Origin of the sequence: Streptomyces sp. NPDC001502, from assembly GCF_042894785.1 — a bacterium.
Taxonomy (GTDB): Bacteria; Actinomycetota; Actinomycetes; order Streptomycetales; family Streptomycetaceae; genus Streptomyces; species Streptomyces kutzneri.
The window spans coordinates 320402-433703 of record NZ_JBIAVW010000005.1; the positions used below are offsets into that span (position 1 = coordinate 320402).

At 72.9% G+C, this 113302-nt stretch carries 99 protein-coding genes, 1 pseudogene and 3 riboswitches (2 of these 103 cut by a window edge); of the genes and pseudogenes, 60 read left to right on the forward strand and 40 right to left on the reverse strand.

What is annotated here, in order from left to right:
• From ACFY0D_RS11040 to ACFY0D_RS11055, 4 genes are all read right to left on the reverse strand, one after another.
• Positions 1 to 232 carry the 5' portion of a DJ-1/PfpI family protein gene (locus ACFY0D_RS11040; RefSeq protein WP_390798034.1) on the reverse strand. Its footprint begins 509 nt before the window's first position, so 232 of the gene's 741 nt are visible here — the first part of the coding sequence; its start codon is at positions 230 to 232; the stop codon falls past the left edge of the window.
• A 146-nt stretch (positions 233 to 378) separates the two neighbouring features.
• Positions 379 to 1161: a crotonase/enoyl-CoA hydratase family protein gene (locus ACFY0D_RS11045; protein ID WP_390798035.1), complete on the reverse strand. Its 783-nt coding sequence runs from the start codon at positions 1159 to 1161 to the stop codon at positions 379 to 381.
• A gap of 73 nt (positions 1162 to 1234) precedes the next feature.
• Entirely contained in the window at positions 1235 to 1951 is a 717-nt protein-coding gene (locus ACFY0D_RS11050) for a response regulator (RefSeq protein ID WP_390798036.1), read from the reverse strand.
• A 15-nt stretch (positions 1952 to 1966) separates the two neighbouring features.
• Positions 1967 to 3244 (reverse strand): sensor histidine kinase, encoded by a 1278-nt coding sequence (locus ACFY0D_RS11055; protein WP_390798037.1) that lies wholly within the window; start codon positions 3242 to 3244, stop codon positions 1967 to 1969.
• Between the two features lie 263 nt (positions 3245 to 3507).
• Between ACFY0D_RS11055 and ACFY0D_RS11060 the strand changes: the two genes are divergently transcribed.
• Positions 3508 to 3942 (forward strand): hypothetical protein, encoded by a 435-nt coding sequence (locus ACFY0D_RS11060; protein ID WP_390798038.1) that lies wholly within the window; start codon positions 3508 to 3510, stop codon positions 3940 to 3942.
• A 138-nt stretch (positions 3943 to 4080) separates the two neighbouring features.
• On the opposite strand, the gene ACFY0D_RS11065 is transcribed toward ACFY0D_RS11060, so the two are convergent.
• The gene (locus ACFY0D_RS11065) at positions 4081 to 4869 is read right to left on the reverse strand and encodes an SDR family NAD(P)-dependent oxidoreductase (RefSeq protein WP_390798039.1); all 789 of its coding nucleotides are present in this window, start codon (positions 4867 to 4869) and stop codon (positions 4081 to 4083) included.
• Positions 4870 to 4942: 73 nt separating this feature from the next.
• On the opposite strand from ACFY0D_RS11065, the gene ACFY0D_RS11070 reads away from it, so the two are divergent.
• The 6 genes from ACFY0D_RS11070 to ACFY0D_RS11095 all read left to right on the forward strand — a co-directional run bounded on the left by ACFY0D_RS11070 (position 4943) and on the right by ACFY0D_RS11095 (position 10180).
• The gene (locus ACFY0D_RS11070) at positions 4943 to 5581 is read left to right on the forward strand and encodes a TetR/AcrR family transcriptional regulator (RefSeq protein ID WP_390798040.1); all 639 of its coding nucleotides are present in this window, start codon (positions 4943 to 4945) and stop codon (positions 5579 to 5581) included.
• Positions 5582 to 5933: 352 nt separating this feature from the next.
• A complete protein-coding gene (locus tag ACFY0D_RS11075; RefSeq protein WP_390798041.1) occupies positions 5934 to 7415 on the forward strand; it encodes a sensor histidine kinase in 1482 nt (493 codons plus the stop codon).
• 3 nt (positions 7416 to 7418) lie between these two features.
• A complete protein-coding gene (locus ACFY0D_RS11080) occupies positions 7419 to 7829 on the forward strand; it encodes a roadblock/LC7 domain-containing protein (RefSeq protein WP_373037725.1) in 411 nt (136 codons plus the stop codon).
• Positions 7826 to 8185: a DUF742 domain-containing protein gene (locus tag ACFY0D_RS11085; RefSeq protein WP_390798042.1), complete on the forward strand. Its 360-nt coding sequence runs from the start codon at positions 7826 to 7828 to the stop codon at positions 8183 to 8185. Before ACFY0D_RS11080 ends, ACFY0D_RS11085 begins: the two co-directional genes overlap by 4 nt.
• The gene (locus tag ACFY0D_RS11090; RefSeq protein WP_314245026.1) at positions 8166 to 8786 is read left to right on the forward strand and encodes an ATP/GTP-binding protein; all 621 of its coding nucleotides are present in this window, start codon (positions 8166 to 8168) and stop codon (positions 8784 to 8786) included. Before ACFY0D_RS11085 ends, ACFY0D_RS11090 begins: the two co-directional genes overlap by 20 nt.
• Positions 8783 to 10180, forward strand: a complete 1398-nt coding sequence (locus ACFY0D_RS11095) for a cytochrome P450 (RefSeq protein WP_390798043.1) — start codon at positions 8783 to 8785, stop codon at positions 10178 to 10180. Before ACFY0D_RS11090 ends, ACFY0D_RS11095 begins: the two co-directional genes overlap by 4 nt.
• Positions 10181 to 10277: 97 nt before the next feature.
• Here the strand turns inward: ACFY0D_RS11095 and ACFY0D_RS11100 are convergent, their stop codons facing one another.
• On the reverse strand, positions 10278 to 11387 hold the full coding sequence (locus ACFY0D_RS11100; RefSeq protein WP_390798044.1) for a hypothetical protein: 1110 nt from the start codon (positions 11385 to 11387) through the stop codon (positions 10278 to 10280).
• Positions 11384 to 12301 (reverse strand): SAM-dependent methyltransferase, encoded by a 918-nt coding sequence (locus ACFY0D_RS11105; protein ID WP_390798045.1) that lies wholly within the window; start codon positions 12299 to 12301, stop codon positions 11384 to 11386. The genes ACFY0D_RS11100 and ACFY0D_RS11105 overlap by 4 nt, the downstream gene beginning before the upstream one ends.
• A 312-nt stretch (positions 12302 to 12613) precedes the next feature.
• On the opposite strand from ACFY0D_RS11105, the gene ACFY0D_RS11110 reads away from it, so the two are divergent.
• Complete coding sequence (locus tag ACFY0D_RS11110; protein ID WP_390798046.1) at positions 12614 to 13204, forward strand: dihydrofolate reductase family protein; 591 nt, start codon at positions 12614 to 12616, stop codon at positions 13202 to 13204.
• Between the two features lie 372 nt (positions 13205 to 13576).
• A complete protein-coding gene (locus ACFY0D_RS11115; RefSeq protein ID WP_390798047.1) occupies positions 13577 to 14614 on the forward strand; it encodes a PP2C family protein-serine/threonine phosphatase in 1038 nt (345 codons plus the stop codon).
• A 71-nt stretch (positions 14615 to 14685) separates the two neighbouring features.
• On the opposite strand, the gene ACFY0D_RS11120 is transcribed toward ACFY0D_RS11115, so the two are convergent.
• Together ACFY0D_RS11120 and ACFY0D_RS11125 are read right to left on the reverse strand one after the other, a co-directional pair.
• Positions 14686 to 15117, reverse strand: coding sequence for a hypothetical protein (locus ACFY0D_RS11120; RefSeq protein ID WP_390798048.1), 432 nt, complete (start codon positions 15115 to 15117; stop codon positions 14686 to 14688).
• Between the two features lie 203 nt (positions 15118 to 15320).
• Complete coding sequence (locus tag ACFY0D_RS11125) at positions 15321 to 16223, reverse strand: LysR family transcriptional regulator (RefSeq protein WP_390798049.1); 903 nt, start codon at positions 16221 to 16223, stop codon at positions 15321 to 15323.
• A gap of 74 nt (positions 16224 to 16297) precedes the next feature.
• On the opposite strand from ACFY0D_RS11125, the gene ACFY0D_RS11130 reads away from it, so the two are divergent.
• Positions 16298 to 17275 (forward strand): threonine/serine dehydratase, encoded by a 978-nt coding sequence (locus ACFY0D_RS11130; protein WP_390798050.1) that lies wholly within the window; start codon positions 16298 to 16300, stop codon positions 17273 to 17275.
• Between the two features lie 62 nt (positions 17276 to 17337).
• Positions 17338 to 18432, forward strand: coding sequence for a polyprenyl synthetase family protein (locus ACFY0D_RS11135; RefSeq protein WP_390798051.1), 1095 nt, complete (start codon positions 17338 to 17340; stop codon positions 18430 to 18432).
• A 46-nt stretch (positions 18433 to 18478) separates the two neighbouring features.
• Here ACFY0D_RS11135 and ACFY0D_RS11140 read toward each other — a convergent pair whose 3' ends face one another.
• Positions 18479 to 19174: a DUF4386 domain-containing protein gene (locus ACFY0D_RS11140; RefSeq protein ID WP_390798052.1), complete on the reverse strand. Its 696-nt coding sequence runs from the start codon at positions 19172 to 19174 to the stop codon at positions 18479 to 18481.
• A gap of 143 nt (positions 19175 to 19317) precedes the next feature.
• On the opposite strand from ACFY0D_RS11140, the gene ACFY0D_RS11145 reads away from it, so the two are divergent.
• The 4 genes from ACFY0D_RS11145 (at position 19318) to ACFY0D_RS11160 (ending at position 21237) form a co-directional block, all read left to right on the forward strand.
• On the forward strand, positions 19318 to 20016 hold the full coding sequence (locus tag ACFY0D_RS11145) for a TetR/AcrR family transcriptional regulator C-terminal domain-containing protein (protein WP_390798053.1): 699 nt from the start codon (positions 19318 to 19320) through the stop codon (positions 20014 to 20016).
• Positions 20017 to 20224: 208 nt separating this feature from the next.
• A complete protein-coding gene (locus ACFY0D_RS11150; RefSeq protein WP_390798054.1) occupies positions 20225 to 20407 on the forward strand; it encodes a hypothetical protein in 183 nt (60 codons plus the stop codon).
• A gap of 96 nt (positions 20408 to 20503) precedes the next feature.
• Complete coding sequence (locus ACFY0D_RS11155) at positions 20504 to 20863, forward strand: hypothetical protein (RefSeq protein WP_390798055.1); 360 nt, start codon at positions 20504 to 20506, stop codon at positions 20861 to 20863.
• A 161-nt stretch (positions 20864 to 21024) separates the two neighbouring features.
• On the forward strand, positions 21025 to 21237 hold the full coding sequence (locus ACFY0D_RS11160) for a hypothetical protein (protein ID WP_390798056.1): 213 nt from the start codon (positions 21025 to 21027) through the stop codon (positions 21235 to 21237).
• Positions 21238 to 21331: 94 nt separating this feature from the next.
• On the opposite strand, the gene ACFY0D_RS11165 is transcribed toward ACFY0D_RS11160, so the two are convergent.
• The gene (locus tag ACFY0D_RS11165) at positions 21332 to 21646 is read right to left on the reverse strand and encodes an NIPSNAP family protein (protein ID WP_314245039.1); all 315 of its coding nucleotides are present in this window, start codon (positions 21644 to 21646) and stop codon (positions 21332 to 21334) included.
• 127 nt (positions 21647 to 21773) lie between these two features.
• Between ACFY0D_RS11165 and ACFY0D_RS11170 the strand changes: the two genes are divergently transcribed.
• From ACFY0D_RS11170 to ACFY0D_RS11190, 5 genes are all read left to right on the forward strand, one after another.
• Positions 21774 to 23033 carry a TerD family protein gene (locus tag ACFY0D_RS11170; protein WP_390798057.1) on the forward strand — a complete coding sequence of 420 codons (1260 nt, stop codon included), beginning with the start codon at positions 21774 to 21776 and terminating at the stop codon, positions 23031 to 23033.
• 126 nt (positions 23034 to 23159) lie between these two features.
• A complete protein-coding gene (gene lanKC / locus ACFY0D_RS11175; protein ID WP_390798176.1) occupies positions 23160 to 25871 on the forward strand; it encodes a class III lanthionine synthetase LanKC in 2712 nt (903 codons plus the stop codon).
• Positions 25868 to 26005 (forward strand): SapB/AmfS family lanthipeptide, encoded by a 138-nt coding sequence (locus ACFY0D_RS11180; RefSeq protein ID WP_301364230.1) that lies wholly within the window; start codon positions 25868 to 25870, stop codon positions 26003 to 26005. The genes lanKC and ACFY0D_RS11180 overlap by 4 nt, the downstream gene beginning before the upstream one ends.
• Positions 26006 to 26079: 74 nt before the next feature.
• A complete protein-coding gene (locus ACFY0D_RS11185) occupies positions 26080 to 27906 on the forward strand; it encodes an ATP-binding cassette domain-containing protein (RefSeq protein WP_390798058.1) in 1827 nt (608 codons plus the stop codon).
• Positions 27903 to 29717 (forward strand): ATP-binding cassette domain-containing protein, encoded by a 1815-nt coding sequence (locus tag ACFY0D_RS11190; protein WP_390798059.1) that lies wholly within the window; start codon positions 27903 to 27905, stop codon positions 29715 to 29717. Before ACFY0D_RS11185 ends, ACFY0D_RS11190 begins: the two co-directional genes overlap by 4 nt.
• A gap of 30 nt (positions 29718 to 29747) precedes the next feature.
• On the opposite strand, the gene ACFY0D_RS11195 is transcribed toward ACFY0D_RS11190, so the two are convergent.
• The gene (locus ACFY0D_RS11195; protein WP_390798060.1) at positions 29748 to 30362 is read right to left on the reverse strand and encodes a response regulator transcription factor; all 615 of its coding nucleotides are present in this window, start codon (positions 30360 to 30362) and stop codon (positions 29748 to 29750) included.
• A gap of 378 nt (positions 30363 to 30740) precedes the next feature.
• Here ACFY0D_RS11195 and ACFY0D_RS11200 point away from each other — a divergent pair, with 378 nt between their 5' ends.
• Together ACFY0D_RS11200 and ACFY0D_RS11205 are read left to right on the forward strand one after the other, a co-directional pair.
• Positions 30741 to 31148 (forward strand): YciI family protein, encoded by a 408-nt coding sequence (locus tag ACFY0D_RS11200; RefSeq protein ID WP_390798061.1) that lies wholly within the window; start codon positions 30741 to 30743, stop codon positions 31146 to 31148.
• Between the two features lie 8 nt (positions 31149 to 31156).
• Complete coding sequence (locus ACFY0D_RS11205) at positions 31157 to 32335, forward strand: RNA polymerase sigma factor (protein ID WP_390798177.1); 1179 nt, start codon at positions 31157 to 31159, stop codon at positions 32333 to 32335.
• Positions 32336 to 32357: 22 nt separating this feature from the next.
• Here the strand turns inward: ACFY0D_RS11205 and ACFY0D_RS11210 are convergent, their stop codons facing one another.
• The 3 genes from ACFY0D_RS11210 to ACFY0D_RS11220 are packed head-to-tail and all read right to left on the reverse strand — an operon-like array spanning position 32358 to position 34761.
• Positions 32358 to 33203: an alpha/beta fold hydrolase gene (locus tag ACFY0D_RS11210; RefSeq protein ID WP_390798062.1), complete on the reverse strand. Its 846-nt coding sequence runs from the start codon at positions 33201 to 33203 to the stop codon at positions 32358 to 32360.
• Positions 33203 to 33640: a DUF2809 domain-containing protein gene (locus ACFY0D_RS11215; protein ID WP_390798063.1), complete on the reverse strand. Its 438-nt coding sequence runs from the start codon at positions 33638 to 33640 to the stop codon at positions 33203 to 33205. Before ACFY0D_RS11215 ends, ACFY0D_RS11210 begins: the two co-directional genes overlap by 1 nt.
• Positions 33641 to 33696: 56 nt before the next feature.
• Positions 33697 to 34761: an alkene reductase gene (locus ACFY0D_RS11220; RefSeq protein ID WP_390798064.1), complete on the reverse strand. Its 1065-nt coding sequence runs from the start codon at positions 34759 to 34761 to the stop codon at positions 33697 to 33699.
• A 155-nt stretch (positions 34762 to 34916) separates the two neighbouring features.
• Between ACFY0D_RS11220 and ACFY0D_RS11225 the strand changes: the two genes are divergently transcribed.
• The 6 genes from ACFY0D_RS11225 (at position 34917) to ACFY0D_RS11250 (ending at position 43291) form a co-directional block, all read left to right on the forward strand.
• On the forward strand, positions 34917 to 35459 hold the full coding sequence (locus ACFY0D_RS11225) for a MarR family winged helix-turn-helix transcriptional regulator (protein ID WP_390798065.1): 543 nt from the start codon (positions 34917 to 34919) through the stop codon (positions 35457 to 35459).
• Positions 35460 to 35619: 160 nt separating this feature from the next.
• Positions 35620 to 35937: a three-helix bundle dimerization domain-containing protein gene (locus ACFY0D_RS11230; RefSeq protein WP_390798066.1), complete on the forward strand. Its 318-nt coding sequence runs from the start codon at positions 35620 to 35622 to the stop codon at positions 35935 to 35937.
• Positions 35938 to 35968: 31 nt separating this feature from the next.
• Positions 35969 to 36940: a polyphosphate kinase 2 family protein gene (locus tag ACFY0D_RS11235; RefSeq protein WP_390798067.1), complete on the forward strand. Its 972-nt coding sequence runs from the start codon at positions 35969 to 35971 to the stop codon at positions 36938 to 36940.
• A 63-nt stretch (positions 36941 to 37003) separates the two neighbouring features.
• Positions 37004 to 39748 carry a cation-translocating P-type ATPase gene (locus tag ACFY0D_RS11240; RefSeq protein ID WP_390798068.1) on the forward strand — a complete coding sequence of 915 codons (2745 nt, stop codon included), beginning with the start codon at positions 37004 to 37006 and terminating at the stop codon, positions 39746 to 39748.
• A gap of 13 nt (positions 39749 to 39761) precedes the next feature.
• A complete protein-coding gene (locus ACFY0D_RS11245) occupies positions 39762 to 41537 on the forward strand; it encodes a SulP family inorganic anion transporter (RefSeq protein WP_390798069.1) in 1776 nt (591 codons plus the stop codon).
• Positions 41538 to 41611: 74 nt separating this feature from the next.
• Positions 41612 to 43291 carry an alpha/beta hydrolase gene (locus tag ACFY0D_RS11250; RefSeq protein ID WP_390798070.1) on the forward strand — a complete coding sequence of 560 codons (1680 nt, stop codon included), beginning with the start codon at positions 41612 to 41614 and terminating at the stop codon, positions 43289 to 43291.
• A 17-nt stretch (positions 43292 to 43308) separates the two neighbouring features.
• Here ACFY0D_RS11250 and ACFY0D_RS11255 read toward each other — a convergent pair whose 3' ends face one another.
• The 11 genes from ACFY0D_RS11255 to ACFY0D_RS11305 form a co-directional block, all read right to left on the reverse strand.
• On the reverse strand, positions 43309 to 44055 hold the full coding sequence (locus ACFY0D_RS11255; protein ID WP_390798071.1) for a CPBP family intramembrane glutamic endopeptidase: 747 nt from the start codon (positions 44053 to 44055) through the stop codon (positions 43309 to 43311).
• Positions 44056 to 44148: 93 nt separating this feature from the next.
• A complete protein-coding gene (locus tag ACFY0D_RS11260; protein WP_390798072.1) occupies positions 44149 to 44658 on the reverse strand; it encodes a nucleoside deaminase in 510 nt (169 codons plus the stop codon).
• 656 nt (positions 44659 to 45314) lie between these two features.
• Positions 45315 to 46298, reverse strand: coding sequence for a hypothetical protein (locus ACFY0D_RS11265; protein WP_390798073.1), 984 nt, complete (start codon positions 46296 to 46298; stop codon positions 45315 to 45317).
• Positions 46298 to 48301 (reverse strand): ferritin-like domain-containing protein, encoded by a 2004-nt coding sequence (locus ACFY0D_RS11270; protein WP_390798074.1) that lies wholly within the window; start codon positions 48299 to 48301, stop codon positions 46298 to 46300. Before ACFY0D_RS11270 ends, ACFY0D_RS11265 begins: the two co-directional genes overlap by 1 nt.
• Positions 48302 to 48338: 37 nt before the next feature.
• Entirely contained in the window at positions 48339 to 49799 is a 1461-nt protein-coding gene (locus tag ACFY0D_RS11275) for a radical SAM protein (RefSeq protein WP_390798075.1), read from the reverse strand.
• The gene (locus ACFY0D_RS11280) at positions 49796 to 51208 is read right to left on the reverse strand and encodes a hypothetical protein (protein ID WP_390798076.1); all 1413 of its coding nucleotides are present in this window, start codon (positions 51206 to 51208) and stop codon (positions 49796 to 49798) included. Before ACFY0D_RS11280 ends, ACFY0D_RS11275 begins: the two co-directional genes overlap by 4 nt.
• Before the next feature lie 74 nt (positions 51209 to 51282).
• The gene (locus ACFY0D_RS11285) at positions 51283 to 52512 is read right to left on the reverse strand and encodes a Dyp-type peroxidase (RefSeq protein WP_390798077.1); all 1230 of its coding nucleotides are present in this window, start codon (positions 52510 to 52512) and stop codon (positions 51283 to 51285) included.
• A complete protein-coding gene (locus ACFY0D_RS11290) occupies positions 52509 to 53765 on the reverse strand; it encodes a hypothetical protein (protein WP_390798078.1) in 1257 nt (418 codons plus the stop codon). Before ACFY0D_RS11290 ends, ACFY0D_RS11285 begins: the two co-directional genes overlap by 4 nt.
• A 144-nt stretch (positions 53766 to 53909) precedes the next feature.
• A complete protein-coding gene (locus ACFY0D_RS11295; protein WP_390798079.1) occupies positions 53910 to 55106 on the reverse strand; it encodes an NAD(P)/FAD-dependent oxidoreductase in 1197 nt (398 codons plus the stop codon).
• Entirely contained in the window at positions 55103 to 56527 is a 1425-nt protein-coding gene (locus ACFY0D_RS11300) for an FAD-dependent oxidoreductase (protein WP_390798080.1), read from the reverse strand. Before ACFY0D_RS11300 ends, ACFY0D_RS11295 begins: the two co-directional genes overlap by 4 nt.
• Positions 56524 to 57963 carry an FGGY family carbohydrate kinase gene (locus tag ACFY0D_RS11305; RefSeq protein WP_390798081.1) on the reverse strand — a complete coding sequence of 480 codons (1440 nt, stop codon included), beginning with the start codon at positions 57961 to 57963 and terminating at the stop codon, positions 56524 to 56526. Before ACFY0D_RS11305 ends, ACFY0D_RS11300 begins: the two co-directional genes overlap by 4 nt.
• Positions 57964 to 58366: 403 nt before the next feature.
• Here ACFY0D_RS11305 and ACFY0D_RS11310 point away from each other — a divergent pair, with 403 nt between their 5' ends.
• The 6 genes from ACFY0D_RS11310 to ACFY0D_RS11335 all read left to right on the forward strand — a co-directional run bounded on the left by ACFY0D_RS11310 (position 58367) and on the right by ACFY0D_RS11335 (position 67074).
• Positions 58367 to 59347: a hypothetical protein gene (locus ACFY0D_RS11310; RefSeq protein ID WP_390798082.1), complete on the forward strand. Its 981-nt coding sequence runs from the start codon at positions 58367 to 58369 to the stop codon at positions 59345 to 59347.
• Positions 59348 to 59571: 224 nt separating this feature from the next.
• Positions 59572 to 60996: an amino acid permease gene (locus ACFY0D_RS11315; RefSeq protein ID WP_390798178.1), complete on the forward strand. Its 1425-nt coding sequence runs from the start codon at positions 59572 to 59574 to the stop codon at positions 60994 to 60996.
• Between the two features lie 173 nt (positions 60997 to 61169).
• Entirely contained in the window at positions 61170 to 62357 is a 1188-nt protein-coding gene (locus ACFY0D_RS11320; RefSeq protein ID WP_390798083.1) for a D-alanyl-D-alanine carboxypeptidase family protein, read from the forward strand.
• Positions 62358 to 62477: 120 nt separating this feature from the next.
• Entirely contained in the window at positions 62478 to 63275 is a 798-nt protein-coding gene (locus ACFY0D_RS11325; protein WP_390798084.1) for a VOC family protein, read from the forward strand.
• A 196-nt stretch (positions 63276 to 63471) separates the two neighbouring features.
• Complete coding sequence (locus ACFY0D_RS11330; protein ID WP_390798085.1) at positions 63472 to 64554, forward strand: PP2C family protein-serine/threonine phosphatase; 1083 nt, start codon at positions 63472 to 63474, stop codon at positions 64552 to 64554.
• Between the two features lie 90 nt (positions 64555 to 64644).
• The gene (locus ACFY0D_RS11335; RefSeq protein ID WP_390798086.1) at positions 64645 to 67074 is read left to right on the forward strand and encodes a SpoIIE family protein phosphatase; all 2430 of its coding nucleotides are present in this window, start codon (positions 64645 to 64647) and stop codon (positions 67072 to 67074) included.
• 44 nt (positions 67075 to 67118) lie between these two features.
• On the opposite strand, the gene ACFY0D_RS11340 is transcribed toward ACFY0D_RS11335, so the two are convergent.
• Genes ACFY0D_RS11340 through ACFY0D_RS11350 form a run of 3 tightly spaced genes read right to left on the reverse strand, consistent with a single transcriptional unit; the run spans position 67119 to position 70710 of the window.
• Positions 67119 to 68255: a bifunctional 2-methylcitrate synthase/citrate synthase gene (locus ACFY0D_RS11340; RefSeq protein ID WP_390798087.1), complete on the reverse strand. Its 1137-nt coding sequence runs from the start codon at positions 68253 to 68255 to the stop codon at positions 67119 to 67121.
• Between the two features lie 23 nt (positions 68256 to 68278).
• On the reverse strand, positions 68279 to 69184 hold the full coding sequence (gene prpB / locus ACFY0D_RS11345; protein ID WP_390798088.1) for a methylisocitrate lyase: 906 nt from the start codon (positions 69182 to 69184) through the stop codon (positions 68279 to 68281).
• Positions 69184 to 70710, reverse strand: a complete 1527-nt coding sequence (locus tag ACFY0D_RS11350) for an MmgE/PrpD family protein (protein WP_390798089.1) — start codon at positions 70708 to 70710, stop codon at positions 69184 to 69186. Before ACFY0D_RS11350 ends, prpB begins: the two co-directional genes overlap by 1 nt.
• A 185-nt stretch (positions 70711 to 70895) precedes the next feature.
• Here ACFY0D_RS11350 and ACFY0D_RS11355 point away from each other — a divergent pair, with 185 nt between their 5' ends.
• From ACFY0D_RS11355 to ACFY0D_RS11365, 3 genes are all read left to right on the forward strand, one after another.
• Positions 70896 to 72326: a short-chain fatty acyl-CoA regulator family protein gene (locus ACFY0D_RS11355; RefSeq protein ID WP_390798090.1), complete on the forward strand. Its 1431-nt coding sequence runs from the start codon at positions 70896 to 70898 to the stop codon at positions 72324 to 72326.
• A 57-nt stretch (positions 72327 to 72383) separates the two neighbouring features.
• Positions 72384 to 73310 carry a cobalamin-binding protein gene (locus ACFY0D_RS11360; protein WP_390798091.1) on the forward strand — a complete coding sequence of 309 codons (927 nt, stop codon included), beginning with the start codon at positions 72384 to 72386 and terminating at the stop codon, positions 73308 to 73310.
• Between the two features lie 133 nt (positions 73311 to 73443).
• Positions 73444 to 73517: riboswitch (cobalamin riboswitch) on the forward strand.
• 168 nt (positions 73518 to 73685) lie between these two features.
• Positions 73686 to 74174, forward strand: coding sequence for a DUF4430 domain-containing protein (locus tag ACFY0D_RS11365; RefSeq protein WP_390798092.1), 489 nt, complete (start codon positions 73686 to 73688; stop codon positions 74172 to 74174).
• A gap of 66 nt (positions 74175 to 74240) precedes the next feature.
• Here the strand turns inward: ACFY0D_RS11365 and ACFY0D_RS11370 are convergent, their stop codons facing one another.
• Positions 74241 to 75653, reverse strand: coding sequence for a hypothetical protein (locus tag ACFY0D_RS11370; protein WP_390798093.1), 1413 nt, complete (start codon positions 75651 to 75653; stop codon positions 74241 to 74243).
• Between the two features lie 132 nt (positions 75654 to 75785).
• A riboswitch (cobalamin riboswitch) is annotated at positions 75786 to 75862 on the reverse strand.
• 117 nt (positions 75863 to 75979) lie between these two features.
• Positions 75980 to 76117, forward strand: a riboswitch (cobalamin riboswitch).
• A gap of 109 nt (positions 76118 to 76226) precedes the next feature.
• On the opposite strand from ACFY0D_RS11370, the gene ACFY0D_RS11375 reads away from it, so the two are divergent.
• The 9 genes from ACFY0D_RS11375 to ACFY0D_RS11415 all read left to right on the forward strand — a co-directional run bounded on the left by ACFY0D_RS11375 (position 76227) and on the right by ACFY0D_RS11415 (position 87846).
• Entirely contained in the window at positions 76227 to 79016 is a 2790-nt protein-coding gene (locus ACFY0D_RS11375) for a prenyltransferase/squalene oxidase repeat-containing protein (protein ID WP_390798094.1), read from the forward strand.
• Positions 79013 to 79951, forward strand: a complete 939-nt coding sequence (locus tag ACFY0D_RS11380; RefSeq protein ID WP_390798095.1) for a hypothetical protein — start codon at positions 79013 to 79015, stop codon at positions 79949 to 79951. Before ACFY0D_RS11375 ends, ACFY0D_RS11380 begins: the two co-directional genes overlap by 4 nt.
• Positions 79952 to 80033: 82 nt before the next feature.
• Positions 80034 to 81170 (forward strand): energy-coupling factor transporter transmembrane component T, encoded by a 1137-nt coding sequence (locus ACFY0D_RS11385; protein ID WP_390798179.1) that lies wholly within the window; start codon positions 80034 to 80036, stop codon positions 81168 to 81170.
• Complete coding sequence (locus ACFY0D_RS11390; protein ID WP_390798096.1) at positions 81167 to 82819, forward strand: ABC transporter ATP-binding protein; 1653 nt, start codon at positions 81167 to 81169, stop codon at positions 82817 to 82819. Before ACFY0D_RS11385 ends, ACFY0D_RS11390 begins: the two co-directional genes overlap by 4 nt.
• Positions 82819 to 83631, forward strand: coding sequence for an ECF transporter S component (locus tag ACFY0D_RS11395; RefSeq protein WP_390798097.1), 813 nt, complete (start codon positions 82819 to 82821; stop codon positions 83629 to 83631). Before ACFY0D_RS11390 ends, ACFY0D_RS11395 begins: the two co-directional genes overlap by 1 nt.
• Before the next feature lie 84 nt (positions 83632 to 83715).
• Positions 83716 to 84774: a tRNA (adenosine(37)-N6)-threonylcarbamoyltransferase complex transferase subunit TsaD gene (tsaD, locus tag ACFY0D_RS11400; RefSeq protein WP_390798180.1), complete on the forward strand. Its 1059-nt coding sequence runs from the start codon at positions 83716 to 83718 to the stop codon at positions 84772 to 84774.
• Between the two features lie 152 nt (positions 84775 to 84926).
• Entirely contained in the window at positions 84927 to 85913 is a 987-nt protein-coding gene (locus ACFY0D_RS11405) for an ABC transporter substrate-binding protein (RefSeq protein ID WP_390798098.1), read from the forward strand.
• A gap of 98 nt (positions 85914 to 86011) precedes the next feature.
• Positions 86012 to 87016 carry a FecCD family ABC transporter permease gene (locus tag ACFY0D_RS11410; RefSeq protein ID WP_390798181.1) on the forward strand — a complete coding sequence of 335 codons (1005 nt, stop codon included), beginning with the start codon at positions 86012 to 86014 and terminating at the stop codon, positions 87014 to 87016.
• Positions 87013 to 87846 carry an ABC transporter ATP-binding protein gene (locus tag ACFY0D_RS11415; RefSeq protein ID WP_390798099.1) on the forward strand — a complete coding sequence of 278 codons (834 nt, stop codon included), beginning with the start codon at positions 87013 to 87015 and terminating at the stop codon, positions 87844 to 87846. Before ACFY0D_RS11410 ends, ACFY0D_RS11415 begins: the two co-directional genes overlap by 4 nt.
• Positions 87847 to 87934: 88 nt before the next feature.
• Here ACFY0D_RS11415 and ACFY0D_RS11420 read toward each other — a convergent pair whose 3' ends face one another.
• Positions 87935 to 88618, reverse strand: a complete 684-nt coding sequence (locus tag ACFY0D_RS11420) for a MerR family transcriptional regulator (protein ID WP_390798100.1) — start codon at positions 88616 to 88618, stop codon at positions 87935 to 87937.
• Positions 88619 to 88772: 154 nt separating this feature from the next.
• On the opposite strand from ACFY0D_RS11420, the gene ACFY0D_RS11425 reads away from it, so the two are divergent.
• The gene (locus tag ACFY0D_RS11425; RefSeq protein WP_390798101.1) at positions 88773 to 90128 is read left to right on the forward strand and encodes a YhgE/Pip domain-containing protein; all 1356 of its coding nucleotides are present in this window, start codon (positions 88773 to 88775) and stop codon (positions 90126 to 90128) included.
• 198 nt (positions 90129 to 90326) lie between these two features.
• Here the strand turns inward: ACFY0D_RS11425 and ACFY0D_RS11430 are convergent, their stop codons facing one another.
• Entirely contained in the window at positions 90327 to 91043 is a 717-nt protein-coding gene (locus ACFY0D_RS11430) for a hypothetical protein (RefSeq protein WP_390798102.1), read from the reverse strand.
• A 140-nt stretch (positions 91044 to 91183) separates the two neighbouring features.
• Between ACFY0D_RS11430 and ACFY0D_RS11435 the strand changes: the two genes are divergently transcribed.
• Complete coding sequence (locus ACFY0D_RS11435; RefSeq protein ID WP_390798103.1) at positions 91184 to 92128, forward strand: 5'-nucleotidase; 945 nt, start codon at positions 91184 to 91186, stop codon at positions 92126 to 92128.
• 23 nt (positions 92129 to 92151) lie between these two features.
• Here ACFY0D_RS11435 and ACFY0D_RS11440 read toward each other — a convergent pair whose 3' ends face one another.
• Positions 92152 to 92745, reverse strand: coding sequence for a TetR/AcrR family transcriptional regulator (locus ACFY0D_RS11440; RefSeq protein ID WP_390798104.1), 594 nt, complete (start codon positions 92743 to 92745; stop codon positions 92152 to 92154).
• 130 nt (positions 92746 to 92875) lie between these two features.
• On the opposite strand from ACFY0D_RS11440, the gene ACFY0D_RS11445 reads away from it, so the two are divergent.
• The 5 genes from ACFY0D_RS11445 (at position 92876) to ACFY0D_RS11465 (ending at position 97174) form a co-directional block, all read left to right on the forward strand.
• On the forward strand, positions 92876 to 94321 hold the full coding sequence (locus ACFY0D_RS11445; RefSeq protein WP_390798105.1) for an amidase: 1446 nt from the start codon (positions 92876 to 92878) through the stop codon (positions 94319 to 94321).
• Positions 94322 to 94368: 47 nt separating this feature from the next.
• Positions 94369 to 95109 (forward strand): ferritin-like domain-containing protein, encoded by a 741-nt coding sequence (locus ACFY0D_RS11450; protein WP_390798106.1) that lies wholly within the window; start codon positions 94369 to 94371, stop codon positions 95107 to 95109.
• 446 nt (positions 95110 to 95555) lie between these two features.
• Entirely contained in the window at positions 95556 to 96002 is a 447-nt protein-coding gene (locus ACFY0D_RS11455) for a hypothetical protein (RefSeq protein ID WP_390798107.1), read from the forward strand.
• Between the two features lie 430 nt (positions 96003 to 96432).
• Positions 96433 to 96627 (forward strand): hypothetical protein, encoded by a 195-nt coding sequence (locus ACFY0D_RS11460; RefSeq protein ID WP_390798182.1) that lies wholly within the window; start codon positions 96433 to 96435, stop codon positions 96625 to 96627.
• Between the two features lie 193 nt (positions 96628 to 96820).
• A complete protein-coding gene (locus ACFY0D_RS11465) occupies positions 96821 to 97174 on the forward strand; it encodes a ferrous iron transport protein A (RefSeq protein ID WP_390798108.1) in 354 nt (117 codons plus the stop codon).
• Positions 97175 to 97442: 268 nt separating this feature from the next.
• Here ACFY0D_RS11465 and ACFY0D_RS11470 read toward each other — a convergent pair whose 3' ends face one another.
• Positions 97443 to 98180 carry an SDR family oxidoreductase gene (locus ACFY0D_RS11470; RefSeq protein WP_390798109.1) on the reverse strand — a complete coding sequence of 246 codons (738 nt, stop codon included), beginning with the start codon at positions 98178 to 98180 and terminating at the stop codon, positions 97443 to 97445.
• A 93-nt stretch (positions 98181 to 98273) separates the two neighbouring features.
• Between ACFY0D_RS11470 and ACFY0D_RS11475 the strand changes: the two genes are divergently transcribed.
• Together ACFY0D_RS11475 and ACFY0D_RS11480 are read left to right on the forward strand one after the other, a co-directional pair.
• Positions 98274 to 99149, forward strand: coding sequence for a LysR family transcriptional regulator (locus ACFY0D_RS11475; RefSeq protein WP_390798110.1), 876 nt, complete (start codon positions 98274 to 98276; stop codon positions 99147 to 99149).
• Between the two features lie 182 nt (positions 99150 to 99331).
• Positions 99332 to 99523, forward strand: a complete 192-nt coding sequence (locus tag ACFY0D_RS11480; protein ID WP_390798111.1) for a hypothetical protein — start codon at positions 99332 to 99334, stop codon at positions 99521 to 99523.
• On the opposite strand, the gene ACFY0D_RS11485 is transcribed toward ACFY0D_RS11480, so the two are convergent.
• From ACFY0D_RS11485 to ACFY0D_RS11510, 6 genes are read right to left on the reverse strand one after another with little or no spacing between them, the layout of a single operon-like run.
• Positions 99492 to 100211 (reverse strand): formyltransferase family protein, encoded by a 720-nt coding sequence (locus ACFY0D_RS11485; protein ID WP_390798112.1) that lies wholly within the window; start codon positions 100209 to 100211, stop codon positions 99492 to 99494. The genes ACFY0D_RS11480 and ACFY0D_RS11485 overlap by 32 nt on opposite strands.
• A complete protein-coding gene (locus ACFY0D_RS11490; protein WP_390798113.1) occupies positions 100208 to 103534 on the reverse strand; it encodes an amino acid adenylation domain-containing protein in 3327 nt (1108 codons plus the stop codon). Before ACFY0D_RS11490 ends, ACFY0D_RS11485 begins: the two co-directional genes overlap by 4 nt.
• The gene (locus ACFY0D_RS11495; protein WP_390798114.1) at positions 103531 to 104691 is read right to left on the reverse strand and encodes an NAD-dependent epimerase/dehydratase family protein; all 1161 of its coding nucleotides are present in this window, start codon (positions 104689 to 104691) and stop codon (positions 103531 to 103533) included. The genes ACFY0D_RS11490 and ACFY0D_RS11495 overlap by 4 nt, the downstream gene beginning before the upstream one ends.
• The gene (locus ACFY0D_RS11500) at positions 104676 to 106739 is read right to left on the reverse strand and encodes a fatty acid CoA ligase family protein (RefSeq protein WP_390798115.1); all 2064 of its coding nucleotides are present in this window, start codon (positions 106737 to 106739) and stop codon (positions 104676 to 104678) included. The genes ACFY0D_RS11495 and ACFY0D_RS11500 overlap by 16 nt, the downstream gene beginning before the upstream one ends.
• 5 nt (positions 106740 to 106744) lie before the next feature.
• A complete protein-coding gene (locus ACFY0D_RS11505) occupies positions 106745 to 107599 on the reverse strand; it encodes a hypothetical protein (RefSeq protein WP_390798116.1) in 855 nt (284 codons plus the stop codon).
• Between the two features lie 9 nt (positions 107600 to 107608).
• Positions 107609 to 108667, reverse strand: a complete 1059-nt coding sequence (locus tag ACFY0D_RS11510; RefSeq protein WP_390798117.1) for a 3-oxoacyl-ACP synthase III family protein — start codon at positions 108665 to 108667, stop codon at positions 107609 to 107611.
• A 387-nt stretch (positions 108668 to 109054) separates the two neighbouring features.
• Between ACFY0D_RS11510 and ACFY0D_RS11515 the strand changes: the two are divergent.
• The 5 genes and pseudogenes from ACFY0D_RS11515 to ACFY0D_RS11535 form a co-directional block, all read left to right on the forward strand.
• Positions 109055 to 109127 (forward strand): annotated as a pseudogene (locus tag ACFY0D_RS11515).
• Between the two features lie 74 nt (positions 109128 to 109201).
• Complete coding sequence (locus tag ACFY0D_RS11520; RefSeq protein WP_390798118.1) at positions 109202 to 110338, forward strand: gala protein; 1137 nt, start codon at positions 109202 to 109204, stop codon at positions 110336 to 110338.
• A complete protein-coding gene (locus tag ACFY0D_RS11525) occupies positions 110335 to 112014 on the forward strand; it encodes an ankyrin repeat domain-containing protein (protein ID WP_390798119.1) in 1680 nt (559 codons plus the stop codon). Before ACFY0D_RS11520 ends, ACFY0D_RS11525 begins: the two co-directional genes overlap by 4 nt.
• Positions 112011 to 113216, forward strand: coding sequence for an AAA family ATPase (locus ACFY0D_RS11530; RefSeq protein WP_390798120.1), 1206 nt, complete (start codon positions 112011 to 112013; stop codon positions 113214 to 113216). Before ACFY0D_RS11525 ends, ACFY0D_RS11530 begins: the two co-directional genes overlap by 4 nt.
• 12 nt (positions 113217 to 113228) lie before the next feature.
• Positions 113229 to 113302: the 5' portion of a VWA-like domain-containing protein gene (locus ACFY0D_RS11535; protein ID WP_390798121.1), read on the forward strand. It continues 1111 nt past the right edge of the window; only the first 74 of its 1185 coding nucleotides appear in the window; it begins with the start codon at positions 113229 to 113231; its stop codon lies beyond the right edge, outside the window.

Below are 113302 nucleotides of genomic sequence, written 5' to 3' on the forward strand. Positions count from 1 at the left end.
AGCGGACGTCGACCTCCCGGTCGGTGAAGAACCGGGCGGCCGCGAAGACCTCGTAGGGCGCGGCGAAGTCGAGCTCCTCCACACCCTCGTACATGACGACGTGCACGCGTAAAGGTCCCGCCGGCTTGCCGGCGGATCGCGGTTCCGCCGCCGCGGCCACCCCGGCGGCACCTCCCAGCGCGGCCGCGGCGCCGACGGCGACCTGGGCCCGGAGCACGTTCCTGCGGTTCATCCGATGGTTCCTTCCGATCGCTCGGCCGATACGCCGCTCTACGACAGGGGTCGGAGCCGCCGGAGGCCGGGTTCCCGGGGCCGGTTGTGGCAGGCGCCACACCTCGGCCAGGACGATCGTCGAAAGCCGCGGGTCCCGGGCACCCGCTACGGCCCGAAGGTGCCGTGTCGGCCCGCCCCGGCTGCGAACCGGCCCGCTCCGGCCTGGGTCTCACCCGCGGTCAGTGGCACCAGGCCGTGCCGGAACTCCCCCGCCAGAGCGTCCTCCTCGGCCAGTCCGTGCTGTTCAAGGACGGACAACCGGTCGTGGCGCAGGCAGATCCGGGGGAACCCGGCGATCTCGCGGGCCAGTTCCTCCGCGGCCGCCCTCGATCGGCCCGTGGGGACGACGCGGTTGGCCATCCCGATCGCATGCGCTTCGGCCGCCGGGACCGGACGGCCCGTCAGGATCAGGTCCATGGCCCGGCTCTCGCCGATCAGGCGGGGCAGCCGGACCGTACCACCGTCGATCAGGGGGACGCCCCAGCGGCGGCAGAACACACCGAACACCGCGTCCTCCTCCACGACCCGCAGATCGCACCAGAGGGCCAGCTCCAGGCCGCCCGCCACCGCGTGCCCCGCGACGGCCGCGATCACCGGCTTGCTGAGCCGCATCCGGGTCGGCCCCATGGGTCCGTCGCCGGAGGCGAGCACCTGGTTGCCGCGCTCGGTGCCGATGGCCTTGAGGTCGGCGCCCGCGCAGAACGTTCCGCCCTCGCCCCAGAGCACGGCGACGGCCGCGTCCTCATCGGCCTCGAAATCCCGGAAGGCATCGGCCAGTTGTGCCGCCGTCGGTCCGTCCACGGCGTTGCGTACTCCTGGCCTGCTCAGGATCACCGTGTACACGGGGCCGTCCCGCTCCACCCGCACCGAGGCCTGCTCGTCCGCCATGCCCGCTTCCCTCCTGCTCGCCGGCCTTCATTGTGGGGGCGGGGAGGCCGCCGCGCGGGACTCCCCCGGACGCTCAGCCCGGCCCGCCCGCAGCGGGGTCGGAGCCGGGGAGGCTCGTCGGGCCACCCGGCGTCACGAGCGCCGTCTCGTAGGCGAAGACGACGACCTGGGCCCGGCTGGAGAGCCCGAGTTTGGCCATCGCGCGGTTGAGGTGGGTCTTCACGGTGGCTTCGCTGATGAAGAGCTGCTGCGCGACTTCCGTGTTCGTCGCGCCCGTGGCCACGAGACGCAGGACATCGCGCTCACGGCCCGTCACGGTGTGCCAGTCCGGGGCGATCGCCCCCGGCGGTGTCGGCCCCGGGTGGTACGCCTCGATCAGGCGCCTGGTGACGGTCGGCGCGAAGAGCATGTCTCCCGAGGCGACGGTATGGATGGCGGCGACCAGCCGCTCGGGAGGCGTTTCCTTGAGCAGGAACCCGCAGGCGCCCGCACGCAGGGCGTTGTAGACGTATTCGTCGAGGTCGAAGGTGGTCAGCACCAGGATCCTCGGGGGTGTGCCGCCCGTGTCACCCGCGCGGCGAAGGATGCGCTGCGTCGCGGTGATGCCGTCGGTGCCCGGCATCCGGAGGTCCATGAGGATGACATCGGGGGCGGTGGCCTCGGCCAGCCGGACGGCTTCCTCCCCGTCGCACGCCTCGCCGGCCACGGAGAGCCCCGGCGCGGCGTTCAGCAGGGACACCAGTCCGGCACGGATGAGCAGTTGATCGTCGACCACCAGTACCGTGGGCATCGGGGAATTCGGTCCTCATCGGATATGGACGTCCCCGGTGCCCGGGGCCGGGAGACCCCCCGGCCGGTCACTGGTGGTGGGCGCCGGAAGGGTGAGCCGTACCTCGAATCCGCCGAGGGCGCGGGGGCCGGCGGTGACCGACCCGCCGTAGATCTTCGCGCGCTCCCTCATGCCGATCAAGCCGTGACCAGGTGACATCTCCCTGTTTGGCTGGAAGTTGTCGCCTCCCTCGTTCGTCACGCGCACCACGATGGTGCGGCGTTCGTAACGGATGGTCACGGCCGCCCGGGTCGGTCCCGCGTGCTTGAGCACATTCGTCAGCGCTTCCTGGACCACCCGGTAGACACACAGCGCCATGCCCTGCGGAAGCCGGATCGGGGATCCCGTGATCTCCATGGTGACCTCGGCCCCCGCGCCCCGTACCCGCTCCAGCAGCCGGTCCAGAAGGTCGAGCCCGGGGGCCGGGGCGTAGGCGGCGGCGCCGTCCTCCCCTTGTCCGTCGCGCTGTCCGTCCGGCTGTCCTTCCTGGCCGACGCGCAGGAGTACGAGCATCCGGCGCATCTCCTCCAGTGCCTCCCTGCTGGTGTCGGCGATGGTGTCCAGGGCCCGCCGGCTCGCCGCCGGGTCCGTGGGGAACACGTACGAGGCCATGCCCGCCTGGAGCGAGATCACCGACATGTGGTGTGCGACCACGTCGTGGAGCTCCCGCGCGATGCGCACCCGCTCCTCCGTGAGGGCCCGGAGTGCGTTCTCCTCCTGCTGTCCGCGCAGCTGGGAGGTCAGTTCGGCGAACTGCCTGTTCCGTTCGGCGAGTGCTCCCGAGCCGCGTCCGACGACGAGGACGACGGCCGGGAACAGGACCGCCTGGGCGAGGACGGTCGGCATGGAACTGTGTTCGATGTTGCCGATCCCGGCGTACACCCACACCCCCGCCACAACGGCCGCGCACACGAGCGCGGTTCGGGGGCGACGGGTCGCCGCCACCGTGTACAGGCCCAGGAGCGAGGGCATCGAATTGACCACCGGCCAGTACCCGCAGGCGATGAACACGGTCCACAGCGCACTGCTGGCGCCGAACACCACGACCGGCGCGAGGCGGCGGGCCACCATGACCAGGCCCACCAGGGCGGTCAGGACCGCCCCCAGTCCGTCCACGGACCGCCATCCGGCCGGCGGCTGCTCCTGCCCCAGCAACAGCCCGGCGCCGACGTATCCCAGCGCGAGCAACGAGTCGACCGCCAGCGGCCGGTGCCTTCCCCCGAGCCTGTCGAGGAATCCCGATCCAGCGTGCATCGGCGCAGCCTACGGGCCATCAGGCGGCTGGGCCATGGGCCTGCCGCAGGACCGGGCCCTACCACGTGCGCATGGTCCGGCTACCGCCGCGGTTGCAGCCGGGATGTCCGCCACCCGCACCGGGTGGAGGCCCGAATCATCCCGGTGCGTGCCGCCGGGCGGCCCCCCGCCCGCCTAGCTTTCTGTCTGGCCGGCCGCCGGGGCACACCGTGGCGGCGGCGCACCCATCGAATTCCGATTCCCTGAGAAAGGGAGAGACAGCCATGACCACTCTTGTGAAGCGCACGCTCGTCGGAGCCTCCGCCGTCGCCTCGGCCCTCGTCATCGGGCTGGCGGGCACCGCGAGCGCGGCCACCATCGGCTTCTACCAGACCTCCACCAGCGGCAAGGCCGAGATCAGCGGCACCTACGAGTACCACGTGTCGGGAACGATCCCGCAGACCGGCGAGAAGCTCTACTCCGGGTCGTTCCAGGGCTCCACCGCCAAGGACAAGGTGGCGGGCGACGGTTACGAGGCCGTCCTGGCCCTGGCCTACCAGGACTGGAAGGACGGGGCCTGGCACCCGGTGAAGAACTACGTGGCGGTGGTCAACGGCACGAAGAGCTGGACCTTCAAGAACAAGAAGGACGTGAAGGCCTACGCCTGCGACCGCAAGGTCGGCACCACCAAGCTGCTGAACTGCCGCGCCGCCTGGTAGACCTGCCCGACGTCACCCGAGGGGGCCGGAGCCGGACGTCCACGGGGGAGCGTCCGGCTCCGTTCGCACTCCCCGAAGTACCGGAGGGCGGGCCGTCACCCCTGTGACGGCCCGCCCTCCGGCGCTCAGGCCGTCTCGTCACGCCTTGAGGGCGCGCCCTGCCACGGTCAGTGCGAGGCGGCGGGGGGCCAGAGCGGACGCGGCGGCGGAGAGCCGGTTGCCGAGGCCGACGACGATGCTGGGCGGGGTCTTGCCGCGTTCCAGCGCCCGGCGCGCGGCGGTGACGACCTGCTCCGGGGTGGCCATCCGGCCCACGGCGGCGTCCCGGCTGCCGACGACGTCGAAGAACTCGGTGCGGACCGGCCCCGGCGAGACGGCGAGCACCCGCAGGGAGGAGGCGCGCGTCTCGTACGCGACGGCCTCGGTGAAGTTCAGGACGAAGGCCTTCGTGGCGCCGTAGACCGCCATCGCCGGGGTCGGCTGGTAGGCGGCCGCACTGGCCACGGTGACGAGGGCGCCCCGGCCGTCGGCCGTCAGGCCGGGCAGGAACTCTCTGGTCAGTTCCGTGACCGCGAGCACGTTGAGCTGGATCATCTCGCTGATCCGGGCGGGGTCCTCGCCGGCGAAGGGGCCGTGGGTGCCGAAGCCCGCGTTGTTGACCAGGGTGTGGACCGGTACGCCGAGTGCGTCGAGCTCCGCGCGCAGCGCTGCCGCGGCGCCGGGCCGGGCGAGGTCGGCGGCGATCGGGCGGGCCGTGACCCCGTACCGGCGCTCCAGGTCCGCCGCCAGCTCCTCCAGCCGGTCGACGCGCCGGGCGACGAGGACGACGTCCGCTCCGCGTTCGGCCCACTGCCGGGCGAACTCGACGCCGAGGCCTGCACTCGCCCCGGTGATCAGGGCTGTGGTTCCGCGGTATGTCATAGACATGGGTCGGCGCTCCGTTCCGGGACTCCGGTTGATGGTCGATACTTGAATGTAGACAGAGCAAACATTGTTGTCAATGACAACATCGAGGGAGGAGACCGCCTTGGCCGACGCCGATGCGCCCTATCACCACGGCAATCTCAGGGAGGCCCTGCTCGCGCGCGCGGAGACCGTGCTCACGGCCTCGGGGGCGGACAGCCTCTCCCTCCGCGCCCTCGCGCGGGACCTCGGCGTCAGCCATGCGGCGCCCGGCCGCCACTTCCGCGACCGGCAGGCGCTGCTGGACGCGCTCGCCGTGGGCGGCTTCACCCGGCTCAACGAGCGCCTCCGGGCCGCCGTGGGCGATCCCGGCCCCGTCACCGCCCGGCTCGCCCGCATGGGCCGCGCGTACATCGGCTTCGCCGTCGCGCACGCCCCGCTGCTGAGCCTGATGTTCACGGCCAAGCACGCCGACCACTCCAGCGCCGAACTCCGCGAGCTCGGCCACCAGAGCCTGGAGATCGCCGCCGAACTGATCGCCCTCGCGCAGCAGGAGGGTGTCGTACGGGCCGGCGACCCGGCCCGGCTCGCCCAGGTCGCCTTCTCCGTGGTGCACGGCCTCGCGGCCCTGGCCGTCGGCTCCCTTCTCGAGGACACGCCGCTGGACGAGGCGACCGACCTCGCCCTCGACGTCCTGCTCACCGGCCTCGGTACGGCCGGCCCCGGCGCCCCGTAGCGCATTTCGGTGCCGGTCGCCACCCGCGAGCCGAGGGGTGCGGCCGGAACCGATCGGAATGCGCGCGCGGATTCCCGCGCGCCGAACGGGTCCGGCGCGCCGCCCACCTCCCGTTACGCCACCGCGCGCCGCGCGCGGGCCCGGATCCTCGCCGGAATTCGACGTCATCGATGGCGCATAACGGTTCCTCCGGTCCGATGAACTCCAACGAAAGGCCCCATCAGGGAAGTTGGGCGTAGTTATGCTCCCGCCCACCGGTCAGAAGGCCCCCCTTTTCGATAGTTCGAGGACGCCGATGGAGCAAAGAGGTACGCCCCCCGAAAGTGCCCGCCTGGAGGGAAGAGCAAGCCGGATGCTGCCCGCGATCGCGGTCGTGGCCGCCGCCTGCCTGGTAGGGGCGCTCGCTTCCTCCTCGGGACCGCTCGGCACCGTCCTGATCGCCGTCGGCGCCGTGTGCACCGCGGCGGTCTTCGTCGAGGCCCGCAGACGCGGCCGCGCGCTCGCCGCCGGGCGCGCCCAGGTCGCGGCTCTCCAGCACGCCCTGGCCCGGCAGGAGACCGAGGCGGCCCGGCTGTCCCGGTCGGTACTGCCCGAGGCCATCGAGCGGCTGCGCAAGGGCGAGCTGGCCGAGGAGGTGCTGACCGCCCTGGGAGGGCGCGGCGGCCACGGCAGCCGCTGGGGCGACGACGAGGCCCTGACCCCGCGCTTCAGAGCCGCCCTCCAGGCTGTACTGGCCCACGTCGTCGACGCGGTCGACAACGAGGAGAGCCTGCGCGACTCGGCGCAGCGGGCCTTCGTGAACGTCGCCCGGCGCGTGCAGGCGATCGTCCATCAGCAGGCCCACGAGATGCGCGAGATGGAGGACCGGCACGGGACCAACCCGGACGTGTTCGGCGACCTGCTGCGGCTCGACCACGGCACCGCGCTGATCGGCCGGCTCGCCGACTCCATCTCGGTCCTCGGCGGCGCGCGCCCCGGCCGCCAGTGGAGCAGGGCCGTCACCCTGTACAGCGTGATGCGCGGCGCGATGTCGAGGATCATCGACTACCAGCGGGTGGAGCTGCACTCGGTCTCCGAGGTCGCCGTCGTCGGTCCCGTCGTGGAACCGCTGATCCACACCCTGGCGGAGCTGCTGGACAACGCCACCCGCTACTCGCCGCCGCACACCCGGGTCCACCTCACGGCCGTCGAGGTGCAGTCGGGCATCGCCGTGGAGATCGAGGACGGCGGCCTGAGCATGAGCGAGGAGGCCCGCAGCCGGGCGGAGAAGATGCTCGCCCAGGCGCAGTCCGGCATCGACCTCAACGACCTGGGCGAGACGCCCAGGCTGGGTCTGGCGGTGGTCGGCCGGCTGGCACAGGCGTACGGGTTCCAGGTGTCCCTGCGCTCGTCCGCGTACGGCGGCGTCCGCGCCGTGGTGATCGTGCCGCAGCACCTGATCACGACGGCGTCCTCCGCGACCGGGCTCGCCCACGGCATCGGCTCCTCCTCGGGGCCCAGGGCCGTGGCCGCCACACCGCGCGAGCACCCCTTCGACCGCTCGTCGGCGGGCGTGGGCGCGCCCGCGCCGCGGCCGGCTCCGGCGCCCAGGCCCGCGCCCGTCGGCGCCGGGCAGCCGGAGGCCGACGCACGTACCGCGACCGGCCTGCCGCAGCGGCGCCGGAAGGACCGTGTGACCACCGCCGACGCCCGGCCGGCCGCGGAGCCCCGGTCGGCGGACGACGGCGGCCCCGGAATGTGGCTGGAGGCGTTCCACAGCGGACTGTCCGGCACCCCCGGCCACGATGTGCCGGGCACCGAAGGAACGTCGGGTTCAGCGACCAAGGGGGCGTAAGCAATGATGACTCAGCGAATCAGCAGCATGGACTGGATGCTCAAGGACCTGGCCGCCGGAGTGCCGCAGACGCGGCACGTGATCGTCCTGTCCGCGGACGGGCTCTGCGTGGCGCAGTACGGGGCCGAGACCGACACGGCCGACCGCCTGGCGGCGGCCTGCGCGGGCCTGCAGAGCCTGGCCGGAGCGGTGGCCGCGGAACTGCCCCGCTCCGAGGGCAGGATGCGCCTGGTCGTGATCGAGATGGACGGCGGGTTCTTCTACCTGATGGCCGCCGGCGACGGCTCCTACCTCGCGGTCCTCGCCGACGAGGGCGTGGACGCGGGGCTGATGGGCGCGCAGATGCGCAACCTGGTGACCCGAATGGGGGACCACCTGAGCAGCCCGCCCCGACATGACGGGCAACCCGCGTGAATGAGCCGCCCGCAAGCTGGGAGGACGGCAGCCCCGAACGGCTCTACGTCATCACCGGCGGACGCAGTGGACCCTCCACCGCCGTCCATCTGGACCTCGTGACCTTAGTCGTGGCCAAAGGGTCCGCCCGGCCCGAGATGCAGCCCGAGCAGGCGGCCATCCTGCGGATGTGCCGGTCACCGCTGTCGGTGGCCGAGATCGCCGCGTACGCGGGCCTGCCCGTGAGCGTCGTCACCGTGCTGGTCGGGGACCTGATGGCCGCTCGACGTGTGTACGTCCGTCCGCCCGTTCCCGCCGCACAGCTACCCGACCTTGCTCTGATCGAGGCAGTGATCGATGGACTTCAGAAGCTCTGACCCGCCCGCCGGGCCACGCGAGGCGGACATACTCCCGCAGACGGCCGCGGCCGCCGTGAAGGTCGTCATCGTCGGCGGCTTCGGCGTGGGCAAGACGACGATGGTCGGTGCGGTCAGCGAGATCAAGCCGCTGACGACCGAGGAGACGATGACCCGGGCCGGCGTCGGCGTAGACGACACCTGGGGCGTGGACCGCAAGATCACCACCACCGTCGCCATGGACTTCGGCCGCATCAGCATCAACGACGAGCTCGTCCTGTACCTGTTCGGAACACCTGGCCAGGAGCGTTTCTGGTTCCTGTGGCGCGGGCTCTTCGAGGGCGCGCTCGGAGCGGTCGTGCTCCTCGACACCCGCCGGCTGGAGATCAGCTTCGATGTCATCGGACGGCTTGAGGAGCGGGGCGTCCCCTTCGTCGTGGCCGTCAACTCCTTCCCCGGCGCACCCGAGCATCCGCTGGAGGAGCTGCGCCAGGCCCTCGATCTGCCCCCCGCGGTCCCGATCCTCGTCTGTGATGCCAGACGGCGGGACTCGTCCCGCGATGTCCTGCTGACCCTCATGCGCTACCTGCACTCCCAGGCAGCCACCCAGGAGGCAATGTGAGTAACAGCCCCACCCCACCGCCCGAGTGCCCCGCCCACGCGGCGGCGGCGACCGCCGGCGGCCTGTACCGCCTCCACGGGGCGGAGGCCCAGGCCGATCCCCTCGCGCTGTACGAGAAACTGCGGGCCGAACACGGGGCGGTGGCCCCTGTACTCGTGAGCGGGGACCTTCCGGCCTGGCTGGTCCTCGGCCACCGGGAGAACCTGGACGTGGCACGCACGTCCTCGCGCTTCGCCCGCGACCCGCGGGGGTGGCGCGACATGAAAGAGGGCCGGGTGCCGGCCGACACCCCGCTCGGCCCCATGGTCTCCTGGGTGCCGGTGTGCAACTTCACCGACGGGCCCGTTCACGAGCGGCTGCGCTCGGCCGTGGTGGAGTCCCTGGAGCGCTTCGACAAGCGCGGCATCCGCCGCTACGTGACCCGCTTCGCCAACCAGCTCGTCGACCAGATCGCGGGTGAGGGGTACGCCGACCTGGTGTCCGCCTTCTCCGACCAGCTCCCGATGCTGGTCATGACCCAGCTCATCGGGGCACCCGACGAGCACGGACCCTTGCTGGTCAACGCGGCGCGCGACATGCTCCAGGGGACCGAGACGGCCCTCCAGAGCGACCGCTACGTCACCGCCACGCTGGAACACCTCGTCGTGGAGCGCAAGGCCAGGCCCGTGCGCGACCTCGCGTCCTGGCTGATCGAGCACCCCGCGAACCTGAGCGACACCGAAGTGCTGATGCACCTGCGGGTCGTGCTCATCGCGGCCTACGAGACCACCGCCAACCTGATCGCCAACACGCTGCGGACCGTACTGACCGACCCTCGCTTCCGGGCCAGCCTCTCCGGAGGCCACATGACGCTGCCCGACGCCCTGGAGCAGGTCCTGTGGGACGACCCGCCGATCAACACGATCATCGGGCGCTGGGCCACCGGCGACACCGTGCTCGGCGGCCGGGAGGTGAAGGCCGGCGACATGATCCTGCTCGGGCTGGCCGCGGGCAACGCCGACCCGCAGATCCGGCCGGATCCCGCGGCCTCCGTCCACGGCAACCGTTCCCACCTCGCCTTCAGCAGCGGCCCGCACGAGTGCCCGGGCCAGGACATCGGCCGTGCCATCGCGGACACCGGCATCGAGGTCCTGCTGGACCGGTTGCCCGACCTCCAGCTGGCGGTCGACGCGAGCGAGCTGCAATGGCGCGGCACCCTCATGTCCCGCCATCTGCTGTCCCTGCCGGTACGGTTCGCCCCGCGCCCCGTACCGAACGCTCAGCCCCAGGACGAGCAGCCGGCCGGGCACCCCGTGCACGCGCCCGTCCCGCCGCAGCCGACGGCCGCGCCCGCGGTGGCGGGTCGCCGCCGCCGCGGCGTCAGCTGGTGGCGGCGACTGCTCGGCCTCGGCTGACGGCCGCTCGGCTTCTCGGCTTCTGCTGACGGTTTCCGGCTTCCGGCTTCCGGGCCGAGGGGCCCCGGGCTCAGCGCCCGGGGCCCCTCGGTATCACTCAGTCGTGCACCCGCTGCCACCAGGAGGCGAGTGCCGGCACTTCCGGCGGCTCGGTCCCGGCGAAGCTGGGGACGTCGGCGTACCGGATCGCGAACCGGGCTTCCGCCAGGGGCAGTTCGTGCCGGTTGCGCGGGCTCGCGTACCGGGGTGCCCGGGTCTGCCAGGCGATGGAGCCGGCCACGTAGTGTCCCAACGCCGCCAGGTGGCGGCGCAGTTCCGCGTTCGCGCCGGCCTCCATGTGGGCCCGCAGCGTCATGAAGCGGACCATCACCCGGTCACGCAGGGCCACCGCGAGCGGCACGGCTTCGGCGGGCGAGCAGTTCTCCTGGTGGGCGAGGACATTGACGAGATTCACCTCCCTCGGCTCCAGGTGGTCGTCCTTGTCGTAGGAGAACAGGTCGTTGTCCGCGCTGACGACGAATCCCGCCGCATCCGTCAGTACCGTCAGAGCGCGGGAGCAGAGCACCTCCGCCGGCAGGCGGTCCCCGCGTGCGACGTCGGACCAGGTCAGCGAGAAGCGCGTACCGTTCGCCAGCGGCCCCATGGCGACGAAGTCGTTCAGAGACGGCATGCTCCCGGCCTCGGCCCGGGCGGCCCGCCAGGCCGCTCCGAGCAGCCAGTCGCGCGTCCCCTCGGCGAACCTGCGCAGCTCGTAGGGCGTGAGCATCGCATGGGTGCGGCGCACCAGGTCCAGCAGTGCACGGGTCATCGGTCCGTCGGGCAGCACCGAGGCTCCCGGGTCCTCGATGGTGCGCAGCAGACGTACGCCGTGTTCGACGACGGCACCCGTCCCCACCTCGTCGGAACCCGAGTCCTGCCAGTCGTCGACGGCGTTGGCCCAGTAGTTCCATTCGGTGAAGAGCAGGAGGGCCTCCGCGTTCCCCCCGGGGATGATGCGGCTGGAGAAGTCGGCGCTGTGGGTGGCGAGACCCCATGCGCGCTCGACCGGATCGGGGTAGACACCGAAAGCGTCCAGCCACTCGACCGCCAGCGCCTCCACCTGCTTCGCCTCGGGATGGACGAGGTCGCGCTCCAGGGGGCAGTAGAAGGACGGCAGGCGCGTACCGAGGAGCGAGGGGCGCGGCGGCGGTGCCGGTGACGTCGTCATCGGCGGCCCCCGATCCGGAAGTGCAGCAGCCGCGTCTGCACCGCGTGGTCACGCCAGAGCCGGAAGAACCTGCTGTGCGCGAGCGTCGACTGTTCGAGCCGTTCGCCGGTCCAGGCACCGGGCCGGGCATCGGCGTCCGCGCGGAGCCGGTCGAGTTCGGCGGTGTTCCACGCCATGGACTGCACCCAGAACTCCGCCACCGAGTCCGTCACGTCCTCCTCGTGCACGAGTTCGAACCCGGCCGCCTCGGCTGCGGCGAGGTATTCCCCTCTCAGCCCCAGTCGCGTTCTGTAGTAGCCGTCGATGAACTCGCGCCATGCCGAGCGGCCCACGAAGTGCTCCTGGATCCCGAACCATCCACCGGGCTCCAGCGCCTTGGCGACGACCTCGAAGAGTCGGGTCCGGTCGGTGTAGCCGCTGCTCTCGTTGGCGTAGACGGCGTCGTACGCACCGGTCTCGTCCAGGTCGTGCACGTCCCCCAGTACGGGATTCACCCGCTCGCCGACCCCGGCGTGCCGGGCGAAGTGCCGGACGATCGGGATGTGTTCCGCCGCGACGGTGAGGCTGGTGACCGATGCTCCGTGCTCCTGCGCCCAGTACAGCGACGTCCCGCCCAGGCCGCAGCCGATGTCCAGCAGGCGCCGGGGCGGCACGTCGTACGCGCCCCACGACCGGGCCGCGTGCTCGACGATCCGCTCCTGCGCGTCGAGCATGCGCTGCTTCAGCACGTTCTGGGGGGCGGTACTGTCCGGCGGGCCGTCCGGATACAGACCCACGTGGAAGTGGACACGGGGGCCCGGGCCGTACTTGTGCAGGATCTCCTGCGTCTTGTGGCTGTAATAGAGCTGTATGGGATCGTCCGCGGCCGAGCCCTGGTCGCCGGGTAAGGACGATACGAGGGGGGTGACGCGCATGGGGTGTCCGCCCTTTCGTGGGGTAGGGCTGCCTCCGGGACACGCTGTCACCGCACTCACCGCGTCCCGTCCGGCACACTGTTGAAGCACGGATCATCGTGGCACTTCGTATGCCCCACGTCAGCCCACTGGAGCAACACGGAACAGCATCCGGGTCCGACCGGTCCGGAGCGGCAGAGGGGGCCGGGGCCGGCAGGTCGAAGGCGACCATCCAGGACGTCGCCCATTGGCCTGCCGGGCCCTTCTTGACCGCGGGGCGGCGACAGCTCACGACACGCTAATTTGGGGCACCCCAAAGCAGAGGAGAGCCTCGTGGGCAAGGTGGTCATGTACGGCTCGGTGTCGGTGGACGGCTTCGTCGCGGACGAGAATGACCGGCCCGGACCGCTGTTCGACTGGTTGTCCAGCGGTGACGTCCCGTTGGACGAGAGCGGCGAGCTGAAGGTGTCGCAGACGTCCTACGACTACACCCGGCCGTACTGGGACCAGATCGGAGTCACGATCGTCGGCCGCCACGTCTTCGACCTGACGGACGGCTGGGACGGGAAGCCGCCGGGCGGGATCGACCACGTGGTCGTCGTGACGCACCGGCCGGAGCCCGAGGGCTGGGACCCCGAGGCGCCGTTTCACTTCGTCGACGGCGTCGAGGCAGCCATGGCCAAGGCGCAGGAGCTTGCGGGTGACCGCATCGTCGAGGTCGCCGCGGGCGACGTCGGTGGCCAGGTGCTTGCCGCGGGCCTGATCGACGAGGTGCGCATGGACCTCGTACCCGTCGTGATCGGGTCCGGCAAGCGCTACTTCGGCTCGGTCCACGCGCAGCACCTGCTGGAGGGTCCTGACGCGGTGATTCAGGGCAGCCGGGTGCTTCACCTGCGCTATCGGGTGCGCCGTTTTCCGATCTGAGCGGGTACCTGAAGAAGTCCACTGCGAACGGTTCCCGGCGCCGGACTCATTCGCCCTTGCGGACAGGAACTGTCCGCAACCGGGCAGGCAACGTCGCAGAGCCCTCGCCGTACACGACGAGGAGCACGCACAGGACACGTCCGACACGGCTGAACACCCGGCGTTTTGCCTGGTCGGCCTGCCTGTCGGGGCTGACACGACGGCCGGCGGCCACGCGATCCCGAAGCACCCGCGACAGTGGCCGCACGATCCGGGGCGGGCGGCCGACCGCCGACCGTCAGAGCGCTATGACCCGATTACGTAGATATCCTGTGAAGTGTGATCGAGTCTGGACGGCCGCGGCTACGCAGGCGCCCTGGCCCGGGAAGACTTGTGCGGCTGTCGCCGGTCATCCTGACCGTCGTCATCGCCAGCCTGGCGTACAACACTCCGCCGGAAATGGCCTTCAGTCGTCTCCTGCCCGCGGCGCCGGCCCTTGCCGCCGCCATGTGGCCGGTGCTGCCCACCGTCCTGCTCGGGACGGTCTGTCTCATCCTGATGATCGGCCTCAGCTTCGTCTTCCCCGACCTGGGGACGTGGTGGACGGCCGCGGGGATCATCGCGGTCACCGTGGCCGCCGCGTACGGAAGCCATGTCCGGCTCCAGCGGGAACGCACCCTCTTCCAGGTACGGCTCGTCGCCGACGCGGCGCAGCAGGTGGTACTCAGCCCCCTGCCCCGCCGCTTCGGCGGCATCGAGATCGAGTCGCTGTACCTCGCGGCCGCCGCCGAGGCCCGCATCGGCGGGGACTTCTACGAGGTGGTCGACACGCCCTTCGGGGTCAGGCTGCTCATCGGTGACGTGCGGGGCAAGGGCCTGCCCGCGGTGGGGGCGGCCGCGGCGATCGTGAACGCCTTCCGGGAGGCCGCGTACGGGGAGCCCGACATGGTCGACGTCGCCCGCCGGATGGACGCCAGCAGCACCCGTTACAACGGCGCCTTTCCTCCCGAGGGGCCATTGGAGCGGTTCGCCACCGCTCTTCTCGTCCAGATCCCGCACGGGGGCAGACGTATCGACATCCTCAACTGCGGACACCCCCCGCCGATGCTCCTGAACCGCGGGAACGTCCTCACCCTAGAGTCCACGACCCCCTCTCCGCTGCTCAGCCTCGCCGAGCTGATCGGCGACCACTACAGCGTCGACAGCTTCGGCTTCGCCCCCGACGACCTGCTGCTCCTCTACACCGACGGGATCGCCGAGGCCCGTGCCCGCGACGGCGAGTTCTTCCCGCTGGCGGCCTGGATGCGTCGACAGCCCCCGACACCGCCCGACGAACTGCTCACGGCGCTGCACCGCGACCTCCTCAGCCACAGCAAGGGACGCCTCGACGACGACATCGCCGCCCTCGCCGTACGTCTGTGCGAGCCCTGAGGTCCTCGGCTTCGGGCCACGGCCATCAGCCGCGAGCCCGCCTCGCGATAGAGCGCGTTCCGAACCGCGGGTCAGGGCTTCAGCTCGATGCCGAACCCGCCCGCGTCGGGGGCCGGAACCCGGTCCGGGTTTTCCTTTGCCGCAACATCCGGGTCCGGGGCAGGAGCGGGGGCCGGAGCCGGGGCGGGAGCGGGGTTGGGGGCCGGAGCGGGCTTCGGGGTGTCGGGCTTGTGCTCGCAGTACACCTTGCCCTGGTAGAACTTGCAGCCCGGCATGTTCTCCACGTCCCGGGGCTTGCTGTTCTTCCTGCCCTTCGACCTGTCCTTGCCGCCCCGCTCATGCTTGCCGGCCGCGCCCCCGTGACCACTCTTCGCGTGCGCCTCGGCGGCCTGCGGCGCGGCCTGGGCGGCGAATGCGCTGGTGGGAACGAGCGCGCCTCCCGTGACGAGCGCGGCCGTAACGGCGAACATCGCGAATCGCTGCTTGCGGGGCGTGCGGGCCATGAGAATTTCTCCAATGAAGAGGCGACGAAGGGGGAAGTTCCAGAAGGCGTGAGGCGAAATGCCTGTTTTGTCCTTCTGTTAAGAGCCTGGCCGCGGAACCTCATGAGGCTGTCCGCCGACTGTCACAGGCGCGTGACAGGGCACCTCCGCACGGGCCGGCAGCCCCTTCGCTTTCGCTTCCGAACGGTCGGCGGGCGGGCCCGTCAGGGCCATGGCGCGGGCTCCACGCCGGTCTCCCCAAGGACCTTCAGGAAGGCTTCGACCGGGGCCGGGAACGGCGGTGCGCCGTAGACGACGGCGTCGACGAAGCGGTGGTCGTCCGGTAGGCGGTCGATCCTCACGCCGGGGTGGAGATGAGCGCGCAGGGCGAGGCCGGGCAGCGTACTGACACCGAGGCCGGCGGCCACGAGTGCCTGGGCCGCGACGTAGTCGTCGGTCTCGAAGGCGATCTCGGGAGTGAAGCCTCGCTTCCCGCACGCCGACAGGAGGTGCGCACGGCACCGCTCGCAGCCGGCGATCCACCGGTGTCCGCGGTAGGTGTCGAGGTCGGTGCGCGGACCGGGCCAGGATGCGCCGGCCCGGCTGACGATGTAGACCGGCTCGTGCAGGACCGATGTCACGGTGTGGCCCTCGCGGTCGGCGGGTGGGCCGTCGCCGTGATGGAAGGTGAAGGCGACATCGACCTCGCCGCGCCGCAGGGCCGCCAGGGCTTCGGGCGGCTCCGCTTCGGTCAGGGCGAGTTCGATGTCCGGGTACGCGGCGCTGAAGGCGGCGGCCACCGTGGGCACGACCGTGGCGAGCGCGGAGGGGAACGCCGCGAGGCGCACCCGTCCGGCACTGAGCCCGGCGTGGGCGGCAAGTTCGGTCCGGGCCGAATCGATCCGGCCGAGGATCTCCTCCGCGCGATCGGCGAGCAGTCGGCCGGCCTCGGTCAGCCGGATGCCACGGCCTGCCCGCTGAACGAGAGGCACACCGGCTTCGGCTTCGAGCCTGGCGAGGTGGTGGCTGACCGACGGCTGCGCGTAGTGCAGCGCGGCGGCAGCAGCCGTCACCGAACCCTCGCGGGCGATGGCGGCGAATACCCGGAGGCGGTTCTCGTCGAACATTCATCGATGATATCGATGAGTTCATCAGAAACTGACATTTGTCCTATGAGTTGCCCCCTGCGCAGCATGAGGACATGCACAGTCCGACGATCTCCGATGTCCTTCGCGCGCGTCGTCTGCAGAGCGCGCACCTGTCCCCGACCCCCCTGCTCTCCTATCCCGCCCTCGACGCCGCCGTCGGCGCCGGGGTCCGTGTGCTGGTCAAACACGAGAACCTGCAGCCGACCGGCGCCCTCAAGGTCCGGGGAGGCGTCGCCCTGCTGGCCGCGATGGACCCGGACGAGCGTGCGCGCGGTGTCCTCTCGTACTCCACCGGCAACCACGCGCAGTCCCTCGCCTATGCCGCGGCGCTCTTCCGCGTCCCTTGCACCATCGTCATGCCGGAGAACCCGAATCCCCTGAAGGCCGAGGCCGTGCGGCGGCTCGGCGCCGAACTGGTCGAATGCGGCGCGGACTTCGACGAGGCCCGCCGCCACGCCGAGCAGCTCGCGCCCCGGCGGGGGATGCGCCTGGTCAGCGCGGCGAACGAGCCGGGCCTGATCGCGGGCGTGGCCACCGCGTTCCTGGAGGTCTTCGAGCAGGAACCGGACCTCGACGCGATCGTCGTGCCGGTCGGCGGGGGCAGCGGCGCCGCCGCCGCTTGCCTGGTGGCGGCCGCGATCAGCCCGCGCTGCCGCGTCATCGCGGTGCAGTCACGCCACTCGCCGGCCGCGCACGACTCCTGGCGCTCCGGCCGCTGTGTCGAGCGTCCGAACACCACGACGGCGGAGGGACTGGCCACCGGGGCGGGTTTCGAGCTGACGCAGCGTCTGCTCCGTGAGCATCTGGCGGACTTCCGGCTGGTCGGCGATGACGAGATCCGGTGGGCCCAGTGGCTGCTCATGCGTGACGCCCGCACGGTGGCCGAGGCGGCCGCCGCCGCGCCGCTGGCCGCGCTCCTCGCGGCACGCGACGGCCTCGCGGGGCAGCGGGTGGCGCTCATGTGCACGGGCGGGAACTCCGGCGAAGCCGAACTTCGGGCCTGTCTCTCCGCCGCACCCTCGGGCGGCTGAACGGATTCGTCGACGCGCCGGAGCGGATCCGGGCAGGCGGGCCGTGATCGATACTGATCTTCATGCATGTCAACGTCTCCGCCACCACCCTGGAACGCGTCGCCGGTCACCGGATCCGCTTCGACGCCCGGTTCGAGCAGTACTTCGACGGCCTCGGCGAGCGCTTCGACGTCCCGGTGCCCAGCCGGTACGTCCCCCGCTGCCTGGAACTCCTGCGGGAGTTCTCGATGCGCGGCGGCAAGCGGCTGCGGGTCGTCCTGCTGTACGAGGCGGCCCGGCTGGTCACCACCGACGAGATACCGGGACTCGCGGAGGCCGCCCTGAGCATCGAACTGCTCCAGACCCACGGGCTCGTCCACGACGACATCATCGACGACGCGCCCCTGCGCCGCGGCGGACCCTCGACGTACTACGCCTACCGCCGGGAGTTCCCCGGTCAGGACGCCACCGCCCTCGGGCTCGCGATACTCGCCGGGGACCTCGCCGCGTTCCTGTCCACCCAGGTGCTGCTGGAGGCCGAGGTTCCCGCCGAGCTCCGCCAGGCCCTGCTCGGCGTGCACACGCGCACCGCGGCGGAGACCGTGGCCGGGCAGCTGGCCGATCTGGAGCGGGACTCCCACGCCCTGCCCGACGAGGAGTTCCTGCATACGGTCACCGACTTCAAGAGCGCGCGGTACTCGATCCTCGCGCCGCTGACGATGGGCCTGCTGGCCGCGGGCGAGGATCCGGCGCCGCACCGCGCCCGACTGCACCGCTACTCCCGGCTGGTGGGCATCTCCGAGCAGATGCGCGACGACTTCCTCGACCTCTTCGGCCCGAACGGCGACGGCCCGGCGGCCGAGGCGAAGTCCACCGGGGCCGACATCCGCTCGGGGCGCCGCACCTATGCCGTCCGTGCGGTCCTGGCCGCCACGACCGGGGCCGACACGGCCCTCGTCGAAGCCGCGCTCGGTGATCCCGGCTGCCCGGACGAGACCCTGAGCCGGATCAGGGAGATCGCCCGCGACGCCGGCGTGGACCGGCGGCTCAGGGCGGAGATCCGGCGGCACGCGGAGGCCGCCGCCGCAGAGGCCGCGTCCTGGGAGCCGTACTGGCGCGCGGAGGCCGTGGACTTCTTCCGGGGTCTGCCCCTGTGGAGCGTGGACCGGATGTCCTGAGAGAGGACGAGAGCCGACGCGAGCCGACAGGAGCCGGCGAGGGCCGTCACGCGGCGGCGGCGCTGCCACCCGCCCCCGCGTCGAAGCCCTTGGCGAGCAGCCGGACGGCCAGCGTCACCTCCCAGGCGAACACGGGAAGCGCCGCGAGCGACCCCGCCACCGAGACCTGCTCGTAGATCCCGAACAGCACGGCGGTCGCCGAGGCGCAGATCATCGTCCCGCCGACCAGCCCCAGGACGGCGATCCACCGCGGTACGAGGCGCGAGGTGTACATCAGGCCGGCCAGCACCAGAGTGTTGGCCCCGAGGACGAAGTTCGGCCCGAACAGGAACGTCCAGTCGTGGAAGGCCACCAGGGCCTGGCCGGCCGTGACCAGGGAAGCCCCGTCGGCGCCCGCCGCGCCCTCCGCCTGCTTCCTCAGCGTCACCACCGACAGCACGCTGATGATGCCGACGACGATGACGGCGGCCTCCAGCAGGCGCCCGCAGACGTAGCCGATGGCGGCCCCTTCGTTGCGCCTCCGCAGGACCGGGTACAGCGCGGCCCCCGTGCCCGCGACCGCCAGCGCGAGCACGAACTCGCACAGCGCCCCCAGGAACACCTGGCGGTCGGCGCCGGGTCCGAGGACGTAGCCGGTGTCGTGCAGCACCGGACCGTAGAGCGCGAGCCCGCCGATCGCGGCGACCTCGGTGACGAGAAACAGCACTCCCGCGACGATCGCGGTTCTCCTGGTCGATCCCATACGGAACAGCCCCTCCCTCAGAGGTGTACGGCGTACACCTGACCCTTGGCGCTCACCCTAGGTGTACGCCGTACACTCGTCAAGGCGGGACGGACGCCACCCGCAGCACCCCGGGAACGGAACGGATCGAAGGAGAAGCCCACATGCCCGAGCAGCCACAGGAACCACGCCGGATCCCCCTGAGTCGGGACCGGGTGCTGCGCGCCGCCGTGGCCTTTGCCGACGGCGCCGGGATCGAGGCGCTGAGCATGCGCAGACTCGCCCAGGAGCTGGGCGTCGTACCGATGGCGCTCTACAAGCACGTGGCCAACAAGGAAGAGCTCCTGGACGGCATGGTGGAAGTCGTCGTCGCGGGCATCGAGGGCCAGGTCCCCGGATCCGACTGGAAGAGCGCGGTCCGCGGGCGGATCCTCGGGGCGCGCGGCGCCCTCCTCGCGCACGCCTGGGCGGCTCAGGTGATCCGGTCGCGCACGAGCCCGACGCCGGCGGTGCTCACGTACCTCGACTCGGTGATCGGAACGTTCCGGGCCGGCGGCTTCTCGACCGACCTCACCCACCACGTGATGCACGCTCTCGGCAGCCGGGTGCTGGGCTTCACCGAGGAGCTGTTCGACGACCCGGCGGGCCCCGCACCGCAGGACGAGCGGGCGCAGGCGGCCGCGTACGAGGCGATGGCCCGGCGGTATCCCCACGTCACCGAACTGGCCCGGGCCGTGGCGCACGACCGGCGGTCGGTCGTCGGCCAGGGGTGCGACGACCAGTTCGAGTTCGAGTTCGCGCTCGACCTCCTCCTGGAGGGATTCGAACGACTCCACGGGCAGGGCTGGAAGTCCACGCCCTGAGGCGGCCGACGGCCCCCGGCCCCGCCGAGCCCCGGGTCGACAGCGGGGGCCCTGGGCCGGGTCAGCTCCTCCCCGCCTCCTGGCGGGCGTTCGACATGGCCGACAGCCAGGCGAACGCCGCCTCGCACCGCTCCTCCGTCAGTCCCGCCTCCCGTTCGGCCTCGCGGCGCCGGACGGCTCGCTCCTCGCACTCCCGGGAGCCCTCGGGGTGGTCGTCGGCTCCCCGATCGCCGTCCGGCTGGCCCGGCGGACCTCCGTCCGGCTCGGCGCCCCGATCGCGCCGGCCGCCGCGGCCGTGTCGATGGGCTCCTTCGCCCTCTTCGGAGCGGCCGCACCGATCGCCTGGTACGCGGCGGCCGTGCTGGTCCAGGGCACAGCGCTCGCATGGTGATCGCTCCCGTCACGGGCCCGGTACCGGGCTCCCTGCCGCTGGAGCGGTCCGGGCGCGGGCAGCGCGGTCGACAGCACCCTGCGCCAGACCGGCAGCGTGCTGGGCATCGCGGCGGGCGGCACGATCACCTCGGTCGTCCACCGGCGTTCGATCGACGGCTCGCTGACCGGCCTCCCGGATCCGGTACGGGAACCGGCGCGGGTCTCGGCCGAACTCGCCCGGCACGTGGCGGCGGCCACGCACGACGCCCGGCTCGCCGCGGCCGCCGACACCGCCTTCCCGCACGCCATGCACCTCGCAGCGCTCTGGACGGGCGGGTTCGCGCTGATCGGCGCGGTCGTCCTGGCCGTCGGGCTCCGGCCGGACCGCTCCGCGGCGCACGAGCGGGAGCACGAGCGGGAGCGGGCCGGGGAAGAGAAGCGTCCGGCGCACGTGCCGCGTTCCACGCCCTCGTGACACGCGGCCGACGAGTCCCCCGCGGGAGGTCGGCACCGGGCGCGGCATTCGGGTGGCGACCCGCCGTGTCGGGCCGCCCGCCCCGGCCCGGTTCGCCATCCTGGGCCAGGCACGGCATCGCGATCGCCGCTGCCCTCCCCCACGGCGAGAAGGAGTACGGCATGCCGACGGACGCGGTCGGGCGTTTCCTCGCGGCTCTGGGACCGCAGCAGCAGGAGGCCGTCACCAGCAGACCCGCGGAGGAGCAGGAGCGGCTCGCGGCCGCCTGGGAGCGGGAGCTGGCCTCGGACGACGAGCTCGACACGCTCGACGAGCTGTCACCGCCCGCGGCGGAGGCCGAGGCGGCCCGTCGTGTGATGGACCGCGAACGGTGACCTGACCGAGCGGGCCGGACCGGGCCGGACCGGCCCGGTGCCTGCCTGCCTGCCTGCCTGCCTGCCGCCACACACGGGCGCCGGACCGGACCCTTCAGAGGCCGGGGGTGTCGAGCGGCCGCAGGAAGCGGCGCTCGTACCGCTTGATGCAGCGGGTCTCGCGCGCCAGGTCGAAAGCGGCCTGGCACTCCGGATCGGACATGCTGTCCGTGCGGTACTGCTCGTAGGCGGCGAAGCCGGGGAAGGAGAAGAGGGCGTAGGCGATGTCGCTGTCGCCCTCACTGGGCAGGAAGTAGCCGTGGTGGGTGCCTCCGAACCGGTTGACCAGCCGGACCCAGCGGCGCCCGTACTCCTCGAAGTCCGCGAGCTTGTCGACGTCGATCTCGTACTTCAGATGAATGGTGATCACCGCCCCATCATGCCGTGACCCCACAACTTCCCCCCGGCACCGGAGCAATCGCCGCCTTCGGGGAGGGGAACGGGCCGAATCCTCGTACGCTGCGGAAGTGGGAGACACCCAGCGGAAGGGGGACCGCATGTCCATGCGGAAGGGTGCCAACGTACCGGTGCCGAGCGCCACGGTCCGGGTGGAGCTGGGCTGGCAAGGGGGTCCCGGAGCGCCTGATGTGGACGTGTCGGCCCTGCTGCTGACGGCAGCCGGCAGGGTGCGGTCGGACGACGACTTCGTGTTCTACAACCAGCCCGTGCACCCCAGTGGTGCCGTGCGCCACGAGGGACGGCGTCAGGACGGCACGGGCGTGCTCGAAACGATCGGGGTGACGCTGTCCGGGGTGGAGGAGGAGATCGGGACCGTGGTGGTCGCGGCGTCCACCGACGGCACGTTCGGTCAGGTGTCCGGCCTCTTCGTCCGCGTCCTGGACGCCCGGAGCGGCGCCGAGACGGCGCGGTTCGACGCCACGGATGCCACGTCGGAGACCGCGTTCGTGCTCGGGGAGCTGTACCGGCGGGCCGGCGCCTGGAAGTTCCGGGCGGTGGGCCAGGGGTACGCCTCCGGTCTGGCCGGGCTCGCCACCGACTTCGGGATCACGGTCGACGATCCCGCCCCGGCTCCGGCCCCACCTCCGTCGGCACCGCTGCCCGTGCCCGTGCCGGTGCCGGTGCAGCGGGCGGTGACTCCGCCCGAGCCCGCCCGTCCGGTACAGCTGTCGAAGATCACCTTGACGAAAGCGGCCCCCGCGGTGTCGCTGACCAAGCAAGGAGCCACCTCCGGCGGCATGCGGGTCAATCTCACGTGGAGCGCCGCCGTGCCGCCGCGCGGCTGGATGCGGAAGGGGAAGGACGCCGTCCGGCTGGAGGACATCGATCTCGACCTCTCCTGCCTGTGGGAGCTGCGGAACGGAACGAAGGGGATCGTCCACCCCATCGACAACCAGTTCGGCTCGTTCCACCAACCGCCGTACATCCAGCTGGACCACGACGACCGGACCGGTGCCAGCGAGGCCGGCGAGAACCTCATGATCAACCTCGATCACGCGGCCGAGATCGAGCGCCTCCTGGTGTTCGTGGTCATCTACGCCGGGGCCACCAGTTTCGCCGGGCTTCAAGGGGTCGCCACGCTCCATCCGCCGGTCGGTCCGCCGATCGAGGTGCGCCTGGACGAATGCACCGTCCCGTCACCGGTGGCCGCGATCGCACTGATCGAGAACGTGGGCGGGGAGCTGATCGTCCGGAGGGAGGCGAAGTACCTCCTGCCGGCGCCCGGCGTCTTCAAGCAGCAGGCGGCGGACATCGAGTACGGCTGGGGCATGAGCTGGCAGTCGGCGAGCAAGGACTGACCCGCCGGCCCCCTTCCGGCTCTTGTTGACTCGTGCGTACTGCACACCCCATCGGTGACAGCCGCGACTGTCGCGGCCCTCGGACCGCGTGACAGCGTGAGCACGTCACCGACCGAGGGAGCAGGAGTGAACAAGGGGTACGCCGCCTTCTGCGACGCCGACCGCTGGTTCTACGACGCGCCGTACCGGCGGGCCGAGCAGAACTACCCGGCCGCGCTCGCCCCCGTACCGGCGGGGTGGCAGACACACCGCAGCGGGGACTGGCTGGCGCTGCGGCCCGTCGACGCCCGGCTGCCCTCCCAGGGCTGGAAGATCCACGTCTCGGCGGGCCTGGACAACGCCGAGTCCGTCCTCGAACGGGTCCGCACGTACTGCGTGGAGCGCCGGATCGCTTTCAAGTTCGTGCCGAGCCGGTACCTGCTGCACCTGCGCAACGCGAAGTACGCCGACCGCGCGGCGAGCGGCAAGTTCCTCACCGTGTACCCGGCGGACGAGGAGCAGTGCCGGCGCGTCGCCGAGGAGCTCGACGCGTTGCTGGCCGGGGAGCCCGGCCCGTACATCCTGAGCGACCTGCGCTGGAACGACGGTCCCGTGCACCTGCGTTACGGGAGTTTCACCCTGCGGCACTGCTACGACGACCGCGGCGAGCTCGTCCCGGCGATCGAGACCCCGGACGGCCGGCTCGTACCGGACCCGCGGGGTCCGGTGTTCCAGCCGCCCGAGTGGGTCGAGGTGCCCGCGTTCCTCGCGCCCCATCTGGCCCGGCGTGCCGCCGTCACCCTCGAAGGCCTTCCGTACACGGTCGAGCGCGCCCTGCACTTCTCCAACGGTGGCGGTGTCTACGCCGGCCGTGACGTGCGCACCGGCGAGCCGGTCGTCCTCAAGGAGGCGCGCCCCTTCGCGGGGCTCGCGGCCGACGGGGCGGACGCCGTGACCCGGCTGCACCGCGAACGCAGGGCCCTGGAGCAACTGGCCGGGCTGGACTGCGTGCCCGCGGTCCACGGCACCTTCACCGTCGGGGACCACCACTTCCTGGTGATGCAGTACCTGGAGGGCAAGCCCCTCAACACCTACTTCGCCCGGCGCCACCCGCTGATCGAGGCGGACCCCGATCCCACGGAGCTCGCGGAGTACACCCGGTGGGCGCTGGAGGTCCACCGGCAGGTGACGCAGGCCGTGGAGGCGGTGCACGCCCGCGGCATCGTCTTCAACGACCTCCACCTGTTCAACATCATGGTCGCGGAGGACGAGGGGACCGGAGGGATGTCGGTCGCGCTGCTCGACTTCGAGGCCGCCGCCCACGTGGACGAGGGGCTGCGCCAGACCGTCGCCAACCCGGCGTTCGTCGCGCCGGCCGGCCGGCGCGGTTTCGCCGTCGACCGGTACGCCCTGGCCTGTCTGCGGCTGGCCCTGTTCCTGCCGCTGACCAGCCTGCTGGTCCTGGACCGGGCCAAGGCGGCGCACCTGGCCGACATCGCCGCCGAGCAGTTCCCGGTACCCCGTGGGTTCCTCGACGAGGCGGTACGGGAGATCCTCGCCGACCCCGGTCCCGACGCAGGTCCCGACCCCGATCCCGGCTCTGGTTCCGGCTCTGGTTCCGGCGGTCGCGGGGCCGTACCCCGTGCCCGCCCCTACCTGCCGGTCGAGCCGGGCGACCTGGCCGCCGCATGTGCCTCGATGACGGCGGCGATCCGGGCGAGCGCCACCTTCGACCGCGAGGATCGCCTCTTCCCCGGGGACCCGGCCCAGTTCGCGACCGCCGGCGGCGGAACCGGCTTCGGCTACGGGGCGGCCGGTGTGCTGTACGCGCTCGCCGAGACCGGCGCCGGTCCTTGGCCCGAGGCCGAGGAATGGCTGCTGGCCCGTACGAAGGAGCCGGCCTCCGGGATGCCGCTGGGCTTCTACGACGGCCTCGCCGGTCTCGCCTGGACCCTGGAACGGCTCGGCCACCGCGACCGCGCGCTCGCCCTCGCCGAACAACTGCTGGGCCAGCCCTGGCAGTCGGCCGGACCCGACCTGCACGGCGGACTCGCCGGCATCGGCCTGGCCCTGGACTCCCTGGGCTCGGCCACCGGCGAGGGCGAACTGCACGCCGCGGCCCTGCGCTGCGCCGAGCTCCTCGCCGATGCCGCGTCCACGTCCGTATCCACGTCCACGGCTGCGGCCGGACCGAAACGGGCCGGTCTGCTCCACGGTCACAGCGGACCCGCGCTGCTCCATCTGCGGCTCTACGAGCGCACCGGCGACCAGGAGTCGCTGATCCGGGCCGGCCGGGCCCTGCACCGCGATCTCGACCGCTGCGTGACCAGCGCGTTCGGCACCCTGCAGGTCGACGAGGGCTGGCGCACGATGCCCTACCTCGGCGGCGGCAGCGTAGGGATCGGCATGGTGCTGGACGACTGGCTGGAGCACGCGCGGGACGACCGTTTCGAACGGGCCCGGCCGGAGATCGTCCGCGCCGCCCAGGCGACCTTCTATGCCCAGCCCGGCCTGTTCCGCGGTGCGGCCGGCATGATCCTCCACCTGGCCCGGACCACGACGCCGGGTCCGGGCTCCGCACCCGCGGACATCGCCCGGCAGGTGGAGGCGCTTGCCCGGCACGCGGTCCCCTACCAGGGCTTCCTGGCCTTCCCCGGCGAGCAGATGATGCGCCTGTCCATGGACCTGTCCACGGGCACGGCCGGCGCGCTCCTCGCCCTCGGCGGCGCCGCGCCCGGCGGGCGCGCGCACCTGCCGTTCCTCCCGCCGCCGCGGTCCACCGCGGCGGCCCCAGAGCCGGTCCCCCTCGCGGGGGCCGTGTCCCATCGGAACACCACAGTGAAGAGGAAACGAACATGACGCTTCTCGACCTGCAGTCGATGGAAACCCCCAAGGAAGAGGCCACCGAGGCCGCGCACCTCACCGGTGGCGGCAGCCGCGCCAGCCTGCTCCTCTGCGGGGACAGCAGCCTGAGCATCACGACCTGTAACTGATCAGGGATCAGGTCCTCCTGGGCCCGGGCGGTTCGCCGCCCGGGCCCGCACCACACCCCTGGAGCCCGCGCCCCATGACTGTGCCCGATCCCCCCGGCGAGGCGCCGGCCGCCCGCGCGGCCGATCGGGCCCTGCGGGCGGCCGCGCGACACAGCGCACGCCGCCTCGCCGCCGCGGCCGGCTGTGCGGTGGCCGCCGCCGGCGCGGCCCTGGCCGAGCCGGCGGTCCTCGGCCACACCCTCGACCTGCTGCTGCGGCAGGACCCCGCCGGCGCCTGGTGGACCGCGTGGTGCGCCGCGGTGATCGCCGCCGAGGTGCTGCTCGACGCGGCGACGGCCCGGCTCACCGGCGGTGTCGACGCCCGCTCCACCGCCTGGCTGCGGCGGCTCGGGCTCCGCCGGCTGCTGCGCACCGCACCGCACCATGCCGCGCGCCACTCCCCCGGTGAGCTCTCCGCCCGGCTGACCGCGCAGGCCACCACCGCCGGCGCCGTACCGGCGGCCGTCGTGACCGCGTCCGTGGCCCTGGTCCCCCCGCTCGGCGGGCTCGTGGCGCTGTTCCTGGTCGACGTATGGACCGCGCTGGCCTTCCTCGCCGGGCTCCCGCTGCTCGCCCTGCTGCTGAGGGCCTTCGCCCGCGACTCGGGGGCCAGCGTCAGCCGCTACCAGGAGGTCCAGCTCGACCTGGCCGGCCGCCTCGTGGAGGCCCTCGGGGGCGCCCGTACCATCGCCGCCGCCGGTACCGCCGAGCGCGAACAGGCGCGCGTACTGGCCCGGTTGCCGGAGCTCGGCGCCGAGGGGCGGCGGACGTGGCGGATCTACGGCGCGACCGTGGCGCGTACCGCCGCCCTCATGCCGCTGTTGCTGTACGTGGTCCTCGGCGTGGGCGGGGTCCGCCTCGCGGAGGGGGCGCTCGGCGTCGGCGGGCTCCTCGCCGCCGTCCGCTACGCGGGCCTCGCGGCCGGGGTGGGCGCCGTGACGGGGCGGCTGGCGGCCGTGGTGCGCGGCCGGGCCGCCGCCCGCCGTACCGCGGCCCTCTTCATGCTCCCCGAACTCCCGCAGGGTGAAAGCCGGTTGCCCGAGGCGGGGCCGGGCACGCTGGAGCTGCGCGGGGTACGGGTGGTCCGCGCGGGCACCGTGCTGCTGCACGACGTCGACCTGCGGATCCCCGGTGGGACGACCGCCGTCGTGGTCGGCCGCTCGGGCTCCGGCAAGACGACGCTGGCCGCCGTGGCGGGACGGCTCACGGCGTGCGACGAGGGCCGGGTCCTCCTCGACGGCGTACCGCTCGACGAGCTGTCGGCCGAGGAGCTGCGCCGCGAGGTCGGCCACGCCTTCGAACGGCCGGCCCTCTTCGGGGGGAGCGTCGCGGCCGCCGTCGCCTTCGGCGGCCGGCCGGATCCCCACGCGGACCCGGACCCCGGCCCTGACCCCGACCGGGACCTGGAGGCCGTGCGCGCCGCCGCGCGGGCGGCCGGGGCCGACGCCTTCGTCCGCCGCCTGCCCGAGGGGTACGACACGGCGCTCACGGACGCGCCGCTGTCCGGCGGGGAGCTGCAACGCCTCGGCCTGGCAAGGGCGTTCTGCCGTGCGGGGCGGCTGCTCGTCCTGGACGACGCGACGTCGAGCCTGGACACCCTCACCGCCCGCGAGGTGGAGCGGGCCCTGGCGAGCGAGGTCCGGCCGGGGACCCGCCTCGTCGTCGCCCACCGCGTCGCCACCGCCGCCCGCGCCGACCTCGTCGTCTGGCTCGACGCGGGACGGGTCCGGGCCACCGGTACGCACGCGGAACTGTGGCGGGACCCCGGCTACCGGGCGGTGTTCGGCGCGGGGGCGGCCCCGGACACGGAAACGGAAGCGGAAGCGGCCGGTGGGCCGCCCGGCCGGGAGGCGGTCCGATGAGCGAGTACGGCACCTGGCGCCGGGTGTCCCGCGAGGGCCGCCGCTTCCTGCGCGGGCGGGTCCGGACGCTGTGCCGGCTCGCGCTCTGGTCCCTGCTGGAGTCCGCGCACACCTTCCTCGGCGGTTACGCGGTGGCCCGCGCCCTCGACGACGGCTTCCTCGCCGGCCGTACCGGGACCGGCATCGGCTGGCTGGCCGTGGCCGGTGGGGGCGCGCTGCTCGGCGCCCTCGCCCTGCGCGGGGTGTTCGGCGGGCTCGCGGACCTGGTGGAACCGCTGCGCGACGGCCTGGTGCGGCGCTCCGTGCGCCAGGCGATCGGGCGCGCCGTCGCCGATCCCGGGCGGGCCGGTGACGCGGGTGCGGTCTCCCGGCTCACGCAGCAGACCGAGATGGCCCGGGACTCCTTCGCCGGACTGGTCCTGATCGCCCGGTCGTTCGTCTTCACCGCCCTGGGCGCCCTGCTCGGGCTGGCCGCGCTGGCCCCCGTCCTGCTGGTCCTCGTACTGCCCGCGCTGCTCCTGGGTACGGCCGCCTTCCTCGCCACGCTGCACCCGATGGCACGGGTGCAGCGTGCGGCGCTCGACGCCGACGAGGCGTTGTCCGCGCGCGCGGGCGAGCTGGCGGCGGGGCTGCGCGACGTCGTCGCGTGCGGGGGCGGGGCGAGCGCCGGAGCCGGGGTGGAACAGCTGATCGCCGCGCAGGAGCGGCTGACCGGGCGGCTCGCGCGGTGGACCGCGCTGCGCACGCTGGCCCTGGGTGTCGCGGGCCGGCTGCCGGTCGTCGTCCTGCTGGCCGGAACGCCCTGGCTGCTCGGGAGCGGGGTGAGCGCGGGGGCGGTGGCTGGGGCCCTCACCTACCTCGTGCAGTCGCTGCTGCCCGCCCTGGACGCGCTGATGACGGCGGTGGGCGCGGCGGGCACGCGGCTGCTGGTGGTGCTGGACCGGTTCTGCGATCCGGAACCGGCGGCCCCGCGGCCGGACTCCGCACCCCGGGCGGCGGACCCGGGGCCGGTACCCGCACCGCCGGCACCGTCCTCGCCGCCCGCACCGCTCCCTCCGCCCGCACCGCCCGCGCCCGCGCCCGCCGTCGAACTGCGTCGGGTCCGCTTCGCCTACGGTCCCCGCGCGCACCCGGTGATCGACGGCCTCGACCTGGTGGTCGGGCCGGGCGAACACCTGGCCGTGGTGGGGCCGAGCGGCATCGGCAAGTCCACCCTCACCGCCCTGATCGCCGGCCTGCTGCCGCCCGGCCGGGGAACCGTACGGGTGGCGGGCGGCCCCGCGCGCGGCATCTCGGGGCCCGGTGGCCCGGGGCCCGGCCCCGATGTCCGCCGGACGCTGCTGCCCCAGCAGGCGTACGTCTTCACGGGTACGGTCCGCGAGAACCTGACCCACCTGTGCCCGGGCCCGGTGCCTCGGGGCGAGGTGGAGCGGGCCACGGCCGCCCTTGGCGCGGACGCACTCGTGGCCCGGCTCGGCGGACTGGACGCGGCCGTCGATCCGGGCCGGCTCACCCCGGGCGAGCGGCAGCACCTCGCCCTCACCGCCGCCTACCTCTCCCCCGCCCCCCTGCTGCTGCTGGACGAGGCCACCTGCCACCTCGACCCCCGGACCGAGGAGCACGCCGAACGGGCGCTCGCGGAACGCCCCGGCACGCTGGTGGTGGTCGCCCACCGCATCTCCTCCGCCGTCAGGGCCGACCGGGTCCTCGTACTCGACGGGACCCGGGCGGTGTGCGGCACGCATGCGGAGCTCCCGGCCAGGTCACCCCTGTACCGGGAGCTGGTGGGCCTGTGGAACGCGCGAGGGTGAGGGAGGGCCGGGGGAACCCGGGCCGGCGGCTCAGACCCAGCCGGCCCGCCGGGATATCCGGATGGCGTCGATCAGGTTGCGGGCGCCGGTTTTCCGGGTCACGGCGGCCATGTAGTTGCGTACGGTTCCGCTGGCGAGGTGCAGGGCGCGGGCTATCTCCGCGATCGAGTCGCCCTCAGCGGCGCGGGCCAGCACACTCAGCTCGCGCGGGCTGAGCGGGATGGGGTCGGCTTCCATGAAGGCCGAGGCGAGCGTGGCGTCGATGAAGCGTTCTCCCGCCGCGACCTTCCCGACGGCCCGGACCAGCCGGGCGGGCGAGCCGTCCTTGTCCACGTAGCCGAGCGCCTGGGTCCGGAACGCGCGCTGCAGCGAGCCCGGCAGGTCGGCCCGGGCGAGCACGAGCAGGGGGGTGGGCGTGGGCGAGTGGGGCAGGAGGCGGGCGGCGCCCGCGTCCTCGACGAGGGCGGCCGAGACCCCCGGACAGTCGAGGTCCACGACCACCACGTCGGGTCGTAAGAATTCGGCCTGGCGCGCGGCGGCGCGCCAGCCGGCGGAGGTGACGTCGAAGTCGCCTTCGGATCTCAGGAGCGCGGCCAGGGCCGACCTCACGAGGCATACGCCGTGCAGCACCAGGACCTTGGTCATCGGGGTTCCCCTCACGAGACGATCGATCAGCATCAACCGGCTGCCCAGCTACCGCCGTGAGGGAACGTCACGGCGGGAGGCGTGCGGGGGCGCGTGGCCTGAGCCGGGTGCTCCACCCGTTCCACCCCGGTGCGACCGGTGGCCCTCCGACCTCGGCGGGCATCCGGAAAGCGCTGCGGAACCGCTCGGCAGCCGGAGATCCGGATGGGCTGATTCCGCGTGCATTCGGCGCGATCCGCCCCGGCCCGGGTCCGCTCACACGGGCTCGTCCGTACGTGTCGAAAGAACTTCGGACGGGATGTCGAGAACCCGTGGCCGGCTCCGTCCCAGGGGTGAACGCGACCACAATGGGTCGCACCAGGACCGAGGAGAACCATCATGGCCAAGTACCTGCTGCTCAAGCACTACCGCGGCGCCCCGGCAGCGGTCAACGACGTGCCCATGGACCGGTGGACGCCCGAGGAGATCTCGGCGCACATCCAGTACATGCACGACTTCGCGGCCCGGCTCGAAGGGACCGGCGAGTTCGTCGACGGCCAGGCACTCTCCCCCGAGGGGACCTTCGTCCGGTACGACGGGGAGGGGCGCCCGCCGGTCACCGACGGCCCGTTCGCGGAGACCAAGGACCTGATCGCCGGATGGATGGTGATCGACGTGGACAGCTACGAGCGCGCCGTCGAACTGGCCGGAGAACTGTCGGCCGCCCCCGGGGCGGGCGGGAAGCCGATCCACGAGTGGCTCGAACTGCGCCCGTTCCTGGCCGCGCCGCCCACCATCACGGAATGACCTCACCGATGGACGAGGCCCTGCTCAGGAGCCTCACGCCGAGCGTGCTCGGGATCCTCGTCCGCCGCGGAGCCGACTTCGCGGCGGGCGAGGACGCCGTCCAGGAAGCGCTGATCGAGGCGGTCCGCACCTGGCCCGCCGACCCTCCGCGGGACCCGAAGGGCTGGCTGGTCACCGTGGCCTGGCGCCGGTTCCTCGACGCGACCCGGGCGGACACCGCCCGGCGCCGGCGTGAGGACCTCGTGGAGGAGGAGCCACCGCCCGGGCCGGCGCCCGCGGTGGACGACACGCTCTGGCTGTACTTCCTGTGTGCCCACCCGTCGCTGACGCCGTCGTCCGCGGTGGCGCTCACGCTGCGCGCCGTCGGCGGGCTCACCACCCGCCAGATCGCCCGGGCCTACCTCGTGCCCGAGGCGACCATGGCGCAGCGCATCAGCCGGGCCAAGCGCACGGTCTCCGGCCATGGGGTCTCCCCTGCTCGAAGAGCTCGGGGAAGGTTCGACCGTCCCGGCGATGTCGCCACCGTGCTGCGCGTGCTCTACCTGGTCTTCAACGAGGGCTACTCCGGCGACGTCGACCTCGCCGCCGAGGCCATCCGGCTCACCCGGCAGCTCGCGGCCCGGGTCGACCACCCCGAGGTGGCCGGGCTGCTTGCCCTCATGCTGATCCACCACGCCCGGCGCGCCGGCCGGACCGCGCCCGACGGCAGTCTGGTGCCGCTCGCCGAACAGGACCGCGGCCGGTGGGACACCGCGGCGATCGCCGAGGGCGTACGGATCCTGCAGGCGGCCCTCGCCCGCGACCGGCTGGGCGAGTTCCAGGCCCAGGCGGCCATCGCGGCGCTCCACGCCGACGCGCCCACCGCCGAGCAGACCGACTGGGTGCAGATCGTCGAGTGGTACGACGAACTCGTGCTCCTGACCGACAGCCCGGTCGTGCGGCTCAACCGCGCGGTGGCCGTCGGCGAGGCCGACGGGCCGCGCGCCGGACTCGCGGCGCTCGCGGCACTGGACGACGCGCTGCCCCGCCACACCGCGGTGGCGGCGTACCTCCACGAGCGCGACGGCGACGTGGTGACGGCGGCGCGGCTGTACGCGGAGGCGGCCCGCAAGGCGCCCAACCTCGCCGAGCGCGATCACCTGACGCGGCAGGCCGCCCGGCTGAACAGCGCTCGCCGGCCCCCCTGACAGGCGCCGCTCGCCCGAGCCGTCACGTCCCGCCGCCGACCAGGGCGGCCAGCCGTTCGGGGGCCTCCTCCACCACGAGGTGTCCGGCCCCTGGCAGTACCCGCAGTTCGACGCCCAGCGTGCGGGTCACCGCCGGGCCGAGCCGCCTCGGCGGGAGGAACACGTCGCGCTCCCCGGTGAAGACCGTGCGGGGCACCGGCTTCGCCGGCAGGTCCGCCGTGCCGGGTGCCCCGCTGGAGCGGGAGTGCCGGGCCACCAGCGTCATCCACTCCACCAGCCGTTCCCTGGGCTCGTGGCCGGGGGCGAGCATGGCCCGCAGGAGCCTGGCGCTGCTCCTGGGGGCGGGGCGCAGGAACCACGCGGCGGAGGCGGCCAGCAGGCCAGGGGGCAGGCGCAGCCCGGTGAGGCCACCGGGAGAGACGAGAACGAGGCGTTCAATGTGCCTGGACGCGCTCGACAGGGCGATGGCGGCGCCGAAGGAGTGCCCCATCACCACCACGGGGCCGGGCGAGGTCGTGGCGATCACCTCGTCCAGCCATCCGCCGTACCAGGACAACCGGCCCCCGGCGAGGTTCCGGTCGCCGGAGCTGAGGCCGGGCTGTCCCGGGACGTCCGGCAGCGACACCCGGTGGCCGGCGGCGACGAGAGCCGTGGCCAGGGGCAGCGAGGCGGCGGCGTTGAAGTTGGTCCCCGGGACGAACACGACCGTGGTGCCACCGCTGCCGGCGGACACGACATGGGTCCGCGCTCCGTTGGCGTCCACCACGGTCCGCTCGTGCGGCACGTCCCACCCGTCGAGCTGTTCGTCGCACCAGCGCCGGACGAGTTCCCGGCCCGCCTCGCTGCGGTAGATCGAGTCCGGCGCCATCAGGACGGCCTCCGATCGGCCGTCCCGGACGGCCCGAGCACGGTGCGCAGGAGCCAGCCGGCTGCCGCGCCGACCGCGTACCAGAACAGGTCGGGTGCGTTGAAGGTGGAACCGAGGACCAGGCGGGCCACGGTGCTGTGCCGGGAGAGCTCCGCCGGTACGGCGGTCAGCTGGAGGAACTCGACGGCCCAGCTGGCTGCCAGCGCGGTCCCGGCCGCCCGCAGGGGCGTCAGCCGGGGCGCGACCAGCACGACGAGGGTCAGCAGCAGGACGGTGTACAGGGCGTCTCCCCCGTACTTCGCCGTGCTCCCCGCCGCGACGGCCCGCAGTCCGAGCCCCGCACCCACGGTCGCCACCGCGGCCCCGGCCGCCAGCAGCCGGGTCCGCCGGAGATCGGGGGCGGCGGCGCTGTCACGGCATCGGGGTAAGGGGTTCACGGGGCCATACTGCCGGACCCCTCCGGACCGCCCGCACCCGCCCGGGCGGGTCCCCGCTAGCGGGTCGGGTAGTCCGTGTAGCCGCGTGCGTCGCCCCCGAAGAAGGTGGCGGGGTCAGGGGTGTTGTACGGGCCTTCGGTGCGCAGGCGCTCCGGCAGGTCCGGGTTGGCGAGGAAGAGGGCTCCGAAGGCGAGGAGGTCGGCGACGCCGTCCTCGATCAGCGTGAGGGCGCGGTGGTCGGTGGGGCCCTCGGTCGCCGGGTTCAGCACGAACGGTCCGGAGAACTGCTTGCGCAGGGCGAGGGTGGCCTCGCGTGCCTCGGGGGCGTGCTCCAGGACGTGGAGGTAGGCCAGGCCGAGTCCGTCGATCTCGTTGACCAGGGCCTCGTAGACGGGCTGCGGGTCGGGCTCGGAGATGTCGTTGTACGTGTTGCCGGGCGAGACGCGCAGTGCCGTGCGGTCGGCGCCGATGGCGGCGGCCACCGCCTTGACCACCTCCACCGCGAAGCGGATCCGGTTCTCCGTGGAGCCGCCCCACTCGTCGGTGCGCAGGTTCGAGCCGGGGGCGAGGAACTGGTGGATCAGGTATCCGTTGGCCCCGTGCAGCTCCACCCCGTCGAAGCCGGCCTCGACCGCGTTGCGGGCGGCCTGCGCGTAGTCGGCGATGGTCTGCCGTACCTCGGCCCCGGTGAGCTCGTGCGGGGTGACGAAGTCCTTCATGCCGTCGCCGGCGAACAGCTGGCCCTGGGCGGCCACCGCCGACGGGGCCACCGGGACGAGGCCGTCGGGCAGCAGCGTCGGGTGGCCGATGCGGCCGGAGTGCATCAGCTGGGCGAAGATCCGGCCGCCCGCCGCGTGCACGGAGTCGGTGACCTCGCGCCAGGCCGCGACCTGCTCGGCGCTGTGCAGGCCGGGGGTGAAGGGGTAGCCCTGTCCGACGACGGAGGGCTGGATCCCCTCGGTGATGATCAGGCCGGCGGATGCGCGCTGGGTGTAGTACTCGGCGACGAGACCGGTCGCGATGCCGCCCTGACCTGCGCGGCTGCGGGTCATCGGAGCGAGGGCGATCCGGTTGGAGAGGGTGGCCCCGGCCACGTGGACCGGTTCGAAGGCGCTGGTCATGTCTGCCCCACAAAGATAGTTGGTCGGCCAATGATTGGCTGCGGGATGCAGCGTACCTCATTGATTGGCCGACCAAGATAAAATGTGGGCGGACGGTAGAATCCACCTGGGGGATCTGCCGGAGATCTGCCGGACCGACCAGGAGGAGCGCTTCCATGACCGCGGAATCCGTACAGGAGCCGCGCTCCGCCGCGCAGTGCGCGGCGGTGCCGAGTGCGGTGCTGGACGGGCCGGTGAGTCATGCGATCAGCCGGGTCTCCCGGCTCCACCGGATCGCGGCGGGCCGGGTCCTGCGGGACCTGGGGCTGCACCCGGGGCAGGAGTTCCTGATGATGCACCTCTGGGACAGCGGGGCGGTGCGCCAGTCCGAGCTGATCAAGGCGGTCGGCCTCGACCCCTCGACGGTGACCAAGATGCTCCAGCGCCTGGAGCTCTCCGGCCACGTGCGGCGCGGCCCGGACCCCTCGGACCGGCGGGCCTCGCTGGTCGAGGCGACGGACGCCAGTTGCGGACTCCTGGTCGAGGTCCGCAGGGCATGGGGCGAACTGGAACGCCAGACCCTGGACGGCCTGGACATCGCCGAACGCGCCGAACTGGCCCGCCTCCTGGGCAAGGTCGAAGCCACGCTGTGCACGGAGGTCGCCCGCGGCGCCGGTGCGGAGTGCGAGGCCGCCTACAAGAGCCCGGGCGGCTGCTAGACCGCCCCTTCCGGACCTTGCCGGGCCCGGCCGCACCACCCGCATTCCCACGTTCGCGCACCCAATGGGCGATCTTGTCCCGTTTGGCAGAGAATCGCCATGACGAACACCCTCACCCGATGTCGGCATGCGCGGACCGGCGGTCCGAAGGTCGTGGGATATGGCACCTGCAACGCTCCAGGGCGCGAAGCGGACCGGGAGCTCCCCCGCCATGGAAGATCCCGGGGCACGGACAGCGGAAGAGCGGTCACCCACCCCGGAGGAGCTCGCGTCCGTCCGGACCACCGTGGCCCGGCTGAAGGCGGCCTACCCCTCGGTCGACGCGGACACCGTCGAGACGACGGTCGAGGCCGCGTACGACGCGTTCCGGCAGGCCAAGGTCAGAAAGTACGTCCCGATCCTGGCCGAACGCCGGTCCCGGAAGGCGCTCGCCGCCGCCACCGGGAGCACCCCGGACACCGCGGGGGACGGGCCGTGACCGCCGGGGGCCGGGGAAGGGGCGAGCGCTGATGTCCGACGACAGAGCCGAACGCATCGCGGACTTCATCGAGCCGCTGCGAGTGCGACCGGGGTCGAAGGTGCGTCTGGAACGGGACTTCGATCCCCGCTACAAGGCCGGCATGAAGAAGCGGGACGGGACCGAGCTCCTGCGGACCGGGGTGTCGCTGCTCGCCGAGTACCAGGAGCGGCTGGCCGCCCAGGACACGTACGGCGTGGTGCTCGCCCTCCAGGCGCTCGACGCCGGAGGCAAGGACGGGACGATCCGCCACGTGATGAGCGGCGTCAATCCCCAGGGCGTGCGGGTCAGCAGTTTCAAGGTGCCCTCCTCCGAGGAACTCGACCACGACTACCTGTGGCGCTACGCCCGGCGGCTGCCCGCACGCGGCGAGATCGCCATCTTCAACCGCTCGCACTACGAGGAGGTCCTCGTCGTACGGGTCCACCCCGAGGTCCTCCTGCGGCAGAAGCTGCCGCAGGACGTCGTCGGGCCGGGCATCTGGGACCGGCGCTACCGGGAGATCAACCGCTGGGAGCACTACCTCACGGACAACGGGTTCAAGGTGGTGAAGATCTTCCTGAACCTGTCCCAGGAGGAGCAGCGCACCCGTTTCCTGAAGCGGATCGACCTGCCGGAGAAGAACTGGAAGTTCTCCGCCGCCGACGTCCGCGAGCGGCGCCGGTGGAACGAGTACCAGCACGCGTTCTCCGAGATGCTGTCGGCCACGAGCACGAAGTGGGCGCCGTGGTACGTCGTGCCGGCGGACCGGAAGTGGTTCGCACGGATCTGCGCGGCGGCGGTCCTCGCACACACCCTGATCGACATCGATCCGCAGTACCCCGATGTGGGCGAGGAGGCCCGCAAGGATCTCCTCGTCACGAAGCGGGGCCTGGAGCGGGAGGCCCCGGCCGGCGCCCCGGCCGATCCGTACGCCGCCCGGCACGGCAAGCCGAGGAGCAAGCCGAAGAAGAAGCGTGGCTAGCGGCCCTCGGACGGCGCGCGGCCGGCCCGGACGCGTCCGCGGCCCCGGATCGGAGGCACAACCATGACGGTGCGGTCGGATTCCGTGGCGGAACCGCCCCGGGCTGCCGGGGACGGCTGGTACGCGCGCTCCCCCGAGGAGGTCGTGGCGGCGTTCGATGTCGATCCCGCGGCCGGCCTGTCCGCGGCGCGGGCCGCGCAGCTCCTGGCCGCGCACGGCCCCAACGCCCTGCCCGAGGAGCAGCGGACACCGGCCTGGCGCCGCTTCCTCGCCCAGTACCGCAGTTACATGCAGATCGTCCTGGTGGCCGCGGCGATCGTCTCGCTGGTCATCCAGGAGTGGACCACCGCGATCCTGCTGATCGTACTGACGCTGCTGAACGCGGTCGTGGGCCTGCGCCAGGAGGGCAAGGCCGAGAGCGCCATGAACGCGCTGAAGTCGATGATGAAGGCGACGGCCCGGGTGCGCAGGGACGGCAGGGAGGCCGAGATCCCCGCCGAACAGCTGGTCGACGGTGATGTCGTGCTCATCTCCGCCGGGGACCAGGTGCCGGCGGACGGACGTCTCATCGAGGCCAGCGCCCTGCAGATCGACGAGTCGGCGCTGACCGGTGAGAGCGTTCCCGCCGCGAAGGAGACCGGCCCGCTGCAGGGCAGCCGGCTGTCGCCCGGCGACCAGACCAACACGGCGTTCATGAACACCCCGGTCACCCACGGCAGCGGGGTCATGATCGTCACCGCGACCGGCGCGGACACGGAGCTCGGCAAGATCTCCGGAATGCTGTCGGCCACCGAGAAGGAAGTGCCGCCGCTCACCAAGGAGCTCGACCGGCTGACCCTGTGGATCACGGGGGCGGCGGGCCTCACCATGATCGTGATGTTCGCCCTGGGGCGCCAGCGGGACCAGGCTTGGGACGTGCTGTTCGTCAGCGCGGTCTCACTGGCCATCGCGGCCATCCCCGAGGCCCTGCCGACCGTGACCCAGGCGATCCTGTCCGTCGGGAGCCTGAACCTGGCGAAGCGGAACGCCATCGTCAAGGAACTGCCGTCGGTGGAGACGCTGGCGTTCACGTCGGCGATCAACTCGGACAAGACCGGCACCCTGACGATGAACCAGATGACCGCCGTCGAAGTGCTGAGCCCCACCGACCGGTACACCGTGTCGGGCACGGGCTACGGGCTCGCGGGGAAGGTCCACCACGCCGCCGGGTCCGCCGCGGGGATCGAGGACGCGATCCTGCCGTACGTGGTGGCCAGCGACGCCAAGCTGGTGGGCGGCGAGGTGGTGGGCGATCCGACCGAGGGGGCGCTGCTGGTGCTCGCGCACAAGGCCGGCCTGGACACCGACGCCACCCGGGACGCCCTCCCCCGGCTCGCCACCCTGCCGTTCGACCCCGGGTACAAGCTGATGGCCACCTTCCACTCGGCGGTCGACACCTCCGGGCGGCAGGTCGTGCGCTGCTTCGTCAAAGGAGCGGCCCCCGCGGTGATGGCGCGGGCCGCCACCGCGCTCGCGGCGGGCGAGACCGTCCCGTGGGACGCCGATCTGCTCCGCCGGGCCGAGGAGCAGAGCGAGCGGATGGGCGGCGAGGGGCGGCGCGTGATGGCCGCGGCCATGCGTGACCTGGACCCGGACGGCTTCGATCCGGAGGGCGACCTGCTCGCGTACGTCACCGGGCTGCGGATGACCAGTCTCGTCGGCATGGTCGACCCACCCCGTGAGGAGGCCAAGGCCGCGGTGTCCGACGCGCAGGCGGCGCACATCCGGGTCCGCCTGGTGACCGGGGACGACGTCACGACCGGGGCGGCGATCGCCCGGCAGATCGGGATTCCCGGCGAGGCCGTTCTCGGCTCCGATTTCGCCGCGATGAGCGAGGAGGAGCAGCTCGCCCGCATCGAGGGGATCGGTGTGGTGGGGCGGGTCGCCCCGGAGCACAAGGTGCTGCTCGCGAACACGCTGAAGAAGAAGGGCGAGGTCGTGGCGATGACCGGCGACGGCGTCAACGACGCTCCCGCCATCAAGGCCGCCGACATCGGCATCGCCATGGGCAGCGGCACGGACGTGGCCAAGAACGCCGGCCGCATGATCCTCTCCGACGACAACTTCGCCACCATCGTCTACGCCGTCGAGCAGGGCCGGACGATCTACGACAACCTCACCAAGTACATCCGGTTCGTCCTGCTCCTGCTGGTCACGTTCGTGCTGACGTTCCTCGGGGCCACCGTTTTCAACATCGCCGCCGGTGAGCCGTTCACCCCGCCGCAGGTGCTGTGGATCCACTTCGTCGTCAACGCCTCCTTCGGCTTCGCGCTCGGCTTCGACCGGGAGAGTGCCGGACTCATGCGGCGCCGGCCGCGTCCGCGCGGAGAATCGGTGCTCACCCGTCCCGTGCTGGTCACGGTCGGGCTCGGCGGGCTGGCGATCACCGTCCTCCTGCTCGGTCTGATCACGCTCGGCGAAAGACACTACGGCGACGTCGGGATCGGCCGGTCGATCGCGTTCACGGCCTTCTCCCTCTGCCTGATCGTGGCGGCGTTCGAGTGCCGCAGCGAGACGGATTCCGTGCTGACGACGTCCACGTTCGACAGCAGGCAGATGAACTGGGTCGCCCTGGCGCAGTTCGTGCTCTCCGTGCTGGTGACCCAGATGGACGGCTTCCAGCGTGTCCTCGGGACGACCGAGATCGACGCGCGGCAGTTCGGCTGGGCGCTGCTGGCCGCCGTGGTACTCCTGCTCGTGTGGGAACTCGGCAAGCTCGTGGCCCGCCGGTCGGGGGCCGCGTCGAGGACCACGTCAAGGACCGCGTGAGGAAGGCCGTTCCGTGACCACCCGGCACGACGGCCACGGGGAGCTCTCCCGCTTCCGGGCGGTTCCCGGGATCCGCGCGGTGACGTCCTACCGGCGCGAGTGGCTGCCCAAGGACCTGGTCGCGGGAGTCGTCCTGACCACGCTGCTGGTGCCGCAGGGCATGGCCTACGCCGAGCTGGCGGGCCTGCCGGCCATCACCGGCCTGTACACGACGATCCTCTGCATGCTCGGGTACGCGGTGTTCGGGCCGTCCCGGATCCTGGTGCTGGGCCCGGACTCCTCGCTGGGTCCGATGATCGCCGCCACCGTGCTGCCCCTGGTGGCGGCCGACGGGGATCCCGAACGGGCCGTCGCGCTCGCGTCGATGCTCGCGGTCATGGTGGCGGCCATCATGATCCTGGCCTCGGTGGCGAAGCTCGGCTTCGTCGCCGACCTGATCTCCAAACCGACGATGATCGGCTACATGAACGGCCTGGCCCTGACCATCCTCATCGGCCAGCTCCCCAAGCTGCTCGGCTTCAAGGTCGAGGCGGACAACCTGATCGGCGAGTGTGCCGGCCTCGTGCGGGAGATCGCCGGCGGGGCGGTGGTACCGGCCGCCGCCGCCGTGGGCCTCGGGGGGATCGCCCTGATCCTGGTCCTGCAGCGCTTCCTGCCGAAGGTTCCCGCGGTGCTCGTGATGGTGGTCCTGGCGATCGCCGCGGCCGCCGTCTTCGACCTGGACGAGCACGGCGTGGGCCTGGTCGGGGTACTGCCCGAGGGCTTCCCGCCGTTCACCGTCCCCGAGGTGGGGCTTTCCGACCTCGCGCCGCTGCTCGGCGGTGCGCTGGGCATCGCCCTGGTGTCACTGGCCGACACGATCTCCAACGCCTCCGCCTTCGCGGCCCGCACCGGCCAGGAGGTCCGCGGCAACCAGGAGATGGCGGGCGTCGGTGCGGCCAACCTGGCGGCCGCCTTCTTCCAGGGCTTCCCCGTCAGCAGCAGCGGCTCCCGGACGGCGGTGGCGGAGCGGGCGGGGGCCCGGAGCCAGCTCACCGGGGTCGTCGGGGCCGCGCTCATCGTCCTCATGCTCGTGGTGGCCCCGGGCCTGTTCCGCGACCTCCCCCAGCCGGCCCTCGCGGCCGTGGTCATCACCGCGTCACTGTCCCTCGCGGACATCCCGGGGGCCGTCCGGCTCTGGCAGCAGCGCCGGACGGAGTTCCTGCTCTGCTTCGCGGCCTTCGCCGGCGTGGCCCTGCTCGGCGTGCTGCCCGGCATCGCCATCGCCGTGGCCCTGTCCGTCCTCAACGTCTTCCGGCGCGTTTGGTGGCCGTACGCAACCGTGCTGGGGCGGGTCCGGGGCCTGGAGGGCTACCACGACATCCGCTCGTACCCGCACGCCGAACACCTGCCGGGCCTGGTGATCTACCGGTTCGACGCCCCGCTCATCTTCGCCAACGCCAAGACCTTCCGGGACGAGGTCAGGCGGCTGGCCGGCGCGGATCCGCGGCCGAACTGGATCGTCGTCGCGGCGGAGCCGATGACGGACGTGGACACCACCGCCGCCGACATGCTGGAGGAGCTCGACGAGGCGCTCAACGCGGACGGTGTGCACCTCGTGTTCGCCGAGCTGAAGGACCCGGTGCGACGGAAGATCGAGCGGTACGAACTCACCCGGACCATCGACCCCCGGCACTTCTTCCCCACCGTGGAGGCCGCGGTCGCCGCCTTCCGGCTGCGCACCGGAGCGCAGTGGTCCCCGCCGGGCCCCGACGGGGCCGCCGGTCCCCCGCCTGCCGGCCCGAAATGACGGCCCGGAATGACGGCCCACGCCCCGGATGGCACGGCCGACGCGGCGAGGGCACCATGGCCGTGGAGGACGCCATGAACCAGGACCCGCCGGAACCTCCCGCACAGGACGAACCGGTACGCGAACACCGCCGGTGGCCCCGCCTGACGCTGCCCGGCTGCTGGGGCGCGCTCCTCCTGGCCTGTCTGTCCTTCACCCCGTCACTGCTCCCCCGTGGCGGCGTACTCCAGGGCCTGGTCTGCGGCATCAGCGCGGCCATCGGCTACGGACTGGGCGTGGTCACCGCCTACGTGTGGCGCGCCTTCGCCGACCGGGAGGCGCGCAGCCCCTCGCGCCGGTCGTGGCTCGTCCTGATCGCCTGCGCGGTCGTGCTCTTCGGCGTCTCGTTCGGGCTCGGCCAGTACTGGCAGCACGAGATCCGTCTGCTCATGGGGGTCACCGACTACAACGTCCTGTTCACCGTCGCCTGCCCCTTCGTCGCCGCCCTCGTCTTCCTGCTCCTGCTCCTGACCGGGCGGGGGCTGCGGGCCCTGTACCACCGGGCCGCCGACCTGCTCGGGCGCTGGATCGGCAGGCGCGCGGCGCGGGTGGTGGGCTGGCTCCTGGTGGCGGGTCTGGCGTGGGCCGCGTTCTCCGGGCTGCTGCTGAACGGCTTCGTGAACGCGTCCAACGAGGCCTTCTCGCTGCGTGACACTGAAACCCCGGAAGGCGTGCACCAGCCCACGTCGGCGCTGCGCTCGGGCGGGCCCGGCTCGCTGGTGCCGTGGGACTCACTGGGCCGGGAGGGCCGGGCGTTCGCCGACGGAGGACCCTCGGCCCAGGAGATCGGCGCGTTCACCCACCGTACGGCGCAGGAGCCCATCCGCGCCTACGCCGGGCTGGAGACCTCCGACGACACGGAGACCCGGGCGGCCCGGGCGGTCGCGGACCTCGAACGGGCGGGCGGCTTCGCACGCGAGAACCTGCTCGTGATGACCACCACGGGCAGCGGCTGGGTCGATCCCGCCGCTGTGGACTCGTTCGAGTACCTGGGCAACGGTGACGCGGCCAGCGTGGCGATCCAGTACTCGTACCTGCCGTCGTGGATGTCGTACCTGGTGGACCAGTCGAAGGCGCGCGCGGCCGGCCGCGACCTCTTCGACGCGGTCTACGACAAATGGTCCAAGCTGCCCCAGGACCAGCGCCCGCGCCTGTTCGTGGCGGGTGAGAGCCTGGGGTCGTTCGGCGGTGAGACGGCCTTCAGCGGGGAGGCCGACCTGCGCAACCGCACGGCCGGCACCGTGTTCGCCGGTCCGCCCAACTTCAACACGCTGTTCCGCGAGTTCAGCGACCACCGCGACGCGGGCAGTCCCGAGATCGAACCCGTCTACCGGGAGGGGCGGACCGTCCGGTTCACCGACGACCCGGCCACCGGGAACCCTCCGGCGGACCGGCCGTGGGAGGGCCCGCGGGTGCTCTACCTCATGCACCCGTCCGACCCGATCGTCTGGTGGAGCCCGAGCCTGGCGCTCACCGAGCCCGACTGGATCGGGGAGCGGCCCGGCTCGGACGTGCTCGAATCCATGGTCTGGATTCCGTTCGTGACCTTCTGGCAGGTCACCGCCGACCTGCCGTTCTCGACCGGCGTGCCGGACGGCCACGGCCACACGTACAAGGCCGCGTACGTCGACGCCTGGAACGATGTCATGCGGCCCGGCGGATTCACCGCGCAGGACCTGAACGAGCTGAAGGACATCGTCTCGCCGCAGCACTGAGCCCCCCGCGCCGCCGGTCAGCGCAGCAGGTACCCGGCGAGGTAGCCGAAGGCGTTGACCGCCCAGTGCAGGCCCATGGGAGCCAGGAGGCTGCCGCTGCGGCGGCGCAGTTCGCAGAACAGGACGCCGGCCGCCGCCGTGAACAGCACGGCCCCCAGCACCGCCAGCACGGCCCCGAGCCCGGAGTCGCCGACGACCGAGTTCACGGCCGGTTTCGCGGTCGCCAGGTGCAGCGACGGCACCACGTGCCACAGCCCGAACAGCAGACTCGACACGGCGGTCGCCCAGACCGCCCCGCGGACGCGGTCCACGAGGCCGTAGAGCACGCCGCGGAAGGCGGTCTCCTCCACCAGGACCGTGCCGACGGGCACCAGCACGAACACGCGGAGCATCACCTCGCCGCCGTCCATCGCCTCGTACCGCCGGTCCTCGAACAGCCCCCTGGTGGCCGGCAGCAGGGCCCCGGCCAGGTAGACGACGCCGACCAGTCCGATCAGGACGAGCGCCCAACGGGCGCCGCGGGCCAGCGTGCCCCGGGCCAGACCCGCGTCCGCGAGGGTTCCGCCGGCCCAGCGGAGCACACCGAGGAGCAGGCCGCTGACCACGACGGCCGTCACCAGGCCCCACAGGCCCGTCCAGCGGTGCAGGGCCAGGTTGGCGGCGACCAGGACGGCCACCGTGACTCCCACGGCCGGCCGGGTACCGATGCGTCGCGGGAACCGAGGGAGTCGGCGCCCGGCGTCATCGGCGGTGCTGCGGGGCATGCGAACCCACCTCGGTCATGACGACAGGTCAGTCGCGTTCATCTTGCACGCTCGGTCGTCGGCAACGGGGCAGCGCCGCCGCGACCCGCTGCCTCAGTAGTCGATGCGGTCGGTCTTGGCCACCCACGCGTCGAACGGCGCCCTGCGGTGGGGCAGGTCCAGGTGCTCGATCGCCAACGGCCACTTCGATGCGGGCTGCTTTTCGAACAGGTCGTAGAACTTGCGGTCGTCGAAACCGGCCACCGCGGCGTCGTGCCGGTCGGCGGAGAAGACGATCCGGTCGACCCGCGCCCACAGCGCCGAGGAAAGGCACATCGGACACGGTTCGCACGAGGTCACCAGGACGCAGCCTTCGAGCGAGAAGGTGTCCAGCTCCTTGCAGGCGGCACGGATCGCGGTCACCTCGGCGTGGGCCGTCGGGTCCAGGGTGGAGGTGACCTGGTTGTTGCCGATGGCCACGATCTCGCCGCCCTTGGCGACCAGGGCGCCGAACGGCCCGCCGCCGTTCGCCACGCTGTTCGTGGCCAGTCTGATCGCCTCGTCCAGCCAGGTGCGCTTGAGGTCCTGGATGTTCGCTTCTCGGGTGTGCGCGGTCACGGTCACTCCTTGGGAGACGGTGGGGGATTTCCCTGGTGTTCTGCCCGTGCGGGACATGGACCAGGGGCGACAGGTGGGTCTCGCGGGTGCCGCTCCGGGCCCGGTGTCCGGGGATCGGCGCGGTCGGCGGTACCCGCGGGAGATCGCTACGGCCGGACGCCGGCGATGTGCTCCGGTGCGACCGGGGTGCGGGTCGGGACGGTGACGCCTGGATCGAGCCAGGCCATGGCGAGCAGCCGGACGGACAACGTCTCGCTCAAGGCTCCCTCTCCCCCGCTTCGTTGCATCGTTGCATCGTGTGTGAAGGAGTACACAGGCAACCGAGCGGAGTCAGGCAGGGGCGGAAGACATGAAAACGTATGCTGGCTGAAACCTACTCTTCGTGCAGATCTACAAAACCCCTCACCAGAGCGTGACATGACCTCTGGTCAGTATTCCGGCGGACCACCCCGGAAGCGAACCTTCCTGATGAGCGCGGCAGTTGACACGGGGAGCCCGGGCGGTCACCCGAGGCCGGCCGCGACGACATCGGCGGAGCCGGCCACATTCGCCCAGGTGAGGCTGTCGTCACCCGGCCGGACAGCCAGTGCAGGGTAGAGCGTGGATCGGTACGGGCGCCGGGCATTGCGCAGAACCCGGCGCCGAACGGTCGGCTCCCCCGCTCAGCGGCAGGCGTCGATCTCGTGATGCCATGCGGGGGACGGGAAGGCCTGCGGATAGAGCCGGGCGCACGTGGCCAGGTGGGCGCGGAAGGCCGTGCGCAGTCGGCCCGCGTAGTGGGCGCACAGGGCCTGCGGGGACGTTCCGGTGGCCGCGGCGTGGATGACCGCCGTGGCGAGGACGGCCGTCCGCAGGGCCTGGGCCGTGCCGGTGCCGCTGAGCGGGTCGTAGCGGATGGCGCCCGCACCGACCAGGAGCCGCCCGGGGGCGTGCGGGGTCGGGGCGGTCGCCGGGGCGCGGTGGAGGCGGGGGGCGGCCGGCAGCGAGACGGCGGCGGCCGGTGCCCGCAGGAGCCGGGGGGCCAGGGCGGAAGCGGCGAGCAGGCGGCCCAGCAGGTTCCCGGGGTGGGCGGCGGGACCCGGGATCATGGCCTGGAGCAGGGCGCTCCCGTCACCCAGTGGAGTGAGGTGGAGCCAGGCGAGTTCGGTGCAGGCGAGGCGGGCGGTGGTGTCGTCCTGGCCGGGTGCGAGGGCCGCTTCACCGGCCAGCAGCCGACGGCGGCCGGCCGTCCACCGGTCGTCGGGGTGGGAGGCGGCCGTGACCGTCCAGTGCGGTACGCCGCCTCCCCCGGGTTCCCCGGTGACGGCGTCCGGATGGTGTGCGGCGAGGCGGTCGAGCAGCCGGGCCGCGAGCTGGGCCCCGTCCAGCACCACGGCCGGCGCTCCGATGCGGGGGGCGGCCGGACCTGCGCCCCAGCGGGCCCGCCGGTGGGTCAGTTCATGGGTGGTGAGGCCCAGTTCGGCCGGGCCGGCGATGCCCCACAGGGAGCGGAGCAGGGCCAGGGTGGATTCGCCCAGCAGGAGCGGGCGCCGGCCCCCGTCCGGGCGCGGCCGGAGCCGGACCCGGTGGCCCCGTGCGGCGAGGAGCCAGGCGCAGGTGACTTCGGCCAGCCCGGAACCGGCGATCTCGACGTCGGCCCGGCTCATCACAAGCCGAAGGCTGCGATCAAGGCGTCGGTGTCGGCCTGATGACGGTTCATCATGGCGCGCACCCCGTCGACGGCGAGGGCGTTGATGCTCTGCCGTACCGCTCCGGAGGCCCGTGCGGCGGCCAGGGCAGCCTGGCCGTCGGCGGGTTCCGGGCCGGGCACCCGTGCGGGCACCGACGCGGAAGTCGGAGCGGACGCGGACGCGACCGCCTCCTCGCCGGCGGGTACGGGCGCCGCGGGGAGCTTGGTGAAGCGGGGTGCGACGCCGCGTGACGCGAGGAGGTGGTTGAGCTCGTGGAGGTTGAACATCGTCCGGCGGGCCTGTTCGATCAGCACCCCGCCCGCCGTGTCGCCCCGTTTCAGCGTGGCCTCCAAGGCGCCCAGCAGCATGGTGTAGTTCAGCGCCGACAGTTCGACCAGCTGGACGTCCAGCGGAGTGCCCGGATCGGTGCTCAGTGGCCGGAGGTAGTCGTCGGGGGAGAGCTCCGCGAGATGCGCCTTGACGGCGGTGAAGCGGCGGTAGTGGTCGTTGCCCTCGTCGATGATGAGCTTGATGAGGTGCGCCAGCCGGTCCGCCTCCGGGAAGAGTTCCGGGCAGCGGACGATGGTCTCGTGCAGCTTGACGTACATCCCGTCGATGCCCTGCGGGTCGGCGGTCACCGCGCTGGGGCGCTCCACGGCGATGAACCAGTCCAGTTGTTCGGGCGTGAGCGGCTTCAGCTCGAAGCACCGGCCCGTCTGGAGCTGGATCACGGTGCCGGGCCGGGGCGGTTCGAGGCGCAGCGGCCGGCCGAGGGTGCCGAGCATCTCGTTGACCCATCTCAGGTGGCGCATCTCGTCCACCGCGACGGAGAACACCTCCGCCGCGGCCGCGTAGGTCTTCCGGGTGCGCGCCCCCTCGGGCGTGGCGGGGTCGTGCACGGCCGGGTCGAAGACGGGCGGGGCGTTCAGGGAGTAGTGGGCATAGAGGTATTCGAGGCAGAGCGCGTGCTCGACGCCGGCGAGGCGTTCCAGCTCCCGGATCACCCTCGCGCGCGTCATCGGCTGGAGGCCGGACCAGTCCGGCAGTTCCATGCTGTCGTCCTCGCGGCCGTTGAGGACGACGGGGAGCACGTTCCAGTTCGCGATGAGGGCGGGGTGGTCGAGCTCCTTGGCGCCCCGTCCCCGGATCGTGGGGATGTCGGGCTCGGGCGGGTTGGTGGTGCGGTCGCGGCGCTGGAAGTTGAGGTTGCGGTGCACGCCGTCGGAGCTGGTGGAGATGTCCGGCTTGGAGGCGGCCCAGTAGTAGCAGCCGCATTCGCGGAAGTCGTACTGCCAGGGCGCACAGAGACTCCGGGTGAGGTCGCCGGCCTGGTACACGTCGGGGTCGATGACCCCGTCCGGGTCGAGGTAGCGGGCCCGGTCGGCGACCAGGATCGCCCATTCCAGTACACCGTCCGCGTCGCGCTGCACCTCGCTCCGGTCGTCCGTCCGGCGGCGGTTGAGGCCGCCGTCCGGTACCCAGAACGCCCCCGGGGAGGTGCTGCCCGGGGTGCGGCCGAGGACGATGGCCACCCGGCCCGGGAGCAGGTCGTGCACCCGGCGCCACAGTTCCAGGCCGGTCCGCTCGGTCGCGTGGAACACGGGCGCGTCCTGCTCCTCCTGGTCCACGGTGGTGCGCCCGCAGACGGCCCACAGGTAGAGCGGCCGCGGGTCCTGCGGCGTTCCCGTGTCCAGGTCGGCTTCGGTGATGCCCTGGTCGGCGGCGACTGCGCCGGTGACGGCCAGCACCCGTGATCCGCTCGCGTGGTGGAAGTCGACCGTCAGGCCGGGGAAGAACGCCTTCTCCAGGTTGCGCTGGTCGAATTCCAGGCCGGGGAAGCAGTTGTCGACACCGCTCTCCGGGCGGGAGCCGGACGGGTTGCCGCGGACCACGTGGTCGGCCCGCGCGGTGAGGTTGCGGGGGAAGATCTTCCCCTCGGGTACGGGGAGGTCGACGCTGCCGGGAGTGGGGTCGTTCATGGCGGTTCCTTCGGGCCGGACGGGACGGGGGCGCGGGTCAGCGGGCCAGGGCGGCCGGATCGCCCGGGAGGTCGGATGCGCTCGGATGACGGAAGAACTCCGGTGCGGCCTGCGAGAGTTCGACGTAGGAGCGCAGGCAGAAGGCCAGCCAGCCGCGGATGTAGTCGCAGCCGGTCCGGCCGCGCCGGGTGACCTCGTGGTAGCAGCCGCCGCCGCACAGGTAGCGGGCCCAGCAGGACCGGCAGGGCTCGGCCCGGTCCACGTGGCGGGCCGCCAGGTGGGCCGCTCTGGCCCCCTGGTCGGGTCCCTGGGTCAGCGAGCCCATGGCGAAGGCCGGGTCGTCGACCAGCCGGTGGCAGGCGTAGAGACCGCCCTCGGCGGAGGCACTGAGGTATCCGGCTCCGGCGCCGCAGGGGTACGGGCGATGGCCGCCCGTGTGCAGTTCGTACATCGCCGTCTGGAAGTTGCCGAAGGGGTACGGGCGGCCCGCCGTCAGCTCGCGCAGCGCCGCTTCGCCGCACTCGACCATCTGTTCAAGGAATCCGGTGAAGGCGTCGGGGCCGATCTCGTACGCGGCGTCCGGGGCGCTCACCACCGCGGCGAAGCCGACCTCGTCGAAGCCGAGGCCGATGCCGTGCTCCAGGATGGCGAGCAGCCGCCCGGTGTACGGGGTGACGCTCACCCGGGCCGAGAGATGGCGCGGCCTTCCGTGCCGCTCCAGCACGTCCAGCCCGGCCCGCAGCCGGTCGTACGCGCTGCCCCCGCCCGGGGCCCGGCGCAGTGCGTCGTGGCCGGCCCGGTCGCCGTCCAGGCTGACGGCGACGGTGAACGGGTGGGCGGCGAACAGTTCGGCGTCCGCGGGCCGGACCGTGGTGAGGTTGGTGGTGAGCGCGAAGCGGACGGCGTGCCCGGTGGCGGCTCCGGCCCGGGTCGCGTACGTGACGACCTCGTGCACCAGGTCGCGGGCGAGCAGGGGTTCACCACCCATGAATCCGACCACTACCGCGGCCCCCGGCGCGGCCTCCGCGAGGAGCCGGTCGACGGCGGCGAACGCGGTCTCGCGGGGCATGGCCCGGGCGGAGCCGCCGAACCTGCCCTCGTCGGCGTAGCAGTGGCCGCAGCTGAGGTTGCAGGCCTGCATCACGTTGAGCGACAGGGAGGACAGGGGTGGTACGGCGGCCGGGGTGCCGTCGATCCGCGGGGCCGGCAGGTCCGCCCCGCCCCAGAGCGGCAGGCCCAGCCCGGCTGCGAGGGCGGCGTCCTGGGCCGGGTCGTGGGCGGCGGCCGTCCACCGCTCCAGGCGGTCCGCGGTCTTCTCCGGGAGGTCGTAGATCCGGCTGCCGTCGGCGACGAAGAGGTGGGCTCCGTGCGCGCTGCGGAACACCCTGGTTTCGGCGGCCAGGCCGAGCGGCCCGCCCCCGGCAGCCGTTCCCGGATCCGCTTCGGCCTGCGGTTCCCGTTCCGGCGGCCGTCGGCCGATCTGCAGCAGTACGCTCATGTCCCCTCCTCGACCCGTTCGCGCAGCGATCCGACCCAGGCCACCAGAAGGTCGTACTGGCGGCGGGTCAGGTGCATCGGGAAGGCGTCGGATCCCCGCACCGCCACCGGCATCCGGCGGTCGTACCAGACGTCTTCGGACCCCGGCTCCCTGATGGCCCGTTCGATGAGTCCGGGCTGCTCGCGGAACATGTCCTCCAGGGCCTCCAGCGCGACGAAGCGGCGGTGCCGGCGGCGGCCGCGTTCGGTGAGCGCGAGGATCACCCCGAGCAGGGGTTCGGGCGGGCTGAAGGTGCGGGCCCGGGCCGGGCCGGTGGGCAGGCCGAGGTCCTCGGCCGTGCTCTCGTTCTCCAGCGTCGCCCGCTCGTTCTGCGCGTCGACGTTGACGGCGTCCATGGCCTCCAGCACCCGTTCGAACAGGTCGCGCACCTCCAGTGCGGTCAGTTGGGGGTGCTTGGCGATGTAGTCGGGGTCGCGGACGTCCCCGCGCTTGACCCGGTCCGCCAGGCCGTCGGCCAGGGAGGTGAAGGGTCTGCGGTCGGGCGCGAAATCGGGCGGGGTGACGACGATCCGCGCGCGGGCCGACAGGCCGCCCGGCAGGGTGACGGCGACCAGCCCGTCGCACACGTCGTCGACCAGTCCGAGGCTCGTCTCCCCGTCCTCCTCCCGTGAGCCGGCGAACAGCCCCCCGGGAACCGTCCGCGGATCGTCCTCGCCGGTGAACTCACACCATCGCGCGTCCGGAGAGAGGAACAGGTGCTCGGCCGGCAGGACGAACCGCCGGGAGCGCGCCGGAAGGTTCGTGGGGCCGTACACCGCTCCGGTGGCGGGTGTGAAACGCAGCCGGAGTTCGGGAAACCGGTCGTCGGGCCTGGGTACCTGGACGGACCCGAGCGGTACGTGCCGCCCGGCCGGCACCAGCGGCCGGTCGGCCCCCTGCGGCGATCGCCCCTCCAGCGGCTTGCGCCGGTGGTCGTCACCGGCAAGCTCCACACCGGCCTCGATCCGGTCGCCCGGCGAGAGGGTGCAGTGGTGCGCTTTCAGATTGGCGACCTCCACCTTCCAGCGCACGTCGGCGAGTTCCGTGCCGGCGGCGGCCAGCACATCGGTGGTGATCCGGCCGGTGTGCCGCTCCCCGTCGGCCGTCCACGTACCGTGCACCTCGAAGAAGGGGCAGAGCGGACGGAAGCCGTCGGCGTCCTTGAACCGGACGCGGTCCCCCTCGGGCTCCCGCTCCGTCAAGGTCCCGTCCTCGGCGACGTCGAGGGAGGGCCGGGGCTCGACGACGGTCTTGCCGGTGCCGCCCGGCGTCAGGTCGCTCATTCCCCACCGGTAGTTGTCACAGGGCACGGGGGACGGGCCCAGCCGGGCGAAGGCGAGCGGTGGATGGAGCCAGATCTGTTCGATCACTGTGAGTCTCCGTTTCCTTCCAGGAGTCCGGGGATCCGACGAGTCCGGGGAGTCCGGTCAGCGGGGGCGGCTGTTCAGCCGAATACCTCGGCCCCCGGGTAGGGAGCCCCGTCCCGTACGGGCGGAACCAGATACGTGCCTGCCGCCCGTACCGTCAGCAGCCGCCCGGCCGGTCCGTCCGGACCGGGCTGCCCGCCGAAGTTGACGCCGCCCAGCCAGCCTCGCTGGGTGAGGATGCGCAGCACCCGTTCGGGGCTGTCCTGGAAGCCGACGAAGTTCAGCCCGGCCCGGAAGCCGGGCGCGGCCGCGACCGGTTCGAAGAACTCGTACCCCTGGCGGAACACCCGCAGCGAGCCGCTCTGGTCGGGGTCGGCGGTGGCGGTCAGATTGGCCCGCCGCACATGGGCGGCGAGCAGCACCGGATCGGCGGTGGGCCGTGGCTCCAGGAAGTCCTCGTTTCCCGGCTGCGTCACCTCGGTGGTCCCGGCCACCGGACAGCCCGCGGCCGGTACGGGCCTCCCGTCGCCGTCACGGCCGGTGAGCGGGGCTCCGGTGAGCTTGTCCCGGCCGACGAGGAACTCCTGCTCCGCGCGCGGCAGGAGGTGCCACTGGTCGAGGTCGACGGCGAGGCGGGCGAAGACCAGACAGGTACCGCCGATCGTCCAGGGGTCCGGGCCCGCGTCGGCCGCTGCGATGCTGATGACCCGTTCCCGGTCGGCGCTGTCCAGGTTGGACACGCCGTCGTGGAAGCCGATCCAGCTGCGCCGGTCGTCGCGCTGGAATCCGGTGTGGATGCCCGCGATCTCCAGCGTGGCCGTCCGTGTGTCGCCGGTGCGCGCGCCGCGCAGCAGCTTCCACAGCTCCACCACGGCACGCGAGACCGCGAGCTGGGTGTCGGCGGTGAGCTGCAGGCAGAACTCCTCCGTGGCGTCGTTGCGGGTGACGTCCGCCGCGTAGGACAGGCCCCCGCCGACCAGCAGCGGTCCGCCGCCGGTGGGGCGGGGCGAGCGGAACCGCAGGCGCGGGCCGAGTGCGGCCGGGCACGGGAGTTTCGCGTCGGCGATGTCGAAGGCCTTCGGGCCGAGGCCGAGCAGGAACTCCAGGCCGGCGCTCGGCACCGGGTGGCCCGGCAGTTCCGGTACGACGCCGTCGGCGAGCCCGCGCAGCATGGTGGTCACCTCGCGCAGCGCGCCGTCGACGGCGGTGGCGCCGGCCTCCGGGTCGGCCCGCAGGAACACGAGAGCCAGATGGCCGGGCGGGCGCCGGCCGGGCCCGTGGTAGATCCCGTCCTGGAGGACGCTCATCTCCCACCCCGGGGGCCGGCGCCCACGGGTCCGGGCAGCAGGGCCTCGGCGTCGAAGGCTTCCTTCAGCGGCCCCACCGTGTCGGTGCACACGCTCGCGTCCCGGCAGCGGATGGGTCCGGGCGAGTCGGCGAGGACCACGAAGTCGGCGGGCGGTACGGGCGCCGGTGCGCCGAGCGCGACCACCGGGCCCACCTGGACCTGGCGTACGACCTGGTAGCCGCCGGTCAGGGGCTCCTCCGCGTCGCCCTCCACCACGGTGATGTCGTCGAGGAAGTGCGGGTCGTCGTCCGGCGGGCCGAATTCGAGCCGCTGGTGCAGTCCTTGCCGGCCGCGCCCCAGCCGGATCCACGGGGCCGGGACGGGGCCGCCCTCGAAGAGGAAGACCTCGGAGGTGAACTGCTGGATGTACATGCCCAGCGGATCGGCGAAGGACACGGTCCGGCCCTGGAAGGCGGCATCCGCCGCGGCCAGTGCGGCGGCCGGGTCGGCATGGCGGCAGGACAGGGCTTCGAGCCCGGGCTGCTGGCGGAAGATCTGGTCCCGTCCGGCGGGTTCGAAGCCGCCCGCGGAATTCCGGCGGGCGTAGGGCTTCGCGCCGAACATCACGATGTAGATCAGGTCGTCCAGCCCGTTGATGGGATGGGCCATGAACAGGGCGTTGACCGCGTTGAGCGAGCCCGCCGGGTCGGCGGGGACTCCGGCGTCGATCAGGTCGGGGTGCAGTCCGTGGCCGGTCAGGTGGCGGGCGAAGGCCACGCGGCGCTGGGCCGGAGCGAGCGGGTTCGGGTCCGCGACGGCGGGTCCGTAGAGTTCCTGCCAGCGGGGCTCGGTGCCGAGCGTCGCGGTGATGATCTCCCGCAGGCGGTCCGGGGCGTGCTCGGCGAGCATCAGGTAGTACTCGGGGAGTTCGGTGGTGACCTGCACCCGCTTGGGGCGCATCCGTCCCTCGATGTCGGCCGCGCTGATGACCGCGTACTCGCAGTACTCGTTGTGCAGGGCGCGTCGGCCGCGTACACCCCAGTCGGACAACGTGCGGGCCGTGGCGGCGTCGAAGCAGAACTCGGGCTCGGCCGGATTGCCGAACCAGGTGACGGCCACCCGCTCGGCGGCCGGATCGTCGGGTTCCAGGGTGAAGTACCTGCTCCCCAGATCAGGCTCCAGGCTCCTGAACTGGCGGTCGATCTCCTTGTTCCAGCGGTCCAGGAGAGCGGGGGTCAGGTCGTCGGCCAGTCCAGGGACGGAAAACGGCACGTCGGTACCTCCTGACGGGGTGTGACCCCGTAGGTGACGTTGTGAGCGACCAAGATCGTGACACAGAGTATCTATCTATGCACGGAACGTAGTCAAGGGCGCGCCTGACCGTCCACCGGGCGCAGGGGGCAGGGGACGTCGCCGTCAGCCGATGCCCAGCACGACCGGACCGCCCGCCCGGTCGACGCGGTCCGTCCACCCCGGCGGCAGCCTCAGCGACCGCGACGGCGCCATCCGGACCGGGAACCGCCGTCGCCACAGCAGCCGGCCGTCCTGGGCGGCCGTCAACACCGGGGCGGTCAGCGGCTCCCCCGACCGCAGCAGCAGCGGCCGCCCCGCGATGTCCGTGAGCCGGTTGGGCGCCACCCACAGCAGCGGGGCCCGGACGACCAGCGGTGGACCGGGCTCCGGCCACGGCGCGCCCGAGAGGCGGGCGAGGACGGAGGCCGCCGCGGCGGCGCCCTCGGCGGCCGCGGTGGCGGCGCGTTCGACGCCGTGGAGGGCGTTGCCGACCGCGAAGACCCCCGGCACCGGCGTACGGAACGACGCGTCCACGCAAGGACCGCGGGTGCCGGGGTCCACGGCGATGCCGCCGCGGCGCGCCAGCTCGTGGTCGGGAATCCAGTCGCCGGTGAAGACCACCGTGTCGCACGCGAGGACCCCGCGGCGGCCGTCCGCGTGGCGCACGGCCACGCCCGACAGGCGGCCCCGGCCGCGCAGTTCACCCACCGTCGTGGCCGTGAGCAGCGGGATTCCTGGCACGGCGACGCCGTGGGAGCGCTCCGTGACCACGGCCACCACCTCCGCTCCCGCCCGGCGCAGGGTGCGTACGGCGTGCCGGGCCACCGGCTCGGCGCCCACCACGACGGCCCGCCGGCCGATGTCCTGGCCGTACAGGTGGACCGACTGCTGCAGCTCCCCGGTGGTCAGCACGCCCGCCGGCCGGGACCCCGGCACCAGCCGGGCGCTGCGGGGGCGCTCGCGCGCGCCGGTGGCGAGGACGACGGCCCGGGCCGTGATCCGCTCCAGGCCCGCCGGGCTCGTGGTCTCCAGGGTCAGCGGGCCGGCCCAGCCGGTGGCGCTGACACCGGTACGGACCGTCGCCCCGGCCGCCGTCGCCGCCCGCACGGCCCGCCGTGCGTACGCCGGTCCGGTGAGCCAGGGGAGTACGGGCCCCCCGAATCCGCCGTGGTGGCAGTGGCGCGGCACGCCGCCCGCGTCCTGCTCGCGTTCCAGGACCTCGACGTGGCCCGCGTTCGCGCGGGCGAGGCGGGCTGCCAGGGCCAGTCCGGCGGGACCGGCGCCGACGACCAGGACGCCGACCGTGCGGTCGCGGCTCATCTGCGGGCCGCTTCGAACAGCGCGCGGACGGCGGCCCCGCAGTGGAAGCCCTGGCAGCGGCCCGCCCGTGCGCGGGTGCGCCGCCGCAGGCCGTCCGGCGATGCGGGCGGGACGGCCGAGGCGAGCGCGTCGCGGATCTCCCCGCGCGTCACACGCTCGCAGTGGCAGACGATCCGGCCGTACTCCGGATCCCGTGCGATCAGCTCGGCGTCGCGGTAGGGCCGCAGGAACGCCTCGCCCAGGTTCGGCATCCGCACGGGTTCGGGCTCCCGGGCCCCTGCCACCGGCAGGCCGCCGTCGGCGAGCAGTTCCACGACGTGGGCGGCGATCGCCATCGAGGCCGTCAGTCCCGTCGAACGGATCCCGCCCACGGTGACGTACCGCTGCGCGGGGTGGGCCCGGATCGCGTAGTCGTCGTCGCCGGTGGCGGCCCGCAGGCCGGCGTACACGGCGGTGACCTCTTCCTCCAGGAGGGCCGGCAGGATCCGTCGGCCCTTCTCCCGCAGCAGCGCGAGCCCCTCGGCGGTCGATCCGGTGTCCGTCTTGTCGTCCAGGTCCTCGGCGGTCGGGCCGAGCATCACGTTCCCGTACACCGTGGGTGACACCAGTACCCCCTTCCCGAGGGCGCCCGGTACGGGCAGCAGGATGTGCCGTACCAGGCCGCGGGCGAGCTCGTCGAAGACGATCAGCTGGCCGCGCCGGGGCGTCACGGCGAAGTCCGCGTGGCCGAGGAGCCGGTCGATCTCGTCGGCGTACAGGCCGGCCGCGTTGACCAGGTGCCGGGTGCGCAGCGGGCCCCGGCTCGTGGCCAGGGTATGCGCTTCGCCCGAAGTGATCTTCTGCACACGGCAGTTGAGGTGGAGGTCGACGCCTGCGCGGACGGCCTGCGTGGCGTACGCGAGGGTGGTCGTCCACGGGCAGATGATGGACTCCCCCGGCACGTCGAGCGCTCCCAGCACCCCGGGTCCGAGCTCCGGCTCGCGGGCCCGCACCTCCGCGGCCGGGATGATCCGGGCCGAGCCGTAGCCGTTGCGTACGGCCTTCTGCGCGAGGCCCGGCAGTGCGGCCAGCTGTTCCTCGTCCCAGGCGACGAGGAGCGCCCCGAGCGGCTCCACCGGGATGCCGGTGTCGGCGGCGTACGCGGAGAGGAGCCGGTGGCCCTCCCGGACGAGCCGGGACTCAAGGGAGCCGGGCACGGCGTCGAAGCCGGTGTGCAGGATGGCGGTATTGGCCTTCGAAGTGCCGTCACCGACGTCGTCGGCCGCGTCGACCAGGGCGATCCGCAACGGGAGCCGGGCCAGTTCGCGGGCGATCGCCGTGCCCACCACGCCGGCGCCGACGACCGTCACGTCGTACTCCCCGCCGGGCAGGGCGCCGCCGGTGGTCACGGCGCCGCCGGTCGTGGCGGTGGTGACGGTCATGCCGGTGCGTCGCCGAGCAGGGCCGAGACGGCCGCTCGGAAGCGTGCGCGGCGCTCCGTCGCCTCCGCCGCACCGGCCCGCGGCTCGTAGACGGCGGACGGCTTCCACTGCGGGACGGCCTCGGCGACGGTGAGCGAGGGATCGAGCCCGAGGCGGGCGACGGCGCCGACGCCGAGCGCGGTGACGTCCGGCAGCGCCGACACCTCCACGGGGATCCCGAGGAGGTCGGCCTGGGCCTGCATGAGCAGCGCGGACCGGGTCAGCCCGCCGTCGACGCGCAGGGCGGTGAGCGGGGTGCCGAGGTCGGCGGCGACCGCGTCCGCGAGCTCCGCCACCTGGGCGGCGATGCCGTCGCACAGGGCGCGCACCAGATGCCCGGCGGTGGTGTCGAGGCCCAGGCCCGTGACCGAGCCCCGCAGGTCACCCCGCCACCAGGGAGCGGCGAGGCCGGCGAGCGCGGGGACGAAGGTGACGCCGCCGGCGTCCGGGACGCGCCCGCCCACGGTGTCGATGTCGGCGGCGCCGGAGATCACCCCGAGATCGGTGAGCCAGCGCACGGCGGAGGCGGCCGTGTACACCTGCCCGTCCAGGCAGTAGCTGGTCCGGCCGGCGAGCCGCCAGGCCACGCAGCCGACCAGTCCGGAGGTGCTGCGCAGGGGGTGCGGGCCGGTCTGCGCGAGGAGGAACGCGCCTGTGCCGTAGGTGCACTTGGCGGCGCCGGGCTCGGTGACGCTCTGGGCGAGCAGCGCGGCCTGCTGGTCCACGAGCAGTCCCGTCAGCGGCAGTTCGGGACCGAAGGCGGTGGTGGTGCCGACGCGGGTGTCCGCGTCGACGACCTCCGGCAGCCGCTCGCCCGTGAGGCCGAAGGCGTCGAGTGCCGCGTCCGACCAGCGGGTGGCGTCGAGGTCGAGCAGCTGGGTGCGGCCGGCGGTCGCCGCGTCGGTGACGAACGCGCCGGTCAGGCGGTGCACGAGCCAGACGTCGCTGGTCGTCACGACGCCGCGCCGGGTCAGGTGGCGGCGTATCCAGGCCATCTTGGGGGCGGCGAAGTACGGGTCGAGCGGCAGACCTGTCGTCTCACGCAAAAGGGGGGCGTGCGGGGCCAGTTCGGTGCAGAGCTGTTCGGCGCGCCGGTCCTGCCAGACGATCGCGTCGGTCAGCGGCTCCCCGGTCGCGGGGTCCCAGGCCAGAACGGTCTCGCCCTGGTTGGCGAGGCCCACCGCCACCACGGGCTCGCCCGCGGCTGCCAGCGCGGCGCGTCCGGCGACGACGACCGAGTCCAGCAACTCGCCGGGGGCGACCTCGACCCGGCCGCCCGGCAGATGGCGGGGCCGTACGGGGGCGGATCCGGAGCCGATGACCCCGCGTACCGGACAGACGACCAGCGCCTTGGTCCCCGAGGTGCCTTGATCGACAGCGAGCACCGGGCCCGTCATCACCGCTCCGTCCCTGGTGTCGCCTTGATCGGACTTCGGTCGGAAGCCTGCACCGGCCGACGCCGCCCGTCAAGATCCGTCCGGGGCGGCCGCCGGCCACTGACGCGTCCTCATATGCCGATCGTGGCTTGATACTTACGTTCGAACAAGGATCTGGATGCGTATGCTCCTGATCGCCATATAGTGATCGCCGATCAACGGGCAGCGACATCGACCGTGGGTCAACGGCGGGGGTTCGACGAACAGTTCTCGCATGGTTCACGCATCCCTGGCACCGGGCACGGCTGCAACGCGGCAGCCGGCGGCCGGATGGACCCACCTTCCATGCGATCCGAGGACTGATGATCACGACCACCGCAGAACGCGCCCGCCCGGGCCGCCGCCCCTCGACCGGGACGAGGTGATGGCGGGCAGCGATTTCCGGCCCGTCTACCACCCGGCCGGCCACGACAAGGAGCTGCGTTCCGCCTCCCAGGACCTGCGCACCGGCCGTTGGGTCTCCATGGCGCGCTTACTCGAACGCACCGACAACTGGGGGCTGTGGACCCAGCGCACCCAGGTCCTCGCCGCCGTCTCCGCCGGGTCCGACGTGGTCCAGGCCTGGCGGGCCGAGGAACCGGACAGCGTCGCCGCGCTCGTGATGCACACGCGCGTCTGCGTCGAGCGGGCCGTCCGCGCCCACCGCGCCGGACACGCCCGCACCGGCGAGCTGTGGCAGGAGGCCTGGGCGACCTGCCGGGAGGCCGCCCGCATCAGCCCCGCCGACCCCGTGCCCTGGGTGTGCCTGCTCGCCCTCGCCCTCCTCGACGAGCAGCGCCAGATGGCCGAGCACCGGGTCGCGCCGCCCGGCCCCATGCTGCCCACCGGCCCCTGGGGCATCCTCGCGGAGGTCGACAAGCGCGACCCGCACAACCGCGAGGCCTACCACCGCATGCTCCAGTTCGTGTACGCGGGCGCGCCCGGGCCGCTCTCCGAGGCCGCCAACTTCGTCCACTGGGCGGCCGGTTCCGCCCCGCCCGGATCCGCCGTGCACGTCCTGCCGCTCTACGTACGGGTCGAACGCTACCGCCGCGAACGCGGCCAGGAGCGCGCCCTGGACCTGCACTGGGTCGCCGAGGACGCCGTCCGCGACGCCCTGCACGCCCTGGGCACCTGGTTCGACCACGCCGATCTGCCGCACGCCTCCCCGCTCGATCTGAACCAGCTCGCCCATGCCCTGTGGGGAGCCCTGCAGTTCGACGAGGCGGCCCGGGTCTTCGACACGATCGGCCCGTATTGGACCACCCTGCCGTGGGCCCACCGGACCCGCGACCCGGCCGACCGCGCTCTGGCCGAGGAGGTGTTCCTGCAGGCCAGGTCCCGCAGCCTGGCCGGCCGGAACTGACCCCCGCCGCCCTCCCCCACGGCGCCGACCCCTCGCTCCACCCGCACCACCCAGGCCGCACCCGCACCCCCAGGCTCCACCGTCCCCGTGCTTCACAGACCCCCGGAGGTACCGCCGTGTCCAGAACCGATTGGGCAGCCCGCCAGGACCGCAAGGCTCCACCCCAGCAGGACGAGGAACAGCGCCTCAGGGAACTCGGCTACCAGCCCGTCCTCGCCCGCCGGATGGGCGGCTTCGGCAACTTCGCCATCAGCTTCTCCGTCATATCCGTCCTCTCCGGCTGCATGACGCTGTACGGCTTCGGCATGGGCTCCGGCGGCCCGGCCGTGATGCTGTGGGGCTGGGTCGGCGTAGGCCTCTTCGTCCTCTGCGTGGGTCTCGCCCTGGCCGAGGTGACCAGCGCCTACCCCACCTCCGGTGCGCTCTACTACATGGCCGACCGGCTCGGCGGACGCCGCTGGGGCTGGTACACCGGCTGGCTGAACCTGCTCGGCCTGCTCGGCGCCATCGCCGGAATCGACTACGGCGCGGCCCTGTTCACCGGCGCCTTCCTCAACCTCCGCTTCGGGTTCGTGCCCACCCCCGGCTCGACGTTCCTGATCTTCCTGTGCATCCTGCTGCTGCACGCCGCGCTCAACCTCTTCGGGGTCCGCCTCGTCAGCGTGCTCAACTCCATCAGCGTCTGGTGGCACCTGGGCGGCGTCGCCGTGATCGTCGGCGCCCTGGCCTTCATCCCCGACCACCACCAGTCGGCGTCGTTCGTGTTCACCGAGTTCGTCAACGACACCGGATGGGCCAACCCGTTCTACGTGGCGGCGGTCGGCCTGCTGCTCGCCCAGTACACCTTCTCCGGCTACGACGCCTCCGCGCACCTTTCGGAGGAGACCAGGGACGCCTCCGTCTCCGCCGCCAAGGGCATCGTCCGGGCCATCTGGGTCTCCTGGATCGCCGGTTTCGCCCTGCTCGCCGGCCTCACCTTCGCCATCCAGGACTACGCGGCCGTCCAGGGCAGCGCCACCGGCGTCCCGCCCGCCCAGATCTTCATCGACGCGCTGGGCTCCGGCGGCGCCACCGCCCTGCTGCTCGTCGTCATCGTCGCGCAGCTCTTCTGCGGCAACGCCGAGGTCGCGGCCGCGAGCCGGATGGTCTTCGCGTTCAGCCGTGACAACGCGCTCCCCGGCTCCGCCCTGTGGCGCAAGGTCAGCGGCCGGACCCAGACGCCGGTGCCCGCCGTCTGGCTCTCCGTCGTCGTCGCGGGCGTACTGGCCCTCCCCTCGCTGTACTCCGCCACCGCCTACGGAGCCGTGACCGCCATCAACGTCATCGGCATCACCCCGGCCTACGCCATCCCGATCTACCTCCGCCTGCGCGCCGGCGACCGCTTCGAGCCCGGGCCCTGGAACCTGGGCCGCTGGAGCAAGCCGATCGGCTGGATCGCCGTCGTCTGGGTGGCGCTCGTCACCGTCCTCTTCTGCCTGCCCCAGAAATCCCCCGTCACCATCGACTCGATGAACTACGCCGTGATCGCGCTGGCGGTGGTCCTGGTCCTGGCCAGCGTCTGGTGGTACGTCGCCCGCCGCTCGTACGGCACCCCGGCGGCCTACGGCAACGCCCGCGAGCAGGCGGAGATCGCCGAAGACATCGTCTGACCCGGCCCGGCCGCCCCGGCCGGCCGCGCTCGCACCCGGCCTACGGACGGCCGGTCAGCGGCGGCCGGCCGCGCCCGGTCCGGCGAGCTCCTCCGGAAGGACCGGCCTCCGGCCTACCGCCGGTCGGCGTACACGTCGCTGCGCGCGGCCCGATGCATTTCTACGCTGGATGAATGAGCATCAGATCCTCTGGGCGCAGAACCGGCGCGGGCGCCGCAGCTCTGGCCATCGGCGCATCGGTCCTCCTCGCTCCGGCGGCCGTCGGCACCCCGCGGGCCGAGCCGCTGCCGCCGCGACCCGCCTCGGCCGTCGACGCATCGCTGTTGCACCGGTCCGGGACCCATGTGCGGGCGCGGCAGGGGGCGCCCGCGCTACCGGACGACGTGTCCGCCCTGTCATGGCTGGTGGCGGATGCCGGGACGGGTGCGGTGCTCGCGGCCCACGACGCACACCGCCGGCTGCCACCGGCCAGCACCCTCAAGACCCTCTTCGCCCTCACCGCGCTGCCCCACCTGCCCGGCTCGGGCCGGCACACGGTCACCGAGGCCGAGCTGGACGAGGTGCCGGAGGGGAGCAGCACGGTGGGCCTGTCCGCGGATCACACCTACCGGGTGGCCGACCTCTGGCGGGGTGTCTTCCTCAGCTCGGGCAACGACGCCGTGCACGTGCTGGCCGAGATGAACGGCGGCTGGGACGTCACGTCGGCGCAGATGCAGGCCAAGGCGCGTGCCCTGGGCGCGCGGGACACCACCGTCGTCTCCCCGGACGGCTTCGACGCGGACGGCCAGACTTCCTCGGCCTACGATCTTGCGGTCTTCGGCCGTACGGGCCTTGCCGACCCCGCCTTCGCCGATTACGCGGCGACCGCCGACGCCCGCTTCCCCGGCGGCACCCACACCGACGGCAGTCCCACCTGGACGTACGGCATCGAGAACACCAACCGGCTGGTGACCGGTCAGGACGGGCTGGGCCGGTACCCGGGGATCATCGGTGTCAAGAACGGCTACACCTCCCAGGCGGGTTTCACGCTGATCGCGGCCGCCCGCCGGGACGGCCGCACTCTGGTGGCGACGGTGATGAACCCCCAGTGGGGCGGCGCGAACGCCGTGTACGAGGAAGCGCGGTCCCTGCTGGACTGGGGATTCGCCGCGGCGGGACGGGTGGATCCGGTCGGATCGCTCGCCCCTGCGGCGCCGCCGGAGACGCCCGAGGCGCCGCGCACCGTTGCCGCCCGTGCCCTCTCGCCGGACCAGGTCCACGTGGGGACGCCGATGGTCTACGGCTTGTCGGCCGCGTTCCTCGCCGCGGTGGCGGCCCTGGCCGGGGCAGCCGTCGTGCGACGCCGCCGAAGCCTGCCGTGACCCACGGCGCGTCGTACCCGGGATCCGGCGCACCCGAGGCCGGCGGCCGGCGGTCGGCGCGCGAGGGGCAGGGTCCGCTGCCAGGCTGAGGTCGTACAGGACCCGCGAAAGGCAATCCTCATGATCACGACCGACTTCGCACCCGGCTCCCCCTGCTGGCTCGACCTCGGGGTGCCCGACGTCCGCGCGGCCGCGGCCTTCTACGGCACCGTGCTCGGATGGGACTTCGAGTCCATGGGCGAGGGGGAGCCGGGCGAGGGCGGGATGTTCCGGAAGGACGGGAAGGTCGTCGCCGGGCTCGGCAAGCTCACCGAGGAGGGCGCGCGCCCGGCCTGGATGATCTACCACAGCGTCACCGACGCGGACGCGACCACCCAGGCGGTGGAACGCCTGGGAGGCACGGTCCGGGTGGCTCCGAGGGACCTCGACGAGTGGGGCCGGATGGCGCAGTTCAGCGACCCCCTGGGGGGACAGTTCGCCGTCTGGCAGCCGGGAAGGAGTACGGGCGTCGAGCTGGTGGACGAGCCGGGCTCGCTGTGCTGGACCGAGCTGTACACGAGTGACGCCGCGGCCGCGAAGGAGTTCTACGGCGGTGTCTTCGGCTGGCAGTTCGGCGACATGGCGCTGCCCGGCGGCGGGGGTGCGTACGCTCTCATCACTCCCGCCGGGCTCCCCGAGGAGCGGATGCACGGCGGCCTGATGGAGCTGCCCGCGGAGCACCTGGTCCTCGCGCACGGGCGGCCGTACTGGCACCCCGTCTTCGCCGTCGCCGACTGTGATGCGACGGTCGCCGCGGTCACCGGGAACGGCGGCCGTGTGCAGATGGGGCCGCAGGACGCGGAAGGCGTCGGCCGGCTCGCCGTCTGCCTCGACCCGTCGAACGCCGACTTCGTGGTCCTCACGCCGGTCCGCGGCTGAGCCGGGCGACCCGGTTGCGCTCCGCGATCGCAGGCATCGCCCTCGGCCGACGCCGGACGGCCACGGGAGCGGTGGACCGGAGTGGCGGCCGCGGGTGCGGGCGAGGCAGTCTGGACTCATGAGAGCGCCCTTGCGCTCGCCTCCTGGACCGCGAGCCGACGGCCACCACCAGGTCCTTTTCGTCTTGGCGGAGTGCGTGCCCTTCGCGATCGCCCTGCTGGTGCTCCTCGTCGAGTTCACGCCCCTGCACGTCCTGTACACCGGCCCCCTGCTGGTCGCGACACCCGCGCTGGCGGCCGTGACGATGGGTCCCAAGGGCACGCTCGCGGCGGCGGCGGTGGCCGTCGGTGTCAGCGTGACCACCGCCAGCTACAACGGCGCCTGGGGCAGCCAGCAGGTCTACACGAACTTCCTCGCCCTGTTCCTGGTCACGGCGGCGAGCTTCATGACGAGCCGCTCCGCGCGGGCCCGCCAGGAGGGAGAGCTCGACCAGGTCCAGCGGATCGCCACCGCCGCCCAGGACGTCCTGCTGCGGCCGGTGCCGGTCCGGCTGGGTCCCGTACGGGCGGCCAGCATGTACCTGGCGGCCGAGACGGGCGCGCAGATCGGCGGCGACCTGTACGACGTGGTGCAGACCCGGTACGGGGTCCGGATGATCGTCGGCGATGTCCGCGGCAAGGGCCTGCCCGCGGTACGGGCCGCCGCGGTCGTGCTGGGCGCGTTCCGGGAGTCCGCGCACTACGAGGACGATCTGGTGGAGGTCGTCAACCACTGCGGGGCGGCCCTGCGGCGGGACGCGGTCGTCGCGGGCGCGGCCGAAGGCGAGGACGCCCTCCTGGAAGGGTTCGTCACGGCGCTCGTGGCCCAGATCGCGGACGGCCCTCGTATCGACGTGATCAACCGGGGCCATCCGCCGCCGCTGCTGCTGTCCGATGGCGCGGTCCGGCCCCTGATGCCCACCACTCCCCTGCCGCCGCTCGGTCTGGAGGAATTCGTCAGCGGTCACCCCGGACGGGCGGACAGCTATCCGTTCGCACCGGGGGACCGGCTGCTCCTGTACACCGACGGTGTCATCGAGGCCCGCGACCGGGACGGCACCTTCTTCGACCTGGCCCGGGCCATGGTGACCATGCGCGACCACAGCCGGGAGGCGTTCCTGGAGGACCTGCACCAGGCCTTGCTCCGCCACACCGAGAACCGCCTGGCGGATGACGCGGCGATCCTCGTGGTCGACCGGTGCGAGGACGAGGGCCTCCGGCCGTCCGGAGGTCCGGCGTAGTGCCCGTGGACTCGCCCGGAGGGTCCCGGACGCGACAGCATGGAGTGAGGGCGGTCGGCGAGATGCCCACGGGAGGAGGTGATACGGACAGTGACCAGTCATCGCTTCTCGTTCTGCGGGGCTGAGCTCGCCGCTGTCTACGTGGTCGCCGACGAGGGCAGGGAACTCCATCTCGCCGAGCTGACCGGAAACCGCGGCGTCCTGTACGGACTGCCGGCGATCCTCGCCGTGGCCGGCCATTCGCCCGCCGCCAATGCCTTCCGCTCCGGCCGCCCGCTGTGGCTGGCGCCCAAGGAACTCGCCGCGTTCATCGAGGAGGACCCCCACCACTTCCCCACCCGGGTGCGGGGCGGTGCACCCAACTCTCCGGCCAGGATCTCGCTGGGCGCGCTGCCGCTGGGGTACGACGACCAGGAGCTCGGATGCCTGATCGTCGCCGGGCAGGCCGGGGACGGCTTCAGCGCCGACGACCGCAGCCTTCTGGAGCTCTACGCCGACCAGGTGGCCACGGGGCTCGAATCGGTCGCCGCTCGTTTCTCCGGACGCAAGTCCCCGCAGGCCCACCTGGGGCAGTCGCTGGTGCCCGACCAGGGCGGCGCGTTCATCCTGGAGCTGAGCACAGGCCGTATGGAGGCCCACGCTCATGTGCTGGAACTGCTCGGTCTGCCTCCCGGGCAGTTCGACGGGCAGGTGGAGACCCTGCTCGCCTGCGCCGTCCCCGACGACATGCCCGCACTGATGGCGATCGTGGAACCGAACCGGCTGGCCGCCGCCGGACAGCAGCTGGCGTTCCGTATCCGCCGCCCGAACGGCGAGCTGCGCTGGCTGGGGCTGCGTTGCCGCGTGGAGGTGGACGCGGAGGGGACGCCGCGGCGCGTCCTGGGTGTGGTGGCCGATGCGACCTATCTGCGCCCCAGCGCCGACGAGGTCTCCCTCGTACAGCGGCTGTCGGCCACCCTGGCGGGAGCGGCGACCATCCGGGAGGTCAGCCGACTGGTGGTCGCCGCGCTGCGCGAGCCGCTCGGCGCCTCCCGGGTCGCGGTCGGCGAACTGGAGCCCGAACGGCTCATCGTCACCGCCCTCGCTCCTCCGGAGCCCGATGCCTGGCCCGAGGTCTGGCGCTCGGAATGGCGGTCCGAGTGGCCCGACGTGGCGCTCAGCGACCTGCCCACCCTGCAGAGCGCGCTGCGCGGGGGACACTTGAGTCTGTGGCCGCCGGGGGCGGCTCTGGAGCCCGGCCTGCTGGGCGTCGGGCCCGGTGGCCTCGCCGTGCTGCCGCTGCCCGCCGACGGCCGGATGGTCGGGGTGTGTCTGGTGGGGTGGGACGAGGAGCACCGGTTCGGACCGGAGGAACGGTCGCTGCTGACCGCGACCGCGGGGCTGGTGGGGCAGGCGCTGGTGCGCGCCCACGCTCTTGACGCCGGCCACGAACTCGCCACCATGCTCCAGCGCAGCCTGCTGCCCCGTAAGCTCCCGGAGCTGCCGGGCGGGATCGCCGTCGCCCGCTACCTGCCCGCGACCGCCGGACTCGAAGTCGGCGGCGACTGGTACGACGTCATTCCGCTCCGTGACGGTCATGTGGCCTTCGTCATCGGGGACGTACAGGGGCACAGCGCGGGGGCCGCCACCATCATGGGCCAGATGCGTACGGCGGTCAGGGCCTACGCGGTGGAGGGCCACCCGCCCGATGTGGTGGTCGCGCGGGCCAACCGGCTGCTCGTCGGCATGGAGACCGATCTGTTCGCCACCTGCGGGTACGTGGACCTGGACATGGAGGAGGGCATCGCCAGGGTCGTACGGGCCGGCCATCTGCCGCCGATCCTGCGTCATCCCGACGGCGTCGCCGAGGAGATGTCGGTCGAGGGCGGGCCTCCGCTGGGAGTGCTCGCGGAGGCGGAATTCCCCATGACCGAGGCGGGTCTGGTCCCCGGCTCCCTGCTCGTGCTGCTGACGGACGGCCTGGTCGAGTCGGCCAGACTGCCGCTGGAGGAGGGCATGCGGCGGGTGTGCGACGTGCTCGCGGCGGCCGACCCGGTCGACGTCGGAGGAGTCGCCGACGAGTTGGTCGGCGGTGTGGGCCGTCGCGACGACGACGTGGCCTTGCTGCTGCTGCGCTACGACGGCCAGGGGGACCGGCCGATGCGGGCCCACTGGACGGTGTGGCGGCTGCCCAACGCGGTCCTGCACGCGCGCCGCTTCACCGCGCGCATCCTGCGGTCCTGGGGAGTGGTGGAGGAGCTCGACGAAGCCCTGCTGATCGTGTCCGAGCTGGTCACCAACGCCATCGCGCACACGCAGGGCGAGGTGGGGATGGATCTGACCCTGTCGGCGGACCGGCTGCGGATCGCCGTGAACGACGCGTCGCCGCGCAGCCCCGTCAAACCGATCTGGGTGAGCTGGGAGTCGACCGGTGGTCGCGGGCTGCTCATCGTCGAGGCGACGGCGACGGCCTGGGGCTCGGTGCCGCTCAGCGGCGGCAAGCAGGTGTGGGCCGAGATCCCCTGGCGCCGCGGTTCCTGACGCGCTGCGCAGGCGGCTCCCGGGGACGGGGCCGGTGGCAGGGCCTAGCCTCGGGCCGGGAGGGGGCGCTGGGAGGGGCCGGTGTAGGAGCCGAGGGGGCGGATCAGGGCGTTGTGTTCGAGCTGTTCGGTGATGTGGGCCGTCCAGCCGGTGATCCGGCTCATCACGAAGAGCGGGGTGAAGGCCGGGATGTCGAACCCCATCAGGTGGTACGCCAGCCCGGCGGGATAGTCGAGGTTCGGGTGGATTCCCCTGCGGCTGATCATGGCGTGCCGGAGCGAGGCGTGCAGGGTGGCGAGCCGGGTCGCGTCGGGGTCGGCGGCGCGGGCGACGAGGCGGTCGGTGGCCTCCTGCATGATCGGCACGCGGGAGTCGCCGTTCTTGTAGACCCGGTGCCCGAAGCCCATGATCTTCCTGCGGGCGGCCAGTGCCCCGTCCAGCCACTCCCCGGCCCGCTCCGGGTCGCCGATCTCGCCCAGCATGTGCATCACGGCCTCGTTGGCGCCGCCGTGGAGCGGACCCTTGAGGGCGCCGATGGCCGCGGTGACCGCGCTGTAGAGGTCGGAGAGGGTGGAGGTGACCACCCGCGCGGTGAAGGTCGAGGCGTTGAAGCTGTGCTCCGCGTACAGGATGAGCGAGATCTCGAAGCACCGGACGACCTCGGGGGCCGGCACGCTGCCGAAGCACATGCGGAAGAAGTTCTCGGCGTATCCGAGCGACCGGTCCGGCTGGACGGCGGCGAGCCCGCGCCGCCGGCGGTGGTCCGCCGCCACCACGACCGGCAGCTTCGCGAGCAGCGCGAGGGACTTGGTGCGGTTGGCCTCGGTGCTGCCGTCGTCCTCCGTGGGGTCTTCCGAGCCGAAGACGCTGACGGCGGTGCGCAGCACGTCCATCGGGTGGCAGGTCTCGGGCAGCCGGGCGAGCAGTTCGGCGGTGGTCCGGTCCAGAGGGCGCAGGGCGCGCTCGCGGGCCTGGAACTCGCGCAGTTGGTCCGCGTCCGGGAGTTCGCCGTACCAGAGGAGGTACGCGACCTCCTCGAAGGAGCAGCGGGCGGCCAGGTCCTGGACCGGGTATCCGCGGTAGGTGAGGGAGTTGGTCTCCTGGATGACGGTGGAGATGGCGGTGGTGTCGACGACGACACCGGTGAGACCGCGGTGGATCTCGGGCGTGGTGGCGGTCATGGGTGGCCTCCGGTGCGGGTCGGTCAGTTGCCGGGCGGGAGTGTGAAGTCGGCGACGGTCGTGTCGAAGGTGCTGTAGTCCTCGTAGCCGAGCACCTCGTAGAGCCGGGAGCGGGTCTGCATACGGGGCAGCAGCGACTCCTGGGTGCCCTCGGCGGCGAGGGTGCGCAGGCCGTCCTCGACGGCGCCCATGGCGAGGCGGAAGAGGGTGACGGGGTACAGCGCGATGTTGTAGCCGAGGTTTTCCAGGGTGCGCGCGTCGAGCAGCCTGCTTTTGCCGAATTCGGTCATGTTCGCGAGGAGGGGGACGTCGACGGCCTTGCGGAAGGCCTCGAACTCGGCCTCGTCCGCGAGTGCTTCGGGAAAGACGGCGTCGGCGCCCGCGTCCACGTACGCCTTGGCCCGGTCGATCGCGGCGGCCAGGCCTTCGACGGCGCGGGCGTCGGTGCGGGCCATGAGGAGGAAGTCGGGGTCGCGGCGGGCGTCGGCGGCGGCGCGGACCCGGCGGGCCATCTCCTCGCGCGCCACGACGCCCTTGCCGTCGAGGTGGCCGCACCGTTTGGGGTTGACCTGGTCCTCCAGGTGGAGTCCGGCCAGTCCGGCGTCCTCCATGAGCTGCAGGGTGCGGGCGGCGTTCATCGGTTCGCCGAAGCCGGTGTCGGCGTCGATGAGGGCGGGCAGGTCGGTGACGCGGGTGATCTGCTGGGCGCGGGCGGCGATCTCGGTGGAGGTGGTCAGGCCGATGTCGGGCAGGCCCAGGTCGGCGGCGAGCACGGCCCCCGAGAGGTACACGGCGTCGAATCCCGTCTCCTGGACGAGCTTGGCCGAGTACGGGTTGATCGCGCCCGGAATCCTCAGCAGCCGTCCGGAGGCGAGCTGTTCGCGGAAGGTGCGGCGGCGGGCCGCGGCAGTGGTGCGGGTGTGGAGCATCAGAAGAGGCCCTTCGGGAGCCGGGCGGCGGTGTCGGCGGCGGCGACGGCGGCGGTGTCGACGGCGGGGAAGAGGTCGGCCAGGCCGGCGGTGCCCAGCTCCGCCAGCCGGTCCGCGGTCTGGAGGAAGTGGTCCTGGGCCGCGCCGGTGACGATCCCGTCGGTCAGCGTGCGGAACTTGGCGGTGTAGGCGGCCCGGTCGAACGGGCGGGCTCCGGCGGGGTGCGCGTCGGCGACGGCGAGCTGGTCCTCGACGACGGAGCCGTCCTCGAAGGTGATCACGGCCCTGCCGCCGAAAGCCCGACGGGACGGGTCGGGGTCGTGGTACCGGCGCGTCCACCCGGGATCCTCGGCGGTGGAGATCTTCTTCCACAGTTCGACGGTGGCGGGCCGCCCCGCCCGCTCGGGGGTGTAGGAGCGCTCGTGGTGCCAGCCGCCGTCCTCCAGGGCTACGGCGAAGATGTACGGCACCGAGTGGTCGAGGGTCTCGCGGCCGGCGGCCGCATCGTACTTCTGCGGGTCGCCGGAGCCGGAGCCGATGACGTGGTGGGTGTGGTGGCTCGTGTGCAGGACGATCGAGCGGACCTTCTCCAGCGGGCCGGCCTTCTCGCGCAGCGTGCGGGCGAGATCGATGATCGCCTGTGCCTGGTACTCGGCGGAGTGCTCCTTGGTGTAGGTGTCGAGGATCGCGCGGCGCGCCTCGCCGGGCCCGGGCAGTGACACGGTGTACGAGGCGTCCGGGCCGTCCAGCATCCAGGCGAGGAAGCCGTCCTCCCCCTCGTAGATCGGCGAGGGGGATCCCTCGCCGCGCATGGCCCGGTCCACCGCTTCCACGGCGGCCTTGCCGGCGAAGGCCGGTGCGAACGCCTTCCAGCTGGAGATCTCGCCCTTGCGCGACTGCCGGGTCGAGGTGGTGGTGTGCACCGCCTGCTGGACCGCCTGGTACACGGTCCCGGTGTCCAGCCGCAGCATCGCGCCGATACCGCACGCCGTCGCGGCGCCGAGGTGGGCGACGTGGTCGATGCGGTGCGCGTGCAGGCAGATGCCCTTGACCAGGGCGACGTGGACCTCGTAGGCGGCGATGATGCCGCGCAGCAGGTCCGCGCCGGAGCGCCCGGTGCGCTGGGCCACGGCCAGCAGGGGCGGGATGTTGTCCCCGGGGTGGGAGTAGTCGGCGGCGAGGTAGGTGTCGTGGAAGTCCAGCTCGCGCACGGCCGTGCCGTTGGCCCAGGCCGCCCATTCCGGTGACACGCGGGTCCCGGCGGCGACTCCGAAGACCGACGCGCCGGAACGGGTCCGGTGGCCGAGCGCCTGGGCCCGGGCGACGGCGACCGGGCGGCGGCGCAGCGAGGCGACGGCGACCGAGGCGTTGTCGATGATCCGGTCGGCGGCCGTCCGCGCGGCCTCGGGGTCGAGGTCGGGTGCGTCCTGGGTGCCGGTGGCCACGAGGGCCAGTTTCCAGGCGAGCTGCTCCTCGCGGGGCAGGAGGTCGGCGCTGGGGTGGACACGTACCTGATGGTCGATCACGGGGCTCCTCGCGGCGTGCGGTGGGTGCGTCGTTCGAGGATGAGTCTTCCCCTGCGGGAGGGCCGGTGCGACGGCTCCACACTGCGTAATCCGTCCATGCCGAACGTGCGAATCTGCGAGTTCTGCGAAAGCTGCGGATGCTAACTTCACAGGCGAGGAGACACGGAGAGGAGCTCGGGATCCCCATGGGACGGCCTGCCGGACGGAAGATCTACGCACACGCGAAACTGCGCAGGCTGCGCCGAGAGCGGGGCATGAACCAGGTCGAACTGGCCCGCGCCCTGGGTCTGTCCACCAGCTACCTCAACCAGATCGAACACAGCCGGCGGCCGCTGACCGCTCCGGTGCTGCTGCGGATCGCCGAGGTCTTCGGCGTCGATCCCGAGTTCTTCTCCGAGGCCGGCGAGGAACGGCTGGCCACCGATCTGCGGGCGGCGCTCGGGGACGAGGCGTGCGGAGCCCCGGTCCCGCAGGACGAGATCGCCGACGTGGCCCGCGACCACCCCGAGGTGGCCCGGGCCCTCGTCGCCCTCCACCAGCGCTACCGGGACGCCTCCGAGCGGGTCGTCGCCCTGGCCTCCCCCGAGGACACCGCCGGCCTGTTGCCCGCCGAACCCCACGACGAGGTACGGGACTTCTTCTACGCCCACCACAACCACTTCCCCGCCCTGGAGGCGGAGGCCGAGCGGAGCGCCGAAGCACTCGGCCTCGGCCGGGTCGGCCACGCCGCGGACGCGCTCACGGGCCGCCTCGCGGCCCGGCACGGGATCAAGGTGCTCCAGGCGGGCCCGGAACGCTCCGCCGACGCGCGGCGCTTCGACGCCGACAGCGGACTGCTCCTGCTCTCCCCCTGGCTCAGCGAAGGGCAGCGCGCCTTCCAACTGGCCACGCAGCTCGCGCTGCTGGAGCACGGCCCCCTGCTGACCGGACCGGTCGACGCGGCCGGCCTGTCCTCGCCGCAGGCGGAGGGCCTCGCCCGCATCGGGCTCGCCAACTACTTCGCGGGCGCGCTCCTCATGCCGTACACCGCCTTCCACGCGGCGGCCGAGCGGCTCCGCTACGACATCGAGCTGTTGCAGGCCCGTTTCGGCGTCGGCTTCGAGACGGTCTGCCACCGCCTGTCCACGCTCCAGCGCACCGGAAACCGGGGCGTTCCCTTCTCCTTCCTGCGCGCCGACCGCGCGGGCAACATCTCCAAGCGCCAGTCCGCCACCGACTTCCACTTCTCCCGGCTGGGCGGCACCTGCCCGCTCTGGACCGTCTACGAGGCCTTCTCCTCCCCCGGCCGCATCCTCACCCAGGTCGCCGAGATGCCCGACGGCAAGAAGTACTTCTGGATCGCCCGCACGGTGACCCGCGGCGGCTTCGGCCACCACGCGCCCCGGGCCGACTTCGCCGTCGCGCTGGGCTGCGAGCTGCGCCACGCCCCGCGCCTGGTCTACGCGGAGGGCATCGCCCTGCACGACCCGCGCGCCGCCACCCCCATCGGGCTGGGCTGCCGGATATGCGAACGGCAGGACTGTGCCCAGCGGGCCCGTCCCCCGGCCGGCGGGGTCCTCTCCGTGGATCCCGACCTGCGCACCCACGTGCCGTACCCGGTGATCGCGGACCGCTGACGCCGCCCCGCCCCTCAGCCCCGGCCCCTCAGCCCCGGCCCCGGCTAGGCTCGGAGGATGCGCATCGTCTCCCTGCTGCCCGCGGCCACCGACATCGTGGCGGAGCTCGGCCTGGCCGCCGATCTGGTGGGCCGTACGCACGAGTGCGACTGGCCGCCGCGGGCGGTGGCCGGCGTGCCCGTGGTGACCTCTGCCGAGTTCTCGGCGGACACCCTGAGCAGCCGGGAGATCTCCCACGCGGTCGGCGGCGCCGCGCACAGCGGCTCCTCGCTCTACACCCTCGACACCGAGGCCCTCGGCGCACTGGCTCCCGACGTGGTCCTGACCCAGGACCTGTGCGACGTCTGCGCGGTGTCCTACGCGGGGGTGAGCCGGGCGGTGCGCGTCCTCGACGGCGGGCCCCGCGTGCTGAGTCTGGAACCACGCACGCTGGGCGACGTACTGGACTGCCTGGTCACGGTGGGCGAGCTGCTCGGCGTCGCGGAACACGCGCGGGAGCGGCGGGAGGCCCTCGCCGCGCGGCTGGAGACCGTACGGGCTCGGACGGCCGGGCGGCGGCGGCGGCGGCCCAGGGTGGTGGCGATCGAATGGCTCGATCCGCTCTGGCCGGCCGGGCACTGGGTGCCGGAGCAGATCGCGTGCGCGGGCGGTGAGGCGCTGATCGCCGCCCCGGGCGAGCACACCCGGCCGATGGAATGGGCGGCGGTCCGAGCCGCCCGCCCGGACGTACTCCTGGTGATGCCCTGCGGGTTCGCCCCCGAACGCACCCTGCGCGAGCGGAACCTGTTGACCTCGCTGCCGGGATGGGAGGAGTTGCCCGCGGTGCGCGCGGGTGAGGTGTGGGTGCTGGACGGGCCCGCCTACTTCAACCGCCCGGGACCGCGCGTCGTACGCGGCGCGGAGGTACTGGCGCACGTCCTGCACGGGGTCGGGGCGGGCGCCCCGGTGAACCCGGCGGAGGCCCGCCGGCTCGGCCTCGGCTGACGGCGGGCCGAACGGAGCGACACCTCTCGGGCCCCGATTCCGAGTTCGCTTCCGAGCACCTCTCCCCAGGCCGTACGATGCGTCTGCTCCGGCCCACCGCGGCCAGGGCCACAACCGAATGCATGCACAACTGGGGGAAGCCGGTGGGAATCCGGCGCTGACCTGCAACCGTGAGCGGCGTCCCGTACGCCGTGAGTCGGAGAACCCGGGGTGCGATGTGCACCGCTTCCCACTGTCATGGTCTGCAGTACGAAGCCCCAGCCTGACCCGGCACCCCCGTGCGCCCTCCTGAGGGACGCAGGCACGGGGTGTGCGCGGGTGCGGGTCGGAGGGTTCGCGTGAGCAGACCCGAAGATCCGCTCAGGAAGGCACTCCATGCGCCAGACCCTCGTCCGCCGCTCGGTGGTCACCACGCTCGCCCTCGGCCTCGCCCTCGCCACCGCTCCGGCCGTGGCCGAGGCCAAGCCGAAGCCGAACACGAACGCGGCCGTCAAGGTGAACCTCACCGTCCAGGGCCCCGACGGGCTGCTGTTCAAGGGCAAGGTCAAGACCAAGGGCCACGACGTCACCACCGCGACCGGTGGCACCCACAAGTGCGACGGCACCAACGGCGGCGCGAACCCGTCCAAGGTCCCCACCCCGACCGCCGCCCTCGACGACGCCGCCCACAAGAAGGGCTTCACCTGGAACGGCACCTGGTACGCGTCCTTCGACGACTTCTCCGTCGACACCATAAAGAACGTCAGCGGCGGCGGCTCGGCGTACTGGAGCATCGCCGTGAACGGCACCCCGACCCCGGTCGGCGGCTGCCAGTTCAAGCTCAACGCGGGCGACCAGGTCTCCTTCACCTGGACGTCCTTCTAGGGCCTGACGCCGGCCCGGAAGGGGGCTGCGGGCCCGAAGGTCCGCAGCCCCGCCGGCATTCGGTGATCAGACGCCCCAGCGCAGGGCGATGGTGTCGCCCACGTTGATGACCTTGTCGCGGACCGCGCCGGCGAACGCGGAGCCGTCGACGCTGACCTTCCAGGTGTTGGAGCCGCTGTTGGCCTTGCCGTTGACGGCCGTGACGGTGCCCGTGCCCGACGAGGGGGTCACGCTCGTGACGCAGCCGGACGGGGTCGCCCCGGTGGTGGCCGCGTTCAGGACGTCTCCGAGGGTGGTGGTCGTACCGGTCGGGGTGAAGGCCACCGAGCAGACCTTGAGGTTGCCGGCGCCGTCGTCGACGGTCAGCGCCAGCTTGGTGGCGGTACCGGCGGTGAAGGTGGACTGGACGACCCACTGCGGGGCGCCGGGGCTGACCGGGACGGGCGGGGCCGTGGTGAAGCCACCGCCCGCGACGGCGCGCAGCGCGTCGATGGAGGCGTACGCGGTCGGGGTGGTGTCGGCCGGCTTGTACTTGAAGCCGCCCGCCGGGTTGTACTGGTTGGCGATCAGGAAGTCGATCGGGGTCTTGCCGTTGGCGGTGAGGAAGTCGCCGGTCTGCGGGTTGATGCCGCAGGCGTTCAGGCCGGCGACCCCCCAGCCGTTGGAGCTGGTGTTGACCCCGTAGAGGGAGTTGAAGGCACCGGAGTTGGCGACGAGCTTGCCCTTGAGGAAGTTCTTGGCCTGGACGACGTCGGCGTCGGTGTTGGGGACGCCGGAGACGCAGAGCGCGGCCATCGCGGCGCCGGTCATGTCGACGTCGCTCGCGGAGTTGAGGACGGTGGGGTTGCCCTCGGCCTTGTTGTAGGTCCAGCCGCCGTCGACGTGCTGGTTGGCGCGGATGCGGGTGACCATCGAGTCCGTGAGCGCCTGCGGAACGCGGGCGCCGCCCGCCTGTGTCTTCGCGCCGCCCAGCGAAAGGGCTGCGAAGACCGTGCCGTTGAAGTTTCCGGAGGAGCCGAAGTAGCCCGTCTCCGCCGTCTGCCAGTAGGAGTAGATGTTCGCCACGAGGTTGCGGGAGGCGGAGACGCGGGCCGGGTCGATGCCGGCGGCGTACGCGTTCAGGGTGCCGCGCTCGTAGTCGGTGACCACCGGGGAGGCCGACGGCCAGCCCGCCGTGGACAGCAGGTTCCGGTAGACGGTGCGGGCGTTCTTCGTCGTGTCCCCGCCCGGGGCGACGTCGACGACCGCGGTGCCGGCGGCGGCGAAGGTGCTGAACGCCCACTCGTTGGAAAGGCCGGAGCCGGCGTACGAACCGTCGGCCGCCTGGAGCGACTTGAGGTAGGCGACGCCGTTCGTCTTGGAGGTGGCGATCTGCGCGGGCGACGAGGTCGCGAAGGCGGGCAGCGCGGTGAGGGCGAAGGCGCCGAGCGTGGCGGGCACCGTGAGCGCGAGGCGGCGGGACGTACGGGGACGGGACATGGCCTGCTCCTGGAATCGGCGGACGCCGGCCTTCCCGGGCACCCCGCGATCACCGTACGGGCGTACGGCCTGGCAGGGTCGGGGGCCGCCGTCCGGAACGCGTGGTACGGCTGCTGTACTGCATCGCCGTTTGGGCATTCGGGCTCGGAAACGGCCCTCGCCGCCCCCACACCGCTGCGCGTCAGCTCCGGCATCGCACCGGATTCCCCCATGTGGCAGCCCTGGACGCTACCCGAGTGATCAAGGGACCGCCAGCCACCCGGTCCGTGATGCCGACCGCATCCGTCCGGGGCCGGTCCGCTGAGACCCATGCCACCTTGACGCTTCGTCGGGATCCGTGTTGCACTCCGGCTGATAACTGCTCAGTACCAGGGGAAGCCGGTCGAATTCCGGCGCTGACCCGCAACCGTAGGCCCGGTTCGACCGGGTGAGCCGGAATGCCTGGGGCTGGGTCACAGTACGAAGAGCGCCGTCGCGGATTGCGGTGTGGTCGTCGCAGCCTCTCCACGGCAACAGTGCCGTGCGGGGGCGCATCGCCACGTACGCAACCGCCCGGCAGAGACGAGGGCCGCGGTGGGGACCGAACAACAGGCGGAACGGCAGTCGGGGACGAGGCGGCGATCGCTGTCTCTCGTGACCGCGGCCTTCCTGACGCTCGGTGCGGGAGTGGCCTTCCTCACGGTTCCCTCGTCCGCGAACGCCGATCCGATCGAGCAGTGCACGGCCACCACCGGCGCCGTCGTCGCGGTCGACTTCGGGCCTTTCGGCGGGAAGGTCGAGCGTGGCTGCGACACCACGCCGACGACCGGCTACGAGCTGCTGCACACCGGTGGCTTCACGACGGAGGGCACCGTCCACGACGGCCCGGCCTTCATCTGCCGCATCGGCAAGGGATCCTTCAACTCCGGTACGCAGTACCCCAGGCCGGACAAGGAGGAGTGCGTCCTCACCCCGCAGGCCACGGCCTACTGGTCGTACTGGACCGCTTCGCCCGGGCAGCGGAAGTGGTCCTACAGCCAGCTGGGAGCCATGGCCCGGACCCCGAAGGCCGGCGATGTGGAAGCCTGGGTCTACGGCGCCACCGACATCGCCGGCACCAGGGGCAAGCCGTCCTTCTCCCCCGACGACATCCGGGGGTTCACCACCCCCGACCCGACCGTGCCGACGGTCCCGCCCAAGGTGCCCGCCGGATCGGTCGACGTACTCGCGGCCACCCGCTGGGTCACCGGGATACTGGCGGAAGGGGAGCGGGTCGTCGACGAAGGCTCCACCACCCCGAACCACTTCCTCACCACGGAGGCCGTGTTCGCCCTCACGGCGGCCGACCGCAAGAGCCCGGTGGCGAAGAAGGTCGCCGACTTCCTCGCCACGCCCGCACAGACCGACGCCTACGCCTACCCGGCCGGCAAGGACGGCATCCCGGAGGCCATCGCCGCGGCCCGGCTCGCGCTGGTCGCCGAGGCCACCGGCAAGGACCCGCGCGCGTTCGGTGGGCACGACCTGCTCGGCGACCTCGTGAAGTACGCCTGCCCCCGCGACATCGGCGAGGGCGACACGGTCGAAGGCTGCTTCACCAAGGGCGACTTCCGTACGACGGGGCAGGCCGACGCCCAGGCCATGGCCGTCATCGCTCTGGTCAACGCCGGTGTGACGCCCCCGGCCGGCTCCGTGGCCCGGCTGACCGTCCTCCAGTGCGAGGACGGCGGATTCACCAGCGTCCTCATCCGGCCCGGAACCGAGGGGTGCGAGAGCGAGGCCGGCGCCACCGGCCTGATCACCCTGGCCCTCGAACGGGCCGGCGGCCACGAAGCGGTGCTCCGGAAGGCCCGCGGCTACCTGAAGAGGTCCCAGCTGGCGACCGGCGCGTGGCCCGCCGTCTCCTACGAGACGACCGGCAACCCGACCGCCACCGCCTGGGCAGCGCAGGCTCTGCGTGCCCTCGGCGACGAGGCGTTCGCGGACGCCGGCGTCTCCTGGCTCTCCGGGCACCAGCTCGCCAAGGGCGGATTCGGCTTCGATCAGGACGACACCGAATCAAGGGTGTACCCCACCGCGACCGCCGCTCTCGCGGGCGCCGGCAGCGATCTCACCGCAGTGACGGCCAAGCCGACCGAACCCCCGACCACTCCGCCGGCCGGTCAGGGGCCCGACACGAAGAAGGGCGTCGCGTACCTGAGCGCCCCGTCCCGGTTGGTCCAGGGCCGTTTCTACGAGAGCCAGCCCGGCACGGGCTTCGCCGATTACGGCCTGACCATCGACGGCGCGTACGCCCTCGCCGCCACCGGCGAGAACAACGCCACCCTGCGCAACATCGTCGACTTCATGGACAAGGGCGGCAAGGACGGCAAGAACCGCGGCATCCACGACTGGACCCTCGTCGGCACGAAGTACGCGAACGGCGGCTCCATCGGCAAGGCGGCCGTACTCGCCGAGGCTGTGGGCCGCGATCCGCGGAACTTCGGCGGCCAGGACCTGATCGCCGCGCTCGCCAAGATCACGTGCCAGGCGAAGACCTCGACCCGTCAGGAGTGCGCGGCCAAGGGGAACTACGCCTACGCCACGTCCGTCTTCAAGCAGTCGCTCGGCGTCATGGCCCAGGTCCGCGCCGGTGAGAAGGCCGCCGCGGCCGAGCCCGCCGCGTACCTCAAGAGCCTGCAGACTCCCTCCGGGGCCTGGGTCAGCCTGATCGGCGAGCCCAGCGGTCCCGAAGTGGACTCCACCGCCATGGCCGCCATGACCGTGGACCTCCTCCCCGACGCCGATTCCCAGGCTGCGGTGGACAGGGCACTCGCCTGGCTCGCAGCGCAGCAGGAGCCCGACGGCGGCTTCCCCGGCGCCTCCGGGAACTCCGTCAACTCCGCCGCCCTCGCCGTCCAGGGGCTCTCGCTGGACGCGCCCAAGTACGGCGCCCAGATCGCCAGGGCCCGCACGTTCCTGGCAAGCCAGCAGAACGGCGACGGCGGCTTCAACGTCGCCAAGGGCGGCCAGCCCGGTTCCGACCTCCGCGCGTCCACCCAGGCGGTCGGCGGCGCCACCGGCATCTCCTTCGGCCTCCTGACCCGCGACCTCAGCGGCACCACCCCCGAGCCCGTCCCCAGCACGTCCGGAGGTACCTCCGCCGGTACTTCCGGCGGTACCTCCGCCGGTACTTCCGGCGGCAACGGCTCGCCCGTCATCGTGACGCCGGGCGAGAGCGACGGCGGCGCGGGGCCGGTCGGTGGCTCCGGCTCGGGCGGCGGTCCCCTCGCCTCCACGGGAGCCCGGGTCGGCACGCTCGCCGCCGCCGCGCTGGCCTTGACCGTCGGCGGCTGGGGCATCACCCGCGCCGCGAAGCGCCGCCGCCGGACGGGAAGTGGAGCATGAGCCGCAACCGCACCCCGCGGGCCCTGGCCCGTACGGCGGCCGCGCTGGGGCTGACGGTGGCGGCCTTCGCCGCCACCGCGGCCCCGGCGGGGGCCGCCCCACAGCCCATGGGGCAGTGCACCACCTCCTCCGGGGTCGTCCTCGCGGTGGACTTCAGCCGCTGGGGCGGACCCGTCTACCGCTCCTGCGGTACGACCCCCACCACCGGCTACGAGCTGCTCAACCAGGGCGGCTGGGCCACGACCGGCACCGGCCACGACGGGCCCGCCTTCATCTGCCGGATCGGCTACAGCGGCCACCAGGGCGGCAGGCAGTTCCCGACCCCGCAGCAGGACGACTGCGTCCTGACCCCGCCCGCCTCCGCCTACTGGTCGTACTGGCACGCGAACCCCGGCCAGAACACCTGGGAGTACAGCCAGCTCGGCGCCATGCTCTACAAGCCGAAGCCCGGCAGCGTCGACCTGTGGATCTTCGGCGGGACGAACATCGAGGGCACCGAGGGGAAGCCCACGGTCACCCCCGACCAGCTGCGGGCCAAGAACACCAGGCCCGAGGGCGGCCCCGCGCCCAAGGACACCCGCACGGCGGCCCCGCTGCCGCCGAACGCCAACACCGGGCCCCGGCCCGAGAACCCGCCGCCGGGCGGGGCGCCTGCCGCCACGACACCGCCGCCCGGCCCTGCGGCCTCGCCCTCGGCTTCGGCTTCGGAAAGCCCCGCCGCGAGCGCCGCGCCGACGCCTTCCGCGCCGCCTTCGTCCGGCGAGCCGGTGCTCGCCGCGTCGTCTCCCGGCCCCCAGGTGGTCGAGGCCGCGCCCGCGGCCGACGCGAAGCACGACGTGGGCTCCTTCCTGCCCGCCGTCGCCACCGGAGCGCTGGTGCTGCTGATCGGCGCCGGCGCCGTGTTCGCGGCCAGGCGCCGCCGTCGTACGGAGTAGCCGCGTGCCACGCACCACCACCACGGCGAAGGCGGCGGGCCCGCCCGCGTCCGGCCCGGCGTCCGGGCCCGCGTCCGGCCCCGTGCCGGACGCGGGCGGCCGCCGGCTGCCCCGTACCCTGCACCCGGTCGCCTGGTGGATCTGGGCGCTCGCCCTGGCCACCGCGGTGAGCCGCACCAACAACCCGCTGCTGCTCTTCCTCGTCCTCGCGGTCCTCGGCTACGTGATCACCATGCGCCGCACCGAGGCCCCCTGGGCGCGCGGCTTCAAGTACTACCTCTACCTGGCACTCACGGTCGTGACGATCCGTGTGCTGTTCCGGGCCGTCTTCGCCACCGGCATCACCCCGCGGGACCACTTCCTCTTCTCCCTGCCCCACATCCCCACCCCCGACTGGTACGCGGGCATCCGGCTCGGCGGACCCGTCTCCCTGGAAGCCCTGCTGTCGGCCGCCACCGACGGGCTGCGGCTCGCCTGCATGCTGTGCTGCATCGGCGCGGCCAACACGCTCGCCAATCCCAAACGGGCGCTGCGGGTCCTGCCCGGCGCCCTCTACGAACTCGGGGTCGCCGTCACGGTGTCCATCAGCGTCGCGCCCCAACTGGTGGCGAGCGTCCAGCGCGTCCACCGGGCGAGGCGGCTGCGGGCCGGCCGCACGAAGGGCCTGCGCGCCCTGCGCGGGATCATCGTGCCCGTCCTCGAAGACGCTCTGGAGCGGTCGCTTCGGCTCGCCGCCGCCATGGACTCCCGCGGCTACGGGCGCGCCGGAACCGCCACCCGCCGCTCCCGCCGGCTGACCGGCGCCCTCATGCTGCTCGGCATGTGCGGCCTGTGCGCTGGGGCCTACGGACTCCTGGACGCCACCGCGCCGAAACTGCTGGGCCTGCCGGCCATGGCCGTGGGGGCGTCGCTGTGCTTCGCGGGACTCAGGCTCGGCGGGCGCCGGATCACCCGGACCACCTACCGGCCCGACCCCTGGCGGGCCGCGGAATGGTCCGTGGCCGGCTGCGGAGTGCTGTCCGCGGTCCTGCTCTTCACCAACGCCGGTTTCAACGCGGCCGAGTTGAACCCCTCGATCTATCCCCTCAGCTGGCCGACCCTGCCGCTCGTCCCGGCCGCGGCGATCCTGCTCGCCGGCACGGCCGGCTTCCTGGCCCCGCCCCCGACCGTTCCGGCCCGCCCGACGGTACCCGCACCGCGCACCGAGGAACCCAAGTGATCCACTTCGACCAGGTCACCGTCCGGTACGAGGACACGGCCGAGCCGGTCCTGCGCGACGTCGACCTCACCGTCGAGGAAGGCGAACTCTGCCTCGTCGTCGGCCACACCGGCGTCGGCAAGTCCACCCTCCTCGGCGCGGTCAACGGACTCGTCCCGCACTTCGCCGGCGGCACCCTCCACGGCCGCGTCGTCGTCGACGGCCGGGACACCGCCGAGCACCCGCCCCGCGAACTCGCCGATGTCGTGGGCGTCGTGGGACAGGACCCGATCGACGGCTTCGTCACCGACACCGTCGAGGAGGAACTCGCCTATGCCATGGAGCAGTTGGCGATACCGCCGGCCACCATGCGCAAGCGGGTCGAGGAGACCCTGGACCTCCTCGGCCTCGCCGACCTGCGCCACCGCGCCCTGCACGAGCTCTCGGGCGGCCAGCAGCAGCGCGTCGCCATCGGCTCGGTGCTCACCGCCCATCCCCGGATCCTGGTCCTCGACGAGCCGACCTCCGCGCTGGACCCGACGGCCGCTGAGGAGGTCCTGGCGGCCGTCACCCGCCTGGTGCACGACCTCGGCGTCACCGTCCTGCTCGCCGAGCACCGGCTGGAGCGCGTGGTCCAGTACGCCGACCGCGTCATCCACCTCCCCGGCGACGGGCGTGTGGTCTGCGGCCCGCCCGCCGAAATCTTCCGTACGTCGTCCATCGCGCCGCCCATCGTGGAACTCGGCCGTGCCGCCGGCTGGGAACCGCTCCCCCTCTCGATCCGCGACGCCCGCCGCGCGGCCGCGCCCGTGCGCACCCGGCTCGCCGGTACGACTCCTGCGCCGGTACGGCCGGTTCCCGCGGCGGATCCGGACGAGCTGCTGAAAGCCCGCGGGGTGACGGTGACGTATCAGGGTGTCCCGGCCGTCCGCGAGGTCGACCTGCACCTGCGCGGCGGCGAGGTCACCGCCCTCATGGGCCGCAACGGCTCCGGAAAGTCCTCCCTGTTGTGGGCCCTCCAGGGCTCCGGTCCCCGCAAGGCCGGCACCGTGCAGATCCCCGCCGCCGGGGGAGGCAAGGACGCCGACCCGCAGAAGCTGTCCGCCGCCGGGGCCCGCCGCCTCATCGGTCTGGTCCCGCAGACGCCCACCGACCTCCTGTACCTGGAGAGCGTGAAGCAGGAACTCGACCAGGCTGACTCCGAATCCGATGTCGGCACGGACGCCCCCACGGCACGCGAGATCCTCGACCGCCTCGCCCCCGGGATCGACGACGCCACGCATCCCCGCGACCTGTCCGAGGGGCAGAAGCTCGCCCTCGTCCTCGCCATCCAGCTGTCCGCCGCACCCAAGGTCCTGCTCCTCGACGAACCCACCCGCGGCCTCGACTACCGCGCCAAGGCGGAACTGATCCGCATCGTCGACGGCCTGGCCGCCGAGGGCCGCGCCGTCGTCATCTCCACCCACGACGTCGAGTTCGTCGCCCGCGCCGCCGACCGGGTCGTGGTCATGGCCGAGGGCGACATCGTCGCGGACGGCCCGACCGGCGAGATCATCGTCGCCTCCCCCGTCTTCGCGCCGCAGACCGCGAAGATCCTCGCCCCGCTCCCCTACCTCACGGTCGCCCAGGTGGCCTCCGCCCTCCCCGACGACGAGACGGACCGGGCCTGATGACCACCGTCGCACGCACGGCAGCCATACGCATCAACGCGCGGGCGGGTGCCGTGATCGCCATGGCCGCGTTCCTCGGGGTCGTCGCGTTCTTCTGGCCGTTCCTCGTCGCGCCCGGGAAGTTCGGTTCCCACTACGCCCCGCCGCTGATCTTCGGCGTACTGCTCGTCATCGTGCTGTGCGTGGTGATCTCCGAGATCGCGGAGGGCGGGATCAACTCCAAGGCCCTGGCCATGCTGGGGGTCCTGTCCGCCGTCAACGCGGCGATCCGTCCGCTGGGCGCGGGCACGGCCGGCATCGAGACGGTGTTCTTCATCCTCGTCCTGGCCGGCCGGGTCTACGGCCCGGGCTTCGGTTTCACCCTGGGCTGCACCTCGCTGTTCGCCTCCGCCCTCATCACGGGCGGGGTCGGGCCCTGGATGCCGTACCAGATGTTCGGCTGCGCCTTCGTCGGCATGCTCGCCGGCTTCCTCCCGAAGGCGTCGGGCCGCCGCGAGATCGCCATGCTCGCCCTCTACGGCTCCGTCTCCGGCTATCTCTTCGGCTTCCTCCTCAACCTCTCCTTCTGGCCCTTCTCCCTCGACCCCAACAGTTCCATCGCGTACCTGCCGGGCCTGCCCTTCACCGAGCAGTTCCAGCGCTACCTCGCCTTCGACCTCGCCACGTCCCTGGGCTGGGACACCGGCCGCGCCGTCACCAACTTCATCTGCATCACCCTCGCGGGACCGGCCGTCCTGACCACCTTCCGCCGCGCTGCCCGCAAGGCCCGCTTCGAGGCCCCGGTCCGCTTCCGGCCCGGTGCCCGCCCCTGACCGGATCAACCCGTCCCGCTTTATTGCATATAGTTCGCAGTTGCGGAGCCTGCGCAGAAAAGGTGGAGAGCAGTGAGCGGACCAGTGGTGCTGGGGATCGAGTCGTCGTGCGACGAGACCGGCGCGGGAATCGTGCGGGACGGCGAACTGCTCGCGCACGTGGTGGCGTCGAGCATGGACGAGCACGCCCGTTTCGGCGGCGTCGTGCCCGAGATCGCCGCCCGCGCGCACCTGCACGCCTTCAACCCGGTCGTCCGGCAGGCCCTCGACCAGGCAGGACTGCGGCTGAACCAGATCGACGCGGTCGCCGTCACCACCGGGCCCGGCCTGTCGGGCGCGCTGCAGGTGGGCCTGGCCGGGGCGAAGACGCTGGCGTACGCGGCCGGGGTGCCGCTGTACGGCGTCCACCACCTGGCCGGGCACGTCGCCGCCGACACCCTGGAGCACGGGCCGCTGCCCGACCCGTGCGTGGTGCTGATCGTCTCCGGCGGCCACACCTCGCTCCTCCTGGTCCGGGACCTGGTCCGCGAGCCGATCCTGCACCTCGGGGACACCCTCGACGACGCGGCGGGCGAGTGCTTCGACAAGGTCGCCCGGATCCTGGGCCTGCCGTATCCGGGCGGTCCCGCCATCGACCGGGCCGCCCGCGACGGCGATCCGAAGGCCGTGGCCTTCCCGCGCCCGCTGACCCGGCCCGGGGACGACCCGTACGCCTTCTCCTTCTCCGGACTGAAGACGGCCGCGGCCCGCTGGGCCGAGAAGCACCGGCAGCGCGGTGAGGAGCCGCCGGTGGCCGACGGGGCCGCCGCGCTGCAGGAGGCGGTGGCGGACGTACTGACGCGCAAGGCTCTCGCGGCCTGCCGCGCGTACGACGTCAAGACGCTGGTCGTGGTCGGCGGCGTGGCCGCGAACTCACGGGTCAGAGCCCTCGCGGAACGCCGATGTGCCTCGGCCGGCATCGAGCTGCGCGTTCCGCCCCTGACCCTGTGCACGGACAACGGCGCCATGATCGCGGCCGTCGGTGACCTGCTGGTCCGCTCCGGGGCGGAGCCGGCCCCGCTGAACGTGTCCGTCGACCCGTCCGCACCGCTGGAGTACGCCTCCCTGACCCCGCTCCCCGCCCCGCCGGTCGCCGTCCCCTGACGGACGATCCCCTCGCCACCCGGCCGCCGACGCCCGCGTGTGTCCGGCGCAGCCGGCGGGTCCGGCGTGTCCGGCGTGTCCGGCGTGTCCGGGACACGCCGCTCCGTGAAGTTCCGTGACCACCCGACAGACCCACTGAGAGGACCCACCACATGAGGGGCATACGCCCGCTGTCTTCGCTCCTGGCCGTGGCCGCCGTACTGCTCGTCCCGGCCTGTGGCGGCAAGGCCCAGGACCGCACCGCCGCATCGGGACCCGGGGCGAAGGGGTTCCCCGTCACGGTGTCCAACTGCGGGGTGGAGAGCACCTATCAGCGGCCGCCGCAGCGCGCGGTGTCCCTGAACCAGCACGCCACGGAGGTCATGCTGGCGCTCGGGCTGGAGAAGTCGATGGTGGGCACGGGCTATCTCGACGACAAGATCCTGCCGGAGTACCAGGCCGCCTTCGAATCGGTGAAGGTGCTGTCGAAGCAGTACCCGTCCTTCGAGACCCTGCTGGCCGCCGAACCGGACTTCGTCTACGGCGGGTTCGGCTCCACCTTCGACGAGAAGGAGGGCCGCAGCCGTACTGCCTTCACCAAGGCGGGGGTCAACACCCGTCTCAACATCGAGGAGTGCCCGGCCGGGCCGGTGACCATGGCCACCGTCGACGAGGAGATCCGCACCGTCGCCAAGATCTTCGGCGTACCGGACCGGGCCGAGGAGCAGGTGGACAAGCTGCACGGCACCCTGGACCGGGTCGACGGCAAACTGGCCGGTGTCGCCCCGGCCAGGCTCTTCGTCTACGACAGCGGCGACAAGACCGCCTTCACCGCAGGCGGCAAGGGCATCGGCAACGAACTGATCAAGCGGGCCGGCGGGGTCAACCTCTTCGCCGACGTGGACAAGGCTTTCGGCGACGTGTCGTTCGAGCAGGTGGCCGAGCGCGCCCCCGAGGTCATCGTCATCTACGACTACGGCGACCAGCACGTCGAGGACAAGAAGAGGTTCCTCCTCGCCAACCCGGCGCTCAAGGACGTCCCCGCGATCAAGAACCAGCGGTTCGCGGTGCTTCCGCTGTCGTCGACCGTGCTCGGTGTCCGCGTCCCGGCGGCCGTGGAGTCACTGGCCCGCCAGATCCACCCGGACCGGTTCCGGTGACCGGGGTGACGGAGGCGCGTGAGCAGGACGAGGCGCTCGTCGCTCCGGCGGGAAACCCGCCGGGCCCCCGGACCCGCCGCCGGGCCGTTCCCTACGCCGTGCTGCTCGTCGCCCTGGGGGTCCTGCTGGCGGCGACCGCGACGGCCGGCATCGCGATCGGTTCGATCAGCGTCCCGGCCGACCAGGTCTGGGGGATCCTGCTGCACCGGATCCACCCGGTCCTCGCCGAACCGGACTGGACTCCGGTCCGCGAGACGATCGTCGTCGACGTCCGGCTCCCCCGCGTGCTGCTGGCCGGCGTGGTGGGCGCGGGCCTGTCGGTGTCGGGCATGGCGCTCCAGGCCCTGGTCCGCAATCCGCTGGCCGATCCGATGCTGCTGGGGGTCTCGTCCGGCGCGTCGGTCGGCGCGGTCCTGGTCCTCGTGTTCCACGTGACCCTGTTCGGGATGTTCTCGCTGCCCGTGGCGGCGTTCTGCGGAGCCCTGGCCGCCCTGGTCGCGGTGTACTTCCTGGCGCGCTCCGGCGGGCGGATGACCACCGTACGGCTGGTGCTGGCGGGTGTGGCCATGGCCGAGGTCCTCTCCGCGGTGGCCAGCTTCCTGATCGTCACCTCCAACGACCCGCAGAAGACGCAGTCGGCCTTGCGCTGGATGCTCGGGGGGCTGGCCGGCACCACCTGGACGACGGTATGGATCCCCGTCGGCGCCGTGCTGCTCGGCACGGCCGTCCTGCTCGGGGTGTGCCGGTCGCTCAACCTGCTGCTGGCCGGGGAGGAAGCCGCCGCGGCGCTGGGGCTGGACGTCCACCGCTTCCGCGGCGCCCTGTTCACCCTGGTCGCCCTGATGATCGGCACCATCGTCGCGGTCAGCGGCCAGATCGGCTTCGTCGGGCTGATCATGCCGCACGTCGTACGCCTGCTGGTGGGCGCCGACCACCGCCGCGCGCTGCCCGCCGCCGCCCTCCTCGGCGCGAGCTTCCTGATCGCCGCCGACCTGGGCGCGCGCACGCTCATGAGCCCGGAGGAGATACCCGTCGGCATCCTGACCTCCCTCGTCGGCGGACCGTTCTTCCTCTGGCTGATGCGACGGAAGGCGGCACGATGACCGGCGGACCGATGACCGGGCCCGGCGCCCTCGACGCCGAGGACGTCACGGTCGTGGTGAACGGCCGGACCCTGGTCGACCGCGTCTCCCTGCACGTGGCACCCGGTGAGGTGCTGGCGCTCGTAGGTCCCAACGGCGCGGGCAAGTCGACGCTGTTGCGCACGTTCTACCGGGTGCTGCGCCCCACGTCCGGACGCGTCCTGCTGGACGGCGAGGACGTGTGGCGGATGCCCGGCAAACGGCTCGCGCAGCGACTCGCGGCCGTCCTGCAGGAGACGGCGGGCGACTTCGAACTCACCGTCTACGAAGTGGTGGCGATGGGACGCACCCCGCACAAGCGCGCCTTCGCGGGCGACGACGCCGACGACCGCGACATCGTCATGGGCTCGCTGGAGGAGCTCGATGTCGCCGCGCTGGCGCACGCACCGTTCGACCGCCTCTCGGGCGGGGAGAAGCAGCGGGTACTGATCGCCCGCGCGCTCGCCCAGCGCACCGGGACGATGGTGCTGGACGAGCCGACGAACCACCTGGACCTGCGCCATCAGCTCGACGCGCTCCGGCTCGTCCGCAGGGTCGGGGTCACCGCCGTGATCGCCCTGCACGACCTCAACCTCGCGGCGTCCTTCTGCGACCGGATCTGTGTGCTGGACGGCGGCCGCGTGGTCGCGACCGGAACACCGGAGGAGGTCCTCACCCGGGACCTGCTGGCCGATGTCTACCGTGTCGAGGCGGAGGTGTCCCGGCATCCGGGCACCGGGATCCCGCAGGTCACCGTGGTCCCCGAAGCCCGCCGTGACGGCCGGCCCGTGGAGCACGGTCACGCCCCTTGAGCACGGTCCGCCCGTCGGGGGGGCGGCGGGCGGACAGCATCCGGATCCCGCAGGGGCGGCACGTACGTGAACACCCTGCGCACGCGCGCTACCGTGGCGCCGCGTCCCCGCTGCCGCCGCCCCGGCCGACGCCCGCGACCCGGCGCCGGACCTGGTCCTCCTGCGCGAGACGCCGCAGGAGTTCGAACACCGGGGAGCAGATGGCGAAGACGATGACGGCCCGTTCGGCCAGGGCCACCGGGTCGTCCAGGCCGGCCGCGCGCTCCAGGTCCAGCCGGGCCACGGACTGCGCCAGCCTCGCGTAGGCGGCGAGTTCTCCCGGGGCGTACTGGGCGTCGAGCCGGCGGAGCTCCTCCAGCGCCGCCGTCAGTCCCTTCACGTGCGGTGAGGTGACGGGTGCCTGCCAGTCCAGCTCCGTGAGGAGGTCGGCCACCTCGGCACCGGCGGTCGCGTCGGCCCCGGCGTCCTCCTCCTGGCCGGCGGCGCCCTGGGCCGCCACCGGCACCGGGAGCGCGTAGCTGACCGCTCCGAGGGCGCTCTCGGAGCTGTGGGCCTGGTCGACGGCCCCGAGCACCTCACGGGTGGCGGCGATGGACAGGCCGCCGAGCGTGGTCAGCGCCTTGATCAGTCGCAGCCGCTGTGCGTGCTCCTCTCCGTACTCGGCCAGGGTCGCGGCCGTCGCCCGTCCTGCCGGCAGCAGTCCCTGTCGCAGGAAGTACTTGATGCTGGCGACCGGCACGCCGGTCCGCCGGCTGAGCTCCGAGATCTTCATACGGCTTCCCTGCTGGTCATGCGGTCCGGCATCCGGCATCCGGCATCCGGCATCCGGTGTCGGCGATTGGACACCACAGCAAGATACTGCCACTATCCAGTAGCTGGATACCATAAGTATCCAACCCTAGGAACGCAGCCGCACCGGAGAATCGATGCCTCATCCCACGCCCCCCTCCGTGCTCCGCCGACCCCAGCTGTGGATCGGAACGGGACTCATCGCCGCAGTGGTCTCGATGCTGTTCGCCCTGCTCTACGTCGGCGGCAACGTCAACCCCAAGGGCAACCTGCGCGACCTGCCCGTGGCTCTGGTCAACAGCGACAGCGGAGCGGAGATCAACGGCGGCCACGTCAACCTGGGCGAGCAGGTCGTCTCCGGCATCCAGAAGGCCGCCAAGGGCGAAAAGAGCATCGACTGGCAGGTCGTGAGCCGCGAGGAGGCCGACAAGCGGCTGGGCCGGGGCAAGGTCTTCGGCGCCCTCGTCATACCCGCCGACTACTCCGCCACGGTGGCCGGACTCACCGCCCCGCAGCCCGCAGCCCAGGGCAAGGCCACCCCGCCGACCCTGACCGTGCTGACCAACCAGGCGGCCGGCAGCATCGGCTCCTCCATGTCCTCCCAGGCCGCCCAGAAGGCCGCCCACGCCGCCTCCGCCCAGCTCGGCCAGGAACTCCTCAAGCAGGCCGGCGCCCAGAAGACCCCCCTCCCGACGGCCGCCCAGCTCAAGCTGGCCGACCCGGTGACCGTGAACGTCGCCGACGGCCATCCGGTCGGCCCCCGCAGCGCCATGGGGCTGAGCGCCTTCTACTACGCACTGGTCCTGGTCGTCTGCGGCATGCTCGGCGCCAACGTGGTCAACTCCCAGGTCGACACCGCGCTCGGCTACCTGCACACCGATTTCGGCCCGATCCGCAAGCGCGAACCCGTTCAGCACACCAGCCGCGTCCGCACCCTGGCCATCGGCATCGCGCTCATGCTCGGCCTGTCAGTGGTGATGGGCACCCTGGTCGAGGTCGCCACGGTCGGCATCCTCGACATGGACGCCTCCCACCTCGGCCTGCTGTGGCTCTACTCGGTCGCCACCATCGCGGTGGTCGGTATCGGCAGCCTGGCCCTGTTCGCCGCCTTCGGCACGCCCGGCATGCTCCTGGCCACCATCGTCTTCGTCGCGATGGCCGTACCGTCCTCCGGCGCCACCGTGCCCGTCCAGGCACTCCCCGGGTTCTTCCGCGCCCTCGCCGAGTTCGAGCCGCTGCGCCAGATCACCGAGGGCCTGCGCTCCCTCCTCTACTACGGGGCCCAGGCCGACGCGGGCCTGAACCGGGCCTGGGCCTCGATGGGTGTCGCCCTCGTCGCCGCGCTGGTCTTCGGCTTCGCCGTCACCCGCCTCTACGACCGCAAGGGACTGCACCGCATCCCCCACCCCGACGCCGAGCCCGGCGCCGAGGTCCCCGCCGAGACCCCTGAGCCTCCGAAGTCCCCGGAGACCCCCGCCCCGGCCACGGCCTGAGACGGCCTCCCGCCGCGGCACACCCGCCCCGCCCGTGCGTATCACCGGCCGTGCACCACGGCCGGACGCGCGAGCGGGGCGGGGCTGCCAGGCCGTCTCTTCCGGATCTTGCCGGATGTGCCTTGTCGGTCACCTGCCATCGGCCGCTCCGTCGGGCAGGCGCCCTGGGTCACCGCCGACCGGCCGCCCGCCGCGGCGTCACCGCCGGCGTACGAGCGCGGTCATCGCGGCAAGGTCCGCCTCCGAACGGGCGACCGGGACCTTGGGCCAGAGCAGTTCGTACTCGGTCTGGATCCGGAAGACCTCATCGGCGAAGGAGCGCACGACCGCGCCGGTGACCGTGCCCCGCTCCGCGTGGTCGAGGAACCGCTCACAGGCCTCCGCGGCGCCTTCGCAGTCGTCGTCGAACTCGAACTGCGCACAGATCGCGTCGACGGCGAGGTCACGTGAGGTCAGGTGGCCGATCCCGCAGTCGAGCCCGTCGTCATGAAGGTCGTCGGGGTACGGCGCACGGTGCCAGGAACCGTCCTCGAACCAGTAGACGCACTCGACCCTTCCTTGCTCCAGCAGGTCGTGCAAGCGGTCGTCCCGCACCCACCCGGGCGCCCCGGCGAGGAGATCGATCGGCGGCCGGTACTGCCCGACCTTGCCCGAATCGTCCTGCCCGAAGAGAACGGCGCGGCCGCCGTCGGCCCGGGTCAACACCCACCGGCTGCACGCGCCGTCGTCGTACCGCAGGACGTTGTCGCCGTCGCCGTCGCCGTCGCCGTCGTCGCCGCCGAGCCAGTACCCGTACCGGAAGCGTTCCTTCTCCTCCTCGGCATTCCAGGTCGCCGCGGCAAGCGCGGCCCAGCGCGCCCACAGGACACTCGCTTCCGGAAGGTCCTCCGGACGCCCCGGACGATGAATCTTCATGCCCACCACACTATCGGCGGCCGTTCGAGTCCACTGACACGCGGCGGCCCGGTCGGCAACGGTGGACCCGAAGACGTTTCCCGCATATGCCAAGGGGTGATAAGCATCCCGACGTTGCACATGTGCCGGCAGGGGGCGCCATGAGGTACGACCTGTCCGATCGCCTGGTGGTGGGGATCGCCTCCAGCGCCCTGTTCGACCTGACCGACTGCGACGCGGTGTTCCGGGAGCGGGGCGAGGATGCCTACCGGACCTACCAGGAGACCCATGCCGACGAACTACTGGCCGAGGGAGTGGCGTTCCCCTTCGTCAGGCGCCTGCTGTCGTTGAACGACCTCGCGGATCAGGCCGACCCCTTGGTCGAGGTCATCATCCTCTCCCGCAACGACCCCGACACCGGGATGCGTGTCATGCGTTCGATCAAGGCGCACAACCTGCCGATCAGCCGGGCGGTCTTCCGGCAGGGCCGTCCCTCGCACCCGTTCATGCCGGCGCTCAACATGTCACTGTTCCTGTCGGCCGACGGACCTGACGTTCGGGACGCGGTCGCAGCCGGGCGGCCCGCGGGACACGTCCTCAGAACAGGGCGGATCGACGACGAGACCGACCCCGAACTCCGTATCGCATTCGACTTCGACGGAGTGGTGGCGAGCGACACGGCCGAGCAGGTCTACCAGAGCGGTGGGATCGACGCGTTCCGCGCGTACGAGGCCGGCCATGCCGGCACCCCTCACGATCCGGGACCGCTGCGGGACTTCCTGGCGGGCATCAACCGCATCCAGCGCCTTGAGGAGGAGCGGCGCCGCGAGGACTCCGCGTACCGGCCCCGCCTCCGTGTGGCACTGGTCACCGCTCGGGACGCCCCCGCTCATGAACGCGCCCTGCTGAGCCTCAAGATGTGGGGGCTGCGGGTCAACGACGCCTTCTTCCTCGGCGGTATCGACAAGTCAGCGGTCATGAAGGCCCTCGACCCGCACATCTTCTTCGACGACCAGGTCGCCCATCTCAACGGCACCGCCCAAGGCACTCCGAGCGTCCACATACCCTTCGGACTGATCAATGCGCCACCTGCCGCGGCGGACTGAGCGGCGGGAGGGGGCCGGATCGGTCACTTCCAGAGGCCGGCCACGTGCGCGTGGAGGACGTCGTACGCCTCTTGCGGGGCGAGGTGGCCGATGAGGACGTGCGTGGTGAGGCCGTCCGCCAGGGCGAGGAGCCTGCGGGCCTCGCGTCGCGGATCGAGGGGCACCGCACGGTCGGCGTCCTCGCGGGCTTCCGAGATGAGGTGGGTGAACGCCTCCTGCAGGGCCGCGTAATTCGCCTTCAGCGTTGTTGCGAGTGCCTCGCTGACCGCCGCCTGCGCGACGAAGGCGAGCCAGACCCTGGCCTCGGCGCGGTGCTCTTCCCGCAGCAGTGCGATCTCGGTGACCGCGTGACCCAGGGCGGTGCCGGCCGACTGGGCCGGGCTCCGGACGAGGCGGGCCCGTACGCGCTCACCGATCCGCTCGCCGATGTGCCCGAGAGCGAACACGAGCATCTCCTCCTTGGTGCGGAAGCAGCGCTGGACGGCCCCCATCGACACCTGCGCGCGTGCGGCGACGTCGCGCAGGGTCACGCCCTCCAGACCGCGCTCGTCGGCGAGATGACAGACCGCCTCGGCGATGAGACGGCGTCGGCTCTCGTGATCGACCTGCCTGGGCATACCGGCCGCCTCCCTGTTCCGCGGTGCTCCGCTCCGCAGCGCAGTTTATTCGATGCGGTCGTATCGAATCCATGGGTACGCTGCGGTTCCGATGCAAGCGCATCGGTACGTGGACGAGGAAGGTGGGGCCATGCAGGACGCCCTGTGGAAGATGCCGGCCGCCGCGCAGGCGGAGGCCGTGCGCACCGCGGAGGTTTCGGCCGTCGAACTGATCGACAGTCACCTCGATCGCATCGCCGCAATCAACCCGCAGGTGAACGCGGTCACCCAGCTCCTGGCGGAGCGCGCTCGCGAGGCCGCGGCACAGCTGGACCGCCGGCGGGCCGCCGGTGAAACGCTGGGGCCGCTGGCGGGCGTGCCCTTCACGGTGAAGGAGAGCACCGCCGTCGAAGGCGTGCCGACCACGTTCGGCACGGAGCGCTTCCGCGATCTGGTGGCGCCCGCCGACGCACCGCCGGTGGCTCGGCTGCGCGCGGCCGGGGCCATCCCCATCGGGCACAGCAACATCCCCACCCTGATCCTGGCGGGGATGCACACGCGCAGCGAGCTGTTCGGCGACACGGTCAACCCGTGGGACAGCAGCCGGACGCCGGGCGGCTCCAGCGGGGGCGACGCGGTGGCCGTCGCCACGGGCATGGCGGCGCTCGGACTCGGCAACGACTCCGGCGGGTCGGTGCGCATCCCGGCGCAATTCTGCGGCGTGGCCGGGCTGAAGCCGTCCACGGGCCGGTTCCCCGCCGACCACCGCGTTCTCGGCCCGGACGACCCCGGCCCCGCCTCGCAGATGCTGGTCACCGACGGCCCGCTGGCCCGGAGCGTGGGCGACCTGAGGCTCGCCTACGAGGTACTGGCCGGAACCGATCCGCGAGACCCGCGCGCCGTACCGGTGCCCGCCTACGGCGAACCGCTCCCCGGACGCGTGAAGGTCGCGGTCGTGGCCGACCCCGGCGGGCACGGCGTCCACCCGACGGTTCGCGGAGCCGTCGCGACGGCGGCCGACGCGCTCCGCGACGCCGGATACGACGTGCGCGAGGTGGAGGACGTGCCGCGACTGGACGAGGCCCTCGAAACCTACGGCCGGATCGTCGTGACCGAGTTCGCCCCGACCTGGCCGGTCGTGCGCACACTGCTCGGCAAGGGCGGTGACCGCTATGTCGAGATGATGATGGAGCGGACCCCGCCCGCGAGCGCGGACGCATTCGTGAAGCTGATGGGCACCTGGCTGAACATCCGCCGCTCGTGGGCCGAATTCCTCGACGAGTACCCGCTGTTGCTCGGCCCGGTCTTCACCGAGCCGCCGGTCGAGCCGGGGCTGGAGTCGCGTGACAGGCCGGGCAGGGACCGGGTCGGGTCGGGGATGCGCCTGTGCACCGTGACCAGCTTCGTGGGCGTACCCGGCGTGGCCGTACCGACCGGGACGGCCGACGGGCTCCCCTGCGGAGTCCAGGTCGTGGGGCGGGCGTTCCGGGAGGACCTGTGCCTGGGCGCGGCCCAGGCGATCGAGGACCGGCTCGGAGTTCTCACCCCGGTCGACCCGCGCGCGTGCGGTCCGCGTCGTTCTGTTACGCGGCCATGACATTCCGATGCTTTTGAACGCGATCAACAATCGCTAGATTATTGAACATGATCAAAAGCGAGTACGGGGCGTGGGTGGGCGAGTTCGAGGCCGAGCGGGAGCGCCGAGCGGCCTTGGGCGATCCCGACTGGGGAAAGGGCGCGCGGCTGGCGGCCGAGATCGTCCGCAGCATCCAGAAGTTCCAGGTCGGCGAGGACGGCGACGGCTCCGCACTCTCCGGCAAGGCCGACCTGGCGGGTGACCCGGTCTACTCCGAGGCGGTCCGGCTCTTCATCGCCGAGGAACAGAACCACGCGCGGATGCTGAAGCTGCTGCTGGCGGCCGGCGGGGCCGGCACCCTCGACGGGCACTGGAGCGACGCGGCCTTCGTCCGGGTCCGACGGCTCCTCGGACTGCGGGTGGAGCTGCTGGTGTTGATGATCGCCGAGGTGGTGGCCCTGGGGTACTACCAGGCCCTGCGGGACGGCGCCACCGACCCGCTGACCGCCGAGGTCGCGGGCCGGATCCTGGCGGACGAGGAACGGCACGTCCCCTTCCACTGCCTGCGCCTGCGGGAAGGGCTCGCCGGGCTGCCCCGGCCCGCCCGCCGTGCGGTGACGGCCGGTTGGCGCGGACTTCTGGCCGGCGCCGCCGCCCTGGTCGCGGTGGATCACGGTCCGGCCTTGCGGACCCTCGGGGTGGGCCGCGGCGCCTTCGTCGCGCAGACCCTGCGCTCCTCCGCATGGATGGCCCGCGCGATGTCGGGCGGCCCGGTTCCCGCACCGGCGGGGGCGGGCGCGGGCGTGTGACCTGGGGGGTGTCTTGCCGGCCGGGCCGGGCATCCCGTCGAGGGGCGAGGGGCGAGGGGCGGCCGGGGACGGTGTGGGCGGTGTGGGCGGTGTGGGCGGTGTGGCCACCGGGCGTAGCGACAACCGCTCGGCCCCGCCGTCCGCACGGGCCCCGAGGCCGCGGAAGCGCTCGCCGCCCATCGCCAACTCGCGGAGGAGCGAGGCCGGACGGGGGCCCTCGGGGTACTGTCCGGCGGCCAGGTGCAGGAGCCCGACCACATCGAGGGTGCGGTGGTCCCCGTCCGGGTTCCTGAGCGCTCGTCGCGGTCACGGATCAGGCCGGCCGTCGTGCCGCTTCCTCAAATTTACCTCTGAACGCGGCCCGACCGGTGGACAGCCTGCCGGGCGGCCCATAATTTCGATCTTGACCATCCGTCACCACACGGTTACAGCACGGGGGAACAAGCATGTCGAAATTCACTAGGGTCGCCGCAGGCATCCTGGGCACGGCCGGAATCCTCGCTTCGTCACTGGTCTTCGCTCCCACCGCGAACGCGGCGAGCGGCGGCGGCTGCTGGCAGTACTCGGAGGGCCTCGGCTCGAAGTACGTCGACTGGAAGTCCTGCATCAGCGCCCCGAGGGCGGGCGTCGGCCGGCCGGACGCCTACGTCACCCTGCGCGCGGGGCACCCCGCCTGCAAGATCATGCTCCAGACGTTGGAGACCGGCGGCTCCAGGATCATGTCGCAGAAGATCTACGACTGCCCCTCGGGAGCCGTCACGAACATGCACCTCACCTCACCCGACTTCAACGGCCGGGACGGCCGGGCCTACGGGAACTACACGACCATCTTCTGGACCAGCAGCCAGACCGCCACCATGGCCAACAAGAGCCCCTGGCTGAAGCTGCCGTAACCACCACCCGAACCAGGACGACGCGGTGCGAACCCGACTGTGGGCTCGCACCGCGTCGTTCAGGTCTTGGGCGTCCCTCCATGGCGACCGGGCAAGGGCGCCGACCCCGAGGACGTCGACCGGCGCCGGCGGTCCTTCCTTCGCCGCCGCTACGACGGGACGAAGCCGCGACGACGAACGGACTGAGCCGCAAGTCAGGTGCCACGGCGCAGCCTTCCCTGGCAGGATCGCCCCATGACGTTCCACAGAAAGGCCCATGCCGCGTAGACGGCCTGGGCGTGTCCGCGCCGAGCAGGTCCCGCGGCTGCGGCACCTGCTGACCGAGCAAGTCTCCATCGCCGGCCTGTCCGCGCCGGCTCGTGCCGAAGTTGCCAGGATCGAGCGGAGCCGGAACTACCTGTGGCCTGGTGTCACGGCTGACTCCGTGAGGATGTGGCGCGGCTTCGTGCGGGACCCGTACCGCAACCTCTGGAGCGAGTACGAGGACGGCGGCTGCAGTGTGTGGGAATGCTGCGGAAGCCCCTTCGAGGCACGGGAGTTCTTGGACGCCGTGATCCACGGCATGTCCCGGCGCCGAGCTCGCGAGCTTCGATTGCTCGTGGACCGGCTCGACAACTCGTACTAGGCACCTGCGCGGCTGAGCTTGCCGTCGAGCTCCGGGCCATCGGCCGGCAGCGCAATGGTGTGGAGGGGCAGTGGTCCACTCGGGGTGGGCTCAGAGCCGGTCGCGGTCGGTAGCAGGCGGCTCGGGCCGTTCCCTGCCCGAGCCCGTCCCTTAACCGGTGGCTTCGGCGATCTTCCCGGGGCAGGCTGGGCGCATGGTTGCATCCGCCTCCGCCTCGACGAACTCGGATGACCGACAGGCCGTCGAACACATCAGGGGCCGCTCCCTGCCCCAGGAGTGGCCGGCCGCCGCGCTGCCCGCGGGCAGTCGGGTCGCTGTCGTCCGCGATCCGCACGGGGACGGCCGTCCCTGGCGGAACGAGTTCCTGGGCACGATCGACGACATGGGAGCGCCCGAGCTCGTCGTGAACCGCCATGCGCGTGCCGGGGAGTTGGCCTACTGGGTCGTCTTCGACGGCCCGCAGTACGACAGCGACGGGGACGGCCCGTACCGCAAGGCCCTGATCTGGGACCGATATCTGCGGCCCGACGGCCCCCGAAGCCGGTAGCCGGTAGCCGGTCTGCGCTGGCCTCGCGCTTTCATGAAGCGGGCTGTCCGACGGATGGCCAGGCAAGCGCAAAGTGCCTCTGACCAGCAAGAACGAGGACTATCGAGGTCCTTGTTCCCGCCACCGTCGGCGGCACTTCCCAGGTGAAGAAGCGAGCGTATGGGGTCCTATCCACGCGTCCGCATCCGCATCGAGGACGGCGGCCATGCGGTGGTGTCCCAGGCTGGGGCAGTTCCGCTCGTCGAGACCGTCCGCAAGACCGGGCCGGTTACCAGGGGACGACGCCTTCGTCGTCGAAGAACGCGCCGGACGGGCCGTCGTTGGGCAGCGTGGCGAGCCGGATCGCTGTGGTCGCGCCCTGCTCGGGCGTGCGGGGGCCGTGGAAGCCGGTGAAGGCGGTCGCGACCAGGCCCGGGCAGGTGGCGTTGATCAGGATGTTCGTATCGGCGAACTGCCGGGCGTACTGGACGGTCACGGCGTTGAGAAACGACTTCGACGGCGCGTAGGCCGCCATGACCGGACCGATCTCGATGTCCGGGTCGGCCTGTCGGGTCACGGAGCCCACGCTGCTGGAGATGTTGACGATGCGCGGCGAGGACGAGCGCCGCAGCAGCGGAAGCATCGCGTTCGTCACCTGGATCACGCCGATGACGTTCGTCTCCACGACCGTGCGGACCAGGTCGAGGTCGAGCGTTGTCGGGTCCTGCACCCAGCCTGGACCCAGCTGTCCGGAAATGCCCGCGTTGTTGACCAGCACGTCCAGCCGACCGGCCTCCCGCTCGATCAATTCCGCGGCGCCGGCGACGCTCTGGTCGCCGGTGACGTCCAGCGGCACGCCGAACGCGTCGACCCCGGCGGCGCGCAGCTTCTCGACGGCGGTCTCGCGCCGGCCCGCGTCCCGCGCTCCGACGGCTATGCGGTATCCGAGGGCTCCGAGCCCGGTGGCGATCGCGTATCCGATTCCCTGGTTCGCGCCGGTCACGAGCGCGATCTTCGTTTCGTTCATGCCGTCCAGGCTCGCTCCCAGGTGGGCGCGCCGGCCAACACCGATCGAGTTCGCTGTCATACCCGGTGGGTATCGCTGGCGTACGCTGTAGCCGTGGACGCCTTGGAGACCCGCGAGCTGAGGTACTTCGTGGCCGTCGCCGAGGAGCTGCACTTCGGCCGGGCCGCCGAACGCCTCGGCATGGCCCAGCCGCCGCTGTCGCGCGCGATCCAGCAGCTCGAACGGCGCCTCGGCGTCTGCCTCCTGGAACGCGACCGACGTGGCGTCGCGCTGACCGATGCCGGACAGGTGCTGCTGTCCGAGGGCCGCGCGACACTCGACGCGGCCACCGCCGCCGCCCGCCGCACCCGCCGCGCCGGCGGAGCCGACAACCCGGGCGGTGCGCGCAACCGTCTGGTGCTGGCGGTGAAGACCGCCGCGGTCCACAAACTGCTCCAAAAGCTCCTCGACGCCTACGCGGCCCAGCCCGACGCCGCCGAGGTCGAGGTCCTGCAGTGCCGCATGTCCGACCAGGAAGCACGGCTGCGCGACGGCAGCGCCGACGTCGCGCTCATGCACGTGCCGTTCAACTCCCTCGCCGGGTTCGACAGCGAGGAACTCATGACCGAGGGTCAGCTCGCCGTCCTGCCCGCCGGACACCCCCTCGCCGCGCGCAACACCTTGTCCATGGCCGACATCAGCGACCTCCCCGGCCTCCCACCGGCACGCTGGCCCAGACACGGCGTCTACGCGCCCGGCCCGGGCCCCGAGATCCACGACCAGACGCAGTTGGCCCAACTGGTCGCCCTGGGACGCACCGTCGCGGTCCTGCCGGAATCCGCGCGCGCCTGGCTGTGGTCCGAGCACGCCGCCATCCCTCTGACCGACGCGCCCCCCGTCTCCACACACATCGCCTGGCCCACGCACAGCCGCTCACCAGCCCTGGCCAGCCTGATCAGGACCGCCGTACAGCTCGAATCCTCCCGCTAGAGCTCTGTCACCTCGTCCCGACAGGCCTCCATCCCTGCCCGCGCCGCGCCGACCGGAGCCGTGGAACCCGGTGCCCACCCGACGTGCCGGCCGGGCCATCGGCCTGCCCAACACCAGACCGAACAGCCGAAAAGCCCATCCAGTGTGACTCCCGCGCCTTCCACCAGGACACCGACTTCACGGTGTCGTACCAGAAGGACGAGGGCGAGCGCTGTGACGCCGAGCGCGACTTGGGCCCGGTACTTGCCGCACTACTCCTCTCCCTCCCTCTGGCCACGGTCGGCACCGGGCTGTACGTCTCCGGTACGTCGGCGGTCCGCACTGCCGCATACGCCGCCGAGATCACCCGCCTGAACGCCGCCGGGGAGGTCTGAGCGAGGGCGGGCGGGACAGCGCCCGGGCGACCTCGGGCGCGTGGGCGGCGAAGGGGCCGAGGTCCGTGGCGCGGGGGTAGGCGGGGTGGTCGCGATAGGTGTCGAGCCGGTCCAGGGCGCGCAGGCCGTAGTACGCGGACGGTTCCGCCGCCGCCGCAGCGCGTGCGGGGCGGTCGGTTCCGGCGGTGACCGCCGGGAGGATCTCCTCGAACAGGGCCTGGCAGGCACGGATACCGCGGAGCATGACCTGGTGGTAACGGTCCTCGGGCCCGATGCGGAAGCGGTGTTCGGCCAGGACCGGACCGGTGTCGATGCCGGCGTCGACCTCGTGGACGGTGGCTCCGTACTCCGTGTCGCCGTGCAGCAGGGCGAACAGGACGGCCACGGAGGGCAGTCCGCGATGCCGCGGCAGCAGGCCGTTGTGGATGTTGAGGATACGCAGGCCGTCCGCCCGGAGCAGGGGCTCCCGGAAGATCTGCCGGTTGTTGAGGGACCAGACGATGCCGTCGGTGCAGGCCCGGGCCAGCGTGCCGGCGTGGGCGTTGACGTCCACCCCCGCGAGGTGGGGCGCGTCGGCGGCCGCGGCGTCCAGCGGGTCGACGGAGCAGACCAGGTCGACCGGGTGACCGCGGGTGGCCGCGTGGGTGACGGCGCGGCGAAGCAGGGCTCCTTCTCCTACGAAGATCATGCGGATGCCTCCTCGCGGGCGGCGGTCAGGTGCTCGCAGACCTGCTCCAGCGTCAGGTTGCGTACGAGGCAGTCGAGACGGCCGGTGAACCGCCGGGCCTGAGCGGGGGTCAGCAGGTCCGAGGAGACGGCGCTGAGCATCTCGACGAGGGCCAGGGAATCGCCGCCGAAGGCGTGGAATTCGGAATCCGCCGACAGCAGCGCGCCGTCCACGCCGAGGATCTCCGCCCAGTGGTGCCTGACACGTGCCTCCACCGTGACGGGGGCGGGTGCGGTGGCCGGTGTGGTGGCCGGTGTGGGTACGACCGGCGCGGAGGGGGCGAAGGGGTCGGGGAAGGCGTCGAGATCGGCCTTGCCGCTGACCGTGCTGGGCAGGGTGTCGATCACGAGGACATGGGCGGGGACGAGATACGCCGGGAGTGTCCGGGTGAGCTCGGTCCGCAGTGCGCCGCCGAGGTCCCCGCTCACCGCGGGATCACCGGCGTGCGGCAGTACGTACGCACAGAGCACGGCCGCCGTGGAGCGCGGGCGGCGGCGGGGCACGACGACGGCGCGGTGCACGGCCGGGTGGGCTTCGAGGGCGGCGACGACCTCGGCGGGGTCGACGCGGTGCCCGGCGATCTTCACCTGCTCGTCGATGCGCCCGGCGAACTCGACGGCTCCGTCGGCCAGTCGGCGCCCGAGGTCACCGGTGCGGTAGGCGCGGACGCCGTCGGGGCCGGTGGTGAAGGGTGAGGGACGGCCGTCGGACGGACCGAGGTAGCCGCGGGCCACCTGGACCCCGCGTACGACGATCTCGCCGGTGCGACCGGTGTCGCCCGGTCCGCTGCCGATGGTCTCGCCGTCCTCGGTGACGAGGTCGACCCGGGCGTACGGGCCGGGGAGGCCGATCGGGACCGTGGCGTCGCTCTCGCCGCCGTCCACGGTGTGCGCGAGTACGGCGACGGTCGCCTCGGTGGGCCCGTACGCGTTGACCACACGGCAGTCGGTCCCGAAGGCGGCGTGCGCGGACCGTACGGCGGTGGGGGTGAGGGGCTCGCCGCCCAGCAGCAGGGTGCGCAGGCGGTGCGCGGGGCCGCCGCCCGCGGCACCGTTGCCCGTGCCGCCGAGAAGGGCGAGGTGGGAGGGGGTGAGCGCGAGGGTGTCGGCGCGGTGCTCGGCGACGAGCCGGCGCAGGACGGCGGGCGAGGGCGTGCCGGGGGCGAGGACTGCCGTTCCGCCGGCCAGCAGGGGCAGGAACAGGGGGAAGCACGAGATGTCGAAGGCGTAGGAGGAGGCGAAGCCGAAGCGCGTGCGACCGGTGACCTGGCACACGCCGGTCATCCAGCGGACGAATCCCATGAGGCTTCCGTGCTCGATCTGGACGCCCTTGGGGCGGCCGGTGGAACCGGAGGTGTGGATGACGTACGCGAGGTCCGCGGGCCGTGGGTCCGCTGCGTCCTCCGTCTCCATGTCCGGGTCCGGGTCCGGGTCCGTGTCCGGGGCAGAGCCGTCGAGGAGGTCCTCGACCGCGAGCAGGGTCCCGGGTACGAACGGGGCGAGGTCCTCGGCCAGGTGCCGTCCGGTCAGGCAGAGACGGACGCCGGCCCCCTGGAGGATCTCCCGGATCCGTACGCCGGGATGGCCGGGGTCGAGCGGCACGTAGGCGGCGCCCGCCTTGAGGATGCCCCACAGGGCGCACACGCCGGCGGACGTACGGTCGACCACCAGCCCCACCAGGTCCTCGCGTCCTACGCCGCGCCGCCGGAGCCCGGCCGCGACGGTGTCGGAGCGCCGGTCGAGTTCGGCGTACGTGACCACGCCCTCGGGCCCGTCGAGTGCGGGCGCGTCGGGGGTGCGGGCGGCCTGGGCGCGGAAGGCGTCCACGACGGTGAGTTCGGGGACCGCCGGGTCCGGGACGGCCGGAGCGGGGTGTGCCGCCTGCGGTGCGGGGCCCGTGGCCGCGGCGTCCGACTCGACGGGGAGGTGTGCCGGAATCGGTGCCGGCGGCAATTCCGGTGCCATGGCAGATGCGGTCGCCGGACCCGCCTCCGCCCCGCCCTCGGTTTCGAGACCGGCCAGGACCGTGTCCAGCAACCGCGCGGCGCGGGCGGCGAGATCCGGGCCCCCGCCGCGGACGCCGAGCGTGATCTCGGTCGCCGTGCCGCTTTCGGCGGCGACCAGGGAGAGCGGGACCAGTGGGGCGTGCACCGGCAGTGCGTAGGCCGTGGCCGCCGTGAAGCCGCCGCCGGAGAACTCCGCCAGGTCCAGGCGGCCGAGGTGGGAGACGACGGCCGAAGCGAGGTGACGGTCGGTACGTGTCGCCACGGCCTGGGCTGTGCGCAGCAGAGCGGCGGTCACGGGCCGCGGCAGCGGCGCGAGGGCCGTTTCGAATCCGGCGGCGAGTTCGCCGTCCCCGGCGAGGTCGGACAGCAGGCGGGTGTGCGCGGCCGTCCAGTCCTGACCGGGGCGCAGGTCCAGGAACAGCGGCAGGCTCAGGTTGCCCGTGGCCGCGATCCCGGGGCGGTGGCGGCGCAGGTCGACGGGGACCATGACGCGGGTGTCGAGCCCTGTGGCGTCGGCCAGGGCCTGGGCGAGGCGGGCGGTGAGCGCGGGATGGCGGCCGGGCAGGGTGCGGCGCAGCCACAGCGTCCGGAGCGGGCGGCCGCCGCCGTCGGCCGGGCCGAGCGGGGAGCGGCGGGGAGGTGTCGGCGTGGGCCGCGTCCTGGTGCTGCCGAGCCGGCGCAGCAGCCCGGCGTCGGTGTCCGCATCAAGGGCGGGCCGGGCGGGCTCGCCGCGCAGGGCTCGGAAGACCTCCCGTACCCAGGTCAGCGCGCCGTGACCGTCCATCATGGCGTGCGAGACGCTGAAGACGACGGTGGTGGTCGCCGTCCCCTCGGCGCCGGGCACGACCAGCACCTCGCAGCCCGGCGGCTCCGTCCGCCGCGACGGCCCGGCGGGCAAGGCGTACGTCCCAGGCGCCGAGTCGGCGTACGCACCGGCGCGCGGTACGTCGTACATCGCCTGGGGCGGCGGTCCTCCGGCGCTCCACATCGCCCCGGCGTGCACGAGCCGTGACCCCGGGCATGACTCGGCGGCCCGTGCCAGGGCTGCCTGGAGGTCCTGGGGGGCGGGTACGCCGTCGCCCTCGACGACGATGCGCAGGGCCATGGCCCCGCGGGCGTCCCCGGCGGAGAGGTAGAGGCGTTCGGTGGGCGACACCGGACGCCGGTAGCGGACGCCGGTGCCGACACCGACACCGCCACTTCCACCGGAATCGGTGCCGGCAGCGGCACCCGAATCGGTGCCGGAACCGACACCGGCATCGACCTGATGGGAGGTCATGACTTCGTGTTCCCTTGTTCGGTGTGGTCGGGTGCGGGGTGGCGGGCCGGTGCGGCGGTGCCGGTGGAAGCGGCCGGGCCGCCGGCGGTCCAGGCGGCGACGCCGCCCACCTCGTTCACCCACTCCCGCAGTGCTCGCAGCCCGTCGGCCTGGGTGCGCGGGGCCGCGTAGCCGAGGTCGTGGCGGGCGGCGGCGGTGTCGTACGTCGCCGAGCGGGTCAGCAGCGCCATCATGTAGCGGCTCAGGGGCGGAGCCGCGTCCGTACCGCCTCCCCCGCTGCCTCCCCCGCCCGCGGACCGGCGGCGCAGGTGCCAGCCCGTCTCGACCGCCGCGGCCAGCCCCCGGCCGAGGACGAGCGGGATGCGCGGGGCGGGCGGCGCGCAGTCGAAGAGGGCTCCGACCCGGGCCAGGAACGGCCACAGGTCCGTCTCCTCGCGGTCCGCGACGAAGTAGGCCTTGCCGCCGACCCGCCCGGCGGGGGCGAGCGCGGCCCGCAGGCAGGCGTCCACGGCGTTGTCGACGTGGCAGAGCGAGACCAGGACCCGTTTGCCGCCCGACAGGTCGGGCAGCCGGCCCGCGCGCATGGCGTCGACCATGCGCGGCAGGAATCCGGCGTGGTCGCGCGGCCCCCAGATGCCGCGCGGGCGCAGCGCGCAGGTGGTGAACTCCGGCCCGTCGGCCGCTCGTACGTGCTGTTCGGCGATCGCCTTCGTCTCGCAGTAGAGGTTGAACCAGCGCTCCGGGTACGGGGTGCTCTCGTCGATGCCGAGCCGGTCGCCCTCCCGTACCCGCATCAGCGCGCTCGGGCTGGAGACGAACACGAACCGCCGTGCCCCCGCCGACCGCGCCGCCGCCAGCAGCCGCTGCGTGCCGGTGACGTTGGCGGCCTCGAACTGCGCGCGGCTGCCGTGGTCGACGACCCGTGCCGCGCTGTGCAGGACCGCCTCGCAGCCCTCTGCCGCCCGCCCGAGCGACCCGCCGTCGGTGAGGTCGCCGGTGACGACCTCGACGCCGGGCAGGGAGCCCAGTCGTACGGCGTCCCCGCCGGGGCGGACCAGGGCGCGGACCTGATGCCCCTGGCCGAGGGCGCCGTCGACCAGGTGCCCGCCCAGGAACCCGGATGCTCCGGTGACCAGGATCTTCACAGCGCCCGCCACCAGGTCGCGCCGTAGAGCATGGTGCGCCCGACCACCGAGGCGGTCCCGTGTCCTGCCTCCCGGCCGCGCGGCAGTGCGAGCGGGATCTGCGCGGCGTGCACGCCGATGCTGAGGAAGGCGTCGATCCACCACAGCCACCGCAGCACCGGAAGGTCGGGGACGTCGCCGGTCGCGGCCCACACCGCCCCGCCGACGAGGTACGCCCATCCGGCGAGCGGCACGATCCGGGCCGCCCGCCGGCCCGCGGACGACGCGGGCCGGGCCTGCTGCCGCTCGGCCCAGCGGGCCAGCTCCTCGCGGCCGATCTTGGCGTTGTGCCGGATGTCCACCGGGAAGCCGGGGTGGCGCAGGAACTCCTGGAGGCCGCTGGTCGGGGCGTGTTCCTCAGCCATCGTGCGCAGCTCGGCGACCAGGTCCGTCCACGCGCCTTCGTCGAGCGCTGCCCCGTCCGCCCCGGTCTCGGTCTCCACGCAGATGACGGGCCGTTGCGCGCCGGCCGGCCCGATGCCGACCAGGGCGGTGCGCCGGACCAGGGGGTGGGCGTTGAAGACTCCCTCGCAGCGCACGGTGTGCAGGTCCCGGTGGCTGGTGCGGACCCGCTGGGCGGAGCGCCCGCAGAACCACAGCCGTCCTTCGGCGTCGAGGTGGCCGAGGTCGCCGGTCCGGTGCCAGATGCGGGGCGCTTCGCCGTCGGGGCGTTCCTCGGTCGCCTTGTGCGCGGCGTCGGACCGGGGGGCCCGGTGGTAGCGCCGGCTGACGGAGTCGCCGTGGACCAGGATCTCGCCGACGCGCCCGGCCGGCAGGCCGGTTTCGGAGTCGAAGCGGGCGAGCGGGCCGTCGGTGACGGGGGCGATGGCCACGCGGGTGCCGGGGACGGGCCGGCCGACGCAGGTCCCTTCGCCCGCGGCGGCACCGGCCGCGGTACCGGCCGCGGTAGCGCCGCCTTCGCGACGGGTGTCGGCCTCGTCGTCGCCGAGGATCTCGGCCGCCTCGATCGAGGTGATCGGCAGTACCTCCGTGGCCCCGTAGGTCACATGGATCCGCGCCTTCTCGTCGAGGACGGAGCGCAGCGCGGCCACGACCGCGTCGGGCACCGGGGCCCCGCCGGAGACGACGCAGTGCAGGTCGGGCAGCGGGTGGCGGCCTCGGGCGGCGCCGGTGAGGTGCCCGGCCAGGTTCCGCAGCAGAGCCGGCGAGGCGAACATCGTGGTGACGCGGAATCGTTCCAGCGCGTCGACGAGCAGGGCCGGGTCCGCCTGGGCGACCCGGGCGGGCGCGAGCGGCGCCAGGACCAGGGTGGATCCGTAGACCAGGTCGAGCACCCCGTAGAAGGGCAGGGTGACCAGGGAGACGTCGTCGCGGGTGCGGCCGTGGACGGCTTCTATCTGGCGGGCCATGGACAGCGCCATGCGGTGGGTGTATTCGACTCCCTTGGCGGGGCCCGTGCTTCCGGTGGTGAAGCCGATCATCAGCAGGTCGTCCCCGCCGGCCGGCGCGGCGGCGTCCGCGACCGCGTGCTTCCCGGTCGCGGGGGTGGCGCGCAGCGCGGCCAGCGTGTGGCCGCGGCCGAGCCGGCACCGTCCCAGGGTGACGGGCACGCGTACCCCGGCGAAGGTACGGCGGCCCAGGACGCGTACGAGCTGGGCGAGGGGCGGTCCGATGAACGCCTCGGCGCCCACGGCCCGGTAGCAGTGGAGCATGCGCCGTACGCCCATGCCGGGATCCACGACGACGGGCACGGCTCCGACCCGGAACAGCGCGAAGCAGAGGGCGAACAGCTCCGGCCCGGGTGGGGCCATCAGCACCGTCCTGGTGCCCCGGGTGATCCCGGCGCGCCGGAATCCGCGGGCCAGCTCCTCGACGCTCTCCTGCAACTCGCCGTAGGTGAGGGTGGCGTAGCTGCCGGAGCCGCGGCCGTCGGGGTGGATGACGGCGGGCTTGCCGGGAAAGGCGCGGGCGTTCCGCTCCAGCCACCCGGCCACGCTGTCCGTGCCGGTGGCCGGCTGCTCCACGGCGGGGCCGCCGCCGGTCGGTATCGTCTGCGGCACGGGGCTCACCACCCCTCGGGCCGGTAGAGGGCACACGCCGCGCTGGGGCCGGCGCCGACCGACACGAACAGCAACTGGTCGTGGTCGTCGTGGCGTACGCCCTCCAGCGCCCGGAGGTAGCCGAGGACCGGCGCCGCGGTGTGCGGCTCTCCCTTCGCCCCGGCGCCGTCAGCGGTCGCGGACGGGCCGATCACCAGCGTCCGGTCGAGGTCGATGCCGATCTCCTGCGCGTAGTCGGCGGCGGCACTCGCCGCGAACTCGCCCAGCCGCTGCGCGTGGTCCGGCTCGCGCCGGACGGTGATCGTGGTCCGCCCGTGCCGGCCCATGGTGTCGGTGTCGAGGTAGCCCTCGACGTCGGTGGGCCGGTCGGCGGTGTAGTGGCGTACCGGCCCGAATCCGGCGTGGGGGTCGGCACTGCGCTCCAGCAGGAGGGCGCCGGCCAGGTCCGCGTACGGGTAGTCGGGGTCGCGGTCCGCGTCGCCGCCGGGATGCACGTCGGCAGCGGTGATCAGGAGCCGTTCGGTGCTTCCCGTCTCCAGCAGGGCCTGGCCCGCCTGGACGGCGTTGAGTACGCCGCAGGCTCCGTTCATCAGGTCGAAGGAGAAGCCGGCGGCCGGTTCGGGGTCCGCGATGTAGTCGAGGTTGATGCCGACCTCCTTCTGGACCAGGGCCGACATGGCCGGTTCGAAGGTGTTGTGTTCGCGGTAGACGCCGACGTTGATGAGGACGCCGATCGAGGATGCCGGCACCTGGGCCCGGGCCAGGGCGCCTCGGGCGGCGCGGCCCGCGAGGTCCACGACGGAGGCCGGGGCGGACGCCGTGTCGTCGGGCAGGGCGGTTGCGGCTGCGGTGATGACCATGCCCATGGCTCAGACCCCCACGTTCGTCAGCGTCGCGGACAGGGCACCGGTGACCACACCGGAGGCGGCCGGCACCAGCAGGTACTTGGCCCCGGGGCGGGCGCCGCCCGCCCTGAGGTGCTCGCACAGCGTCAGGAAGTGCGAGGTGGTGGCGGTGTTTCCGTACCGTTCGACCACGGAGAGGGAGTCAGGCATGGGGGCGGCGAACTCGGCCTCCGCCGTCTGGTTGACGTAGTCGATGAAGCGGGTGCCGACCTGATGCTGGATGACGTGGTCGAACTCCTCACCGGCGAACGTCCGCCCCCTCTTGGCCAGGAAGTCCCCGTGGAACCGCGGCCACAGCTTGAGCCGGTCGCGGTTGTGCATCTTCTTGTTGTCCGTGTAGAGGGCGATGCCCGGGTTGCGGTCGCTGGGCATGCCCATGCACAGGTGGGAGTACTCGGAGCAGGTCATCAGCTCGATGTAGTGGATGCGGTCGGCCGCGTCGGCGGAGACGTCCAGGACGACCGCGGCCGCCGAGTCCCCGACGGACAGCGAGGCGAACTGCGGGTCGTAGGAGTCGGTCATCTCGCGTGCGGCGGTCTGCGCGACGCGGGTGGCCTGCTCGCCGCTGACGACCAGGCCGCGCCGGACGGCACCGGAGCGGATCATCCGGTCGAGCAGCCACACGCCGGTCATCATTCCGGCGCAGGCGTTGGAGACGTCGAAGTGGATGGCGGAGCGGGCACCCAGCTCCCCGGCCAGCATCGCGGCGAAGGACGGCTCGAAGGTGAAGCGACCACCGTCCTTGAAGCGGGTGATCGAGGCCGAGAGGACGATGTCGAGGTCGGCGGCCCCGTAGCGGGAGGACTCCAGCGCGTCCCGGGCGGCGGACAGGGCCATCCCGAACGAGTCCTCGCCGGCCGCCGGTTCGGGGTCGTACACGCGCCGTTCGGTGATCCCGGTGATCTTCTCGATGTCCGCCTCCCCCAGCCCCGGGACCAGGGCGGCGAGTTGAGGAGTGGTCTGGACTGTTGCCGGAAGGCAGACGCCTAAGGCTTCTATTCGGCTGTATGCGGTGGTGCTCATGTGTGTGGCTCTCCGTGGCGGTCCGCCCGGGGCATGGGAGTGCCAGGGCGGTGGTTGACAGAGGGATTCAATGGGCGTCCGGGGAATAACGGACAGTCAAGTTACCGTAGCGTACGGAGATGTCGACGATGTGTCAGGGCTTCACAAATAAGGAATATGTGGTCGAATATCGGCCACCCGTCGCGATTTGTCGCCGCCCGCCGCTGCCGCGACACCAAGCAGAATCCGAGCCTCCGCCCCTCTCGGCGGCGCTCACGCCCTCGAAAACCTGTCCGGAACCACTCGGTCCACCTCGCAGGGCGTGACGGCCGCGACGATCGCGCACGGACCAACCGGCCAAACTGGTGATCGATTTCCGGCCGCCGGGTGGGTATGATCGCCGGCAGCAAGGCCGTAGCGCAGAGGTCGTCGCGCCCACGCATCGAGCTGGAGGACGTCGGTTCGAATCCGACCGGTCTTGCGTCTACTTCCGCAGTTCTCCCTTCAAGTCGTGATGGACGCCGGGCACCGGCGAATGAAACCGGTGGAGTGGTGATGACACAGCCGACACCCGTACGGTGCCCCGCGATCGAGCACCCCGACCTGCCACCGGCCGACCCGGCCGGCCTCGACCCGCTGCTCGCCCGGCTCGCCGCGGACCGGTCCGTCGAGACCGACGAGACCTTCCCGCTCGGCACTCTGCGCACCGACGGCCGCGTCGACCTCTGCAAGCAGGGGCTCGGCCCGGCCGGCGCGGCCCGCCTGCTGCCGGCCGCCACCGCCTCCGCCCACGCCAGGCACCTGCTCCTCGGCACCAACGCCATCGGCGACGCGGGCGCCGGCACCCTGGCCGAAGCCCTCACGGGCGACCACGGGCTGCACACCCTCTACCTCGGCTGCAACCGGATCGGCCCGGACGGGGTGAGCTCCCTCGCCGGCGCCCTCGGCGACGACACGACCGTCCGCGCCCTCTGGCTCAAGCGCAACCCGCTCTTCGGGGACGGCGCCCGCACCGTGGCCGCGCTGCTGCGCCGCAACACCGCCCTGCGCACCCTCGACCTGGTCAACACCGGAATCGGCGCCGACGGCGTACGCCTCCTGCTCGACGCCCTGCTGGAGCGCGAGCAGCCCCTGGAACGGCTCTTCCTCGGCGGCAACGGCCTCGGCCCGGACGCCGCCCCGCTGCTGGCCGCCCTGATACGCGAGGCCGGGGTACGCGAGCTGTACGTCCCCGCCAACCACCTCGGCGACGAGGGCGCCGCGGCCCTCGCCTGCGCCGCGGCCGACTCCGCCCACCCGGTCCGTCTCGGGCTCGGCGGCAACGGCATCGGCGCCGCCGGAGCGCGGAGCCTGGCCGCCTCCCTCGGCGGCATCGAAGGGCTCGACCTCGGACGGACCATGTCGGAGCGCAGCCTCGGCTCCCCCGGCAACGACCCCGGCGACGAAGGGGCGTACGCCCTGGCCGCGGCCCTCCCCGGCAGCCCCCTGCGCCGGCTGGAGCTGCGCCACACCGGCCTCACCGGACGCGGTGCGAAGAGCCTGCTCGCGGCGGTGCCCGCGGACAGCCCGCTGGAGTACGTCGGGCTGGGTCCCGGCCTGCCCCGACGCGTGAAGCGCTCGTTCACCGAACGGCTCCGTCCCGCCCGGGCGGCCCACCCGGACCTGCTCGCCATCGGCAGTGTGTACCGGTGAGCGGGGAGAACGCCGAACTGCCCGGCGGCCTGCGGCCGGAGAACCGTCTGGCGTGGCGGCGGATCCGCCGCCACGCCGTGCCCGGCTGGATGATCGAGCAGGCCACCGCGCACCGGCTGGCCGGTGACTGGCGGGCGGCCTGCGCGGCCGCCGCCGTGGACGTCGGCTTCGAGCTGCCCGACCTCGCGGCCCGTTACGGCGCCTCCGTGGCCGAGGCGGTGTCGGAGGACCTGCGGTACCTCGCCCCGGACCTGCTGCGCTGGCACCTGCCCCGCTACGGGGGCGGCCGCACCACCATCGCCACCGACCTGCGGATCCTGCTCGCCTCCTACGGCGGCCCCGGCGGTCCGACCCTGTCGGTCACCACACCCCACATGAGCGAAGGCCCGCAGCGGCTGCGCCTGCACTGCGCGCCGGTCACCACGAAGAAGTGGAACGTGTACACCGGGCGCGGCTTCGCCGCGGAGGACTGGACCGCGGTCCGGCCGTTCTGGGACGCCCGCCGCGCGTCCGAGCTGGGCGCGCGCTTCGCCGACCCGGACGGCCTCGCCGAGCGGATCGCCGCGCTGCGCGCCGCAGGGGACACGGTCGGGGCCTATGCGGCGGCGGGCATCGAGTGCGACCTGAGCGTCCCCGCTCCGCAGCCCTACCAGCGCCCGACGGACCCGAAGGCCATCCTCGACGGGATGCCCATCGACCTCGGCCGGCTCGTACCGGAGGTGGCCCGGCTGGTGGCTGCGGGAGCGGGCGACCGCTACCGGATCGCGGCGAGCTGGCGCTCCTACCTGCTGCTGGAACACATCGGTCCCGACGGGCTCCGGGCCCGCGTCGTCGAACAGGCCGAGGCACTCGCCGTACCGGCCCTGCCCCGGTACGCCTGGCAGCGGCTCCCCGATCCCGAACTGGTCCGGACCGGCCTGATCTCCCCGCGCGAGCTGCACCCGCTGGTGTCCGCCGCGCTGTTCCCCGGCGCCGGGCCGGCCGTGGCCCCGCCCGTTCCCGACACGGGCAAGCCGGTACGCGTGCGCTGCCGCGGCGGATGGCACGAGGTGCGCTCACGCGGCGGCGTACTCGACGTACCGCACACCCCCGAGGAGCAGCGACGCGAGCGTGCCATGCGGGCGTTCGGCGGCGCGGTCTCGGGGTGCTTCGCCGTGCAGCAGAGCTGGACCACGGGCGAGGGGCGGCTGCCGCGCGCCCTGCGGGCCCAGCGGCACGAGCTCTTCCTGCGCATCCAGCACGGCGACACCCCGGGCGTGGTGGCACTGCTGGACGCGGGTATGGACCCCCGGATCCGGGACGCCCGCGGCCGCGGCCTGCTGCACACGCTCAACCTGCTCGACCACAAGGTGCTGCTGCCCCGGCTGCTGGCGGCCGGACTCGACCTGGAGGCACGGGACAACGGGCAGCGCACCCCGTTGCTGTCCGCGGTGCACTGGGGCGGCTCGGCGGATCTGGTCAGGGACCTGCTGGCGGCCGGCTCCCGGACCGACGTCACCGACGAGATGGAACTGTCGCTGTCCCAGGTGATCCGCCGCTACAGGCGCACCGACCTCACCTTCCTGCGGGACCGCGTCGACGAGGAGTTCCCCGGCATCGGCGCCGACTGGTACGACGAACACATGGAGTACCGCGAGGACGACGAGGACGACGAGGAAGAGGACGACGACGCGTGAGTGCGACCCAGCCCCAGCCACAGCCCGCCCGAGCCCTGGCGGCCGCCGACGCCCTGGGTGCACGGCTGGGCGCCACCCGTACCGAACCCGCCAGCAACCCCCAACTGGAGGCACTGGCACTGGCCGTGACGGCCAACCAGCCCGTCCTCCTGTGGGGTGAGCCGGGCATCGGCAAGTCCGCCGGCATGGAGCAGCTCGCCACCGCGCTCGGCGTGCGGCTGGAGACCGTCATCGCCAGCGTCCACGAGCCCTCCGACTTCGCGGGGCTGCCCATCGTCGGCGAGGACCCGGCCACCACGGGTGTCCCCATGGCCCCGCCCGACTGGGCGGTCCGCCTTGCCCGTACCGGCCACGGGCTGCTGTTCTTCGACGAGCTGTCCTCCGCCCCGCCGGCCGTGCAGGCGGCCCTGCTGCGCGTGGTCCTGGAGCGCCGGGTCGGCAGCCTCGAACTGCCGGCGGCCGTACGGATCGTCGCCGCGGCCAATCCGCCCGCCAGCGCCGCGGACGGCTGGCACCTCAGCCCGCCGCTCGCGAACCGCTTCGTCCACCTCGACTGGACGCACGACCCGCGGACCGTGGCCCGCGGCATGGCCGGCACCTGGCCCGAGGTGGCCATCCCGGCCGTCGATCCCGCCAAGGCCTCCGGTTCGGTCGCCCGGGCCCGCGGCGCCGTCTCCGGCTTCCTCACCGCCCGGCCGGGCCTGGTCCACCACATGCCGGCCGAGGCCGCCGGACGGGGCCGCGGCTGGCCCTCCCCGCGTACCTGGGAGATGGCCCTGCGGCTGCTGGCCACGGGATACGCGGCCTCGACGGGCCGGGAGGCGCTGGCAGCCGCGCTCACCGGCGCCGTGGGCGAAGCCGCCGGGATCGAACTGCTCTCGTACCTCGAACACCTCGACCTGCCCGACCCGGACCGGGTGCTGGCCGACCCGGACGCCTTCGCCCTGCCCGAGCGCGGCGACCGGCAGCTGGCCTTTCTCATCGCCGTGGTCGCGGCCGTGCAGAGCGAGCTCACCCGCCCCCGGTGGGAGGCGGGCTGGGTGGTCCTCGCGAAGGCCGTGGACGCGGGCGTGCCCGACGTCGCCGCCCGCGCCGCCGCCGACCTCGCCGCGATGCGCGACCTCGACTGGCCGGTGCCCGCCGGCATCGACGCCTTCGTGGAACTGCTCCAGCTGTCCGGCTCGCTGCCGGGCGGCAACTGAGCCCGGTCCGCCGTGCGCCCGGAGCTGGACCGAGCGAAGCTGCTGGCAGCCCGTTACAAGGCCGCCGAGACCCGTCCGTACCTCGC

Excerpts from the sequence above, each read along its gene's own strand:
- ACFY0D_RS11045 (WP_390798035.1), bottom strand. The coding sequence starts at position 1,161 with ATGGCGGACGAGCAGGCCTCGGTGCGGGTGGAGCGGGACGGCCCCGTG.
- ACFY0D_RS11050 (WP_390798036.1), bottom strand. The coding sequence starts at position 1,951 with ATGCCCACGGTACTGGTGGTCGACGATCAACTGCTCATCCGTGCCGGA.
- ACFY0D_RS11055 (WP_390798037.1), bottom strand. The coding sequence starts at position 3,244 with ATGCACGCTGGATCGGGATTCCTCGACAGGCTCGGGGGAAGGCACCGG.
- ACFY0D_RS11060 (WP_390798038.1), top strand. The coding sequence starts at position 3,508 with ATGACCACTCTTGTGAAGCGCACGCTCGTCGGAGCCTCCGCCGTCGCC.
- ACFY0D_RS11065 (WP_390798039.1), bottom strand. The coding sequence starts at position 4,869 with ATGTCTATGACATACCGCGGAACCACAGCCCTGATCACCGGGGCGAGT.
- ACFY0D_RS11070 (WP_390798040.1), top strand. The coding sequence starts at position 4,943 with ATGACAACATCGAGGGAGGAGACCGCCTTGGCCGACGCCGATGCGCCC.
- ACFY0D_RS11075 (WP_390798041.1), top strand. The coding sequence starts at position 5,934 with ATGCTGCCCGCGATCGCGGTCGTGGCCGCCGCCTGCCTGGTAGGGGCG.
- ACFY0D_RS11080 (WP_373037725.1), top strand. The coding sequence starts at position 7,419 with ATGATGACTCAGCGAATCAGCAGCATGGACTGGATGCTCAAGGACCTG.
- ACFY0D_RS11090 (WP_314245026.1), top strand. The coding sequence starts at position 8,166 with ATGGACTTCAGAAGCTCTGACCCGCCCGCCGGGCCACGCGAGGCGGAC.
- ACFY0D_RS11100 (WP_390798044.1), bottom strand. The coding sequence starts at position 11,387 with ATGACGACGTCACCGGCACCGCCGCCGCGCCCCTCGCTCCTCGGTACG.
- ACFY0D_RS11105 (WP_390798045.1), bottom strand. The coding sequence starts at position 12,301 with ATGCGCGTCACCCCCCTCGTATCGTCCTTACCCGGCGACCAGGGCTCG.
- ACFY0D_RS11120 (WP_390798048.1), bottom strand. The coding sequence starts at position 15,117 with ATGGCCCGCACGCCCCGCAAGCAGCGATTCGCGATGTTCGCCGTTACG.
- ACFY0D_RS11125 (WP_390798049.1), bottom strand. The coding sequence starts at position 16,223 with ATGTTCGACGAGAACCGCCTCCGGGTATTCGCCGCCATCGCCCGCGAG.
- ACFY0D_RS11130 (WP_390798050.1), top strand. The coding sequence starts at position 16,298 with ATGCACAGTCCGACGATCTCCGATGTCCTTCGCGCGCGTCGTCTGCAG.
- ACFY0D_RS11135 (WP_390798051.1), top strand. The coding sequence starts at position 17,338 with ATGCATGTCAACGTCTCCGCCACCACCCTGGAACGCGTCGCCGGTCAC.
- ACFY0D_RS11140 (WP_390798052.1), bottom strand. The coding sequence starts at position 19,174 with ATGGGATCGACCAGGAGAACCGCGATCGTCGCGGGAGTGCTGTTTCTC.
- ACFY0D_RS11145 (WP_390798053.1), top strand. The coding sequence starts at position 19,318 with ATGCCCGAGCAGCCACAGGAACCACGCCGGATCCCCCTGAGTCGGGAC.
- ACFY0D_RS11160 (WP_390798056.1), top strand. The coding sequence starts at position 21,025 with ATGCCGACGGACGCGGTCGGGCGTTTCCTCGCGGCTCTGGGACCGCAG.
- ACFY0D_RS11170 (WP_390798057.1), top strand. The coding sequence starts at position 21,774 with ATGTCCATGCGGAAGGGTGCCAACGTACCGGTGCCGAGCGCCACGGTC.
- ACFY0D_RS11180 (WP_301364230.1), top strand. The coding sequence starts at position 25,868 with ATGACGCTTCTCGACCTGCAGTCGATGGAAACCCCCAAGGAAGAGGCC.
- ACFY0D_RS11185 (WP_390798058.1), top strand. The coding sequence starts at position 26,080 with ATGACTGTGCCCGATCCCCCCGGCGAGGCGCCGGCCGCCCGCGCGGCC.
- ACFY0D_RS11190 (WP_390798059.1), top strand. The coding sequence starts at position 27,903 with ATGAGCGAGTACGGCACCTGGCGCCGGGTGTCCCGCGAGGGCCGCCGC.
- ACFY0D_RS11195 (WP_390798060.1), bottom strand. The coding sequence starts at position 30,362 with ATGACCAAGGTCCTGGTGCTGCACGGCGTATGCCTCGTGAGGTCGGCC.
- ACFY0D_RS11200 (WP_390798061.1), top strand. The coding sequence starts at position 30,741 with ATGGCCAAGTACCTGCTGCTCAAGCACTACCGCGGCGCCCCGGCAGCG.
- ACFY0D_RS11205 (WP_390798177.1), top strand. The coding sequence starts at position 31,157 with ATGGACGAGGCCCTGCTCAGGAGCCTCACGCCGAGCGTGCTCGGGATC.
- ACFY0D_RS11210 (WP_390798062.1), bottom strand. The coding sequence starts at position 33,203 with ATGGCGCCGGACTCGATCTACCGCAGCGAGGCGGGCCGGGAACTCGTC.
- ACFY0D_RS11220 (WP_390798064.1), bottom strand. The coding sequence starts at position 34,761 with ATGACCAGCGCCTTCGAACCGGTCCACGTGGCCGGGGCCACCCTCTCC.
- ACFY0D_RS11225 (WP_390798065.1), top strand. The coding sequence starts at position 34,917 with ATGACCGCGGAATCCGTACAGGAGCCGCGCTCCGCCGCGCAGTGCGCG.
- ACFY0D_RS11230 (WP_390798066.1), top strand. The coding sequence starts at position 35,620 with ATGGCACCTGCAACGCTCCAGGGCGCGAAGCGGACCGGGAGCTCCCCC.
- ACFY0D_RS11235 (WP_390798067.1), top strand. The coding sequence starts at position 35,969 with ATGTCCGACGACAGAGCCGAACGCATCGCGGACTTCATCGAGCCGCTG.
- ACFY0D_RS11240 (WP_390798068.1), top strand. The coding sequence starts at position 37,004 with ATGACGGTGCGGTCGGATTCCGTGGCGGAACCGCCCCGGGCTGCCGGG.
- ACFY0D_RS11250 (WP_390798070.1), top strand. The coding sequence starts at position 41,612 with ATGAACCAGGACCCGCCGGAACCTCCCGCACAGGACGAACCGGTACGC.
- ACFY0D_RS11255 (WP_390798071.1), bottom strand. The coding sequence starts at position 44,055 with ATGCCCCGCAGCACCGCCGATGACGCCGGGCGCCGACTCCCTCGGTTC.
- ACFY0D_RS11265 (WP_390798073.1), bottom strand. The coding sequence starts at position 46,298 with ATGAGCCGGGCCGACGTCGAGATCGCCGGTTCCGGGCTGGCCGAAGTC.
- ACFY0D_RS11270 (WP_390798074.1), bottom strand. The coding sequence starts at position 48,301 with ATGAACGACCCCACTCCCGGCAGCGTCGACCTCCCCGTACCCGAGGGG.
- ACFY0D_RS11275 (WP_390798075.1), bottom strand. The coding sequence starts at position 49,799 with ATGAGCGTACTGCTGCAGATCGGCCGACGGCCGCCGGAACGGGAACCG.
- ACFY0D_RS11285 (WP_390798077.1), bottom strand. The coding sequence starts at position 52,512 with ATGAGCGTCCTCCAGGACGGGATCTACCACGGGCCCGGCCGGCGCCCG.
- ACFY0D_RS11295 (WP_390798079.1), bottom strand. The coding sequence starts at position 55,106 with ATGAGCCGCGACCGCACGGTCGGCGTCCTGGTCGTCGGCGCCGGTCCC.
- ACFY0D_RS11300 (WP_390798080.1), bottom strand. The coding sequence starts at position 56,527 with ATGACCGTCACCACCGCCACGACCGGCGGCGCCGTGACCACCGGCGGC.
- ACFY0D_RS11305 (WP_390798081.1), bottom strand. The coding sequence starts at position 57,963 with ATGACGGGCCCGGTGCTCGCTGTCGATCAAGGCACCTCGGGGACCAAG.
- ACFY0D_RS11310 (WP_390798082.1), top strand. The coding sequence starts at position 58,367 with ATGGCGGGCAGCGATTTCCGGCCCGTCTACCACCCGGCCGGCCACGAC.
- ACFY0D_RS11315 (WP_390798178.1), top strand. The coding sequence starts at position 59,572 with ATGGGCGGCTTCGGCAACTTCGCCATCAGCTTCTCCGTCATATCCGTC.
- ACFY0D_RS11320 (WP_390798083.1), top strand. The coding sequence starts at position 61,170 with ATGAGCATCAGATCCTCTGGGCGCAGAACCGGCGCGGGCGCCGCAGCT.
- ACFY0D_RS11325 (WP_390798084.1), top strand. The coding sequence starts at position 62,478 with ATGATCACGACCGACTTCGCACCCGGCTCCCCCTGCTGGCTCGACCTC.
- ACFY0D_RS11340 (WP_390798087.1), bottom strand. The coding sequence starts at position 68,255 with ATGACCGCCACCACGCCCGAGATCCACCGCGGTCTCACCGGTGTCGTC.
- prpB (WP_390798088.1), bottom strand. The coding sequence starts at position 69,184 with ATGCTCCACACCCGCACCACTGCCGCGGCCCGCCGCCGCACCTTCCGC.
- ACFY0D_RS11355 (WP_390798090.1), top strand. The coding sequence starts at position 70,896 with ATGGGACGGCCTGCCGGACGGAAGATCTACGCACACGCGAAACTGCGC.
- ACFY0D_RS11360 (WP_390798091.1), top strand. The coding sequence starts at position 72,384 with ATGCGCATCGTCTCCCTGCTGCCCGCGGCCACCGACATCGTGGCGGAG.
- ACFY0D_RS11365 (WP_390798092.1), top strand. The coding sequence starts at position 73,686 with ATGCGCCAGACCCTCGTCCGCCGCTCGGTGGTCACCACGCTCGCCCTC.
- ACFY0D_RS11370 (WP_390798093.1), bottom strand. The coding sequence starts at position 75,653 with ATGTCCCGTCCCCGTACGTCCCGCCGCCTCGCGCTCACGGTGCCCGCC.
- ACFY0D_RS11380 (WP_390798095.1), top strand. The coding sequence starts at position 79,013 with ATGAGCCGCAACCGCACCCCGCGGGCCCTGGCCCGTACGGCGGCCGCG.
- ACFY0D_RS11395 (WP_390798097.1), top strand. The coding sequence starts at position 82,819 with ATGACCACCGTCGCACGCACGGCAGCCATACGCATCAACGCGCGGGCG.
- ACFY0D_RS11405 (WP_390798098.1), top strand. The coding sequence starts at position 84,927 with ATGAGGGGCATACGCCCGCTGTCTTCGCTCCTGGCCGTGGCCGCCGTA.
- ACFY0D_RS11415 (WP_390798099.1), top strand. The coding sequence starts at position 87,013 with ATGACCGGCGGACCGATGACCGGGCCCGGCGCCCTCGACGCCGAGGAC.
- ACFY0D_RS11420 (WP_390798100.1), bottom strand. The coding sequence starts at position 88,618 with ATGAAGATCTCGGAGCTCAGCCGGCGGACCGGCGTGCCGGTCGCCAGC.
- ACFY0D_RS11425 (WP_390798101.1), top strand. The coding sequence starts at position 88,773 with ATGCCTCATCCCACGCCCCCCTCCGTGCTCCGCCGACCCCAGCTGTGG.
- ACFY0D_RS11430 (WP_390798102.1), bottom strand. The coding sequence starts at position 91,043 with ATGAAGATTCATCGTCCGGGGCGTCCGGAGGACCTTCCGGAAGCGAGT.
- ACFY0D_RS11435 (WP_390798103.1), top strand. The coding sequence starts at position 91,184 with ATGAGGTACGACCTGTCCGATCGCCTGGTGGTGGGGATCGCCTCCAGC.
- ACFY0D_RS11440 (WP_390798104.1), bottom strand. The coding sequence starts at position 92,745 with ATGCCCAGGCAGGTCGATCACGAGAGCCGACGCCGTCTCATCGCCGAG.
- ACFY0D_RS11445 (WP_390798105.1), top strand. The coding sequence starts at position 92,876 with ATGCAGGACGCCCTGTGGAAGATGCCGGCCGCCGCGCAGGCGGAGGCC.
- ACFY0D_RS11450 (WP_390798106.1), top strand. The coding sequence starts at position 94,369 with ATGATCAAAAGCGAGTACGGGGCGTGGGTGGGCGAGTTCGAGGCCGAG.
- ACFY0D_RS11455 (WP_390798107.1), top strand. The coding sequence starts at position 95,556 with ATGTCGAAATTCACTAGGGTCGCCGCAGGCATCCTGGGCACGGCCGGA.
- ACFY0D_RS11460 (WP_390798182.1), top strand. The coding sequence starts at position 96,433 with ATGTGGCGCGGCTTCGTGCGGGACCCGTACCGCAACCTCTGGAGCGAG.
- ACFY0D_RS11465 (WP_390798108.1), top strand. The coding sequence starts at position 96,821 with ATGGTTGCATCCGCCTCCGCCTCGACGAACTCGGATGACCGACAGGCC.
- ACFY0D_RS11470 (WP_390798109.1), bottom strand. The coding sequence starts at position 98,180 with ATGAACGAAACGAAGATCGCGCTCGTGACCGGCGCGAACCAGGGAATC.
- ACFY0D_RS11485 (WP_390798112.1), bottom strand. The coding sequence starts at position 100,211 with ATGATCTTCGTAGGAGAAGGAGCCCTGCTTCGCCGCGCCGTCACCCAC.
- ACFY0D_RS11490 (WP_390798113.1), bottom strand. The coding sequence starts at position 103,534 with ATGACCTCCCATCAGGTCGATGCCGGTGTCGGTTCCGGCACCGATTCG.
- ACFY0D_RS11505 (WP_390798116.1), bottom strand. The coding sequence starts at position 107,599 with ATGGTCATCACCGCAGCCGCAACCGCCCTGCCCGACGACACGGCGTCC.
- ACFY0D_RS11510 (WP_390798117.1), bottom strand. The coding sequence starts at position 108,667 with ATGAGCACCACCGCATACAGCCGAATAGAAGCCTTAGGCGTCTGCCTT.
- ACFY0D_RS11520 (WP_390798118.1), top strand. The coding sequence starts at position 109,202 with ATGACACAGCCGACACCCGTACGGTGCCCCGCGATCGAGCACCCCGAC.